The sequence below is a fragment of the Parachlamydia sp. genome (genome assembly GCF_050255895.1).
Taxonomy (GTDB): domain Bacteria; phylum Chlamydiota; class Chlamydiia; order Chlamydiales; family Parachlamydiaceae; genus Parachlamydia; species Parachlamydia acanthamoebae.
On record NZ_JBFWIR010000002.1, the window covers coordinates 1 to 96,166 of the forward strand.

Genomic DNA, 96,166 nt, shown 5'->3' on the forward strand with positions numbered 1-96,166 from the left:
GTCGTCGATTAAGTAAGGATTATGAGTTAATTGCAACAAGCAGTTTATCAATGTTTTATCTTGCTATGACTCGGTTGGTAGTTAGAAGAATAGCCTGTATTATTTAATTCAGAGAAAGTCTCTTAAATACGCGAGATCCTTTAATTTTAGAAAATAAGGGGAGAACTTTTATACCGGAAATATTTTCAGTTTGAATCCGGCATATACAAGTCGAATTTTTTTTAACAAATTTGATTAATTTAGACCTTTGTCTTGTTAATTCAGGTTTTTGTAAGATTAAACTATCGACAGCTTGTGTGATTGCTGTATTAAGTTCGGATTTAAAAGCGCCAAATTCTTTTTTAAATAATGCTTCTTTTTGTTTGTTTCCTGCGGTTTCAATATTTTGACCTAATGTCGATGTTAGATCAAAAAGAAAGGGATGAGAAAGGGGCGATTTTAAAGCTTTTTTACCTTCCGTTCTAAAATGTTGGGCTAATTCAGTCAAAATTGAATCTGAACCGGGGTGTTGTTTTTCAATCACACAAAATTTTAAGGGGAGTAAATGCTGAAATTCAACTGTATCGGTTAAAATTAAAGGGCTATCGGACCGATATGCTAGTTTATGATTTGCACTTTCCCCAAAATGGATTAATTTATGCAAAGAAAACCGATGATAATAGTCATGGTTGATTTTTGTCCCGCTGACCTGAAATAGAGGGCCAAGTTTTCTAAAAAACGTACGCATTGTTTTTAGGTGAATAGGTGCCGTTTTGCTCAAGTAATTAGAGGCTAGAAATTGAATTTGTTTTTTTTGTTCTTCTGTCAATTCCCCAGAATCAGCAGCAGCTTTTAAGAGAGCAAGATTTAAAAGCCATGCATTTTGAGATTTATCTATTTTTTCATGACTTGTGAATAATTTAGTTTTACTTACAAATTTTATTTTAAAAATTTTGTTTGCTGCACTTTTAACTTTATTAACTAATCCTAAGATATTTTGAGAAATAAAAGAAGTAATTACAGAAGAAAGTGTGGAAAGACTGAGATTTTTTCCAAAATGGGGAAGAAATTTTGATAATTTTTTATTAGGATAGACCCCATAATTTTTTAGTGGGTCTTGTAAATTATTCGCACTAGTAATAATAGTTTCATTTTTAGGTTGTAGAGGTAAAGTCATAAACTATTACTTTGTTAAGTGTTATAATGTCATTATAACAAGATTGCTTACTCAAAACAATCGTTTTTTAGATTTTTAAAATCTGCAATTTCTATTAACGATTTTAAATAAAAAACCACAAGAAGGAATTGTATTCATTTTTTTTGAGAAATTTATTTTAAATGATTTGACTTTCTACTTCTAAAAGACTTATTTCTTCATAAAAACGAGTAAATGGTTCGAAGTCAGAAGGGGGCTTATGTTTAAATGGCTTTGTTTGTTTCTTTTCCTCATTTCCCAAGCTTCTTGCAATGATTCGATAAAAAATAATCCTGCTTATCCTATTTCGGCAACCCCGCAACTTCCTTTTGAAGTGTATTCTGAAGAATTTGCAAAAATTTTAGGGGTAAGACCACAACTTTTTCATGTGGCAGATGGTTTTGGATTTACGGAAGGACCAGCTTATCTTTCTATTAAAAATAGTGAAGAAGGGTATTTACTTTTCACCGATCAAATTAATGATAATATTCTTATTCTGCGTTGGCACGGACTTTTACCCTATAATCAGATTACCCTTTTATCATGGAGTAAACCCGTGGTTTTTAGACATCCCTCCAATATTGCGGATGGTCAAACCATTGACTCAGAAGGAAGATTATTGACTGCAGAAACGACGGGTAGAAGAGTTTCTGTAACTGAACTAACTGGGGAAGTCAAAACATTAGTGGGATTTTACGATGGAAAGCCCCTTAATTCACCTAACGATTTAGTCGTCAAATCCGACGGGACAGTTTGGTTCACGGATCCAGGATATGGGTGCTTACAATTTCCTCAAGAATGTTATCTACCGAACAATGTCTATCGTTACAATCCGAAAACCAAGGATTTAGATGCTGTCATTACCGACTTTAAGATGCCTAATGGAATTGCTTTTTCCCCAGATGAAAAAATTTTATACGTGATTGATAGCGGGGCAATTCAAGCTCCTCGCACCTATTATGAAAAATATCCTCACGCAATTTATTCTTTTGATGTCACAGAAGATGGTTCCAAGGTGACAAATAAGCGGCTTTTTACGACGGTAGCGCCTGGGTTTCCTGACGGAATGCGTCTCGATCACGAGGGTAATATCTATGTGGGAGCTTTGGATGGGGTGCAGGTATTCAATCCTAAGGGAGAGTTGATTGGAAAAATTCGGATGCCAAAAGAAACAGCGAACTTAACTTTTGGCGGTAAAGATAATAACGTCTTGTTTATTTGTTCATCAGATTCTATTTGGGCCATTAAGTTAAATACGAAGGGAGCTAAACCTGTTCCTGAACTAGCAAAGGCTTCCTAATGCGTAAAGAAACGATAGCCATTTATTTTGCTGGTCTTGTCCAGGGGATCGCATTGGTCGCATTTCCTGCTGTAAGTACTATATTAACTGATCCACATCAATTTCACCTGTCCAGTACTGTCTATGGAAGCCTATTTATTCCTCAAGCTATATTGTCGATCATTGCGTCCGCGTTAAATCCTGTTTTTTGTCGAAAATTTGGATCAAAGTCGGTTTTTTTGTGTGGACTTGTAGCCAATCTCTTATCCATGATACTGCTTGCTATAAGTGCCTTTACCATGCACTCCTCTATTTTAAGCTATGTCATCTTACTCTGTGCGACAGGTTGTCTAGGGCTCGGCTTTGGACTGGTTGTCCCCACCATTAATGCGATGGCTGCTTTACTATATCCTACCCAAGTCGATTCCATCCTTCTCATGTTAAATGCTCTTTTAGGAATTGGGACAGCTTTAGCACCCATTTTTAATGCGTTTTTTGTTTCTATGGGGTTTTGGTGGGGATTACCGCTTTTATTGGCTATCCTGCTAGCCACAGGATTTATTTTCAGCCAGGCTTTAAACTTGCCAGGAGGAAAATTTAACTTTTCAACAAATCAATCGCTCACCGTTCCCATCCCCATTCGTTTTTGGATCTTTGCGTCTTTTGCTTTGTTGTATGGAATTGTGGAAACATTAAACGGAAATTGGCTTTCTATTTTTATGAAAACACATCTCCATGCTTCGCTTGAATTGCAGTCCATTGCTTTAACGGCTTTTTGGGGAATGGTGACTTTTGGAAGGGTATTTTTTGCAATCGTCAGAAAATATTTTCGAGAAGAGCTTATTTTCCAAACTTTTCCCTTCATTTCGACACTTGCATTTATCGTGATAGCCTCACTTCCGCCAAATGCTGAATACTGGGCTGTGGCTGCATTTGGATTAACCGGTTTTGGATGTTCGGTCCTTCTTCCTCTTATTATTAGTTTTGGAAATCAACAGCTGAAAGCATTTGCTTCCTCCGTGCCAGGCATGGTGATTTCATTTTATTTATTGGGATATGGAATCGCAGCCTTTGGAGTTGGATTACTTGAAGATAGCACGCATATGAGCTTAAGAGACGTGTATTTAGTCGGGGCGGTAGTCGCCTTTATTCTTGGGATTATTTCATTTTTTGTCACAGAAACTCCAAAGAACAATCATTTATCAAAGGAGATATAATGGATTTGAAAGGAAAGGTAGCCATTGTTACAGGAGGGAACACAGGCATAGGGGCGGGCATTGTTCTAGAGCTAGCTAAGCGTGGGGCTAATATCGTCATCGATTATGTCGTGAATCCTCAAGCGACGGAAGAATTAGAAAAGAAGGTAAAAGCCTTGGGCGATCAAGTGATTGGTGTTGATGCAGATGTAAGCAAAGTGTCTGATTGGCAAGCATTAGTGGACGCAGCTGTTAAACAATTTGGACATTTAGACATTTTGGTGAACAATGCAGGCATCGAAACGAGAACCTCTATCCTGGATACAACCGAAGCTCAGTATGAAAGAGTTTTAGCGATCAATTTGAAAAGCGCTTTCTTTGGGACCCAAATTGCAGCCAAACAAATGATTAAGCAAGGTAAGGGCGGGCGGATTATCAATATCACTTCTGTACATGAAGATTGGCCCATGCCTAACAATATTTCTTATTGCCTGTCGAAAGGCGGCATGCGGATGCTAACTCGAACCTCAGCTCTTGAGCTTGCCAAATATGACATTTTAGTGACGGGAATTGGCCCTGGAGCAGTTGCAACTCCTATTAATCGCGCCACGATGGAAAATGCCACATTAATGAAAGAACTGGATACGACAATTCCTTTAGGTAGAATGGCTCAACCAGAAGAGATTGCCAGAGTCGTCGCTTTTATTGCTGGAGAAGGGGCTAGCTATATGACTGCCTCTACCGTATTTGTGGATGGTGGTTTGATGCATCAAAGTCCTGGATTGTAAAATGGAGAATATTGAATCCACAGAAGAAGGTAAACGTCTGTCAGACATTCGGCTCAATCAAGCCTCATGGAGGAAATGGGGCCCCTATTTAAGTGAGCGTCAATGGGGAACTGTGCGAGAAGATTATAGCCCTCAAGGAACTGCGTGGGAATACTTGCCGCATGATCAAGCTCGCTCGCGTGCTTATCGTTGGGGAGAAGATGGATTAGCGGGTATTTCGGATGAAAAACAGCAGCTCTGTTTTGCCTTGGCTCTATGGAATGGACAAGATTCCATTTTGAAAGAGCGTTTATTTGGAGTCTCAGGTCCAGAGGGGAATCATGGAGAGGATGTAAAAGAATATTATTTTTATTTAGACAACCTCCCCAGCCACGCTTACATGAAGCATCTTTATAAATATCCACAAAAGGCTTTTCCTTACGATGAATTAGTTTCTGTAAATAAGCAAAGAACACGAGAACAACCGGAATATGAGCTTTTAGATACGGGCATCTTCGATGATAATCGTTATTTCGACGTCTTTACGGAATATGCAAAAGTTTCATCCGAAGATCTCTTAATTCAATTTACTGTTGCCAATCGAGGGCCAGAATCTGCGGTCTTGTATTTACTCCCCACACTATGGTTTCGGAATACATGGTCATGGGATACGAATAACGCGAAGCCGGTCATCTCGCTTACAAAAGAAAAACATGTTCTAAAAGCCTCTCATATTGGTTTAGGAGACTATTGGCTATATTGTGATAGTCCCGATGCTGTTTATTTTACAGAAAATGAAACTAACCAAGAAAAATTGTTTCAAATCCCCAATAAATCATCCTACACAAAAGATGGAGTGAATGAATTCCTGATTCACGGATCGCAAAACAGCATCAATGGTGAAAAAGGAACGAAAGCCACGATCAGTTATCGTTTGGATGTCACGGCTGGAGAAACCAAAGTCATCAAATTACGCCTAACTAATCGAGACAACTTGGCAAATCCTTTTGCGGCAGAATTTGATCAAATATTCGCACAAAGAAAAGTTGAGGCAGACGCCTTTTATTTAAGCGTGACCCCTTATCCTTTGTCAAAGGATATGCGGAATGTAGAAAGGCAGGCCTTTGCAGGGTTGCTGTGGAATAAACAATGTTACCACTACAATGTAAAAAAATGGTTAGAGGGAGATCCCTCGCAACCTAAACCTCCTCAAGAGCGTTTAAAAGGGAGAAATTATCACTGGCCTTATCTAGATGCCTATGATATTTTTTCGATGCCTGACAAATGGGAATACCCTTGGTTTGCTGCATGGGATTTAGGCTTTCATACCATATCTTTAGCCATGATTGATCCAGAGTTTGCAAAAGAGCAATTGCTTTTGTTAACACGTGAGTGGTACATGGCTCCAGATGGGCAAATACCCGCCTATGAATGGAAATTTTCCGATGTTAACCCTCCTGTACAAGCATGGGCAGCTATGCGTGTCTATCAGATTGAAAGTACGATGTACGGAAGAAAAGATAGGAATTTCCTAGAGCGGATCTTTCATAAGCTATTATTGAATTTTGGTTGGTGGGTTAATCGCAAAGACACAGCCGGCCGCAATATTTTTGAAGGGGGATTTTTAGGATTAGATAACATTGGGGCTTTTGATCGTTCGCTTACATGTCCTGATGGAGGATATTTGGAACAACCTGATGCCACAGGTTGGATGGGGATGTATTGTTTAAACTGTCTTCAAATTGCTCTAGAGCTTGCGGATGAAGATCCTGTTTATGAAGATATCGCCACCAAATTTTTTGAGCACTTTGTTTGCATCGCGGATGCAATCAACAATGTGACAGGAGAAGTAGATGGTTTGTGGGATACTGAAAATGGCTTTTATTATGGGCTGATGATAAAAGCGGACGGTGAAAAAGTGAACATGTCTCAAGATAACATGACTGGCATTATTCCCTTATTTGTGGTGGCAACCAATAATGCGGATGTTCCAAGCAAATTCCCAAATTACCGACGCCGTTTCGTTTGGTTTGTGGAAAATCAGGCAGAACGCCTTCACAACATCGCGGATTTGCGCAAAAGAGGGCAACACGAGCGCATTTTACTTGCTTTTACCAATCAAATTAAGCTGACTCGCGTTTTGGAAAAAGTTTTAGATGAAGAGCAGTTTTTAAGTCCGAATGGAATTAGATCTGTTTCGAAACGATTAAAAGATCAACCTTTTACCGTATTTTTAAATGGGAAAGCATTCAAACTCGACTATGAACCTGCAGAATCTACCACACCTATCTTCGGAGGAAATTCTAACTGGCGAGGCCCTGTATGGTTTCCCCTCAATTTTCTGCTGATTGAATCCTTACAAAAATTTCATTATTACTACGATGACCATTTAAAAATTGAATGTCCCACGGGATCAGGGCAAATGCGAAACCTTTGGGAGGTCTCTTTGGATATTTCTAAGAGGCTTATTGATATTTTTCTAGAAGATCAAAATGGGCGTCGACCCGTTTATGGCAATATTGAAAAATTTCAAACCGATCCGCACTGGAAAGATTACATTTTGTTTCATGAATACTTTCATGGGGATTCAGGCAAAGGGTTGGGGGCTAGCAATCAAACGGGGTGGACGAGCTTAGTGGCTAAACTTATCCATCAATATGGAAAATTTGTTGCCCAAGGGATCTCTCCAGACAAACTTTCAGAAGAAAAGATTTGGAGTCTTTAGGCAAGAATGATGGCAAAAAAAGATTAAGAGAGTTTTTATGGATGCATATGACGTGATCATCATTGGAAGTGGGGCTGGAGGGGGAACCTTGGCTTGTCATCTGGCTCAATCAGGGAAGCGGATATTGATTTTAGAGCGTGGAGATTGGCTTAAAAGAGAAATTGAAAATTGGCAAGCTGAAGACGTTTTTGTCAAAAATCGCTATGTTTCACCCGATACCTGGCATGACGATCAAGGAAAAACTTTTCAACCACAAGTGCATTATTTTGTAGGAGGTGCGACAAAAATGTATGGCGCAGCTCTTTACAGATTACGAAAAGAAGATTTCGGTGAACTCCAACATTATGATGGAATATCTCCGGCATGGCCCATTAGTTATGAGGAATTAGAACCTTATTATGGAAAAGCCGAAAAGATGTACTATGTACATGGTGAGCGAGGGATTGATCCGACAGAACCTCCAGCAAGTACGCCATTTCCTTATTCACCTGTTTCGCATGAACCACGCATCCAGCAGCTCTACGATAATCTTAAAAATGCGGGCTATCATCCTTTTCCAGCACCCTGTGCAATCATGCTCGATGAAAAAAATCCTCCTTATAGTCGTTGCATCCGGTGTCAAACATGCGACGGTTTCCCTTGCCTTGTTCAAGCGAAAGCAGATGCAGAAATGGTGGGCGTGCGCCCTGCGATTGCCTACCCAAATGTCACTCTTTTAACAAATGCTAAAGTCATCAAATTAAATACAGATGCATCAGGGAAAACCGTTAATGAAGTTGTTGTGGAGATAAACGGGTTAAAAGAGAGCTTTAAAGGTAATCTCATTGTCGTGTCATGTGGAGCCGCGAATTCCGCTAAGCTATTGCTTTCATCCGCAAATGACAAACATCCAAATGGATTAGCAAACGGATCTGATCAAGTGGGACGCAATTACATGTTTCATAATAGTCAGGCCGTTTTAGCGATCTCAAGAGAGCCAAATCTTACCTATTTCCAAAAAACATTGGCTCTTAACGACTTTTATTTTGGCATGGAAGGGTTTAACTTTCCCATGGGAAGCATTCAAATGGTAGGCAAGTCACAAGGTCCGATGTATAGAGGCGAGAAACCCATCGAAACAGCTATATTGCCGCTTATCCTTCTCAACGATTTAGCGCGGCATGCTGTGGACTTTTGGTTGACAACTGAAGATTTGCCGACACCTAATAATCGGATAACAATAGATAAACAAGGGCATGTAAGGCTTAGCTACACTCCGAATAATCAGATACCCAAGCTCAAGCTTTATGAAAAACTTAAATCCATGCTTAATCATCTTGGAATGCACCCAGACTATTTAGTTCCTCGCAATCTTTATCTAAAAACAGACATCCCTATTGCAGGTGTCGCACACCAAGCGGGAACTTGTCGTTTTGGAAAAGATCCTAAAAATTCCGTTCTCGATGTAAACTGCAAGGCACATGAGCTTGATAATTTATATGTGGTGGATACCAGCTTTTTCCCAAGCATCGGAGCTGTGAATCCCTCTCTTACAACCATTGCAAATGCGCTAAGGGTCGGGGATCATCTATTGGAGCGATGGAAATAAAGCGCGAGACTCTTGCTTTAATTGAATTCCCTATTTATCCTAACTGCTTTTAGAATATGTGGAGGATAGACCATGAGTTGCCATGTCCATATAACACTACATTTTGAAGATGGGAATGAAGAATTTTATTCGATGAGCTGCAAGGAAGCTTTAACCTGGCAAAGAATCAAATATCGTTTATACGCGAATTCTTTTTTAAAAGCGAATTTGACTTTCAAACCCGGTTTCTTTGAAAAAAAAGTGTATGCCTCATTTGAATCTTTGCAGTTTCGAGACTTTCACAATCTTCTTCAATGCGTAAGTTCCGCTAAGGATAAAAATGTTTTTGAAAAATGTGTCGCTGTAAGTAAAAGAAGATTCCTGAGAGGTTTTTCGGACGAACCTATAGGGCATTCACATTCCTAGTCGTCATTCCACATTATAGAGAGATAAATTCTGGGGTGGGCTTGTTCACCCTTTCATTACCCTAAACGAATTCCATTTTTATGAATGAAAACCCCTCCTTTGTTATTGGCATTAGTGGCATATCTGGAGCGGGGAAGTCAACTTTGACAAAACGACTTGCAAAAACGTTAAATGCGACCGCCTTATTTTGGGATGACTTCGATGAAATATCCCAAGGACCCGAGGATTACGTGCATTGGTTTGAAACAAGCCACAATTATGACGATTGGATTTATGATGATTTGGCCGCGACATTAAAAGTTCTCAAACGGGGGCAAACAATTGTTTGTCCTGCCACAAAAAAAGAGCTCATTCCAACTCCTTACATTTTATTTGATGCCCCTCTTGGATATTGTCACCACGCAACAGGGCAGCATATTGACTTCTTGATTTGCTTAGATACCCCTCCTGATATCGCCCTTGCTAGACGCCTTTTGAGAGATTATCGATCTCAAGATAATTTACAGAGAGTTTTGAATGAGTTAGAAGGTTATTTATTGAAGTCTCGACCTCTTTTTCTATTAGCACCGGAAGAAAAAGAATGTGACCTAATGATTGATGGATCCCTGTCATTAGATGAACAAGAAGCGAGGGCTTTAAAATTTCTTTGTAGCTAAGGTTGACTTTAGACTGGCAACTCTCATATAAAATACTGATGCTACTTGCCACTTTTTTGTCATTGCAAAACCTTGAGATCTCATTTTTTTCCCATAACTCATAGCGGCAAAGTGGTATTTCAATACCTGAAGAAGGATTAAATTTAGAGAGTGTGTTAATCACGATTTTATCCAATTTTCTTTCTATTGCTCTCGAATAGGATTAATCGTTTGTGTAATTATTTTTTTTGATAAGTAAAAGAGCGTGGATCGTCTCTTTTTTTGTCGTTAAAAGGCAAAATAAACCGGTGGAAATAAAAATGCATGCATAAGAACCATGGATTGAAAAGCTTTCAAAATTGGCCTCTTCTAAAAGTGGGATGAGATAGTGTCCTGTTCCACACATGGGCCCTAAAGGGGACCACCAGCTTTTACGGCGTAATCAAGATAGTAGGCCAACATTTCTGACGGGGTGAAGGTTTATTAAGGTCATAATATTCAGTGCAAAGTCTTTGATAAGTCATCGATTCTTTATGCATATTTTTGCTATATTCCTGAAATTTTTTGAGGTTAGTCTCATGTTCTCCAAATATCTTTCTATTTTTTTTATTTTTTTATTTTCTCAATTTGCCATTGCAAAGCCTAGACTTGAAGTTTCGCCTACATGTGCATTAATGGATGTTCCTTTATCTATTGAAGTGCATGAGTTAGATCCTTTTCAACACGCAACCATAAAAGCGGAAATCGTGGATGATGTAGGCGAAAAATGGAATTCTTGGGCTTCATTTGAGGCTGATGAAACCGGTATTATATACGTGAATGCACAAAATCCTATTGAAGGAGCTTATGAAGAGGCTGATGGAATGGGGTTGTTTTGGACCATGAAACCCACTTTAAATCCTTTCGCTTCCTTTAAAAAAAAGGGAGATTTTGAAGTTGAATTAAAATTGTTCGTTCAAGGGGAAACCGTGGATATCAAAAATGTTCAACGACTGAGGCAATCTTTCGAGATGGTAAAAATAGAGGTTAAAGAAGACGGTTTAGTAGGCTCTTTATTTCTTCCTTTCTCACAAGCACCTTTGCCTGTCATTATCGTATTAGGTGGGTCCAATGGGGGACTAAGTGAAAACCGAGCTAGGTTAATAGCCTCTAATGGTTTTGCTGTCCTTGCTTTGGGGTATTTTGGTCTCGAAGGATTGCCAGATAATCTTGAAAACATCCCTTTAGAATATTTTGAAAGAGCTTTTGAATGGTTATCTCAAAGAGATGATATTTTAGGAAATCGTGTGGGAATTTATGGCATCTCCAGGGGGGCGGAACTTGCTCTTTTGATTGGTTGTTTATTTCCTGAAAAAGTGCAGGCAATCGTGGCTGCACTTCCTAGTTATGTGGTATTTGGAGGATTAAGTAGCGAGCGTGTACCGGCATGGCAATATCGGGGAGAGCCGTTAATTCCCGATGCACCTGTTCCCATGTGCGATCTCAGTTATGGAAAAGGACAGAATCCAGAAGATCCTCTCACAATATCTACAAGTTATTTACAAGGGATGCAAGAATTTCCTGAGGATTACGCTGCTGCGGAAATTCCTGTGGAAAAATTACAAGCTTCTTTGTTGCTTATTTCTGGAGGAGATGATCAGATGTGGCCTTCTACACTGTTTGCGAGCAAAATCATGGATCGTCTAAAGGCAAAACAATCCCAAATTACACGTATACATTTGGATTATCCATTAGCAGGTCATTTGATCCACGTTCCTTATCTTCCTGCCGAAACGGTTTACTATCATCCACATGGAAAATTATGGTTTTCAATGGGCGGATTTCCATGTGAAAATGATTTAGCAAGTCGTGATTCATGGCTTAAGCTTTTGCATTTTTTTCAAATTCAACTTTGTAAATAGAAAAATATGGTTCTTGAAATAAGCGATCTTTTTTTGTGCTCGCCCATTTTAGGACATGTTTTTAAGAACTTTTAAATTTTATTCAAAGAAGAGAATTTTTCAAAATAGTAAAAAAATATTTACACGGTAAATGGTTATCAGGTACACGATGTTTTTAAAAGTGAGATGATATTTATGAAATATTTTTTTAACGTTTTTTTAAGTTTGACAACCGCTTGCTCTTTTCTGATCGCTCCTATCAGAATTCAGGCTGATGAAGTCTGTGGTGAAATAAATACAGAAATTTATGAAGAGACATCTTGCACGGAAGCCAGTGAAATTTCTACAGAAGTTTGTGATGTTCCTTATTATCCCAAATCAAACATTAAAAAATACCTATTCGGTGCCGCGATTATTGCTGCTGTCGCTGCTGGAGTGGGTGGCTATTATGCGGGTAACGATCCGAAAACAAAAAAGATCAGACCTCAATGTCCAGTTTGCCCGGATTGTCCAACATGTCCGACTAACTGTGGTGAATGTCCAACTTGTTCCACTTGTCCGGCTTGTCCAACAGATACTGTTAATAGCAATGTGAATGCTGTGTTTACTTTTCACGGCGATACTGTTGGCACGAATACAATGACCATCTCTTACGCATTAGTTTCTCCCGATGGAAATTATCGTAACGATAGCATTACGGTGGTTCCTAACGTAACGACAAGCGTATCATTGGAGCAAGGCCCACCCTTATCTCCTGGAGTTTGGAAAATTGTTGTGATGGGAGTCAATGGGGCATCGCCTATTTCTACACCAGTGTTAGTTGTCGATGTCTTTACTTCTTCTGGGCTGATCGCTAGCCAGACGTTTAATACGGTAAATCCAGGCGACGTGCTAACCCTTAACTTTACAATTCCTTAGATTGGAGCTTTAGATGAAAAATTTTGTTTCAATTCTCAAAGGTTTATTTGCTGTTTGTTTACTAAGCTTGTATCCATTTGCAATTTTTTCAGCACCTTGTCCGTGCCCAACATGTCCAACATGCCCGACATGTCCCACATGTCCTCCTCTTGTGTTTTACGATGGACCTATAGATGTTCAAGTGACTCTCCACACGGGACCTGATGTTACAGTATCATTGGTTGCAACAGATGGAAGCATTACAACACAAACATTGTCTGCAGGAAATACAATCACGCTCTCTCTTAGTGGGTCCTTTCCAGCTGGATCGGCTGAAATTATTGCAACACCTATAAATGCATCAACTGGTTTTGCGGAACTGACTTACAATGTATCTATGAACGGTCCCGTATACACGTTTGCCAGTATTTCTGCAGTCGCTGGTGAATCAGCGATCACACGTTTTAACGTTCCTTACCATTTTTAAAGAAGAAATCGAGTAAATTTTTACGGGGTTGCTAAGTTGTGAGTGAATATGAATATTGCGTGTGTAAAAAAAGTTTACAAACAAGATGAACTTGAACTAAAGACTGTTTATTACAGTGAGATGATATGATGAAACCATTATTCAATATTTTTTTAAGTTTTATGACAGCCTGTTTTTTTCTGGCTAATCCCATGAAAATACATGCGGAAGAAGTGGATGGTGACGAGGAAAAGACGGAGAATGTTGAAGAAACGGTATATCAAGAAGATGTTGACCCACTAAGACAACCTCCTAAGTCGAATCTAGGAAATTATCTATTAAGTGCAGCCCTTTTAGTCGCTGCTACGGGAGTCGGGGGGTATTATTTAGGGGAAGATAATAGCCATACAAAAAAAAAGGTGATTAAGCCAGATTGCCCTGTTTGTCCAGAATGTTCTCCATGTCCACCTGATTGTGTATGTCCGACTTGTGCAACATGTGGCTGTCCTTCTACCAGCGTTGATGATACGGTGACTGTAACGGTTACCGTTAGTGGAGATTTTATAACGACTAGTTCACTTACCATCGCTTTTGCGTTTGTATCTCCTGATGGAAGTTATCGTAACGATAGCATTACTGTATCGCCGAGTCAAACAAAATTGGCTCAGAGAATACAAGGTCCCCCTCTTACGCCAGGGATTTGGAGGCTTATCATCACAGGAGTGGATGGCGCATCTCAGCCTGTGCTGCCTTCGATATTTGTCACCGTGTCAACAGCTAATTCTGGTATTATCGCACAAGAGACATTTGGTGGAATTACCCCAGGCGATATCATGACAATTAACTTTACAATTTCTTCATAGTTTGGAGCTTTAGATGAGAAATTTTATTTCGCTTCTCCAAGGTTTGCTCCTTGTTTGTTTGCTAGGTTTATATCCATGTGAAATGTTTTCATTAACTTGTCCCTGTCCAACATGCCCAACTTGTCCCACATGTCCCACATGCCCTACTACAACGTTAACATTTACAGGAACTGTGACTGTGCAGGCGACTCTTGTTTCAGGGCCTGATACTTCAGTTTCATTGTACGCCACTGATGGAAGCATTACAACACAAGTGGTAACTGCAGGAAACACCGTTACGCTTTCACAAAGTGGAACTTTTCCAGGCGGTGATTTTGAAATTGTTGCGACTCCATTTAATACTACAATAGGCTTTTCAGTATTAGATTACTCAGTATCAGTAAATTCAGATAGTTATACGTTTAATGCGATTACTATTAGAGCAGGACAATCTTCATTGACAGGTTTTCCGGTTCCCTACCTCTTCTAAGCTTTAAATATGTAGGTTTCTGTAAGAAACTTACATATTTTCTAGATTAACTTTTTATCAATCAGCTGAAAATAGTTTTTTCATAAAAAGGGAAGGATTGTTTTCATAACTATTTAATTTGTAGGAGATAGGAGTTTTTTTCTCTCAGTATAGATAATTCCAATGTGATGAGATAAGTTTACTTTGCTAGGCGAGAGCAATGAGAGAAGATTGTTTTCTTCTTGAATTTCTGGAAGAGGAACTATTTTGGCAAGGGCAAAGTTAAAATTTAAAAATGGTCATCTAGTTCATTTGATTCACATTTTTTATTCATCTGCAGATCCCAGAAGAAGCGATGTAGTAAGTCGAGATTTTTGATTAAGTTTTTGCATGAGATCATTTTGCAAAATGAATATACGATGAAAATCGCAAATATCCACTTCCTGATGTCTTTCGACAAGACAAAACCAAATAAAAAATATATGTAAAAGGGCGTGAAATAAAGATCTTTTTAAAAGGCAGTAAATTCTTCTGAGATTTTTTTTGAATTGTTTTTTAAGTTTTATGACAGCCAGCTTTTTTTTGATGAATCCAATCAGAATTCAAGCTGATGAAGCGTTTGACGACGAAACAAATACAGAAATTTATAAGGAAATGACAAATGAAGAAACTTGTGATGTTTCTTACGAACGTCCTATGGATAAAGTAAAAAAATGTCTATTCAATGCTGCTCTTTTAGCAGCGACAGGCGTTGGTGGTTATTACATCGGAAAAGATAATAATAATCATACAAAAATGAAAGTTGTTAAGCCTACCTGTCCAGAGTGCCCAGTATGCCCAACGGCTCAGACTGTCCCGTTTGCCCAGAATGTCCAGTATGTCCTCCAGAAACTCTCGAAGATAATATAACGACCTCATTTCTTTTTGGAGGGGATTTTTCTGGAAAATGACACTTTCACTGTATCTTTTGCGCAAATAGACCCAGATGGAAATTCTCAGGGCTACAGCGTCACAGTACTTCCTAATACTAGCGATGGTGTGGTTTGGTTCCAAGTATCGCCTTTACCTGCTGGGGTTTGGAGAATTATTATTGTTGGAGTAAGCGGCGCATCACCGATTAACCCCGTATTAACTCCACTAATAGTCACAGTAGAAACCGATAAACGGGGAATAATTGTGAACGAGCCCTTCAATACCATAAATGCAGGTGACATAAAGACGATTAATTTTACACTGTAGCTAATTATGAGCATTTATAAATGATGAATTTTCATTTTTGATCACTCTATTATGCAGGCTTTTATTGAAGCCTGCAATTTAAGAAAATTACTCACTAAATTGTGTTAATTCTTTAAGAAATAATTGCCCAATGCATTTCCTCTTGTGCAATCGAGTTCTGGAGGAGTGTTTTCTATTTTGCCAATATGAAAGAGCAAGATCTTTTCATTCTCTTTTAAAATGCTTTCAATTATGTGGTTGGAAGCAATAGTTATTGTTTGATCATAGGTTGTTTCTTTTTGAATCTCTAGTCTAAGGGTTTTCATCAAATTTAATGCAATCCACTAGACAAGCCCCCATAAATTCTATAGGGGCCGGATTTTTTACACTAGAGAAGAGAAAATTCAAAAGAGAGGTCAATTTTTCTATGAAATTCTAATCTTGTTTTAATTTAAAAATTTTTCTATTTGAACATTTAATAGGTTCTGAATACCATTTGGAAGTGCTTTATTCTGAAGAATCGATCTCGACTCTAAAAATATTTTGTGCTCGAGTGTGGGATTTTCGTGCAAAGCTACGGCAAGGGAAACTTTGTCGGGGATAATATGATCTCCCCCTTTGGCTTCAGGTGAAACATGCTGAATAATGATATGCGTGATGTCGAGCTGACTGAGCTTTTGGGCCGCGTTTATCGCGTTAATATTCAAATTAGCAAGATAGAAAATTCGTTCAACTATCCATCCCATGAAGGGGCTTGAAAACTGGCTTATAATAGCTCCTGCAGTTTTGGCCAAATCACTGAATGAACGATCTGTAATCGATAAATACTGAATGCCGTCTTTTTGCCCCTTGTTAAAATCATGCTGTTCAATGGCTTTAGCCATCATAGCTCCGCCAAGAGATAAGCCTTTCATGATGATATGAGTTGCTTTTATTGTCTGTTCCAAAAATTGTATTCCAGCTTCAAATCCAGCGCCCATCTGATAAGGGGTTGGCCAGCCTTTGCTTGAAACGACAGAAGGACCGTTTATCAACAATGTATTGCAATCATATGCAAAATGTTCCTTTGCAAATCGATAGACATGGGTTTCCATATCCATGCCATTTCCTAGAGCACAAATCACCCATTTCCCATTTTTAATGCGGGTTTGATCCGTAACAAGAATCGCGGAATACGCAATTCCAGATTTTTTGATAAAAAATTCTTTAACGACATAACTCTCATTTCGAAGGTTTGCGATTTGCTCAGCACCTTCTTCTTTAATGGACTTGCGACCACAAAAAGGGAAAGATGTTAAGGCTGCTGGGTAAACCAAATAGCCTAGCACAACCGCTGCAATTTTTTGAATATTGTACGCCATTGAAGCATAGGAAGCATAAGCTAAAAAACCGGATTCTCTAGTCGATACTGCAAAGAGTCCATATAAACTTAGTAAGGCTAAAGATTGATGACAGGCACGGATCGTTTTTTCTTCAGTCGTTGTTTTAGCCACAAATTCAGGGATAGCTAACCAATTGGGAAGGGTATTATCGGAAGAATCATTTTGAATCATATTAAGCCTCTTTGTTTTTAAATAAAAATATTGGCGAACGATTTAGGGACAGCATAGAAAAAGATTTAGAAAATGACAATATTAAAAAAATGTTTACGCATTATGTCGGCTTTTATAATGTTAATTTCGAACACATACCTTTAAAGGTGCTGATATGTCAAAAAAGATGGCGGATAAAGTGGTGATTGTAACAGGGGGCTCAAAAGGCATTGGAGCTTCCATTGCGATGCACTTTGCCGCGGAAGGAGCTGCTGTAGTTGTTGATTATGCATCGAGCAAAGAAGATGCAGAAAAAGTTGTTGCGGAAATTGACAAGAAGGAGGGAAAAGCCATTGCTATACAGGCCAATATTTCTAAGCCTGACGACGTTAAACGCCTTTTCTCTGAAACATTTAATCACTTTGGACGACTTGACATCTTGGTAAATAATGCAGGGATATAGGAGTTTCACCCCATTGAAGATGTTACTCCAGAACATTTTTATAAAATATTTGAAATAAATGTGCTTGGGTTACTTTTGGTCTCTCGAAAAGCTGTAGAGTATTTTGGGGCTCCGGAGGTAGTATCATTAATATTGGTTCTACGGCTAGTGTTTCCACGCTCCCCAATATGTCTGTCTATAGTGCAAGCAAAGGGGCTGTTGACCCAATCACAAAGTGTTTAAGTAAAGAGCTTGGCCATCGAAAGATCCGGGTCAATTCGGTCAACTCCGGGATGGTAGAGATTGAGGGTGTCCATTCCATGGGCATTGATAAAGGGGAATTTTGTCAGCAAGTGGAATCAAAAACCCACTTGAAAGAATTGGCCTGCCAAAAGATATCGCTCCTGCTGTTGTCTTTTTAGCATCAGATGACTCCACGTGGATTTACAGGAGAAATCATGTTTATCTCGGGCGGGTATTTTTGAATGAAATAAGGAATCTCATGAGTCATTTTAAAATTTTCGTCTACTGTATATTAGCGTTTATTTCTCTGGTTAATTTAGGGTGCTCAAGAGAAAACGTGCACAAAAAAAAGCATTTAGTCGTCAGGGAAAATCCTGCCTGGCAGAGTGTTGTCAGCTATGCTACCGAACACTTACCACTAGAGGGAAAATTAGTGGGAAAATCAGATGGATTTGTCTATCTTAAAGTGGATGATGACTATATTCGAAGGCTTTTTCCCATGCTAGGACTTAAAGAAGATGGTTTTAGGGTCCCGCCCTATTTTCGTAGAATAGATTCTCCAGGAGCTCACATCAGCGTTTTTTATGCAGATGAACACATTACTCCAGAAGAGTTAGGGAAAACCTTCCATTTTATTCCCAAAAAAATTGTGGTTCTTCAATTATCAAAAAATACCAGTTATGCAGTGTTACAGGTAGAATCTCCAGAGCTAGAAAAACTGAGAGAAAAGTATGGGGCGACTCCAAAACTTTTTGGTCATGATTTCCACATATCTTTAGCTAGAAAAAAGGCGCATTTGCATTATAAGTAAGCAAAAATGATTTGAATTAAATGATTTTTCTTGTATAATTAATTGCACCATCTACATGGCTTTTAGCCATTCTTTTGTATTTTTCTTTATATTCCTACATTTTTCCCCGGCCATTACGTCATTATTCATTTTTTCTATTTTAAATTTTATCGGAGATTAGGATGCATTTTTCACAAGATGTTTTGCTGACCAGTTCTAAGAAAAATACTCTTTATGCAACCTTATTTATTGCTTTTGTTGATTATATGGGAGTCGGACTTGTCTACCCCTTATTTGCTGCGATGCTGTTTGATCAATCAGCAGGACTTTTGTCAATTGAAACCAATGCGGATTTAAGGGGGCTGTGGCTAGGAATTTTGATTGCTTTGATGCCCTTTGCCCAATTCTTTAGTGCTCCCTTATGGGGATCGATTTCTGACAATATGGGTCGAAAAAAACCTTTGCAAATCAGCATAGGTATAGCAATGTTAGGTTATCTTTTCGCTCTTTGGGGGGTATTCGTAAGCAATATTTGGCTTTTATTAGCTTCGCGAATCATCATCGGATGTGCGGCAGGTAATATGTCGATTGTTCAAGCCACGCTTGTCGATTTAAGCTCTCACGAGGAGAAAGCGAACCATTTTGGATTATACAGTATGGCTTTAGGCGTGGGATTTACGCTAGGACCATTTTTTGGTGGGATATTGTCATCCTTTGGTTACAGCGCACCCTTTCTTTTAGCGCTGGTTTTAACTGGTCTGAATTTTTTATTTGTCTTTTTTCTTTTCAAAGAAACACATTTTATCTCTGCAAAGCTTAAGCTAAGTTTATGCTCTGGATTGACTAGCATAAAAAAAGCCTTTTATTTTAGAGAGATTAGAATCGTATTTCTCTGTTCATTCCTTCATAATTTTGGTTGGTCTTATTTTTTTGAGTTTACTCCTGTTTATTTGATTTCTCAGCTGAATTTTACAGCAACAATGTTGGGTGTTTTTTATGCGGCATCAGGATGCTTTTATGCTTTGAGCACAGGTTTGCTTATTCGACCTTTCACCAAGTTTTTGACTGCAGAAAAGCTTTTTTTCTGGGGGAATTTGCTGTCAGGAATCACGATATTAAGCATTCCTTTTTTGCCGATTTCATTCTTAATTTGGCCGCTCTTATTTCTCATTTGTTATTTTGTCGCCTTTGTGACTCCCTCTTCTACAACACTTGTTTCGAATAGCATTTCTTCAGAAAATCAGGGGGAAGCTTTAGGCATTTTAAGCTCTGTAAATGCCGCTGCGCTCATTTTTAGTCCTCTGTGTTCTGGCTCTTTCGTTGGGCATTATCCAAGTCTTCCCATGCATGTAGGGGGTTTTCTATTGCTTATCACTGCAGGGATATTTTTTATGCGACTTCGAAAGCTCTTTATTTAGAAACCGACTTCGGAACCAAGACACACGCTACTAAGACGTGTTCGAGTGGCTTGGTTAGCAAATCGTCGCAGCATAATAAAAATATTCAAATATGTTTTTTTAAACTTAAAAGTCATTTCGATGGGGAAAAAACGATTTTGAGTAAAATGGTGAGAATGGCAATGATAAAAAAGCTCATCATAGCATTTGATTTCAGTTAATTTTCCCCAATTTTCAAGAGGAAAAACTAACATGATGCGATGTCTAAAGATGTATTCAATGCGGGGGTTATTTTGCCTTTTTTGGATTTGGAGACGGTTACGCCATTTGATAACTACGCGATCATTTAGCTGGAGGGATGGATTGATTTCCAGCTCTAAGCGATGCGTATGATGAAACATTCTTGTTTCGATCGGTTTAGTGCGAATAAAACTGTAATGAGCTTCCAAATCAAGCCATGAAGTCGCTTTGTAAGCGAAATTTTCTGTGATGCGATAGTGATAGAGTGTTGAAGCGTCGCGATCCATCCTGAATTCACCAGACGAATACAGCCTGTAGGGTCCTTTTTCAAAATTTTTCAAAGTAAAGTATTGCCAATACTCAGCGTCAAATTCGTTAGCCTGTAAAGAAAGGAAAAAAAGAATAAAAAAAATAAATTTGACGATTCCTATCGCAAAGGAAAAATGGTGTGTCATAGAAGGCTTATTACTCGCTTAAGGAAAACAAAATACTTCTCTACTTTAGTCAATCAATGTTATGGATTGGTAGTATACGAAAGAGAGAATCGAAATGCTTCAGTTGCCAATAACAGCTTTTACAACGGCCGGCTTTTATTTTTCTATGTTTCTATTTTTGGCCTCAGCTTTTTTGCTTTTGGCCGTTTATTATTTTCGATGGAAGTCAAATTTAGTCTCCGGGATTATTTGGTCAATCACGCTTCTAGGAATTGCATGTGCAACTTGGACAATGATACATGAACTTTTGCCTGTGATGGCGACTTTATGCGTCAGTGTGTTGCTTGTTCTATGTTTTTATAGATTGATTTCGACGATCTCATTATTTGGTGTCTTTTTTTTAGTGAGCATGATCTTACCCGCCTTTTATGGAATTGTTTGGCTGAGTGAACTTGTAATGGCCTCATTCCATTATTTTGAGCATTGGCTAAGTGCTGCTATTTTCATTACTTTAATGGGGTCGCTCGGCTGTTTGATGATATTCAACACGGTGATGCTGAGTTGGATTACACTAGTCAGGTATTCAGATTTATATTTTCGTTTTCCTAGATTGAAAAGGGGACTGACAATCGCAGATCAATCAAAAAAAAATTCCCCCTTTGTCTCGATTCACATTCCTTGTTTCAATGAACCCCCAGAACTTGTTATCGAAACACTTAATGCTATTTCCCGATTTAACTATCCCCATTTTGAAGTGATCGTATTAGATAACAATACCAAAGATCCAACGGTCTGGGCTCCTGTTGAAGCACATTGTTTGCAGCTTGGCGAGCGTTTCCGCTTTTATCACATCGACAAGCTAGCAGGGGCTAAAGCTGGAGCACTTAATGCCTGTCTAAAATGCACTGCTTCACAAGCTGAATTGATTGCGGTTTTTGATGCAGACTATGTGGCTAAGGAAGATTTTTTAAGCCGTCTTGTGGGCTTTTTTGACGATCCAAAAATTGGCTTTGTACAATCTTGTCAGGATTATAGAGATTGGGACCATAGTCATTATCAAGCGGCTTGTTATTATGAATATGAAACCCATTTCAAATTGGAGCTGCCAGGCCAAAATGAATGGGATGTGACCTACACGATTGGGACTATGTGTTTAATTCGTCGAACTGCACTAGATGAAGTTGGAGGATGGGCAGAATGGTGTCTTACAGAGGATTCTGAAGTCGCCGTACGGATCCACGCATTAGGTTTTGCAGGCTATTATCTAAAAGAAACCTTTGGTTACGGGTTAATCCCCGAAACATTTGAAAGTTACAAGCTGCAACGTTTTCGGTGGTCAGCAGGCCCTGTTCAACAAATCCAAAAACATTGGCGCCTCTATTTGCCTTGGGCAAAGAACGGTCTTTCATTAGCGCAAAAATTTGGTGAAATTTTTCACAGTTTATCCATTTTCTTTAGTGAATCCTTGAGCTTTCTCATCAATATTCCTATTCTGTGCATATGCTTGTGGTTTGCTATTGTAAAACAGCAGTCCTTCATATTGCCAAAAGCTGTGTTGTGGGCTATCCCTATCGTCTTTATTAAGAATATTCTTTGTAATTGGTTGTCTATCCGCTTACTTGGTGGATCTTGGAAGGAATACCTATTATCGGCTTTAGCGGCGCGATCGCTCATTTTTACGCGGAATGTTGCGTTTTATAAAGCGTGGATGTCAAGTCAATTGACATGGATTCGCACAGATAAATTTAAGGCAAAAACAAGTTTGTGGAGGGCTTTTCTCTCTTGTAAGCAAGAGATCATTTCAGCGATTATTTATGCTGTGATCGCTGTCATTTTAATTCCTTTTATTAGCTTTTGGCCGGCAGATATTATTTTTTTAATTTGGTTAGGAATAGTTAATCAAATTATTTCTTTTTTATGTGCACCAGTTATGGCGTTTCTCTCTGAAAAAAGCATTGAAACATCCCATATTAAATAGTATTAAATTCATTTTTATTGATATTAAAAAGTAATTAATTGATAATCCGTTAATTAACTAATGGATTATTGAAAATGAATAAGAAAGATTTTGTTTTTTGTCTAAAAAATGTGGCTTTTTCCTACAAACTAGGATCTCACTTAGTTGATGCTCTTCGTGATATTTCCTTTGATATTCCAAGCCAATCACTCGTGACTCTTTCTGGTCCATCCGGCTCTGGAAAATCAACACTATTAAATATTCTCGGATTTATTGAACCTCTACAAAAGGGGAACATCTATTTCCAAAATGAAGACATTTCTCAAATGAATGAATCACGGAAAAATCATATTCGGAAATTCAAAATTGGATTCATTTTTCAACAATTTCATTTAATTCCTGTTTTAACAGCAGAGGAGAATGTCTCGTATTTTTTGCATAGACAAGGTCTGCTTAGCAACGAAGTCAAAAAGAGAACGCAAGAGTCTTTGGAAGCTGTATCCCTGTGGGACCATCGTAAAAAAAGACCATCTGAATTAAGTGGAGGACAGAGGCAAAGGGTTGCCATTGCCAGAGCGATCGCAAAAAATCCAGAAGTCATTATCGGAGATGAACCCACTGCAAGCCTAGACCAAGCAACAAGCCGCGAAATTATGGACATTTTCCAATTTTTAGCTGAGGAAAAAAAGGTATCCGTTCTTTTAACCACTCACGACAGCATGGTTCAATCTTATTCAGATTATAATTTTTTGATTAAGGACGGAATTTTATCAGAAATATTAACTAGAAGAGCGCTATGATTTTTCTTTCTTTCATGAATCTATTTCGCAATTATCGAAGAACGCTGGCAATACTACTTACAATTGCATTAGGAACCGGTGTTTTATTTTCCTTCAAAGGATTTATTCACGGTGTATTGAATCAATATAAGGAAAATACGATTCATGCCCATTATGGACATGGTCAAATTAATGAAAGAGATTACCGCGAAACTGTTTATGTGGATCCATGGAATCATTGGATGAGCAATGGTGAGGAAATTGAAGCTTTTTTATCTACGCAAAAATCAGTTGAGCATGTTTTCCCACGCGTAAACTTTCCAGCGTTATTGAAAAAAGGAAACGTGGGGGTAAGTGGATATGGGCATGGAATTGTGGCCGAAAAAGAGGCGGAATTCTTTTATAGCCTGAACGTGGAATCTGGAGAAACACTTGTCCACCAAGAAAACGGGATTCTTTTAGGAAAGGGATTAGCAAAAGCTTTGGATGTATCTCCAGGAGAAGAGATCTCTTTATTTGTGACATCCATAGATGGAACAATGAGTGAAAAAACATTTATTGTAACAGGAATTTTTCATACTGGTTCTCTCGATTTTGATAATCGCATCTTTCGGATTCAATTATCTCAAGCACAGGCCTTATTAAAGACTTCCAGAATCGAATTAATCTCTGTGGGATTGCGAAGTGATTCGGATTGGGATGCCTTTTCACAAGCATTAGAAGCAAAATTTCCGAATCTTGAAACAACCTCTTTTGCAATTTTGGACAAAGTTTACTATCAACATTCTGTTGATTGGCTCCATGCACAATTTCATGTTATCCAAATGATTATTCTATCGATTGTTTTATTAGGAATTTTTAATTCTATTTCATCCTCTATATTAGAAAGAAAGCAAGAGATTGGGAATTTTCGCGCTAATGGAGAATCGATTGCAGATATCATACGTTTAATTATTCTAGAAGGCGCATATCTCGGAGTGATAGGAAGTTGCTTAGGAATATGTGTGGCTTATGTCATCCTAAAAGTCTTTCTTGACAACGGGATTTTAATGCCCCCAGGTCCAGGTTTGACACGTCCTTTTTACATTTCTTTTGAATTCGAATGGTCCATGGTGTACGTAACGCTTGGGCTCAGTTCTGCAGCAGCTATCATTGCATCCACTTTTGCTGGTATTCGTGTCGCGAGAATGACAATTGCAAAAGCTCTCAGGGCTTTTTAGCTTATCGTCGTTGTTTTCCTGTGTTTTATATTTATATTTTGACAATTTATTCTCTTTTGTACGAATATTCTGAAGTTTAAAATAGCAAATCATGAATGAAAGAGTGAAGGTTGCCATGAAAAATTTGATTACAGTGATGTCAGTTCTCAGTGTTGTTTTTTGGATTATCGTTTTATGTGCTAACGGAATGAGCTCCCAAAATAGCATTGCATGGCAAGTTTGTGAACTCACCGGATTTTCACTTTGGGCCGCATTGTTTGCTTATGGAATTTCAAAGTTCTTTAAAAGTAAAAATGCTCCATATGGGTTAATTTGCTTTGCGACATTATTTTCATTAATTGCTGGAATTAAGACTTTATCAACAAGCCAAGAAGCAATTGAAACAGAATTTGAAAATACGAAATTAGCCTTATTGGATATGCTTGAAAAAGATCCTTTAAGAGTGAGTGTGGATAGTTCAGAAAAAAAATATTCAACGGATGAATATGGGGACATGGCAGATGTCTTACGGATCATTGACAAGCTCGTTACTAGCCGTGTGGATGACATGCAAAAATATAATCTAAAATTAGAAGAATCGGGCTTGGAACAATTATTTGATCCAACAAGCTTATGCGATCAGTTGAAGCGGGCAGAGTTAATAGAAAAACTTAACATTCTGTTGGCAGAAATCAGCATTTTAGATCTTAATCTCAAAAAATACATGCTGAATTTAGATAATGAGATAGCTGAATTACCCCGTGAAGAATTAAGAATTCGCTGCAAAGCTAGCATGGAAAGAGGAAATGCACAATCAAATCCTTTGTGGGAAAGTTATGTTTCCATCGAGAAAGAGTTTATGCAGACGGCAATTGAACTGATTGAATTTATGAATGCTAAGGAAGGATTATTTTGGGAAGAAGATAGTATTCTTTGCTTTGAGGAAGAAACAGATGTTGATTTGTTTAACAATCATGTAGAAAAAATCATGAGGCTTGCCGAGCAGGAAGAGGCCGTAACATGCAAAATGAAAGATCTTCAGGAACGAGCCATTGAAAAATGCAGAATGTTTTAGATTTGCACATCAAAGGTCGTCAATAACTTCTTGATTAAAATTTTTTATATCCTGTAAATGAGAGAATACATCCCTTCTATTTATTCATATGGTAGAGAAGGGAAAAATGCGTTTTATATCATTTAAAGGAGATGAATTATGGCTCGAGATTTATTACCCGATCTTATTTCTGATAGACCGTTTACACAGCTCGCAAACTTATGGCCGAATCTTTTTGCTGGTAATGTGCTATCCGACGATTTTTCTATAAAAGGTGTGCGTATCTATGAAGAGAATAATCAGCTTCATGTAGAAGTGCCTGTTCCAGGACTTAGTTTAGACGATATTGAGGTTAGCTTAAATAAAGGGGTTCTTTGGATAAAAGGAGAATTAAAAGAAGAAGAAAAAGACAAAAAAAGAAATTTTTATCGTTTTTCTAAAAGAAGCTATTCCTCCTCTATTCCATTGCCTGCTCAAATTGATGAAAAGCAAGAGCCACAAGCTGTTTACGAAGATGGAATTTTAAAAGTTTCTCTTCAATTAGCCAAACATGCTGAAACAAAAAAAATTAAGGTTAAGTCAGGGAATAAGAAAAAGTAAATCCACTTAGTCCAAGTTTAGATAAACCGAATTAATGCTGTTTAAAGCGATGATTCGGTTTTTTTATTTAATGTATTTTTTCCACTTTTATTAAGAATTTTGAGATAAAATATCGATAACTTCCTGGTCTTCTACCTGGTAAAATTCATCATAATAAGCTCCTACGGCTCCCAAAAATTGCCCATCTGGGGGGATTTCAATGGCCACAAATTCATCAACCATACTGGTCAACAATTGTGCGGTGCTTTTTGGGCTTACAGGGACGGCTGCGATAATTTTTTTTGGTTGATTGGATTTTAATTCCTTAATCCCTGCTTGCATGGTGAGACCTGTTGCAATGCCATCATCCACAATAATGGCAATTTTATCTTTTGCGGATTTTTTTGGGATGTTCTTCAAATACAGGGCACGTCTTCTTTTCATTTCAAGTACTTGTCGTTCTTTTTCTTTTTCGAACCATTTTTTATCGACAAATCGAAGTTCATCAGATGCTTCGACGATTAGTCCATGTTCGGAGATCGCTGCAATTGCATATTCTTCTTGATAAGGATGACCTATTTTGTGAGCAAAAATTAAATCGAGGGAAGCATGTAAAAATTTAGCGATTTCTTCAGCTATGACAACCCCTCCACGTGGCAGGGCATAAACAATGACATCTTTGTCTTTATATTTTTCTAAAAGTTCTGCAAGCTGTCTCCCCGCATCGTGCCGATCTTTAAAGTGATTCATATGTATACCTAAATGTTTATTTGGCTTTTATTGGCATATCAGTCATCATTTTTGGTTTCCAAATGGTTCTAAGAGAGTTCAAAATAGCTAAGACATCAATAACTTCCTGACTGATTGCTCCTGCGACAGGAGGTAAATAACCAAGGGCCGCGATGACCATTCCGATTAAAGAGAGAGCCATGCCTCCCACAGCACTTTGTAAGGCGACTGTACGCATACGATGGCTAATATGGAGAAATTCGTCGACTTTCTCGAGTGTATTGTCCATGATCACTGCCCCTGCAGCCTCGGCAGTTACATCGCTATTCTGTCCAAAAGCAATCCCAACAGTAGCCACGGCTAATGCCGGAGCGTCATTTATTCCATCACCTAAGTAAACTGTTTTAGCGAGTTTGGTTTCTTCTAAAACAATTTCCACTTTTTCTTCAGGGCTTTTATTTGCATAGACTTCATTAATTCCAACAGCTTCAGCTAAATACTTGACCTCTTCTTCTCGATCTCCTGAAATAATGAGCGTTTTTTTAAATCCATGCTTAGGAAATAAATGCTGAACAAATGATTTACTATCTGTTCTTGGAGCATCCCTAAACTGAAAATGAGCAGCTAGTTGGTGGTCGATAATAATGATACACTCGAGACCGCTGCTGTAGGGGAGCTGCTCTCTTTCTTTTTCGAGACCTAATTGATCAAGGTATTTTCGGCTTGTAATCATCACCTCATGTCCATTGACAATTCCTTGAAGCCCTTTTCCTTTAGGTTCACTAATGTGTTCAGCATCTATGAGTTGGATTTTTTTTTGTGTGGCTTTTTCTAAAATTGCACTTGCTAAGGGATGTTTGGAATATCTTTCTAAGCAAGCCGAAAATTTTAAAACATCTTGAGCGTTATTATTGTTATAGAGAGTTTCTTCAGTTAAAGTGGGCTTTCCATAAGTTAATGTGCCTGTCTTATCAAAAATCATTGTTTTACATTGATCAATTTGTTCTAAAACAACCGGATCTTTAACGAGGATACCTCGTTTAGCGCTTAAAGAGATCGATCCGATAATCGCCACTGGAATTGCAATAAGCAGCGGGCAGGGGGTCGCAATCACAAGCACAGCTAAAAAACGTATGGGATCTCCACTCATAAACCATGCTGCAAACGCAATTAAAAGGGCTATGGGCGTATACCAGGCACCCAGCTGATCTGCTAATCGGCGGATTCGCGGCCGTTTTTGTTCGGATTCAGACATAACCTGCATAATTTTAGCATAGCGGGAATCTCCGGCCAATTTTTCAGCTTTTATGGTTAAAGAAGCATCTCCATTAATCGATCCCGATATCACTGTCGATCCAGGTGCTTTCGAAATTAAAAAGGGCTCACCTGTTAAGTAGGATTCGTCCATAACACCATTACCTTCAATCACACTGCCATCGACAGGACAAATCTCATGAGGAAAAATCAAAAGCGTATCGTTAATGTTAATTTTTTCCACGGGGAGATCTGTGAAAGAGCCGTCATTTTTGAGATGTGCAATGGTAGGGGCTCTGTTAGCTAAAACTTGAAGGGTTTTAGATGCTGTTCGAATTGCATAGTTTTCAAGAGTTTCTCCGCCTGAAAGCATGAGCACTACTAAGGCACCTGCTAAATATTCTCCAAGAAGAACAGCCGTAATAATGGATATGCCGGCAAGTAAATCGGAGCCAAAATTAAATTCAAGCAACTTGGATAAAAGACCTAAGACTAGAATCGTGCCACCAATTGCGAGCGTGATGTACAAGGGGTAAAGAGCAAAAGGAGAAAGGGTAGGAATGAGAAAGCGAAAGATTAGATGTAAGAAGATACAAACAAGGGCCAGAATGGCGATATAACCTTCGGTGCCAAGCAAATTTTTGTTATCTTTTCTAGAACTTTGCATATGCTCAGAATTCATAGATTATTTAAGCCTTTTCGTAGAAATTTTTTTTTTGCGAATTCAACAGTTGCGATATAGAGAGCCACAATTAGAGTTATAAAAAGATAGAATTTCATGGAGAGTTCGGTGAAACCCAAATAATTGGCAAAAGGCATTATGGGAAGGAAAAGAGTCATAATGGCGACTGACGTCACTGCGATTAACAAATATTTACCTGGAAGGCTTGCAAAAAATGGTTTAAACGTTCGAATGACAAGAACGACTAATGTGGCCGAAACGACCGATTCAATAAACCAAGCCGTTCTAAATTCTTCTACAGAGGCTTTAAGCCATAGAAGAACGCCAAAAGTTGCATAATCAAAAATAGAACTAATAAGTCCAAATATGATCATAAATTTGCGAATAAACCCAATATTCCAGCGCAACGGTTTTTCGATCATTTCTTTATCTACATTATCGGAAGCTATCGTGATTTCGGGAAAATCTGTCATCAAATTTGTGAGGAGGACTTGCTTGGGTAATAAAGGAAGAAAGCTAAGGAAAAGAGAGGCTCCCGCCATGCTGAACATATTGCCGAAGTTTGCACTACTTGCCATGAATACGTATTTAAGTGTATTAGAAAATGTCATTCTTCCCGCTTTTACACCTTCCTCAAGGACCGACAAGTTTTTTTCCATCAGAACAATATCTGCGACTTCTTTGGCCGCATCAGCAGCACTATCAACAGAAATGCTGACATCCGCAGCGTGAAGGGCGGTCACATCATTGATTCCATCCCCTAAGAATCCCACGACGTGCCCTGTTTTTCTTAAAGCGAGTATGATACGTTCTTTTTGGTTGGGTTCGATTTCGGCAAAAATGGATTTTCGATTCACTTGGTTTAATAAGGCCTGATCGCTCATTTGATGCAGTTGTGGTCCTGTTAAAACTTTTTCTTCAGGGATATTTAGAAGCTTTGCGACATGTAATGCGACGAGTCGGTTGTCCCCTGTAATGATTTTTAATGAAATACCAAGTTTCTTCAAATTATCGACAGATGTTGCAATATCTTCTTTGATTGGATCCCAAAATAATAAAAAGCCTAAGAAGATCATTTGAGACTCACATTCAGCTGTTAAAATTGAAATATCGTTTTCCTTACGATATGCCAGCCCTAAGACACGAAATCCACTTTTGCTGTATGTGATGTATTGCTTCTTCAAATCATTAGTCCATGCACGTATCTCCTCAATCGCATCGGGTGATGTTTCAACATGTGTGCAAATACTGAGAATTTGTTGGAAAGCCCCTTTTGTGACGATGAAGCGTGAGTTTTCATTTTCGGCCAAAATACTGATACGCTTTCGAATAAAATCGTAAGGAACTTCATCTAACTTTTTCCACGCATGAATATCTTGTGAAGTGCCATGCATAAGAGCCTGGTCAATGGGGTTTGTATATCCAGTTTGAAAGAAAGCATTTAGGTAAGCATACAAAGCAACTTTGGAATTTTCTACGCCTTTGAAATCACAAGCTTTATTGAGTTTGACTTCTCCCGTCGTCAGAGTTCCCGTTTTATCGGCACATAGAATGTCCATACTTCCAAAATTTTCAATCGACACAAGTTTTTTGACAATGACATTGCTTTTAGCCATTCGAATTGCCCCATGAGCCAGATTGATTGTAATAATTGCGGGCAATAATTGGGGCGTTAGTCCAACTGAGAGAGACAGAGCAAATAACAAGGATTCGACTAAAGGTCTTGCTAGGTATACATTAAATGCAAAGATAATGATTAAAAGGACAAATGTTACTTCCATTAAAAAGTAACCAAAACGACGCACTCCATGTTCAAATTCTGTTTCAGGAGGGATTAAGGAAAGTCGTTCAGAAATTTTGCCAAATTCCGTATTTTTTCCTGTTACGATGACAGCCACTTTAGCTGTTCCACTGATCACATGGGTTCCCATAAAAAGAATGTTGGTTCGTTTAGAAATGGGTGCACTTTGCGGAGTGACTTTTGCAAATTTTTCTGCATAAAACGTTTCCCCTGTTAATGTGGCTTCATCTACATACAAATCTTTAGCTTCAAGCACATAGCTGTCAGCAGGAATGATGTCGCCTGCATGCAGTTCTACAATATCTCCGGGAACGACTTCTTCGATGGGAATTTCTTTTTTTTGTGCACTTCTGATAACAGCGGCTTTAATCTGGACGATCTTCAGCAACTGTTCCATTGCTTTTACAGCACTTCTTTCTTGGTAAAAGCTTAATAAGGTACTTATCGCGATGATGCCAAAAATAATTAAGGCATCCGTTCTGTCATAAAGCAGCAAAGATAGACCGGCTGCAAAAAGAAGCATGTAAATTAAAGGTGTATTAAACTGTGCAAACAGCAGTTGTAATGTGCCTTTACTTTTTTTGACTTTAAGAACGTTGTCACCATAGATTCTCAAGCGTTTTTTTGCTTCAGCATCAGACAACCCATTCTCTAGATTTGTTTCAATCCCTTTTAAAATTTCTTGGATTGAAAGAGACCAAAATGATTGGGAGGTATCTAACATACATCTAACATGAAAATCTTTTTAAACCTCAAGAAGGTGTTTTTCGATAGATTCGGTGTCACAAGAAGTGAGGCATTTTGTCGATTCTGAGACAATCGTTTTTTGAATTTCTGGGGTGAGGTGTTGACGGAGTAAACCTAGAAAAGATGGTTCAGCAAATATATAGAGTCGGCTGAATTCTTCTTTTTGTTTTGCAAGGGATAAGTATTTAGCGACTTCAGTCGCAAATTTCATGGCTTCCAATTGCTTTGGATCTGTTTCTTGTTGGTAGGCATGTCGAGTGACTCCTCCGCTTTGAAAATTGCGCCCAGGTTTTGTCGAGATCAAATCCTGATTGCGTGCTCCACTTTCAGGGTGTTCTAAATAATCGATTTCTTTTATTTTAGGAAATTTTACAAGGCGAAAAATTTTTGCTTGGCATTTATCAGCAACGACAACCCATGTGGTGGAATGATTTGTTGGCATACAAGTCTCCTTTGCAAAATAAAAACTTATCTATTTGCTAATTAAAGATAAAAGAAAATCTTTTTATAAATTCATATATCTTTTATATGAGTGTTCTCTAAGTAAGAAGTCAAATGTTTTTTTCTTGGATGAAGTGCTTAAAAAAATTAAAACTACCGATGTTTTAAATGATGCATTAAGCTGGAATCATTTGAATAAAAATTGAGATTTTCATCATGGAAAAAAAAGTAGAGGCGTATCTTTACGCGCATATTCCGATTACTCAGGCCATGGGAATAAAGGTGGAGTTGGCAACCCCGCAAAAAGTCATCTTGTTTGCTCCTCTTGCCAACAACATTAATCATAAAAAAACCGTTTTTGGGGGCAGCCTGCATGCAGTGGCGACCTTGGCATGTTGGAGTTTGCTGTATATCCATTTACATAATGAGCCTTTTCAAATTGTCATTACGAAAAGCGAAGTCTCGTACGATGCCCCTGTCAGCGAAGATTTTAGAGCAGAATGTGAATTTCCTAAAAAAGAGGAATGGGATCGTTTTATTAAAATCCTGAAAATAAGAGGGAAGGGGAGGATACGCCTATTTGCTAAAATATACCAGAAAGGGAAGCTTTGCGTAGACTATCACGCAACTTTTGCGGTTATTTGAGTGGCATGATATTTTGCATCACTTCAAGAAAGTGATCTGTTTGGTAGCAGGCATAGTCAGCAAAGGGGCTATCAAGATCATCTTCACGAAGTTTACGATGTATGACTATCAGGCCCGCCTTATGTGCCGCCTCTACACCTTTTGGATCGTCTTCAATGGCGACGCATTGCTTAGCATGAATCGGCTCTTCCAGGACTTTTGCCATTTTTGTTAATCCGACTAGGTAGGGAGTCGGATCAGGTTTACGACCTTCATAATCTTCTTTAAAGAGAATGAATTGCATAAGGGCTGCTATCCCTCTGCGTTGTAATACAGGCTCTGCGGAATCACGCCGCGCATTTGTAATAATTGCTTGCGGAATTTCCAGATCTTGGAACAAGGCTAAAAGCTGAGAAACTCCGGGTCGCATTTCAAGAGTTTGAATCGCCTGTTGAAATTCAGCATCTATCTCGTACAGGTAATTTTCTTGAGAAATTGGTAAGCCAAGCTCTTGATGCATCCAATCCCAATTTTGCACGCCATTGTTCTCATAAACGCGTTGGCGGTAACTCTCAGGAAGATGAATGCCATGACGTCTTAAGACTGTGTGATGCTTATTCCAATGAGCTTCTGCGGTTTCTAGAATAGTATTGTCGTAATCCCAAAACACAGCTTGAATTTTCATGTTTCCCTAAAGTCTCATTGATTAAATCGTTTATATTAGCAAAAAAGAATCAAAATCTCCACATTTTCAAAAGATGCTTGGTTTAATTTCTCTAACAGAGGAAAATGGATGTAAAGGATTTAGATGGAGTAACAAAATGGGAAAATATCTCATTAAACCAGCGACGTTAACAGGAGAGATAGGAATACCACCATCCAAGTCACATACCTTGCGTGCCATTCTTTTTGCGACCTTAGCTAAAGGAAAAAGTGTCGTTCACCACTATCTGGCCTCTCCCGATACATACGCAATGATAGAAGCTTGTCGGCATTTAGGGGCAAAAATTGAGGTTTTTCCCACATGTATTGAAATAAGGGGAACGGGCGGAAAAATTGCATACGCAGAGAATGTGATTGATGCCGGTAATTCGGGCATTGTCTTACGTTTTTGCACAGCCATTGGAGCTTTGGGATCCCTCCCCATTGTGATAACGGGAGATCACTCCATTCGACATCAAAGGCCTATGCAACCTCTTTTGGAAGGCCTTTCGCAATTAGGTGTTTCACAGTCATCCATGCGAGGAGATGGTTTTGCTCCTGTGATTATCCAGGGACCCATTAAATCAGGCAAAACAGTTATAAATGGTGAAGATTCTCAACCGGTTTCTGCTTTGTTAATTGCCGCAGCCTTTGCTGAGGGCTCCATTGAAATAGTTGTCAAAAATCCCGGAGAAACACCTTGGATTAACCTTACGCTTAATTGGTTAGATCGACTTGGGATCCCTTACGAAAACCACAACTTTACCCATTATCGTTTGTTTGGCAACGCGTGCTATGAAGGCTTTGATTATACTGTTCCTGGAGATTTCAGTTCTGCGGCCTTTCCTATTGCTGCAGCCTTAGTGACAGACTCCGAGCTTGTTGTAAGAAATATCGACATGCATGATGTGCAGGGCGACAAAGAACTGCTCTCTGTTTTTCAAAGAATGGGAGCCAAGCTTCACTTTGATGAAACCCAAAACATCTTGCTCGTCAAGAGAGGGGGAAAACTTTCAGGGATTTCTGTCGACATTAACAATTTTATTGATTCCATCACGATATTAAGTGTCTTGGCTTGTTTTGCAGATGGTGAAACACACATCCGTAATGCAGCTATAGCAAGGCGGAAAGAATGTAACCGTATTACAAGCATTGCGACAGAATTGCGAAAAATGGGTGCTGATGTTTCTGAATTGGAAGATGGCTTAATTGTGAGAAAATCTATTTTAAATGGTGCACAATTGCATTCTTACCAAGATCACCGTATGGTGATGTCTCTTACCGTTGCAGCCTTGGGAGCTCGAGGTGAGACACTTTTGACTTCAACAGAGTGTGTTTCTAAAACATTTCCCACTTTTGTACGCGACTTTAATCGTTTAGGTGCCAATATTCAGGAGTGCACATGAACATTGTTTTATGCGGCTTGCCTATGAGCGGAAAAACAACGGTGGGGAAGAGATTGTCAATCCAATTAAATTGGACGTTCATTGATACAGATGAAATGATCGAATGTGCTTATGAAAAGGAATTTGGGGAAAAGCTGTCCTGTCGACAAATTTACCGAAAAGAAGGGGAATCTTTTTTTAGGAAATTAGAGAATGAACAGGTGTTAACATTAGAAAATACGCATCAAAGCGTGATCGCAACGGGTGGCGGAACCTTTCATGTGCAAAAGAATGTTCAAATTTTGCAAGACAATGGCATTCTATTTTATCTCATGCTATCACCAGAAGAGGCTTGGAAGAGAACCGCTGTAAAAGGGATTCCTGCTTTTTTAGAGAAATCGTATCCTGAGCAGGCATTTTATGCAATCGCCGAAAAACGACTTCCTCTGTATGCAGCTTCCTCTCATGTCACAATAGAAGCGCATTGCCTGACGGTAGAAGAAATTACAGCTGCCATTTTAAATCACGAGGAGATCAAGCATGGCCAGTAACACCTTTGGAAATATCTTTAGAATGACAACATGGGGAGAATCCCACGGCAAAGCAATTGGCGTGGTGGTTGATGGATGTCCTGCTGGCTTAGATATACATGAAAGTGACATTCAGACTGCTTTGGCTTTACGTGCTCCAGGTCGCAACCTCTATACATCTCCTCGTGTTGAAAATGATAAAGCTCAGATTCTTTCAGGCATATTTGAAGGCAAGACAACAGGTGCTCCCATTAGCATTCTCATTTCGAATCATGATGCCGATTCGAGCAAATATGAGTCCATTAAAGATTTGCTTAGACCCGGGCATGCAAATTATACTTATTTAGAAAAATATGGAATTTTTGATTATAGAGGCGGCGGCAGGGCTTCTGCACGAGAAACTGCTTGTCGCGTGGCTGCAGGAGCTATAGCCAAAAAACTTTTGCAAATACAAGGAATTCAAATAATTGCCTATATCAAGCAAATTGGCCTCATACAGGCAAATGTTGACGTGCGTCAAATTGAAGAGATGCGAAACCTCATGGAGCAAAATCCCCTTTTTTGTCCGGACCTAAACAGTGTTCCTGCGATGATTGATTTAATCGAAAAAGCGATTAATGAAAAAGACTCTCTTGGCGGAGTGGTTGAATTTGCTGCTTTGTCAATTCCTGTTGGATTAGGAGATCCCATTTATCAAAAATTAGAGGCACATTTAGCCTATGCTATGATGAGTATACCGGCTTCCAAAGGTTTTGAAATAGGAGAAGGATTTCAATCTGTATCGATGCCTGGATCTGTGCACAACGATCGTTTTGAAAACATCTCGGGGAAAATTCAAACGGAAACAAACCATGCAGGCGGCATTTTAGGAGGAATTTCAAATGGAATGCCCATAGTCGGAAGGGTCGCCTTCAAACCGACATCAAGCATTATGCAGCCTCAAAAAACTGTCACAATGCAAGGAGAGATGGCTGCATTTCAGTTGCCTGAGGGGTCTCGCCATGATCCCTGTGTCGCCATTCGCGCTGTCCCTGTAGTAGAGGCCATGCTTGCTATTGTCCTTGCGGATGCCATGCTTTTAAATCGATGTGTTAAATTATGAGCTTGCCATTAACTTGCTCTATTCCTGGTACAGTCATTCAATATAAAATTGAAATTCACAACCATATTTTAGGCCATTTACCTCATTTTTTGAACCCATTTGGTTATACATTTGCAATTATCGCAGATGATATGACAGGTGCTTTATATGGAGAAAATGTTAAAAAAGCGCTTTTAAATCAAGGTTTAGAAGTCTATTTGTTTACATTTCCTCATGGAGAAGAAAATAAAACGCGGGTAACCAAAGAATATATAGAAAATCAACTCCTAGAAAAAAACTTAGGTCGTGATACTTGTATCTTAGCATTAGGTGGAGGTGTTGTGACAGATTTAGCTGGCTATATTGCGGCTACATACTGCCGAGGTGTTCCTCTGGTCATGTTGCCAACCACTCTATTAGGAATGGTAGATGCCAGCATTGGGGGAAAAACGGGTATTAATGTTCCTCAAGGGAAAAATTTACTTGGATGTATTTACCAACCTAAGCTTGTATTGATGGACTTATCGACATTGAGCACATTGCCCTCAAATGAGATTAGAAATGGGATTGTGGAGATGATTAAGCATGGAGCTATTGCAGACGCCTCTTATTTTAATTTTTTAGAAAACCATTCGGATCAAATATTAGCCTTAGAGCCCTCGTTATTGCGAAAAGCTATCTACGATAGTTGTTTAATCAAGAAAAGTATTGTGGAGCAAGATGAAAAAGAAAATGGGAAAAGGCATTTGCTCAATTTTGGGCATACCATTGGGCATGCTTTAGAGCATTTAACGCATTACGAAATATCCCATGGGGAGGCAGTTGCTATAGGAATACTTGTAGAAAGCTATTTGGCTGTCCTCAATGGGTATCTTAAGCAAGCGTCTTTTGACAAAATTTGGCAAATTTTGAAACAATATGCGCTTCCTTTGCAACTCCCAATCCCTTTTTCTGCTGAAACACTATATGATGCGATGATTTTAGATAAAAAATCGTTAAACGGGAAACCCCGTTTTGTGATGTTACAAGAAATCGGGAGCCCTTTTAAAGAGGCTTGCATTTCCGTGGAAGATGAAACCCTAAGAAAAGCTGTAGAATGGATGAATCATGATTTGTGTCGTCATTAAAGGGCCGACGTACTTAGAAGCACGCCAGCAGATTGAAAGGGCTTTGCCATACGCCGATCTTGTTGAATTACGTTTAGACCTTTTTGTAAATGTGGATGAAACCTCTTTGCTGGAATTAAAATCGATTTTTTCTATTCCGATGATTTTTACTTTGAGAAGTCAGGCCCAGGGGGGGAACTTCAATCAATCGGAAGAAAGCCGCGTTGAGCACATTTATCGTCTCGCAGCATTAAAGCCGTTCTATCTAGATTTGGAAAGCCATATGCCTGAAGATGTGGTGAGAGATATTTCTTCTTTACATCCAGAAATCCAGTTAATCCTTTCCTATCACAATTTGCAAGAGACTCCCGAAAATTTCGATCATTTGTACACAGACATGCAAAAAATCCCAGCTCATTTTTATAAAATTGCTGTGACGGCTAAAAGCTCTGTGGATACGATGCGCTTGCTGGTTTGGTCTAAAAATCAGAATGCAAAACTGATTCCGATTAGCATGGGACCTAATGGACAAATCGGTCGGATCTTAGGCCCTATTGTTAACCATCCTTTTACATTTGCATCTCTTGATGAAGATCCCAAAAATCCTCTAGGACAGTTATCCGCAAAGTTATTGATTGAGCAGTACCGCTACCGCACATTGACATCCCAAACCGCCATTTATGGATTGATCGGAGATCCAGTTAATTTAAGTATTAGCGATGAAACACACAACGCTGTGTTGGCAGCGTGTGGGATGGATGCTGTTTATGTAAAAATTCCTGTTAAAAGTACCGAGTTATCCCCATTCCTCGAATTAGCCAAAGCATTGCCCATTCGTGGACTTAGTGTCACAATGCCTCTAAAAAAATCCATCATGTCCTTTATCGATCACCTCGATGTGAAGGCAGAAAAAATCGGGGCTGTCAATACCCTGCAATTTAAAGAGGATCAAATCTATGGTTTTAATACGGATGGCATGGGTGCTATGGAAGCTTTGGAGACCAAATGTGGAATTCAAGGGAAACATGTCGTCATCATTGGAGCGGGAGGTGCTGCTCGAGCAATTGCCTATGAAGCAGTGCAGAAAAAGGCTTTGGTTACAGTTATTAATCGATCTCCAGAAAAAGCCTACGAAATCGCCCATGCATTTGGTTGCCAGGGAAAAGGATTACATGAGATGCCAGCTTGCGCACAGGTGGGATACGATATTTTAATTAACTGCACGTCTGTGCCCATGCCTATTGCTTTTGAAGATATTCTTCCACATGTTTTTGTCATGGACATTAAAACAAAGCCTAAAGTATCATTGTTCCTTGAAAATGCCTTAAAAAAAGGCTGTCAGGTAATTTTTGGTTATCAGATGTTCATAGCCCAGGCGCTAGGACAATTTAAATTATGGTTTAAACGAATGGATCGGAATAAATCCCAAAAAATTTTAGAGGAGAAGGTCATGACGAGTTTAAGCTCGATCAAAACCGAACGATTAATCTTGCGTCCTTGGCGAGAGAGTGATCTAGAGCCATTTGCTAAGCTCAACGCAGATCCGCGAGTCCTTGAGTATTTCCCAGCAACGCTCACACGGGAAGAAAGTGATGCATTAGCTCAAAGAATTATCTCAAAAATGGATGAACAAGGATGGGGATTATGGGCGGTTTCACTCCCTGGCGTTTCCGATTTTATTGGATTTATTGGACTATCAAAAGTTCTTTTTGAGGCCAGTTTTACTCCTGCTGTTGAAATTGGATGGAGGCTCGCCTACGATTTTTGGGGAAAAGGCTATGCTCCAGAGGGGGCGTTGGCTGCTTTGCAATATGGATTCGAAACACTACATCTTGATAAGATTGTTTCATTCACAACTGTTCAAAATGAACGTTCAAAAAAGGTGATGGAAAAAATTGGAATGAAACATCATCCAGAGGATGACTTTGATCACCCTCGATTGTCCTTGGAACATCCCTTATCTCGGCATGTCCTCTACAGTGTGCGTGCGCAAGATTTTTTTAGCTTGAACCCCAAAAAAGCATAATTTCTAAAAGATAAAGCCCAATGACAAGGCATGTGCCGAGGATCGTATAGAGTCGACGATTTCGGCCTTCAGGCGATAGCCACCAGCCGAGTAGTCCAATTGCAAGAGGCATTAAAGGAAAGGCAATCAGTGATACGCTAATCATGTTGCCGATGAATGTGGCTAATGAAAGGTTTAGGCCTGCGGTGAATGGGGATAAGAATTTAATCTCCAACATCACAATAGGAAAGAGCACAAGCAACACAATCATGGTCTGTTTCCACACAGCTGGGATTTCACTGACTTTTGCGATGGAAGCAAACCAGCCGGCAAAAGGGGAGATGACGCGATGGATTTCAAGCGATGAGATAAAGGGGGCCGATTCATTTAACAGCGTCTTTCTTTCAGAAGAATTCAACCACTGGTCTAAGTTTTCCATCGTGTCAAATTGCAATAAAGTGATCCAATGCTTTCCTCGATTTCCCTCAGGAGATTGAATATAAACGCCTCGAAAGCCAGCAAACTTCGCTTCGGCTTGATGAATCTTTGCTGTCCATTTTCGGTAATCCTCAACCCGATCAGAGCTTACTTCCGTGATAATGATCTCTGTTACCCCTTCAAAGCTAGCCGCATCCACCTGAATCTCTTCAATTTTGCCATCTGGAGCTAGACTGCTGAGTTCTTTTAATAGTTCCTGATAAGGATTTGAATGCTTCCATTTGGATGCGCTCGCTTGATCAGAAAATCTTTGCACAATTTGCCAATGCTTTTCCTTTTTAGTAGGGGCTAAAAATTCAAGGCTAATAAATCCTGAGAAATTGACAATTTGGGAATTGAAATGTGCTTGCCAATCCGTAAATGCCGATTCCGAAAGAGAGGGAATTTCTGTTAGAATGCTGAGAATGATGGGATTCTCGCTATATTGAGGCATACGATCTCTCCAAGACCATTGCTATTTCTTGAGCCGCTTGCTCCCCGGCATAGATGGCACCTTCTAAACACCCACTCCAGTCTTTTGCCAGCTCAGAAGAAGCCCATAAAATGCGATTGACTCTTGGTAAAGCGGAATCTTCCAAAATTTCATGAGGAGCATTTGGAGATAAGTAACTAGCTTGTCCACAGGAGATAAAGGGATCATTTGTCCAATCATGTTCCTTATATTGAAGGGGAGTTAAAGCCTCTTTTCCAAAAACATGAGCCCATGTCTGCAAAACGGCATTTTTTCTTTCTTCTTGATCTTTGGACATCCATTTTGATGCTGCTGAAGCGGTTAGCATTCCTGATAAAACGCCTAAAGAAGAGTTTAAAGGGCTATTGTCATTCGTTAACATCGGAATATCAGTTAAGGAGATTCCGTTACCAGACCAACCTTGTTGACGCCAAAATGGTTTTTCATAGACAGCTTGTATTTTCAGCGTTTGTCCCACTACTTGAAACGCATCAAATATCTGAGCGTATCGCGGAGGGAGAGGCGGATCAAACGCAAGTGTTTTAACGCGATTAGGTGGAATGCAAACCACAACTGCTTGAGCATGAAATTGCTGATCAGCCGTTTGGACCTGTACCCCTTCTTGATTTTGTATAATTGTTTTGACAGCTTGCCGATAATGAATGCGCTCTCCGAGAGATTCGGAAAGACAATGTGCAAGAGCTTGTGATCCTCCTTCGATTCGACTGGCCTGAGCGCCTCCCAATGTCCATGTTGGTAGCCCATAATTTCTTTTAAATAACCAAAGCATTTGAAGTAATGACACCTCTTCAGGTTCGACTGAAAAGCCTTGGTTGATCATGAAACGAAACAACTGCTTGGCATCTGGAGATTGCAAGCTTTGATTGAGCCATTCTTGGAAGGTAATTGAATTCCAATGTTGAGCAGAGGATGACCTGACATGTCTTGTCATTTTTTCAAGCAGATTTAATGCAGCATTAAATTCATCAGGGATATGAAAGGAATCAAGTGGTAAAAAATTGTGGCGATCATTTTTTAAAAAATGTTGCCCTTCGTTGTCTGTCTCGTACGTTTGAATCCTAAATTCATTTAAAAGAGCATGAATTTTTTTTTGCCCCTTACAAATGTATTGTCCGCCCATTTCTACAGGATGTGAATCAGTTAGGCTATAATCTAATGCACGTCCACCGGGTCTGTGTGATGCTTCTAGTAAAAGAACATTCCAATGTTTTTGAGCGAGTGCATAAGCACAGGTTAAGCCGGCATAACCGGCTCCAATGACGATGACATCCATTTTAATAAAACGCCTTGTTAGGCATTTCAGCAAACTCTTTCCAAACTTCAACAGCTTGTGGACGCATGATTTCGGTAAAGGAGATTTTTCTTTCGGAGGGTTCTTTGCGGATTTCTTCTAAAATATCCACATCTGCAAAGTTTCCATATTTTAAGGCGTCGTGGGTTGTTGCTGCGTAATAAATGTGATCAATGTGTGCCCAATAGGCTGCAGACAAACACATCGGACAACACTCCGCACTTGTATAAAGATCACATCCTTCTAAATGAGGCTTTCCTAACTTTTTACAAGCTTCTCGAATGGCATGCATTTCCGCGTGCCATGTGGGATCGTTGTGCTTAAGCACCTGGTTATAACCCTCGGCAATGATTTTGCCATCTTTGACAATTACGGCACCAAAAACCCCTCCCGTTTTTTCTTCGATTGAAGCCTTTCTGCTTAGTGCGATCGCACGTTTCATAAATTCTTCATGGTTTTTTTTATTCATTTAATCTCCAGAAATAAAGATTCTGCTAAAGAAGCTATTCCTCTTTTCGTAATGTTAGTAGGAGTTGAATAGCTATGGTTAATATTGAATCGTTGTGTACAAAATTTTGAGGAAAGTTGTCAACTTATATGTTTGTCTGAAAACACTTTTAATCAAACCCTCGCTTTTTTATGCTAGGGGGAAGGAAATAACAAGGTTTTGATTTGATGCATACAATTCAGTCCACAATTTCACAAATTGTGACTTCAATTAAACCATTTGACCAACAAGAAAAAGAGCATATTGCATTTACTCAAAACTGGATTGCTTCTGGATCTCAGCTTTTTCGTTTATTCAAACCCGCAAATCCAGCCATCCATTTAGTTTCTTATTTTGTGGTATTCGACCAGAACAGTCAGAAAATTTTGATGGTCGATCATAAAAAATCAGAATTGTGGCTACCACCCGGTGGACATGTTGAACGCAATGAACATCCTAAAGAAACAGTGAAACGAGAAATCATTGAGGAATTAGGAATCGAAGCCCATTTTTTTTTCGATGACCCCTTTTTTTTAACGGTGACGGATACGGTTGGTTGTGTCCAATTGCATACAGATGTTTCTCTTTGGTATGTTGTCAAAGGAAACAGCAATGAGTCACTTCAATACGATAAAGATGAGTTTCATCAAATCTGTTGGTATGATTGGGATCAGATTCCTTACGAACGTTCAGATGTGCATATGCGAAGATTCAGAGATAAGTTGATGCACCATCTAGCAAATAAAATCTGACTCCTCTCTATAAAAAAACTTTTCATTTTTTTCGTGCAACTTTGAGGCAAATTGGGGTATAGCTAATCCTTTAAACAAAACAAATGATATAGCCATGCGACGCCATTTTTTATTCCTTGTTCTGCTTTCTTTTTGCCTTTTTTCCTGCGATTCTAAGGTCGAAAATACTCCTGTCAATCCGGTTGATGTGACAGATTATGTTGTGGAATCTAAAACATTGCCAGTTGTGTATGACTATATTGGCTTCGCACAAAGCTCACACCCCGTAGAAATCAGAGCGCGTGTAGAAGGCTATTTGGATAAAATTGCTTATCAAGAAGGTCAGCTCGTACATGAAGGAGATCTTCTTTTTCAACTTGATCCTAAGCAATATCAAGCGCGTGTAGAGCAATCAAAAGGGGATGTGGCGAAGCAAGAGGCTCTATTAGAAAATGCCAAGTTAACTGTGCAACGCTTAGAACCTTTATATAAGCAAGAAGCTGCGAGCAAAAAAGACTTAGATAATGCCATTGCCAATAAACTTTCGATCGAAGCTGCCTTACAAACGGCTAAAGCATCACTTTTAGATAATGAGATTAACTTAGGTTACACCACCATCACGTCTCCCATTACTGGTTATGCGGATCGATCCAACTATCGAGAAGGTGCTTTAGTGACTCCTGGTGTCAATAATCTTTTGACAACAGTGTCTGTTTTAGATCCTATTTGGGTGTATTTTAGTGTGTCTGATTACGATATCCTACGCATTAGACAAATGCAGAGTAAGCAGACCATTACTGTTCCTCAGTTCGAAATAATGACTCTTCCTAAAAATAATGATTACCAAGTGGAAGGCATTCTCAGTGATGGATCTGTGTATCCACAAGTTGGGAGACTTGATTTTGGTTCCCCAACTTACGATCAAAGTACTGGAACCCTTCTTGTCAGAGCTGTATTCCCTAATCCGCTGGGAGAAATTCGTCCAGGCGAATTTATGCGCATTAAACTACATGGCATTGAACGTCCAAATGCGATTTTTGTCCCAAGGCGAGCCTTGTTGCAGAAAAAAGAAGGGATGTTTGTTTATCTGATTGATAAGCACGGGAATGCAGCTGCTCAAGACGTATCTGTAGGAGATTGGTATGGAGATTACCAAATCATTACTAATGGTTTAGAGGTAGGGGATAAAGTAATCGTGGATGGAACAAATAAAGTATTTCCCGGAGTGCCTGTGCATGTGAAAGGGGCTTGGACTCCTTCTAAATCTTCTTCAACGACTCCCTCTGCTAAGGAATAATGCACGCATGTTAGCCAGTTTTTTTATTGATCGTCCGATTCTTTCAACTGTTTTCTCTATTTTTATTTTGCTTGCTGGTTTGGCTTCACTTTTTTTTCTGCCAATTGAACAATTCCCGAATCTTTTACCCCCTCAAATTAATGTGCAAACATCTTATGCGGGAGCTAGTGCTCAAACGGTTGCAAATTCTGTGGCTGCACCGCTAGAGCAACAGATCAATAATGTGGAAAACATGATCTATATGTATTCCAATAGCTCCTACACGGGAGACTATAGCTTAAACGTTTTTTTCAATATTGGATCTGATATTGAAGAAGCTTTGATTAACGTCCAAAACCAAGCGAGCATTGCTCAGCCTCTTTTACCCCCGGAAGTTCAAAAGAGTGGTGTTACCATATTAAAACAAACGCCAGCTATTTTGCTTGCGATTGGAATTCAATCCCCAGATGATCGGTATGATGAAATCTTTCTAAGTAACTATGCCACTGTCAATATTGTCGAAGAGCTTCAGCGAACTCCTGGCGTGAGTAGTGTTTCGATTATTAACGATCGCACCTACGCCATGAGAATATGGCTAGACCCTGCTTTATTAGTTAAATATGAGCTATCGACACAAGATGTAGCCAATGCAATTATTGATCAAAACTCAGAATATGCTGTGGGACGTTTGGGCGAACCTCCTACTGCGGGGCCCACGGAGTTAACCATTTCCATTACAAGTACGGGGCGTTTAAGTACACCCGAGGAATTTAATCAGATCATTTTGAAAGCGAATCCAAATGGTTCTGTGGTTTATCTAAAAGATGTGGGTTATGCGCAATTGGGAGCTCAGAATTATAATGTGGTGAGTAAGCTTAACGGTGTCCCTACTATTTCAATTGGTGTTTATCAACAGTTTGGGGCAAATGCTTTACAAGTGGCTGAAAATATCAAAAATAAAATGGAGGAGATTGCCAGTCATTTTCCACAGGGGATTACGTATTCCATCCCTTATGATACCACAAAATTTGTGAATGCCTCTATTCACGAAGTCATAAAAACGATTATTGAGGCAGGTTTTCTTGTTGCTTTGGTTGTTTTCGTTTTTCTTCAGAATGTTCGATTAACCATTATTCCTTTACAAGCCATGGTTATTTCGATCGTCGGAGCGTTTGCAGGAATGCTTGTCATGGGACTTTCCATTAATACATTGACCCTATTCGGCATAGTTTTAGCTATCGGAATTGTGGTGGATGATGCAATTGTTGTGATTGAAAACGTAGAACGGAACATGCGACTGCTCAAGACCTCTGCGAACGAAGCGGCTCATCAGGCAATGCGAGAAGTCACAGCCCCGATTATTGCGATTGTGTTGGTTTTATGTGCCGTGTTTCTTCCTGTGGCGTTTTTGGGAGGGATTACCGGGCAGTTATATAAGCAGTTTGCTTTGACAATTTCTGTCTCTGTCATTATCTCAGGGTGTGTTGCATTGACTTTGAGCCCTGCACTTTCCGCTATTTTAATTAAGCCTCAAAAGACCCCTTCAAAATTTACTCAGCTTTTTGATCGTTTTTTTGATCGCTTTACCAATTTCTACATTAAGGGTGCAGAGTGGCTTGTTGATCATCCTTGGACAGGGATTTTTAGTTTTTTAATTTTTTGTGGGTTAACAGGTGTTCTTTTTTACATTATTCCCACCAGTTTTATTCCTGAAGAAGATCAGGGGTATCTGATTACAATGATTAATATGCCCGAAGGTGCCAGCCTAAATCGTACCGAGGAAGTTTCCGCAGAGGCGGCAAAAATTGCCTTACAAAATCCCGCCGTTGAAGAGGTTTTTGAATTAACCGGTTTTAGCTTTATTGACAGCTTAAATCGTACAAATCAGGGATCCAGTTTTACAGTTTTAAAAGATTGGGCATTAAGAACAGATCCTAAAGAACATGCCGAAGCTGTTTTGATGGATCTCTCTAAAAAGTATAGCCATATCGCACAAGGTCAAGCTTTATTGTTTAATCCCCCTGCCATTCAAGGACTCGGAACTATTGGCGGTTTCGAATTTTGGATTGAGAATCGAGGAAAAGGGGATTATGCACATCTGCAAGAGATTACTGAAAAATTTATTGAAAAAGCGAAGCAACGACCCGAATTGGTTAACCTGATATCCACAATTAATGCGAATGCCATGCAGCTTTATGTGGATGTTAATCGGGATAAAGCACGGTCTCTCGGTGTACCGATCAGTGAAATTTACAGTTCTTTACAAAGCTTTTTTGGGTCATTTTATGTAAACAATTTTAACATGTTTGGAAGAGTCTATCGTGTTACGATTATGGCACAGCCCCGGTTACGTGAAAATCCTTTGGATATTGAACAGATTTATGTCAAATCCACTCAAGGGCAAATGATTCCATTAAAGTCGCTTGTGACGATAAAGAATACTTCTGGTCCTAATTTGGTTAGTCGATTCAATTCTTTTCCTTCTGCCAAAATTAATGGAAGCTCGGCTCCAGGATATAGCTCTGGACAGGCCATGCGGATAATGGAAGAAGTTGCCAAAGAAGTCTTGCCCTCTGATATGGCATTTGCATGGGGAGGGGAATCCTACCAAGAAAAGGTCGCTGGTGGAACTTCAACTAAAATGCTGATGGCTAGTCTTTTAATGGTTTTTTTAATACTAGCCGGTCTTTATGAAAGATGGAATATTCCTCTTGTAATTGTCTTAGCGATCCCTTTTGGAATTTTTGGAGCGTTTCTGTCTGTGTGGTTGGCTGAAATGACAAACGACATCTATTTTCAAATCGGTTTAATTACGATTATTGCTCTTGCTGCTAAAAATGCGATTTTGATCGTGGAATTTGCGATGATCAAGCATGAGGAAGGCATGTCCATCAGAGAGGCCGCTATCGAAGCTGGAAGATTGCGCTTTAGAGCGATTTTGATGACTTCTCTTACATTTATCTTCGGGGTAGTTCCTCTTGTGTTTAGCTCTGGAGCTGGGGCAAATAGCCGTCATTCTGTTGGTATGGGAGTGATGGGGGGCATGATTGCCGCGACATTCTTAGCCGTATTTTTTGTACCCCTCTTTTTTAATCTGATCGCAAGTTATTCTGAAGCAAAGAAAAATGATTCTGGAGTCCAAAAATGAAGCGCTGGGCCCTTGTTCTTTTTCTATTATTATCGTTGATAGGATGTATTCGACCCTATTATGATCGTCAATATGTTGATCTTCCTGACGAATGGAGATTGCAAAATAATGACGATAGCACGTTATGCAATGTTGGTTGGTGGAAGCAGTTTGATGATCCTGTATTAGATGAATTGATTACTGTTGCACTCAAGAATAATCAAGACCTACAAGTCGCCATCAATCGCGTATACGAATACTATTCGTTATATCGAGTGGAAAGTGCTCCGCTTTTCCCTTTTCTTACAGGAAATGTAAGTTACAATCGTTTTAAAAGCTCTATTGCCTTGCCATCAGCTCTAGAACCAAGCCAAAATATCAATACGTTTAACTCGAATACGCCTATCTCTCCTGGGGTAAGCCGAATCAATAATGACTTTTTAGCTTCATTAAATTTAAATTGGGAACTTGATTTTTGGGGCCGTATCCGAAGTGCTTCCGATGCGGCTTACGCTGATATGTTAGGTCAGATTGAAGCCAGACGTACGGTCATTATTACAGTCGTGACCTCAGTTATCAACGCGTATATCACTTTGCGGGAGCTCGATGCGCAGCTAGAAATTTCAAAAAAAACATTGCAGTCTCGAACACGATCTTTAGAACTAGCTGTAAATCGTTTTAATGTAGGAGAAACTTCACGACTTGAGGTCAGACAGGCCGAATCTGAGGTTAAAACTGCGGCCATCAGTGTGCTTGAATTTGAGCGCAGCATTCCTCAGCAAGAGAACTTAATTAGTATTTTATTAGGGGAAAACCCTCACTCCATTTTGCGAGGAAAAGCCTTAGATGCCTTTAAATATCCGGTCAAGATTCCACTTGGTTTACCGTCCGATCTATTGACAAGGCGACCCGATATTGTCCAGGCTGAATATAACTTAATTGCAGCAAATGCACATGTTACGCAAGCGCGAGCTCTATTTTTCCCTCAGTTTACTCTAATGGGAATCTATGGAAGTGAAAGTGATCGTATTAGCCTTTTCCTGACATCACCAGCAGAATTTTGGCAATACGGAATCTCTGCTGTGCAAACCATTTTTGACGCAGGGCAAATCTACTACCGTGTAGAAACAGAAAAGGCGCGCCGTGATGAGCTTTTATTTACTTATCGACAAACCATTTTAACCGCCTTTCGAGAAGCAAATGATGCTTTGATTGCGTGTCAAAAAAATCAACAATTAGTCATTGAGCATACAAGTCAGGTAAAAGTTTTAAGTGATTACCTCCAACTTGCAAAATTGCGTTATGTAGAAGGCGAGGTCGACTATTTAACCGTCTTGGATGCGGAAAGATCTCTTTTTAGATCACAGCTAGATTTAGTGCAATCTCAAGCTGAAAATTTCAGTGCGGTTGTTCAACTCTATAAAGCTTTAGGTGGTGGGTGGGTAACGGATGCTGATAACACGGCGATTAACCCTGTCGTGAGCTGTGATTAAGAAAGATGGAAATGCACGCACTTCCATCTTTCCGGATTCTATAATAGCTTGTTGTAAAGCCATCCCAAAAGGAAAAGACCTACAAAGCCATCTATGAATCCATAAATGAGTCCAATGATGGACCCAAGCAATGAAACGGAATAACCTGGGTAAACATCACTCACCAAGCTAAGCCAGTGGGTGCCATATCCAAAATAATGGGCAAGAAGGGTACAAACAAACATGGATAATCCCCAGAGAATTCCCCCTGCGAGACCGAGTTTTGTTGGATTTAACATTTTGTCCTCCTTTGTTTGTGATGGTCACACAAGAGTGCAAATTGTTAATTTCATTATAGCATAATGGGCAAATAACTGAATGTTTTTCGCTAGTGAGCCTTAACTTCTAACTTTTGTCCTGGAAGTAGACCAAACATGCGAGGTTTTTTCTCTTTATCTATGAAAAGTAAAAATTGAGTGAAAAGCTGTTGGTTGATCAGTTCTCTAATGGATGCGTTTTCAGGAATTACAATCTCTTGTTCTTTTGGCATGTTATCGATAGAGGAAAGAAGGATATTTTGATCCCCATCATTGAAGAAAACTTTTCTATTGACTGGGATTGTGCGTTTGGGCATTTCGTCTTCATTATTTTTTAGGTTATAGTAAATGAAAGGACCATGAATTGGCCATTTAGGACTTAACTGTGCAATAGGCAGATCTAGCCACGAATTCACACGTAAACCAACGGTCCTATAAGCCCAAGACTTCATGAAATTAGTGTAAATGCTTCGGTTTGCATCTATCTTTTTAATCTTTGATGATCCGTCAATTCTCTCATAATCTTCAAATTGCGTGAGTTTTCCTTCACAAAATGCTCCATTTACTTCTTGGTAGGCTTCTAAATCATTTTTTTTTGCCATCTGATGGCAATAAAGCATCGCAAAGCGGACGCACTCATGCCCTCCTCTTTGGATCTTTGTATTAATGTATTCTCCATGAAAATTCACTCTTTTTCCTTGTGCATCCGTAATCCCTAATTGATTAAGTTTGGTTGTAAATTTTTTCACGTTGAATATCGGGTGTGACATGGAATCTATGATTTTAAATCTCCCATCAGAGCAAAATCCAGCCGCAACAGTGTGGATGTGATTTGAAAAGCGCACAACGACCATATCTTTTCCTGTCGCGAAAGCTGCTGTTAGAGTTTGTTTTAGAAGAATGAAATCTTCTTTTTTAGAAACATCAAAGTATTGACTACTTTTTTTTGGTAAAAAAAAGACTTTTGAATTTGTTTCATGCAGGGGAGTGAGATCTGCAAGAGATGCCAGATCAGGGCTTACGCAAGATTTCGCTCCGCTCTTAAACTCCTCTTCCAAAATAACGAGCGAATTACTTGGTTCGCCATTTTCAGTAAATTCGTGGGCATTTTTCTTATATTTTGACCATTGTTTGCCTAAGTATTCTTGGGGCGCACCTGGAGGCTTTGGCTCTTTTTTCTCTGCAGTGGTTGTTAAAATCTGAAATGTATGATTTTTGCGATAGATGGCTTTACCAACCAATGCAACGAGGGCTAGAGGAAAGAACGTAAATGAAACGAGTTTGGCAATGGTTAAAAAAATTTGTTTTTTGGAAAGCGAGGAAGGCCTAATTTCTTGTATTGTGTTTTGCTCGAGCACTGTAAATCGGCGAGCGCCTAGCTTTCCAGATATCCCATCTAAGTAAAGATAATTTTCTAAAAAACGGCCTGTTTTATTGGAATGATCGCTAACACAGGAAAAAAAGCTTGGCGACGACATATCATGCTCCTTTAAAAAAACCATCTTGTTATAAATAAATTATACTAAATGATCGTTTATTTTCAAAGGATAGTATTATCCTAAACCTTTTAAGATTAATTGTTCTTTAATTTTATCGTTTATTTCAAAAAGAATACTATCGATTCCAACTTTTTCTGCAGAAAATACATTCACTTCAAGATCATCAATAAGCAAGCAATTCTGTGGGTTTAATTGATATTTATCCAAAAGATATCGGTAGATTTGAAAATCAGGCTTCATTTTGTGAATTTGATAAGAAAAAACAGCCCCATTAAACGTCTGCAAAAATGGATATTTATGGGTCAGCCACTCATGAAATTCTCCTGATAGATTGGAAAGAATGTAGGTTCGGCAGCCTTTTTTTTGAGCTTTTTCTAAGACCTCTAATCCAAAATCGATAATAGTCAAATCTTCTTTGACTTTTTCAAAAAAAAGACTTAGATGATGAGATGGAAATTTTTCAGAAAAGTATTCGATCATCTCTTTGGACGAAATATATCCTAAATCGAATAGGTTCCAGAAAGGTGTTTGTGTGATTGTGTAAATGGCAAGATCAAATGAAGGGTCTGATTGAATAAGATCTTGAGCAGATTGATAGGGATTCCAATTAAATAAAACCCTTCCTAGATCAAAAATGACTATTTCGTATTCCTGTTTTTGCATCGGTGAACATCCTTGGAGGTGCATCATAGACTTTAAAAAAACAATACTCAAGATTAGAGTTGACTAAGAGCTGAGTGGTCGAGTAATTTGTAGTAAAGTTTAAATTTTAATCAGAGGGGAACATGACCAAAACAATCGCTACTTATGCCGCTCTATCCGCCACAACACCACTAGAAGCCTTTAGTATTGAACGACGTGAACCAGGCCCACATGATGTGCAGATTGAAATTTTGTATTGTGGGGTGTGCCATACAGATTTGCACATGTCCCGAAATGAGTGGAAGAATTCCGTGTATCCGATGGTTCCAGGACATGAGATTGTAGGAAAAGTAACAAAAGTGGGGAATGCAGTCAACTCTTTCAAAGTCGGTGAATTAGCAGCGGTAGGATGCTTGGTGGATTCTTGTCGAAGTTGCGCAAGTTGTCGTGAGAATCTAGAGCAATACTGTGAAAATGGGGGGATATTAACATATAACAGCCAGGATAAGCATAATGGAAAAATGACGTATGGAGGTTATTCCACACAAATCGTAGTGGATGAGAAATTTGTCCTCCATGTCTCAGAAAAACTAAAAGATCATTTAGCTGCTGTAGCTCCTTTATTGTGTGCGGGAATCACCACTTATTCTCCTTTGCGTCACTGGAAAGTGGGGAAGGGGGATAAGGTTGGAATTGTGGGGCTCGGAGGATTGGGGCATATGGGCGTTAAATTTGCGCATGCCCTTGGAGCTCACGTGGTCGTTTTTACTACTTCTCCAGGTAAAACAGAAGACGCAAAACGGCTGGGAGCTGATGAAGTTGTTGTGTCAAAAAATCCAGATGAAATGAAAAAACACGTAAATAGTTTTGACTTCATTCTAAATACGGTTGCTGCACCCCATAATTTGAATGCTTTTTTGGAATTGCTTAAGCGAGATGGGACCCTATGCTTGGTTGGCCTCCCATCTGCCCCTCACCCTTCTCCGTCTGTAGAAGCTCTTATTTTAAAGCGTCGAAGCATTGCAGGATCTGTCATTGGCGGAATCAAAGAAACTCAAGAGATGCTGGACTTTTGCGCCCAGCATAACATTGTGTCAGATATTGAAATGATTCCGATCCAAAAAATCAACGAAGCTTATGAGCGGATGTTGAAAAGCGACGTGAAATACCGCTTTGTTATCGACATCGCTTCGTTAAAGTAAGCCTTAGAGTGATACAAAACTGAGTTTGATATACGTCTTCTCCGATGTGGAGTTTGTCACATTTTGTGGCATCTCCCATTTTCTAAAATTTTTCACAACTTTCTCAAATTGATTCTCTCCATATGGAGTCAACTCTAAAGAATCAAGAGTGAGTTGTGTGTGAAGTTCATTTTGCGATGGTTTAGATACAATCCATTTTAGATAAAGCGTCGCGATTTTTTGTGTTGTGTCATGCCCGTGGAGTCCATTTTTTTGTTTTGGATAAATCCCCTTATTTTTCACTAATGTATTCGAGAAGCCTTTCGCATCACAGTTTATCCAATATTCAGCACTTTTATGGCTCTCATCTATGGGTGTAAAGTCACGAATGACCATTTTTTGCTTGCTATTTTCATCGTTAAAGCGTGGGAAAATGCTCTCTAGGAGTATTTTAATGGATTGCAATTGGTTAATCGTCATGAATTGCAAAATTTCATAAGCGGGAACAAAGTATTTTATGAACTCAGTGAACATTAATTTTTTATACGTGGCGTGATCCTGGTAAAATTCATCCAAATTTTCTTTTGTTTTTAATATGAAATTTTCGAATTCTTTCCAATTGATCGCGATATCAGGAAATTGCTTAGAGAATAAATTTTCTAATTTCCTTAGATCACCATTTAAGGTGATTTTTTGACGTATTGCTAAGCAAGAGACAATTTCTTGAAATTGCAAGCTTTCTTGGTCTTGATTTGTCATCTTTGCAAGAAGATTAGATTGAAAATCTAAGGTATTTTGAAAAGAGCTGTTGCTGTAAATAATGAGTTTTATGAAATAATTCGTCACAATTCTTTCAAGCTCTTGTGGATTAGTTTCTCGCAAATGCTGAGACTTTTTCTTTATTTCTTTCATGCATTTTTTTAAATAATCCCACTGTATAATAGTAGATGGAAATTCATTGCTAAAAAGTTCTTTTAATTTGCCAAAATGTATGATGCTATACGCACATAAATATTTTTTAATGTTTTGTTGAAATTGAATGCCGGTTTCTGTTTGCTCGGTCATTTTTTTTAAAAAAAGATCGAGGTCGTTTGTGAGGGAAATCGACTGGATGCCAAAATTTTTAAAGCCAGACAAGTAAATATTTTTTAAAAGGTGCATAAAAGCCTCTTTCTGTTCTAATTTTTCTCCCGCAGTAAAAACAATCCGGCCATTTACATATACAGTGGAGGGTAATGATGACATCCCTTTAGCTTCAGGAGCGATGCTGCGGGCGATATTCATGGGGGGAATAATCATATGGGTATGTGGCTGAATTTGTTTAAATGAAGAAGGAATAGAATTGATGTTATTTTTATTCATTATTTTTAAAAATGAATGCGATTTAGATGTTGGCTGAGGTTTTTGGGCAGTAGACGTTTCATTGGGGAAATTAAGCGGATGATTTACATTATGAACAGTCATCATATACTCCAAGTTACTATATTTCATCATTTTACAAAAATTAGCAGAATATTAAACAAGCTGTTTGTTAATCTCTTGTTTAATTTCCGAATCTTTTAATAAGAAGTTTTGTTTTTTTCAAAAAAAATTGATGTAACTGTTTTGATGTGTTAAGGATTAACACATCAAAAGAGCAAAAAGATTTAACCGCCGCATTCCACTGCAATAAAGCGTACTTGGTCTGGCGTTGTCGGCACACCACCCGTTGTGAAGTTAATTGTAACAGAACTCCCTGAGCGTTCGATCGAGGGTATAATGGCAGCACCAGCTGTTCCTAAATAAAAGGGTTCTGCTACAACGGTAACATTAGAAGTAAAAGGGGAAAGAAAATTTAAAATCACAGAATTTGCTGAGGTTTCCCACGTGTAACCTTGTCCTGTTCCTGCAGAGGGAAAGTCAATAATTCCAAATGTAAGGTTGGTAAAGCAGTAAATCGAAATATTGGTATCTCCTTCAGCTCCTTGTAGTCCTGATGGTCCTGTTGCACCCGTAGGGCCAGTTGCTCCTGTCATCCCAGGAGAACCTGGCAATCCAGCTGCGCCCGTCGGTCCCACAGGACCTGTAGGGCCTTTTGGACCATTAGGGCCTGAAAGTCCTTGTGCAGATTCTGGGTCAGCAATACTTGTCGCTGCATGTTGGGTAGCGCATAAATTGTTAAAGCAAATTGTTAAAAACAATGTTGTTACGAGAATCTGTTTGCGCATGTTGATATCCTCAAGATTTTTAGTCAACGGGTGGACAGCCAATTAGTGCAATCCCTATATAGTCTGCTGCATCACTTAAATTAATCTCAAAAGTATTAGGTGCTGTCTGGGTCACTGTGTGACTAATTTGATCAGTCAAAGTCGTTAAGCCTGGCATCACAACCAAAGCAAATTGGTCTGAGCTAGCCATGTCAATTGTGAGCTGTGTAGGAGTCGCCGTATAAGTAAAAAAAACTGTTGATCCAGAAGAGGCTCCGAGGGGAGGCAGCGTAATGGATATAGGAATCATGGTCGTTTGACCTGAACAAGGTAAAACATTCAGCTTTTGATTTCCCGGAAGGCCTACCGGGCCTGTCGCACCTGTGGGGCCTACCGGTCCTGTGGCTCCTGCAGGGCCATCTTCTCCGGCTGGACCTGTTGGTCCCATTGGTCCTGGATCTCCTGGAGCTCCTGGAGATCCTTTGCGTCCCGGAATACAACTGCTCGCTTCAAGTTGGCTCAGAGAGCAAAGAAAAACTGTTAGCATAAGGGATATGCGTAACGGTAAATCATATAAATTTTTCATTAGAAGAGCCTTTTAGTAATTTTCGTCCAATAGCAGGATCTTTTTAACGGAATAATTTCATTTCGATAAACACGCTCATATAACAATTCGTGACATGAGGCACAATTTCTCCAATTCCAAGGAAATTAGATGGTTAGACTTGCCTGCACAGCAAGAGTGCAAAATACGATCATATGTTCCGGAAATTTCTAGAGTGAAATACCTATAAAAAGTATCTCGCAATTTGAAAATACCTCCAAGTGCGTTATTTTTGAATCGAGATCACGTATAATAGGTTCTTATGCCCATGAAAGGGGAAATGTTATCAAAAAAAATAAATTTTTTACCTAATTCCACTTCTACAAATAAGAATGCATATTCGTGAAAGTGTCTTTTTACAAAAAAAACATCGGTATAAACAAATGTTTTATTCCGTTTTGTTGTGTGTCCCAAAGCGACGGCTCCATTGAGTCTAAGTTCCCATAATTCATGAAATAATTCTAATCCTAGTCCGACTTGATTGTAATGGTCATAGCTAGATTTAGGATGATCATAAAAAAGATTTGCATCCCAAATAGTTTGAGGAGCATAAATCTTTCTAAATCCTACGCCTGCATTGACTGCATAATGATGTCGAGTCAACCAATGCCCTTTGAGATCTGAAAATATCGTTATGTCTTCAAGAGGCAGTGGGAAACACATTAAATCCAAAGAAGCATAATTTGAATGATATCCCAATCCATCATTTCCGCCTTTATAAGAAAGATAAGTTTTAAAATATTCATTACTGTGAGTTGCTTGATGGATAGAGAAAAAAAAGATAAGAGTAATGAGTAAATATTTTTTCATATTGTTTTATAAGGAGGAGCAGTTTGTGATAAAAAAATTTATGTAGTCTGCGCCTGGAGGTTCCACTTCGTAAATAATGATGGAAGAATCTTCAGCTCCCGTACGTGTGACTCTTACGGATGTTGCTCCCCCTCGCAATCCTTCTGCCGTGGCACTATTCCCAAATACGGCAGGTGCATAAAAAATCGTGAGTGAGGTTGGTGTGGCGGTATAAAGATATCCAGGGCCAAGTGCTGTAACGCTTCCTGAGAGAGGCATTGCAATGCGTCCATAGATGAATGCTCCCGGAAAGCAAATATTCAAAAGGTTGGTTCCTGCCGCACCTGTAGGGCCTTGAACACCTGTCGGACCCGTCGGACCTATCGGACTTATTCCATCGAGGCCCGCAGGACCAGTGGGGCCTGTGGGACCGGTAGGGCCTATGGGACCTGGAATTCCAGGAGGGCCAGAAGGGGTAGGACAACATCGGATGGCGAATAAATGGACTGGCATTAGAAACAACAAAATGAGCAAAAGGGAGGCGCGCTTTTTCATTTATCGTGGAATCCTCACATATACATTTTGAATTTTAAAACTTTTTGAAATAACCCTTAAACGAGGTTCTTAAAATTTTGATATAAAAATTTAGGTATTAATGGTAAAGGTATTTTTTTGTGGATCAAGTTTTTTGAGAGAATGACAATGTAAAATTAGGATTGCATATTTACTTGCGCCAATTCTTAAAAAAACTTTATTCTCTTATCTTTGCTTTTTGATTTTGAAAAATGAGGAATTAAAGAAGGTTTTTAAATGTTTTAAGAAAAAAAACCTTCTCACAGAATTATGAAAACATGATCGATTACGAACCAAATGATTTAAACAAATGAAATGACTATGAGTAGAGTTCTCTTTATAAAAAGCCTCGAGGAAATGGATTCTTTTTCTAAGTGGGGTGAAGTCCAATTTGAGGATAAAGATCGAATTATCGATGAAAATGCTCTTCCCGTTGGAGAAGACTATCAAGGTAGGCGCTATAAGTTAGTTGCAAAAAAAGTGCGGCTTTTTTCAAAGCGTGAAATGGCGTTTAGAAAGGTTTTTGCGGGTTTATCCCTTCTTTTTTCTTTTGGATCTATCTATTTGTCTCGACGTTTTCGAAAGTATATAAAAAGAAACAAGACAGGTATACGTTTTGCTCTTTTAATCGATGTAGGAAGGAATAATTTTGGTCATGCATCTCCTTCTGTAAATAAAAAAAAATCGGTCATAAAACATGTAAAAACTGAGACCGATATAAAGCAGGAAGAAGAACTTCCTCCTATTTTAAGCTTACAAATCAATGCGGAAAAGCATGCATTAAATAAGCCTTTAGCGAGAAAATATTTTCTGTCTGAGGAATTTTTAAATACTCCACTTGTAGATTTTCTGAAGGTGATGGATTGTTCTTCAACAAATGTTGCAATAAAGGCTATGTCGACGCGATTGGAAAATTTCGACCAAGCAATGCAACTTAAAAAAAGATTAGAGAGTATTCGCCATTGTGAGCTAATTTTGGGGGATTTTATTCCCGCATGGAAAGAATCATTTTTAAAATTCGGACTTATTTCAGATAAAGAATTTCCGCTGTTAACGTTAACAATAATAAGACATGTTGACCCGGAATTTGTTGAAAGAGTTTTAAGAAAAAGGCTGATTGATCTAGCTGAGAAGCACAAAGAGAAATTAGACTCTACCATAGTCTCTCCAAAACACATTCAAGGGATCTCTTTGATTCATTTATATCAATTAGGGGCAAAACGGATTAACGAATGGATGACCCATCTTCCTCCTCTTGCTTTTTGTTTATTTTCAGATTCAGTTATCCAAGATCTTCAGATAAAGCATATGTCAACAGAGCAAATTGAGATGTTCTTCATTTCTGAATCACGTGTGCACATGCTGACTTCAATACAAATTAATAACTGTGTCAATAATATTCCTCCGAGATTATTTTCTCGCTTAAAAGATGAACAAATTTTGGCCTTACATTTTGTTCATATTAAAAACGAAGAAATTTTTGCGGCAATTTTTAATCAATCTGAACGTTCAGATGCGCTTTTACGAGCTTTAAGTTCATGTCAAATAAACGAGATCAGAAAATTCCTTTCAGTAGAAGATTGGAGAAAATTTACCGAAGATCAAATTTTAGGTCTTGACTATTCTCTGATGAAACAAAAGGATTTTGATGCCATTTTTAATGGACCTAAGATTCCTAAGTTGTTTCGAAAATTGAGCGATCTTCAGATTAACTATGTGAAAAAATATTTTACGGACCGTCATTGGGATTATTTGGCCAAAGATCAGATTATCCAGTTAGATTTTTCTGAAATTGATCAGGATGTTTTAAAGAGGTTTTTTAGCAAAACATTGGGCTATGATTTAATTAAATCCTTATCCACGCATCAAATCTACCATGCTTATCCCCATTTTTACACCGGACATTGGAAACAGTTAACTCCAAAACAGATCATTTATTTTGACTTTTCAAAACACGAAATTGATCAAAAGGCATTTGAGTCAATATTTAGTCGAGAAAGCGAGGAAAAATGGAATTTATTGGAAAAATTATCTATACAATCGATAAACGCACTTATTCCGTATTTTACAGAAGGGGATTGGGGAAAGCTAAGTTTGGGTGTGTTAAGTCAATTAGACTATACGAAGATTGACTCGGCTATATTTTATGAAATTTTTTCAGCTCAGAATTCAAATTTCGAAAAAAAGATTCAAGTATTACCCATAGAAAAGCTCTATCAACTCATTCCATTCTTTTTGGAAGGACACTGGACCGCTTTAAGTGATCAGCAAGTTCTTGCTTTTGACTATTCGAAGCTTACAAAAGAAAGTTTCGATAAAATGTGGCCTGAAAGTAGTCTCAGAACACGTAGGCTATTACCCCAATTACCAAGCGAAGCCTTTCATTTAGCGAAACCATTTTTAGATGGAGAGCATATTAAAATGCTTACGGATAAACAAAAGCGTTGGTTAGAGATAAATAAAAATAAAGAGAATGTTTTTGAACCAATAGCGAAATAAAATTTATGCCGTTCACTTTACAAATAAATGAAGAGGTTTCTGAAAAAGAAGCTTCTACGCTTTTGCAAGGAATCAATAAGGGAGCTTACGCTGCAAAGCACATGGCTCCCATCCGTTCTTTTGGGATCTTTATTAAAGATGAAAAAGAAAATATCAAGGGTGGGCTTCATGGGGTAACTTACTATGGTTGTTTGTATGTCGACATGCTATGGATAGACAAACCCCTTCGAAATCAGGGATGGGGCACCCGTTTAATGACAGAATCAGAAAAGGTGGCCAAGGAAAGAAATTGTACCTTTTTAACCGTTACAACGATGGATTGGGAAGCTTTCCCTTTTTATCAAAAGCTAGGATATCACGTCGAATTCATTAGAGAAGGCTATGAAAAGCAATCTAAAATGTATTTTCTAAGGAAAAATTTGTAATATTACACAAAACATTATTTATATCAGGACGGATCTTATGTTAGCTCAAGAACATTGGAATATGATCGTTGCTAAAGAATGTGAAGAATCTTTTTTTCTAGATAAGTTGCACCCCTTTTTGACTTTGCAGTCTCAAATTGTGGACTATGGGTGCAATCAGGGCCATTTATTGTATGAATTTAAAGCTAACGGATACCGAAATCTCATCGGATTTGATTCCTCTTCAATCGCTATCGAAAGAGGGAAACTCATTTATCCAGAGCTGGATCTACGTGTTCTGGAAAAGGGAATGCACATCCCTTGCTTAGATGCTTCTCTTGACGCGGTTGTGCTCTCTTCAGCTCTTCATCATATATCGAATGCGCTGGAACGCGAACTGCTAATGGCAGATATTTGGAGAGTTTTGAAAAACAAAGGAATTCTTTATGTTTCCGATTTTTTAATTTGTGAGCATTCATTTTCTCAGGGAAATTATGTGAATGGGTTCAAAGAATTTAATGATTGGGGATTGCATGTTGCCGAGAATCAATTTGTTGTTAGACATTACTCGGTGCAAGCGATTATGGATTTATTGAAAAACTTTGAAATTCAGTGGTTCGAGCAATTTGATTTCCGAGAGCTTCCAACACGTCGCTTTCATTGTATCGCGCGCAAGAGATTTCATTAATGTTAAAGCGAAACAAAGGTGTGTAAATCACACTTTTGTTTTTTTCATCTAGTAACCTTAACCACTGTTGCTTCTAAGACGGCATCAAAAAAAATCCCACCTTCGTAGAGATGAAAATATTTTGTCTTCCCTCCAGGATTCCTTTCATAGATCAAACGTCCTTTTAATTTGTTCGCAGCTAGCTTTAATAGAACGTAATTTTTCCCAAACCAAAATTTTTGAACAATATGAGAAATTTGTTCTTCTTCGGCGAGATGGATAAAGTCTTTATCAATCGGAGAAAGCACAATGCTTTTACTTTGCATGCTTTTTTGCCAGTCATCTGTTGAGATGATTTTATATAAAAACTTAGGGGGAGAATCATGCGAATTATCTGAAATCATAGATTGCTCAGCCTTGGCATTGTGAAATGCTAGATTAAAGAGTAGGGTTAGAGAAAGAAAAATAAAACGCATAATCTTCCTTTATTTACTAAATAATTGCGACATTTTGAATCATTCTATAAAATAAATTGCATGTTTGCCCAAAGCTTATTTAAACTTTAAGATTGATTTCATTTATGTTCAAGGGAATTGTATTTGCTTTAGCTGCCTGTTTTGTCTGGGGATTGATATTTATTATTCCGCAACTGATGAATGAGTTTAGCTCTTTTGAGGTTGTTTTGGGGCGATATCTTGTCTATGGTTTCATTTCTCTCAGTATTTTTTTAAGCCAAAGCAAGCTTAGAAAATCCTATCCTTTAGAGATTTGGTTGCGTGCGCTTGGTTTTTCTTTTGTGTCCACGGTCCTGTACTATACTTGTTTAGTTCTGGCATTGCGCTATTCAAATCCGGCCGTATGCACTCTCGTTTTAAGCATTAGTCCCATCACAATTTCTTTTTATGGAAGTTGGATGGAAAACTCAAGAAATTTTAAAAGTTTAATTCTTCCTTCCCTTCTTATTTTATTGGGATTGATTGGCATTAATTTTCCTTATCTGAGAGGTGCTCAATCATTTTCTGAATATGGTTTTGGAATTATCGGAAGTTTTGTCTCTGTTTTTGCTTGGAGTTGGTATGTGGTTGCCAATTCACAATTCTTAAAAAGTACTCCAGAAATGACTTCGACAACATGGTCTACCTTAGTTGGTGTTTCCACTCTATTCTGGGCTTTTTTATGGGGATTTGGATTGTTTTTCTTTTTTAGTGATTTTGAATTAGAAAAATATACCACTCTCAATTCGGCTTTATATCGCTTTTTAATCGGTTGCTTAATTTTAGGTGTGGTGTGTTCTTGGTTTGGTGGGTATCTTTGGAATAAAGCAAGTCTTTATTTACCGGTCACAATGGCTGGACAACTGACCATTTTTGAAACCATTTTTGGATTACTGTTTGTTTATGCGTTTGAACAGCGCTTGCCCCCACTTGGAGAATTTTTTGGCATCGGTGTGTTATTAAGTGCCGTGATTTACGGCATTCGAGCGACAAAGACATTATCTCCTCAACATGCGGCATAAAGGCAAATCGATGCAGCCTATCTTTAAGCTAAATCCTTTAGATGCCGAGAAAGCCTACCGTGAAATGACTGTTACTTTGTCCGAGGAGCTTGGGATTTCAGACGTTTATGCGCAAGATGTGAGCGAAAAATGTTGTTTCGGATGGATTCAAAATACAGAGTGTAAGGGACTAATTTGCCTTGCATTTCCCTATCCAAAGACAGCTCATCTCTTTTGGCTAGGAGTTAAAAAAGAGGATCGTCAAAAAGGAATAGGAAGAGCCTTAATGCTTTATGCAGAGGCATTTTGTTTGTCACAGGGATGCTGTTCATTAACCGTAGAAACTCTGAGTCCCAGGGAAAATCATCCCGCGTCTCTCCATACATTTAACTTTTATCGAGCTCAGGGATTTAAGCCCCTATTTAAGTCGGAGCAAGGATCTGCCTTTTCAAGGGTGTACCTGCAAAAGATCCTCTCTCTATCCATTTTTAAGTGGATAGATTTGACACATGTTTTGAAAGATACTATCCCCACTTGGGATATGACATGTGGCTTTCAACATGCTACCATTTCAGATCCACAGGACCTATTCGTTGTCCAGCACATTGAAATGTTTGCTGGTGTGGGAACCCACATGGATGCTCCTGCTCATTGTATTTCAGGGGGGAAGACGGTTGAAGGATTCTCTTTGGAGTCATTGATTAGACCCTGCGTAGTGATTGATGTTTCAGATCGAGCGCATGCGCATTATACAGTTAATTCTCAGGATATTCAAAATTTTGAAAGATTACATAGAGAGCTAAGGCCGAATGACTTTGTGGTTTTTTATACGGGTTGGGACAAATATTGGGAAGAGCCCGTTAAGTATCATAATCAATACCAATTTCCCAATATTTCAAAATCTGCAGCAGAATATCTGATTTCCAAATCTATAGCTGGAATAGGAATTGATACGCTTTCACCAGACCGTTCCACTGAAGGATTTCCGGTACATGCGCTCATTTTAGGAGCGGGTAAATTTATTGTAGAGAATATTGCGAATGCTCTTCAAATGCCTCCAACTGGAGGACATGTGATGGTGATTCCTATTCGCACATGTGGGACCGAAGCGCCTATTCGATTATTGGGCGTCGTAGAGGGATAAGAAATCATTTTTTTTGGGGAAATGATTATCTTCAGATTTCGATAAATGGTTTGTAAAAAAAACATATAAGCAAAATTACGAGGTCCGAAGAAGAGCGAATGTGTTTATTTTAAACCTCTTGAATAAAAACTGTTTGTTTGATAGCCTTTTTTGGAAAGCAAAAAAAAATATACTGCTAATAGTTATTGGACTTTGATGCAAAAAAATATCCCATTAATCATGATACATAACAGTGAAAGTTTCTCTATAGGAGATTTTTTAACATGAGTTGTATTTCTCACATAGACGAACACAATGCGGAGCCTTCCGACGAATTAAGCAAATGGCGCAGGAGATTATGGCCTGTTCATTGTTTCGAAAATAAAAAAGTGTTTTCTCTCATCCTCTTAAAATTTTGTGTTTCATTCAACTTTGCAATTCTTCATGCGACGAAAGATACCTTAATTGTGACAAAAGGGTTTGGAGCCGAAACTATCCCGATCTTAAAAGGCTCTTTTGTTTTGTTCTTTGCTTTTCTCTTTATGATTGTTTATTCCAAGCTCAGCAATCATCTTTCCTCCTCCCGGTTATTTTATTTCACTTTATTTCCATTCCTTGCCTTTTTTGCTATATATGGCTTTTTCCTTTATCCCAATCGCGATTTACTCTCTCCCACAGAATCTGCCAATTGGCTGCTCTCTGTACTTGGAGAAGAACGAGGGCATTGGGTGGCAGTCTATCGCAATTGGATGGATTCTTTATTCTTTCTCATGGCAGAACTTTGGGGTGGAGTCGTAATAGGCCTACTTTTTTGGGGATTTGCAAATCAAATTAATACGATCAAAGAAGCCTCTAGATTTTACACGATCTTATCGGCGGGTGGGCATGTCGGAATCATTGCTGCGGGCTACCTGATTTGGTATTTTACGCAATCTTTTGTGAATAGCCAGTATTTATTGACAATTCAGTATCTCATGGGTTTTGTGACTTTGGTGAATTTGGTGATTATTGGTGTATATTGGTTAATGGATCGGAACATTGCCAAAAATGGTGAGCAATTTGTAGCGCGTGAAAAGAAGGATACAGCTTTGTCTTTGAAAGAAAGTTTAGTCCACATTCTATTTTCTCCCAATTTAGGATGCATTGCTTTGATGGTGATCGGCTATAGTCTTTCTGTGAATATGGTTGAAGTCCTTTGGAAAGCGACGCTAAAATTGAAGTACCCCGATTCGAATGATTATCAAGCTTTTATGGGCCTTATTTCTTCTATTACAGGGTGGCTATCTCTTTTCCTCTCATTGTTTGCTGGGGGAAATATTATTCGAACTTTTGGGTGGGGCGGTGGTGCCAAATTAACTCCAATTGTACTTGGAGTTGTTTCCGCGATTTTTTTAGGTACCTATCTTTCTCAAGCCTACTATGCGGAATCACCTATGGCGATAGGAACAAGCGCTTTGACTCTTATTGTGATTTGTGGTGCTTTACATAATGTGGCATGCAAATCGATGAAATACTGTTTGTTTGATCCGACCAAGGAGATGGCTTACATTTCATTGGATGAAGAAACGAAAACAAAAGGGAAGGCCGCAGTGGATGTTGTGGCTTCACGTTTTGGAAAATCTGGTTCTTCTTGGATTCAAGTAGGGCTTATGGAATGCATGAGTGTGAGTTCTGTTTTAAGTATCGCACATTTCCTCACTCCAATCATTATTATTTCTGTTCTTGGATGGCTTACTGCCGTGTATTTTTTAAAGAATCGAGTGCAAATTAAAATGGGGCCAAGCCCCGTTCAAAAACAATTGCAACCGGCGGCTTAATCTGCGTCGATTTGCATCACAATCAATGAGGGGGAGACTTTTAAGTTTCCCTCTTGACTCAAAATTTCAAATTGAACAACTGTTTTTGCTTGTAATAGAGCGATCGTTTGGCCTGACAAAACCTTGGTTTGATTAGCTGCTAAATGTGTTTCCATTTGTGGAAAAGGATGAATATTAATCATATGTGTGACATTTTGAAGACCTAATGAAACGATATCGTCCACATCATTAGAAAGAATAAACGTCCACCCAATAAGATAAATTCCATCTTTTTGCACTTGAAATAAGGTGTCGTTATGGTTAAACGGATGCGCAATATGGGCAGGCGTTACACGTGCATGATTAAAATGAAGAGGAAAATAATTTCCCGAATTTAATACTTGCAAATCTCCATAGCTAGAAGCATATCCTGAGCTTAAGCTTAAAGATTGGCCTTGAGCGCCTGGCTCTCCAGTTGGCCCTCTAGGGCCTTGTGCGGGCTTTTCGCATTTAGCATGCATCTCAGAAGTGAAAAGCATTAGAGTCCAAATAAAAGGTAAAACAGATTTTTTTAACATTGCTTTCCTTGATCAGTCTTGTTTGAAATTATTTTTATTTTCACTGAACAACTCAGGTTGTTCAGTGAAAAACACACTTACGGAGCAATTTGCATGACTGTAATAGAAGGTTGTATAAGGGCATTTCCAAAATAACTCGCTACTTGCAATTCAAAAAGAGTACCAGCCGTCAAAGGGACAATGGTCTGTCCAGAGATGACTTGAGCTTGGTTTGCCACCAAACTAGCTTTTCCCAATGTATCAGACTGAAAAGGAGCTCCCTGAGTCACATTGAAAAGAGAGATCTCGATCTCATCGTCACTTTCACTTGTTGCTGTTATGGCCCAACCAATATGGTAGACACCACTGTTTTGAATTTTAAACCGTTCGTATTGGTTCGAAACAGGATGTTCCATTCCAATAGAGGTTGTTCGTTGATGCTCAAATGTGATGGGTATAAATACATGGTTTGAATCAATCGTTTGCCTTTCGCCATAAGCAGAGGCATAGCTTACATGAAAAACTCCCGGAGGTCCTGGAGGGCCTTGTGGCCCTGGAGGCCCTGGAGGCCCCGGTTTAGTTGCGGGAGGCTTTTTTTTAGCCTCTATTCCTTGATGCTCTTCCCATGCATAGCTACTCGAAAACACTGTCAGGGCAACAAGCAGTGATGTTGTGCATTTTTTTAGCATAAATTTCCTTCTCTAATCAAAAAATTAGGATTAATAGTTTAAATATTTTTACCAGTTACTTGACCAATTGCAATATCTCCTTTTAACAATCATTTCATTTCGTTCAACTGGTTGTGTGAATACGCGATTATAATTTTCTCTCAAGGCTATCCCAAAACAGAAATCAAGTGGAATTGACAACATGGCCATTCCTTGCCAAAAACTATTTTGGTGATTGTCATGAAAAAATCGGGCTTGAAGACTTAAAAGAGAGCCTACGTTAATGCATGCACGAGCTTTTTCTCCCCACCGCTTTTCATTGTTATGGTTATGGTGGCGATGTCCGCAAACATCTGTGTAATAATAGCCACCGATGGCTCCAAAAACAGAAAAGTAAGGACATTTCCAGAAGGTGTGTCCGACTTCGAGATCGACACCTTTTTGAGCAATTTCAGTTAAGCCGCAGACAGCATAGTAAGGACCTATATAATCGCTGAAGACATGGTCTTCACAATGAGTAACATCTCCCACAGGGAAATAAGCATTCAAGCGCATTTCAAAACAGTTCGTAAAGAATTCAAGTCCAAATCCAAACTGATTAAAATCCGTCTGAGTTGTATTGCGATAATCATAATACAGATTTGCTCCAAAGATGAAGCCTGTCATGCAATCTCTCCATCGAAGACCTCCGCCTACATTGGCTGCCCAACGTTTATTTTTGATGTAGTGGGCTCGTAGATCTAAAAAGGGATAATAATCATCGTAGGGGACGAGAGGGGCAAAAAGGGCTGTTAATGTTGAATAATTATGTCGAATACCGATTCCCTCACCAAAGGTATAAGCTCCACGCACATATCCAAACTCAGAAAATTGACACCATCTTGGTGTGTTAAGAGAATCATCGATTTGGTACCCATCATAAGGAGGCGGGGGAGTTTGTTCCTCATTTGGAGCTTGCAATATGTGTAAATTGCCCTCACTTCCATAGACAGGCTCTTCGTCATGATAAGGGGCTTGATTAGGAGAATAGCCTGGAGAATGATACATGGGAGCTTCGTGATAGGGCCCGTCGTGTTGGGGGTAACGCGAGTAAGGTTGCTCAGGATAACTTCCATGAGATTGATAGGGAGGGCCATTATGGTATGGCTCATTGGGATATTGTCGGTTAGGAATATTTCGACGTGGTTGATGTCCGGGTGCGTGGTGATAAGGTTCACCTTGTTGTTGATTAGGATAATAATCAGATGGTTGCTCTTCATACTGTGGTTCGTATTGAGGTCCACCGTGAATAAAAGAATGTGCTTGAGGATTTGGGTAAGTTTGCTGTGTCATTCCTTGTCGAGGATAGAGGGGTCCTTCATGAGGTGCTGCTTGGCGAGGATCGTATTCTTGCTGATCGTACAGGTCGGGATTCGCTGGCTGGTTATGATGTCTTGTTGGGTAATACCCTTGATGAGGAATCATTTGCTCATCTTGGCGATAAAAGCTTTGCTGTTGATCTGGATAAGGGGCGTATTCACCTCTCTGATCTTGAGGATGGTATGAATGATGAGAAGGATAATAGCTTTCTTGTGAATAAGCACTTTCATATTGGGGGATGTTATTATTAGGGTAAGCTTCTTGAGCAATCCCAACGTTGAAAGTCGCTAGACAGACAAAAGGCATTGCAATTTTGCAGGAGAAAATTCGGGATAGCATTTTTAAAAAATCCTTCTTGATGTTTATGCGATTTTTAATTTGATAAGGGAGCGATAAAAAAATGTCAATCCTTTTGTAGAAAAAAGGGTGAAATAAAATATATTATAGATTTTTTTTCTGATCTATGTTATTCTCCCAATAAGCTTGAACAAAAAAGTGTGTTTTTTAAGCTGCTATATTGGAAATGATTCAACAAGGAATTTTGATATGCAAAAGAGCCTACAGAGATTTGACAGGTTTTTGCCGGGTCAGTTTTATTCATTAAACGCTTCAAATCTACTTTTCTTCGCATCTGTTCTTGTTCATCATCACCATCGTCATATCCATTCTTGCTAAGCTTATTTTTAAAATAAGTTTACATTTTTCGTTTTACATTTTAAGAATTTACAAACAGACAATCTAAATCGATATTTTTTTGTCTGAATAATTTAATTATTTTATTTCAGTGAGATGTTATGGATTTGACGACTTTTATTATGACTTTATTAGGTCTCCAATTGATTTGCTTATTTGTAGGAAGTAAATCAGCTAAAGAGACGAAAACACAAGAAGATTACTTTTTAGCAGGAAAGCAAATTCGTTTTTTTCCGTTAATGATGACCTTTTTAGCGACTCAAGTAGGGGGTGGACTTATTTTGGGAGCGGCCGAAGAAGCTTATAAGTTTGGGTGGAGTGTTTTTCTCTATCCTTTAGGAGCTTGTTTGGGTCTAGTTTTGCTTGGAGTTGGGGTCGGACGAAAGCTTTCTCAATTTAAAGTTTCCACAGTTGCTCAAATTTTTGAGGTGGTTTATAAATCTTCCACCCTAAAAAAAATTGCCTCCATTCTTTCGATACTTTCCCTTTTTGCCATCTTTATTGCTCAAATTATAGCTTCAAAAAAGTTTATGTTGAGTGTAGGTGTTGATAACCCAATCTGGTTTTTTATCTTTTGGGGCATTGTGATTATTTATACTTGCGTAGGCGGCCTAAAAGCTGTGATTTCAACAGATGCAGTTCAAGCAGGTTTTTTTGTCATCGTCTTTTTTCTTTGCTTTGGCTACGCCGTTTTCAATCTTGAATATCCTCTCAGTGTGGCATTATCGGAAGGATTTGTCGGTGAAAATTTTACATTTGACATGTCGAAATTTTCGGGATGGCTTCTCATGCCTTTACTCTTTATGGTCATTGAGCAAGACATGGGCCAACGTTGCTTCGCAGCGGAATCTCCAAGGATTGTCTCCTTGGCGACCCTTTGTGCGGCGGCATGCACATTTTTTGTTAGTATGATCCCGATCTTTTTTGGAATCATGGCTAGAAATAGCGAAATTCAGATCCCTGTAGGAAGTAGTGTGTTAATGGGTGTTATCCAACAAATGACAAATCCATTCGTGACTTCATTGGTTTGCTGCGCCATTTTGGTTGCTATCATTTCGACTGCAGATTCCTTAATTAACGCGGTCAGTTCTAATTTGTCTCAAGATTTCAGATTTACAGGCTTTAGCATGAATAGTGTGCGGTTTTCTCAGATTATTTCCGCACTGATTGCCATATCGGGTATATTCTTTTCATTCTACTTTAACAATATTGTAGATCTTTTGATTTTAAGTTATGAACTTTCTGTTAGCTGTTTATTCATTCCTTTGTGTTTTGCTCTCTATAAAAAACAGGGGAATAAATATGCCGCCGGATCTGCGATGCTGTGTGGAGCTTTAGGCTTTATTCTCTTTAGATGGACATCTTTAGAAATTGGGCGAGAAGTTTGCAGCCTGGCTTTTTCCCTTTCAGGTTATTTTTTTGGTGCCTGGCTATTTAGAACCAATTCTCAAGAATATGCACAGTCATAGCCTTTGCGGGGAGAATCTCTTATTCAAAATAAAAGGTTCTCCCATTTTTTTTGATTTTAAAAAAACTCTTTTTGTTTAAGGTAAAAAAAACAGATAGAGGTTTCCCATGCAAGAAATAGACAAGCTCGGCGTTTTTTATCTAGGAAAGCTAATCAATCCATCCAATGGCAAGGAAACAGACCATCCTTTGCTTTACGATTCTAAAGACTTGACGACACATGCTGTATGTGTGGGGATGACTGGCAGCGGGAAAACGGGTCTTGGGATTGTCTTATTAGAAGAGGCTGCTTTAGATGGAATTCCGGCCATTATCATCGATCCGAAAGGCGATCTGGGTAATTTGCTTTTAGCGTTTCCAGATTTGAAACCGGAAGATTTTTTACCTTGGATTGATGCGGATGAAGCCTCTCGAAATGGCGAAACAAAAGAGGCCTATGCGGCGAAAGTGGCAAAGGACTGGAAAGAAGGACTGGCTGAATGGGGAGAGGATGCTAAGAGAATTGCCAGATATAAAAATAGTGTGGAAACCACCATTTATACCCCTGCGAGTCAAGCAGGCTTACCCATTTCTCTTCTAAATTCCTTTGGAGCACCTCCTCCAGAGCTTGTTTTAGATACTTCTGCTTTTCGTGATCGTATCCTATCCACTACCTCAAGCTTGCTCGGATTATTGGGCATCGATGCAGATCCAATCAAAAGTAAAGAGCATATTCTAATTTCAACCATCTTTGAAAAAGCATGGAAAGAGAATCGTGATCTCGATTTAGCTACGCTGATTCAGGAAATTCAAAAACCCCCCTTTGATAAAGTTGGTGTATTTGATCTTGAGACCTTTTACCCTGCTAAAGAGCGCTTGAATCTTTCGATCTCCTTAAACAACTTGTTGGCCTCTCCTGGCTTTCAAGCTTGGATGGAAGGGGAACCACTGGATATTCAACGTCTTTTGTATACGAAAGACGGAAAACCTCGACATTCTATTTTATCCATTGGACATCTATCAGAATCTGAACGGATGTTTTTTGTGACCCTTCTTTTGAACGAAACATTGTCTTGGATACGTAGACAATCGGGGACATCGAGTTTAAGAGGGATTCTTTGCATGGATGAAATTTATGGATATTTTCCTCCCACTGCGAATCCTCCTTCCAAAACACCCATGTTGACCCTACTTAAGCAAGCTAGAGCTTTTGGATTGGGGGTTGTTCTGACTACTCAAAACCCTGTTGACTTAGATTATAAAGGGTTATCCAACTGTGGAACATGGTTTATAGGAAAATTGCAAACAGATCGTGATCGCTCCCGCATTGAGGAAGGGTTAAAAATGGCTTCGCTTGAAGATAGCGATCCGAATGAAATGCATAAACTATTGTCCATGTGTGGAAAACGCACGTTTGTGATGAAGGATGTCCATCTAAAAGCTTCTGTCTTGTTTCAGACTCGGTGGACTCTCTCGTATTTAAGAGGACCTTTGACATTACCTCAAATTCAATCTCTAACCACACAGGTAGAGCGAAAACAAGAGGAACTTGCAGTTACAGCTCAACAACCTTTTGCAGGTGTTTCGCGCTCACAAAAGCCTTTAGTTCCTCCTGGTGTTCAGGAATATACCTCTAAAAAAGCGACAGATTCTCCTGAACAAACTTATCGTCCTTTAGTCTTAGCAATTGGGAAGGCCCATTTTATCGATTCAAAAAATGACGTAGACACTTGGCAAGACTATGTCTATGTCGCAGGGATGGCCGATACAGGCAATGAAGTCCAGTGGAGTGAAGGCTCTAATCTTCCAGGTGGAAAAGAAAGTTTAACGCAAGATTTACCTAAAAAGGGGATGTTTGAAGAGCTTCCGGCGGACCTCATGCAGGCTAAAAACTATCCAGGTTATCAAAAATCATTCTTAAATTTTTTATACCAAAGCCAAACATTGGATTTATTTAAATCCTCAGATTTAAAATCGATTTCAAAAATCGGGGAGAGTGAAGGTGATTTCCGGGCTCGCCTTGCACAATTATTGCGTGAGAAACGTGATGCCGATGTCGAAAAATTGCGCAAGGCTTATGCGGATAAGATTCAAACTCTGCAAGATAGAATGCGGCGAGCTCAAGAAAAATTAACCAAACAGCAGCAGCAAGCAGGTCAGCAAAAGTTTGATACATTGATTTCTCTAGGCAGGACGCTCTTAGGTGCTTTTTTGGGGAAAAAAATATTTTCTAGCACAAGAATTTCTGAAGCGGGATCGACCCTAAAAAAGGCTGGCAAGATAGGAAAAGAATCTCAAGATGTGGCAAGTGCAGAGGAAAGTGTGAAGGATTATCAGCAACAGTTGGATGAGCTTGAAAGTTCTTTGCAAAAAGAAATTTTGCTGATCCAAAGTAAAAACGTCGATGAAATTCCATTAGATAAAGTGTCAATTAGGCCGCGTAAAACAGATTTGGTAGTTGAAACGGTGGCCATTTTATGGTGGCCCTTACCTTCCTAATTTTGAGAAGAGAAATGGTACAATTTAGCAAACGTCAATTGTGTTACTCGTTTAGCATGCCTCATCGCTTTTGTAGATGGAAACTTGATGCTCCAAGCTTTATCAAAATACGATCTGACAGTTTGAGGCGAAATCTCTTTGTAAGCACTAAAATCAGGGATTAACACCATAGGACCGTTTAAAGCACTGGATATTCTAAAAGGATGATCATCGCTTTGAAGACCCTCAGATATGGGCTTAAAATAATGTGCACTTTCTAATAAGCACGGATATCGTTTGGTAAACGACTCCAAATCCTGAGCTGTGAAGTAAGGGGTGGGTAAAGTGCCAGGTGTTGAGCAAAATTTTTGTCCTGAATTTTTAACATGTGAGACTGTTTTTTCTAAACTATGATATAAGGCTTCGGGTCTAAGCAAAAGGATGTTTTGATAGAAATGGCCTCTGAAAATGCTTAGCGCGAGAACGATGATGGACTGTTTGAGAAGTTCACCAGAAATCGACTTCCTCTTTTTTATGCGAGATCCAAGTTCGTGTAAGGGGCGTCTAAATACAATAATACCACTATCGTGAAGGGCTAATGGCTCGAGTGGCAATGGTAACATAACGTTGCTCCTTTTTTCTTAAATATCAAAAACTTTTATAATTCACTCAATCGATATTTGCAATTTGCAAAAATCATTTGGACGAGAAATCCTTGGTAGAGATACATTTTTGCAAATCGAACCGAATTCTTTTAGAGAAAACTATGCATCCCATCATGAAAATCGACAAATTATCAAAAAAATTTGTCGTCAATCAAACTTTTCCTCATATTTGGGGCACATTTAAAAATCTTTTCTCTTTTCAAAAAAAAGAAATTGAGGCCATCCACAGTCTTTCATTTCATATTCACGAAGGTGAAAAAGTGGCTTTTGTTGGACCCAATGGTGCAGGCAAATCGACGACAATTAAAATGCTTACAGGCATTTTACATCCCACCGCAGGTCAGATAGACATTCTCGGTTTAACTCCTTGGAAAGATCGCCAAGCTTTAGGTTATAAAATTGGGACGGTCTTTGGACAAAGAACACAGTTGTGGTATCACCTACCGCCTTCAGATACATTTGCATTGTTAGCTAAAATATATGAGATTAACTCTAACGTCTATCGACAACGCCTAGCTGAACTTGTGGAAGTTTTCGAAATCGAATCACTTTTAAACAGACCTGTTAAGCAACTTTCGTTGGGAGAACGCATGCGATGTGAGCTGGTCGCGAGCCTTTTACATCAACCCAAGATTCTTTTCTTAGATGAACCGACGATTGGCTTAGATATCAATGCGAAGCAAAAAATTCGAGGTTTTTTAAACAAATTATCTAAAAATCAGGGAATTGCATTATTTTTGACCTCGCATGATACGGCCGATATTGAACAAGTTTGCGATCGTGTCATTGTTTTGGATCGAGGCACGATTATTCATGATAGTTCAGTCAGAGATTTGAAGAAAACTTATATGAAAAAGAAAATTTTGACTTTTGTGACGACGGAAGAATGCCTTTCACTTTCATTGCCAGGGATCAAAACCCTGGAGAATGCCAATTATCATTTCATCTGTGAAGTTGACTTAGAGGCGATTCCTATTGATGCAGTGATTCGAGAAGCTTTGAAATTGGCTAGCTTAAAAGATGTAACCATTGAAGATCCTTCTATGGAAGAAGTCATCCGAATCCTTTATAGGAATTCCTCTCATGCGTAATTTGCAAAAATATGGAATGGTTTTTCGCTTATCCTGTTTATTGACTTTGAAAAACTATAAAGCTTTGATTGGCATGAGCATTTTTTTAGTCAGCTGCTTAGTGATTTTTTCGTTTCTTTGGAAGGTTGCTGCAGCAAAAGTGGGGGCTATAGACTTTTCTTCAGATCAACTTTTGTGGTACATCGCCTTCAATGAATGGGTTTTACTATCTCTTCCTGACACACATAATGAAATAGAAGAAGATTTGCACACGGGGCGCCTAGCGTATCTTCTTTCAAGACCCATTTCCTATCTCGGGTCGATATTTGCCGGAGCTTTCGGAGTTTTAAGCATCAATCTTCTTGTTTTAGGAGGGGTGACATTGCTATTTACTTCCTCTCAAGTCGGGCTTTTATCTGTGCACCCACTCTCTTTCTTCGCTTTCCTATTATTTGGCTTTTTAGGAGGCATTCTAGGGATTATTTTTCAAATGCTGATTGGCCTTTCTGCTTTTTGGGTGCAAGACGTTGAGCCTTTTTTGTGGATTTGGGAAAGGCTTTTGTTTATTTTTGGCGGAATCATCTTACCTTTGATTGTCTTTCCCGAGTGGATGCAAGTGATGGCTTACCTGACTCCTTTTCCTGCAATATTAGGAGAACGAAGTGCTTTATTTATGCATTTTACCTGGGAACATATTCTAGTATTTTTAGGAATGTGGATGTTTTGGTGCATTTTTGGATGTCTTTGTCTGATCTTTTTTTATCGAAGAGGATTGAAAATCTTAAATATTCAAGGAGGATGAGCGTGTTTAAAACCATGGTTTTTATGTTCTATCTGCTCAAGACAAGTATCCAAGCCTCTTTGAGCAACAAGAACGCTTTTTTGCTTGAATCCGTGCTCATGATTTTAAATAATTTCATTTTCTTTTCGTTATGGTGGATTTTTTTCAATCAGTTTCATGATATCGATGGCTGGAAAATTGAAGAGATGATCCTCTTGAGTGCCATCGGATCAGGTGCATATGGTCTTATGCAAGTCTTATTTGGAGGGATTAAACTGCTTTCAAAAATGATTATCAATGGAGATTTAGATTTTTTCATGCTGCAACCCAAAAATTTACTGATTCACATTTCAAGTTCACGCTCATTGGCAAAAGGGTGGGGGCATTTATTCACGATGATCTTATTCATGATTTATGGAGGATTGCAAAGGGATTCCATTTGTTTGATTGTAATCAGTTCTATAAGTGGGTGTATGGTTTTTGTCTCTATAGGTATTATTGCGCACAGTTTGCCTTTTTGGATGGGATCTGTGGAAACGCTTTCGAAAAAATATTTCGATTCTGTTTATCTCTTTGCGTTATATCCAACGAATATTTACTCCGGATTCATGCAACTTGTGATGTATACCGTGATCCCTGCAGGTATCATTGGAAATCTGCCTGTATCGTTGATTCGAGATTTTTCTTGGATCAAACTTGCGCTATTAATGGGGAGTTCTTCGATTTTCTTACTTGGCGCATTTTGCGTATTTCATATGGGCCTTAAGCATTATGAATCGGGTAATAAATTTGGACTACGTATTTAAGTTTTACCAAATTTGCTCTTCAGCGGGAATGCCTTTAGACATTTCGTAAATGCTGATGTCTTCAATTCTTTTAAAGAGGGGGGTCCAAGGAGATCCATCCCGCTTTCTCGATTTACTATTCCACAAAATCTCGGGCAGATTATTAGGACAATTATAAAAAAAGACTGTATGTCCATTTGTGTCGTAACCCCCACCTAAATACTGTTTCATGCAGTATTTTTGAAGCAAATCCGCAATCTTCTCTGTTGATTTAGAATCTTGATCTTTTGTTTTTTCAAAGAGAGGCGTCTCTTGATGTAAAAAAATGATTTCTAGCTTGTCTGAATGAATTTTTTTTACATTTTCATAAATTTTTTTCTTTTCCGATTCTTCATTCACATTCAGGATTTGAAAAAAATCCTGCGCAAGCGATTCATGGTCGCCTCTTTTTACTTTTTCAAATTTCTCAATTGCACTTTTGTTAGCTACTAAAACAACATGAAAAACTTTTTGATAATGATTAAAGAGGTCGTAATGCTCAGTGGCATATTGTTCAAATAAAAATTGTGTTCCTGTGCTCGCATAGTCATCTAAAATAATGAGGCAGCGATTGGATTTGTCTTCTCCATCACGGTACAGATCATCTAAATTTTTAAAAGCGACGCCCCGGATTTTATTAGCGGTGCGATAAAAGTAGGAAATAAGGTCGCCACTTTTCGCTGGATAGGTTTTTGAGAAGTCAATATTTTTAAATAAAATTTCTTTGCTATCATCTTCAATAAACCCTTCTTTTTTCAAACAAGCTAGAACTTGTCTATGTAAATAAGAAAGGTCCTTAATTAATTGTCGATAAGAATAGTAGTCAATTTGTTGAAGAAGCATAATGGCAGCTTCACGATCTTCTTGATCAAATTGATCAAGCCAATGATTAATTTCTGCAAGCGTTATATGAGCTTCATTAAATTTCTTGTACAATTCCGCTGCTGAAGAAATACCGTTTGAAAATCCAGCGGAAAATAATAATAGGACGAGTTTAAAGCGTTCGAAAGCTTCCATGAGTGGTTTATCCCTGGTCGCAGATAGCTAATTAATTCAGTAATCGGTGTGGTAAAATAATCGTTTCATTTACGCAAATGTAAATCTGGACTACACAATAAAAGCTTTAGATTTTTAAATTAAAAATCGGTATGCATTTAAAAAAAAAGTATCTAAAGTTTGTCTTGATCATAAATAAATTAGTTTTCATAAGTTCATAATCGTACAAAAAAAGATGACTAATGCGAAAAAAATATCAAAATAAACGATTTCGCTCAATTATTTTATTCAGTTAAAATGAAAGTTTGTTTTTTAAGATGTTGTTTAGGGCATTGATTACAAATCTATTAGCAGTAGAACCATGTTGACAAAATATTTCAGGCAAAGCAAACGCGTTTATAGGTAATCTTCAGGCAATATCGACAAATGTGCTTTTTATCTTTCTCTTTTTTTTCAGATCCATTATAGATTTATTTTTTTATTGCATTTCGAATAGCACAACACCTGCTTGAATTGATGCAAGAAAGCTGGAAACTAATAAAATGGGAACTCAGATGAGCAAGATCGTTCAAAAAACGTGTTTAGTCTTCTTAACCTGGATGGGAGCGACTTCTTTTCTTTTTGCAGATGCACAAGCAACAGAGGAATCAAATGATGCATTCTTAAATGAATTCTCATTACAACCAGACCATGAACAAGCCCATGAAGGCTATGGCTACGGAGAACGCCAAGAACAAACCAATCAAGAAGAATGCCAAAATGAATGTGTAGAAAATGATAATGAAAGCTATGCACATTGGAAACGTTGGCACCACTATTCTCACGGAGCACCCTGGGATTACTACGATTTTACTTTATCTGAACGCGCAAGAGGTACTCGCTATGGTTTAACGGGGGTTTGGCTGCCAGAAGATCCTATTCTCTTCAGGCCTTTTATTGCGGATCCGCATCAGGTTTGCTATTCGGTGGGTTGGCGTTTTAATGACCAAGCGTTAGCTAAAAATGTTATTGATGTTTCTTATGGGGATACTTTGCCGCTCTACCGATGGTTCTATGTTTGGCCATGGTGTGGACAAATGCAAATCGAGATTGAAGGTGCTTTATGGGCCGTTTTTGCACCCTTGCAAGAATCCGCTCCATTAATTAACGCAGACTACTATGTCGCCATTCCCATTACCTATGCGATCGACAAGTGGTCTTTTAGGTTGCGCGCCTTTCACATCTCCTCACATATCGGGGATGAATTTTTGTTAGAGCACCCATGCTTTGACCGTCGCAACCCGAGTGCTGAATTTTTAGATTTTTCTGTGTCGCATGATTTCACAGATGAGATTCGCTTTTATGGTCTTGTTGGGGGAATTTTGCACCAAGATGAATCATTCAAAACGCGTCGTATTTATGCTGAGGCAGGAGCTGAGCTTAGATTAGAAGGACTTGGCTTTATTGATCACCGGCAGCAACTGTATGGTGTCCCTTTTTATGCCATGCATTGCCGCTATAAAGCCGATTTTAAGAAGCATGTCGATATGACCTATGCTTTAGGGTATGAGTGGGGGAAAATCTGCGGACGATGCAAAAAAGTGCGCCTCTTCGCTGAATATCATGATGGCTATTCTGTTGATGGACAGTTTGAACGATATGCAAATAATTACTTTAGTATTCGTATCGTCTATGGATATTAAAGCATGACTCCTAACGGGAATAATCAAGGGCTTTCAGAAAAGGATTTTATTCAGGAAGAATATCCGAAAAATCCACGTCCTTTTTGGATTTCGTTAGGTATTGTTTTACTTGTGTCGTCTATGTTGTGGCTCATCTCTTCTTGGTATAATCAAGAGATGAGCCTCCAATATCAAGAAAGCCCTTTTTTACAGGTGACAAATCGGGATATGTCCCTATTTTTGTGGCAATTCACCGACCACATGCGCGCCAATGTGAAAGAAAAAACATCCTATCTCCCAGGGTTCTTATATCTAGAAAAAGTGGGTGTGGATCCAGCCGCGGCAGAGCAATATGTTGTGGCGCCTCCAGAATTAATTTTTCTCTATCACGTGTGGGATCTCTTTTTAAGACCAGAGTTTTCTCCGCGAGTAATTCCAAAAGAAGAGTTTAAAAGATTTTTGAGAGAGGCCGATGAGTGGCAGCCTGTCTATTGGACAAAAGCTCCACAAGGTTATCGAGATTTGGTTCAACATATGGATCGGATTACAGAAGAGGATTTAAATCCTCTTTCTCAAGAACAGCTTCCACAAGTGGTTCGTTTAGCCTTTCAAGGTTGGAAAAACTATTTCATCGAAGGAGATGCCATTAATGCACTGGAGCCAACCTATGCAGAAATACAAAGTTTTTTAGAAAGACATCCCCACTATGCCAGAAATTATTGGCATAATATTTTGGAAACGAGCTATCCAAACTACTTAAATGCATTTGAGCATCCAATTGCGCACTTAGATGCGCTCGTGCCCAAAAGCGAATTGGCTCCCTTTTTACGCGTCGCATTTTACAACGATCAAAAGTCTAGAGCCCATCAATAGAGCTTAGTCTTTGAATAGGAGGCTTGTATCGACAAATCCCTCATCGTAAATAGGGCCATCTTTTCCTATCGGGAGTTTTCCTGAAAAGTACTCGTGATAAACTTTTAATCCTTGTTGGGCATTCTGAATGCAGTAAAAGCAATTGCTTAGCCATTCAGATCCCATAATTGTGCCACTTTCTAAGTTACAGCGAAAACGAGATGTGATTTTATCTTTCCAATATTCCTTTTCACCAAATAATAACATTGGAGAAGGATTGATGGAGCCTACTTTACGTCGAACTTCTTCAAGGCAATATTCAAAATCAGTGCCCACACCGCCGGTTAAAAAGATGGGGAAATCGAGAAGAAATTCGGCCTGACGCTCAACCAACTTATCTAGCCGATAGGTCATCTTAGCTTGAACATAGGGGTTTTGATTTTGCTCATTGACGACAGAATGATCTTTCTGCCTAAAATCGACCACATTTGCGCAGGATAGAATATTGAGCTTTGTCGCGACATAATTCCCAATCTCCATTGCTCCAGGTCCGCCTCCCGTCACTAATGCTAAAGGAGTCGCAGCGTGCAAGAGAGGGTGTTCCATCTCTTTTCGCATTTCAAGGACACCTTGGAGAAGAAGTTCTAATTCTTTGTCGAAATTGCCTTTTAAGAGATTTGAGCCGTAAATCCCAAAGACTGTTGCGCGTAGAAATGTCTCGACTTGGTCTAATGGAACGAACATCCCTGAATCTCGGGAAGTTTTTTCTGTGAATTGCAAAATTTTTCCACTTATTTCATCGACCCAATAAACAGGAATTCCAAATTTATTGAGGTCGTGTAAAAGAGCACGATCTTCTGCAGAAAAAAACATCCCATGATTGCGTGAAGGATATTGAAAGTAGATGCCCTTTAAGCAGCGTTGAATTTGGTCGCCCAATAGCATCCGCTTCATCAAAGGGGATGGGAAATAACGGGTTAATAAAATACCTTGGCTTGTGATGTAGCCTGCATCAATGGCCTTTAAAAAAGGGTATGCAGGTTGTTGTTCAATATATCTTTCCACCATCAATGCTTGGCGGTTGGATTGCGTTTGGCCAGGAAAGTCATGAAAACGTGTTTCTCGGCTTATCCAATCTTCTGGTTTCAAAGAAAGTAACTGCTCACCTTTCACAACAAAAACAGAGGCTTTGTTCTCAATTGGAGTGGGAGCGGTCGAAAATGCTTTGAAGAGGGCATTGCTATCTTCAAGAGAAATTTGCAATTGATCCCGATCGGAAAAAAAGACATGCTCTCGATAGGGTTCCAATGTATAAAATTCTAGGGGAATATCGGTGATTTCCCGGACGCTTTTACCAAATAGTTCGTAAATATCTCCTGAGGCAGTTGTATCTGGCTGAAGAACTGATGCGGATGTATGTTGATACCCTTGAGATAGGAGTTCATTGACGACTCTTCCGAAAACAGTTCGAATATGTAAAGGAAGTGTTTTAACGAGCAGAATTTCGTCTCCTTCGAGATTTCTTGGAAGATGGGATTTCCATTCCTGATGTAAGCGTAGCATATCTCGCATGGGCGTTTTGCTAATGAGTGCTTTTGCGATAGTCGGTAAAAAACCATAAGTTGTTGGATCGTATTGCACGCGCCCATGCTGCAGGGAAAGATAGGCTACGGTGCGTCCATCGACTTTTTCTAAAATAAGGTCATTGCTCCCATGCAAACCACCTAATGAAAGGAGTGGCTTGCCCCATCTATCGGCTCTACCAAACATACGCGATAAATAGTCTGGATTGCGAACTCTGCGACGATCATCTGCTGCAAAAAGTTTACCAACGTAAGCACCAATTTCTAAAAGGTTGAGCATTTCTACAGCTAGAGTTCCGTAAGCTTTCAGTTCGACAAGCACTTCTGCACAGCCACTTTTTTGATTGAGTTGAATCGATCGATTCACTCCGTCGATGCCTAATTGGGCCAAAGTACTTTTAATGTTGAAGAATACAAGCGAAGGGTCTATGCGATATCCCACAAACACAGGGGGAATATGCTCAATAAAGACAACAGCTTCAGACGTTCTTTCATCAATTTTTTTAATAGATGTAATGCAGCCGTCAGGTGTTATTAAATCTGGATAAGAATAATCAAAATCAAATTCCATAGGATAGCTTTTTACCCGTAATTTTTAAGAATTTCTCATCATAGTGTAAGCATAGATTTACGACGAGTAATTTTAGAGAGTGCAATGCTCTGTTTAAATAGAGCAAAAAGGTTTATTAGAAATGGCAACCTAGCTTTTGTAGCGCTTTTTGTTCGCCTAAATTGGGAAATCCCTCACTCTCTGCGGTTTTTTTTGTGGATTCTTTGTTAATAAGATGTTCGTAAAAAATGGCTTTATGTGAAATCCTCTAGGGGAAACACAGTCGAAAATGTAGGTAAGCAGAATTAATTTTGCTTTAAGAGCATAACTATAAGCGTATTATGTGTAAATGTGCGGAGAGGTTAAAAAAAATCTAAGTCCTATTTTTTCAATTAGATATTTTGTTTATAACTTAAGGGTTAAAGATCTAGGAATCAGAAATTAAATTTCTCATCAGGTTAAGCTTTTGCATAAAATCCCGTTGTGCCATAATGCCCATTTTTTAAGAAGGCAGCAAAATCTTATTGCCCGCAGGGCTACAAGAATTGATAAGGTGTCATGTTTGCCTGACAGATACTTTGAGGCCACTCATGGAAGATCAAAAAGCGCCAAGAAGCTTAGGAACTCACGACGGAACATTTCATGCAGATGAGGTGACGGCGTGCGCGCTGCTCTTGCTTTTTGATTTAATCGATTCAGATAAAATTCTGCGAACCCGTTCTCTCGATCAACTCTCTCGCTGTGAATACGTTTGTGATGTGGGCGGCATTTATGATCCCGCACAAAAGTTATTCGACCATCATCAAGTCCAATATCAAGGAATGATGAGTAGTGCGGGGATGATTTTACTCTATTTAAAAGATCAGGGAATCCTCAAAACCAACGAATACCAATTTTTTAACCATGCTTTGATTCTGGGAGTCGATGCTTCCGATAATGGAAATGACCCACAAATTCAAGGCTTATGCACCTATTCACACGTCGTCTCGAATTTTACTCCTATCGAACATAACGCTTCTCCAGACGTACAAAATAAAGCCTTCTTTGAAGCGTTGGAGTTTGCTTTCGGACATTTGAAACGATTGTGGGAAAGGTATTGTTACACACAATCTTGCAGACAAGTGGTTGAAGAAACCATGAATAAATACTCTGAGTGCTTGATCTTCGAAAAAGGGATTCCATGGCTAGAGATTTTTTTCGAACTCGATGGAGTTAATCATCCCGCCAAGTTTGTAATCATGCCTTCTGGAAGCCATTGGAAATTACGCGGTATTCCACCAAACTATGAAGATCGGATGAATGTGCGTTTTCCTTTACCACAAGAATGGGCTGGGTTGATTGATGAAGAGCTTAAGAAAATTTCCGGAATCGATGGGGCTATTTTTTGCCACAAAGGTCGTTTTATTTCTGTTTGGGAAACACGTGAAGATGCACTAAATGCTTTGGATTATACTCTTCACAAAGAAAAAAGGATGTTATGACCATATTTGCGAAAATCATTAATGGCGAATTGCCTTGTGATAAAGTATTTGAAAATGAAAGAATCATCGCTTTTAAGGATATCCATCCGTCAGCTCCTGTTCATTTATTAATTGTTCCGAAAAAAGAAATCCCTGATTTGCAATCAGTCACTGCGGAAGATCTTCCTTTAATTGGAGAGGTTGTGCAAGTGGCCCAGCAATTAGCCGTACAATTCGATATTCTAGAAGGATACCGGTTATTAACAAATAATGGCCCATTAGCCGGGCAAACAATCTTTCATTTACACTTTCATTTGATTGGCGGACGTCAATTAGGTCATTTGGCATAACGAAAATATTTAGGGATCATGATGCAAAATTTTAAGCTCGCGCGCCATCAAACAGGATTGTTAGTCATTGATGTTCAAGAACGTTTGTACCCTTATATCGAACGCTCATGCGAAGTTTTACATGCCATGCTGCAAGTTGTAGAAGGATTTAAAATCTTAAACATGCCCATTTTGGTGACAGAGCAATATCCAAAGGGCTTAGGACAAACCGTTGCAAAGCTAAAAAATGCCTTGCCACAGGACCAAACTATCGTTGAAAAGACAGCTTTTTCGTGTGCAAATGAGCAGTCATTTTTGGATTTTGCTAATCAGCATAAAATTTCTCAATGGATTCTAATTGGAATAGAAGCCCACATTTGTGTCTTGCAAACGGCAAAAGACTTACTTTCTAAGAATCATGAAATTGTCGTGTTGAATGACGCCATTTCTTCACGATCCATCTACAATTTTTCCACAGCCATTGCAGAAATGCGTGATTGCGGAGCGCGGATCAGCTGTGTCGAAACTGTCTTGTTTGAGCTATTACAAGATGCCGCAGCACCTGAATTTAAGCAAATTAGTCAGCTTGTGAAATGAAATGCATCTTCTTTGCATTAGCACTTTGTTTGTATTCCAGCCAAATACTCTCTTCGCAAGAATGGAGCGAAGACATCATTGTTAAGCGCATCCACGCTCATTTAGTTTTAAATGATACTGATGAAGCCTGTTCTGAAGCCCTACAAGGGATTCAGGCTTTTCCCCATTCAATCCCCATTCATAAAGCTTATATCCATGCGCTGTCAGCAAAAGGGGATGAAAAGGAGATATTGGCGATTTGGAAAGCCTACCAGCAATTGGCACCTGATCGAGATTCAAGACAAATTTCAGAAGAAATTGCTTGGGGAGTTATTCACAAAGGAGCTGCGTCATCATCACCCATTATAAGAGTGATTTCGCTTCTTGCCGCCTTTTTCAGTCAAGATGCCCGAGGAGTAAGTCTGCTGGCCCGCCATTTTAATGATTCAAATGCATTTATTCGAAGAGCCATCGTTGAGTTATCAGCCAATATGCGCGACGATATCCTGTGTAAAAATATTCTGTTGGTTCTCAGACAGGAAAAAAACTGGAAAGTCTATCAAGAAGCCATTCAAGCAGCAGGGGAGATGAAAATTTTCGATGCAAAGCCAGATCTCATCAAGATTTTGACAGATGATAAAAGCATGCTGGAAGAAAAAATATCTGCAGCCATCGCTCTTTCAACCATGGTGGAATCCATCTCGCATGAGCAATTACATGAACTCGTGCGAAGCAATCGGGTTGGATTGCGCTTGCTTGCCTGCCAGCTGGTCTATCGATGGTCTCTCATCGATGAGCTCGACGAAATGCTATACCTGACAACAGATTCACATGCACAAGTACGCGCAATCGCTTTGCAAGTATTAGGATTATTAGGACGAACAGAAAAATATCGTGAACAAACCATCCGCAGTGCATTGCGATTGGTGAATGATCGAGATCCTGAAGTGGTGATACCAGCCGCTTGGATTTTGGTGTTGACAGAACATCCACAGGGAGAAATTGTTTTTAAGCAGTTATTAAAGAATCCTGAGCAAGAAATTCAGGTGAAAGCAGCAGGAGCATTATCCTCGACAGGCAAATATGGAATTCCTCTCCTTCAATATGCTTTAAGGAGAGATAATGCTCCATTTGTCAGACTCAATGCAGCGTTAGGGCTTATCCATCAGCAAATTGACGTTGAGAAAGCCTGTGCGATCTTAGAAGAAGGCTTGAAGGAACACCCTGAAAGATGGATGTGGGAAGAATTTGGGGTATTTAAAGCTTTAGCAGCAAGTACAATCAAACACGATGAAGACATTCCATGCTACCCTGAAAGCGTAGATCAATCCACCCGCTTAGAGATTCTAAATATTTTGGCCATTATGGAATCCCCAAAAGCGCAAGAAGCCATCAAACATTTCTTAAAAGAAAAGCGATGGGGTGTATCGGGGATGGCATCCATCCTGCTTTTGACAGAAGGTGACGAAGAAGCATTATCCATCATTGAAACCTTAATTGATGATCCAGATCCCCAAATCCACATTCAAGCCGCCTTAATCTTAGCCCTATGGGGAAGAGGGGAGAAAGCGATCAATACCCTGCAAGCAGCCTATCCGCAGGCATCGCGCGATCTGAAAGAAAAAATCTTGGAAGGATTGGGAAGAGTTGGATCCGAGACATCCATTCCCTTTTTGATCGAGCAATTGGAAGAGCCTTTTCAATCATTGCGGATCATTGCGGCATCTTCTCTTTTACAATGCCTATACCATTAAAAGGGCATACATTTGTCCATAAAATTTATTCATCTTCGGATGAGTAATCTTCACTTAGGTCAGTTCCTGAAGCCCCGGTGAAAATCTTTTTGATTGCTCTGTCATAGGTTTCAGTGTATTTGGACTCATTGCTTTGATACGTTAAAACTTGCCCTGATAGAATTGCGAAAATGATTTGAGAAGGATCTTCATTATCATCTGTTCTGCAATTATGAATGGCAATCTTTAAATCTTCCTGTGAGAAAGGAATATTTTTCAGGAACAGGCAGTAAGTTTCTTGAGAATTGATCAAATGGACTATTTCCTCTGAACAACGCATTAAAAGTTTTCTTAGTTCTTCAAGAGAAAGAGGGGTTAGCGAAGTAAAAGATAAGGAGATCTTTTCTATCTGGTAGTTAGAGGTTTCGGTGCTCGATCCGCATGGAATTAGAGCGAATTTCTCTTCAATTAGGGCATTTGCAGAACGCACAATGGAATCGGATAAAAAAGTTTCCGGCATCCACACGCATTCATCTAGAGGAGTGCATCCTGTTAGAATCAATGAGATTGAAATGATAAAGGGGAATGTTACTTTCATTTTTGGCCGTCAGTTTGTGGAGAGTTCATTATTTCTAAAGCTTCTTCATATGTGTAAAACACTTCTGCCATCACCGTAATTATTGAAAATCACAATTTGAATATCTTCAATGCCGAATGGTATATTTTTCAGATATGGAAGAATGCTTATGCAATTATTAACTTGGTACAAAAGTTCATGAGCACTTTCTACAAGTATTTCACGTAATTCTTCTTTTGAAAGAGGTTGACGAGTATTAAACATTAAACCAATTCTTTCGATAAAATCACCGGTATTTATGACGTGAATCCCACAAAACTTGAGCTTATTGCCATATTTTTTTACAATTTTTTTTTCGGTTTTGCTAAGTAGATCCTCTATTATTAGATCTTCTTTTGGAATGGAAAAATAGTCTTTGGTGGGATAAGTGCAGCCAGTTGTAAAAATCAGCAATATAAATAAAAATATCATAAAGTACCAAGTCACGTAAGACTGGATTAAGAATCGTCGTTGCTCTTTTAATTTTCCCATCCAAAAAAAATCAATTAGAGGAATAAAATCTATCTGGCTTCTAGCTAGACAATTGAGCATCACCACAAATGTTTCATCAATTTTATTACTGCGTATCAGTGTTGCATTTTGGAATGCCTGTATCGTTTAAAGATGCCATTTTTATTTTTTCTAAGGCTTCTTCGTATGTTTCTTCCAAAAAGTATTCAATTTTTTTGGATTCTGGGCTTTGTTTTCTGATTGACAAAATGCCTTTTAATATCTGTACGCTTGACGTGTCAGGATAGTAGATCTCTATTCGTCTATCTTTATTTTCGTTGTATATGATGATTTGGGTTTCTTTAATCGTGAAAGGTCTTTTCACTAAAAAAGGTTGAATATTGGGATTGTTATTAATTTGATTTAATAGTTCAGTCGCGCAATCAATTACAAGGCTTCTGAGCTGTTCTTCGGAAAGTTTCTCGTGTGTATTAAAACATAAACCTAATTCTTTGACTACCCCATCCGGCATTGCAATAATCGTTCCGCAAGGGTATAAGTCGTGTTTTTGTTTAATTATTGTAGTTGCTTGGTTTAAAATTTGATTTAGATAAATGTTTTCTTTTGAAGCGCCGCTTAAAAATATCGAGCACTCAACTGTTATAGTGGTAATTAATGCAATAAAAATTAGTAGGATTTTCATGTTTCACCTGTAAAATATTTGTGTTTTTAATGTTTGTTTGTTCGTTTAATTTTCAAAGTTTTTTTAAAGCTTCTTCAAAGGTTTCTTGAGACTTTTCTTCAATTTTTAGTAAACCACGTGTCCATGAATCAAATAAAAGTAGTCCATTTTCTAAGCTAGCTGTTGAAGTATCGGGAAAAAAAATATCTCTATTTGTTTTGTCTTTGTTATGAATGACGATTTTAACGTTTCTAATAGTAAGAGGAAACCTTTCTACAAAAGGCTGTACGTTTGGATTCGAATTCATTTGGCTGAGAAGTTCCATTGAACAGTCTACCAAAATCTGACGTAGCAATTCTTTGCTAAAATTTTCTTTGGTGGTAAAAATCAAACCCGCACGTTCTATAATTCCTCCTGGAGAAGTTGTGGTTTGCCCTGCAAATGTTATATTATATTTAGAGGCAAAACGTATTCCTGTTTTTCGAATTTTATCTAAAAAGAGCTCTTCTTCTTTAAAATAAGGGGAACTTTCATAACTATTAAGGGAACATCCTTGAAAAACAAAAATCAATAAAGAAAATAAGGTGTATAGATACTTCATAATGTTCCATGGGTTGTAAAGTTTTCTAAATGCTTTTTTAATACTTTTTCATATGTAGGACTTACAAAGGAATGGTCAAACCACTCGGCATCTGGATGTGAATCAAGGGTTGTTATTGTTCCTCGATTTTTTCGTGCGCCAAGTATATCAACTCTGGGAACTAAATCTCTCCATGCTTTTGCTCGATAATGCTGAACATCGGCACAAATACTTTTGCTAATATAAGCTGCAGGGGCAATTGCTAAAACAAGAATTCTATTTCTCAATTCCTTATTATAACTTAATAGCGCATTTCTTACGTGAATAGCCCCTTGACTATGACATACAACTAATATTTTAGCAGAGGAAGATGCACTTGCAAAAAAATTATCCCAATGTTCGTGTAATCCTTTTACTGGTTTTGTGGCAATTTTCATTAAGCCAAGAGCGCACTCAACAAAATCAAATATAAATCGTGAGGGATTTGAAACACCGTGTACATCATATCCTTTAATAAGATCGGATACATACCTTGCTATATTTTTTGATTCCTTAAGACCAGTTAATACTCCCGTTTCAACACAAATTTGCTTGTCTGGAATCTCAGGACGTCCTTCATCACTTAAGTCATATGATTGAACTTGTTCACAGCCAGGTAGTATACATTCAAAAAGAAAATCTTCTCTAACTTTAGAAGCGTATTTATGTGTGCCGTCGCCTTGGCTTGGTTCATCTCGATCTCTTGCTCTACTTGCCGAAGAAGAATTTTTAATCCGTTCTTGTGTATCCCTTTCTCTTCTTTGATCAAGCCAATCTACCCACAGACCGTAGAGATCAATATGTGTGAGCGGGCTATTATTGACATATGCGTAGAGATTGGGTCCTGCATCGAAGCTAAGAGGGTCAGCGGTGATCCATCTTGCTATCTTAGGATCGTAGTAACGTCTCCCAAAATATATGAAACCAGTCTCAGGGTCATATCGTTTAGAGCTGAATCGCCAGGCCGTAGTTGGGTTTTTCGTAGCACCGGATGCATCTAGAGTGACTTCTTCTCCAAAAGCCGTATAGCGATAGATGTCGACGGGTTCTCCTGAAGTATTCAGCAAGACTTGCGTATTTCCTGCGAAATTACAAAGGGGAATGTAGGTTTCTCCTCCGATTTCTAATGCAATGGAAGCTCCAATTTCTGCCCCTCTACCACTTCCAAGGACGCGTAATTCCTGCATGTTGTAATCTTCATCACAAGAACCGATCTCATTTTCCCCTTGGTAGAGAAAATATTGCTTTTCCTCGGCTGTCCATTCATTTGTGAAGGGATCCCATCGTGCGGCTTCTTTACAAAGGCGTCTATTTAAGTCATCGTACACATAGGTAAATCGGTTATTTTCCGTCGTGACAGAAATTAAGCGATCCCAAGCATCGTAGGCATATTTTTGATCATACTTCTCGGCTAGATTGCCATTGCGATCGTAGGTATAAGCACCCAATTTGTCGCCTAAGAGTTGATTTAGAGAATTATAATCAAAGATTTGTTCGTCTTTTGTAAATCGATTTAAGAGCGAGTCATGTTGATAGGTATGTGAAGAAACGGAATCTTCACGGCTAAGTTGGTAAAGGTGATCATAGCTGTATTTACATGGAGTTTCACCTATGGGATCTTTAAACAGCTGTGAGGTCAAATTTCCTACGGAATCGTACTGAACATCTAGCTCACTAAAATAAGAGGACTGTATCGAGCGATGTCGATTGAGCAAGTCGTAACTTTGCGTAACGGTTCCTAAATTGAAGGGGAGTTGCTTTTCCCTAAGATTTCCGCCTAAATCATATTGATAGGTTTGCTCGTATTGCTTTTCTCCTGATGATGAGAGCCTTTTGACTGCAAGGAGATCAACGGCATTATACATATAGACGATTGAGCTTTGATCTGGCAAGGTGGTTGCCAGAAGTCTTCCTTGTCGATCGTACGCGTACGAGAGTTTGATTCCATTGCCTAGTATTTCTTCAATGAGATTGTTGTTACTGTCATAGGTTTTTTGACTTTGCGTTTGATGAATTAAATCCTCTACCAAAATGGGGATATCATTCAAATTGTAAGTGTAGGCATAGCTGATGGTTTGGTCTGTTGATGTGACTGTTGCTAAGCGGCCTTTGGCATCGTAGGCATAGGCGATTTGATTTCCATCTGGCTTGTATGTGACGACTTTCTGGCTGCAGTTATTGTAAGCATGGCAGGTGGTTTTTTGCTCTGGAGTTCCGACAGCTTCTATGCAGCTTGTCATTTGACCGATCGGATCATAGGTCCATTGCGTTACGACTTGTCTATCATACGCATCTAGCTTAAAGACTTTTTCTTGTGTCTGGATGAGCTGTCCGGCACCGTCATAGAAAAAATCTCTTTCCTGAATGACTTGACCCATTCCATTCTTTTTCTGAATTTTGGCAGTCTTTCCACGCGCATTGCCTATGCTAATGGTGACATTTCCTTGAGGATCAATTGATTCAGAATAGGGGACGACCATGTTATAAGCATCTCGATAGTCATATCGATAATTGATCAAGGTGATGTTGTTGTCCGGATCGACGATTTTTGTGGGCTGATTATTAAAATTATAAGTGAAATATGTTGTTCCCACACCGGCATCCGAATAGGTGCTGACTTGTAATTTATTGCCGCTGGCATCATAAACATAGGTTTGTTTGCGCAGGATATTTCCTTGATCATCTTCTGTCCTTTCTGCAACGATCCGATCTTTTGAATCATATTCAAAAACTTCTAATGTATAATCGCCTGAGGTGTGTCCGTAAAATGTTTTTACGGTATCTTTTCTTCCAAGAGTATCATAAGTGTTGTAAATCGCTGCATCTGCTTTTATGACGGCTTTAGGGCGTCCTAAACGATCATATTCGTAGGAAGTGACGTGGCCTTCCGCATCGATTTCCCGAATCAGGTGAAAGGCAGAGTATTCTTTGGTATGAATGCCGAGGCTTTCTCCTGTGGAGGCAATGTATTCGATTTGGATGGGACGTTTTTGATAATCATAGCTATAACGGGTGGTCATCCCATTTTTATCGATAGTTTCTTGAAGGGTTCCATCTAAATTGTAGGTCATCCTCTCAGAGGAACCGTCGGGATAATTGATCTCAAAGGGCTTGCCTCTGATGGTATTTTTTTGATCGATAGAGTATCCGTTGCCATTCGTTATTTTAGTGATATGACCTAAGGCATTGTACTCGATCCTTTCTTCAGGCCTAAATAGCTGTCCATTAGCAGAAGGAATTGAGGGATGGGTTGTTTTGACAAGGCGATCAAATCGATCGTATTCATAATGGGTTTGATTCCCATACCAGTCTGTGGATGAGATGCGATTGCCTCGCTTATCATATTGATGCCTAATGATATAGCGTTGATTGGTGCTGTGATCGACGGTTGTAGCCGAAGTTAGTCTGCCCACACAATCGTAAGAGTATTCCACGTGGAAGGCCTTATTTGGACCTTGTTCATAGACTAGTTGATTGAGTTCATCATATTGGCGTAATGTTTCTTCTCCGTTTGCATTGACGGCTCGAATGATATTTCCGCGTGCATCATATTCCCAATGCAAGCGATAACGTAAGTTGTCTCCAATGTCATAATGATGTTGTTCATAGAGTTTTCCGATGGAGTTATGGAGATTACGAATTCTTTTTACACAAATTTCATTCCCATTGGGATCAGTGTAAATGAGTTTTTCTTCTTCTGTGAGACCAAATGGAGCTTGGGTTCTTTCGGAAAACTCACGAATAATGCGTTGTGTTGCGTTGGTTAGATCATTTTTAGTATCTGTTGTGGCGTCATCGATAATTTCTCGAGTCAAAAAGCCACGGCTATTATATTCATAGAAATTGCGTGATTTAAGAGTGGAGTTGTCATAGGCAAATTTGGTTTTGAGTAAGTCTTTATCTTTGTAATAAATATAAACGTTTTTTTGGGGGCCTTCGGTTTCGGATAGTTTTAAATTAAACCGATCATTACTGAAGGTTCGGTAAATGGTGTGAGATTCACATCCATTTTTTATAGTTTTTCCATCGCTTCCAATATTTGGCGAAATCGTATTTTTTCCTGTTAAATTTCCGTGGAAGGCTTCTTCAATGGGGTTGCCTGCGGAGTCGTAGTTAAATGAGTGGATGATGCTAAATGCATTTTCTGGTCCTGAGATGGTCTGAGCAATCACATTTCCTGCGTCGGCGTCTTTTCCCCAGTATAATCTTTCTTTTCGATAGGGATCCGAGCGATCTCCGTAGTAGTCGAGAGCTGTAAGACGTTGAAATTCATTGTAATAATAAATGGTTTTGCTAGAGTTAACGTCAAAAACTTCGGTTCGTCCACCTAGGTTTTCTGCGTTAAGGTAATATTGAAAGCGATAGGTTTGGATGGGTTGATCATCAGCTCCCACAGGCTCTGCAAGGGATTTTACACGAAATCTTTGACGGTCATGCGACTTAAGAACTTTGCCGTCGCTGACGGGGTCATTTTTCATCCAGTAATGGATATCCGTATAACGCGTGAATGATAGCCATCTTCTGCTAATACGTGGAAAGCGATCATATTTCCCATTCTGGTATTCATAATGCAAACTTAAGCCATCTGGCCGATCCACTTTCTTTAAACACCACTCTCCATTAATTTTGTAAAACAGGTAATGAATGTGGCGTCCATCGTCTAGGTTTACATTAGTGCGACAGTGGATATCGTATTTTTCATAGGTAAAGCCAAAACCTGTTAAGTGTTGGGTGCCACTTTTTAGGGAGCAATATGCAATTTCATGGTCTTTGTTGTAATCGTAGTATAGAAGATTTCCATTTGGAAAAGTGGTGCGTTTTAGGAGGTAATTGATATTATGAGAATGATCGAGTTTCTTGTAGAGATGGTGTAATCCTGAGCCATCATAAAGCCTGTAGTGTCTGATTCCTCCCTCTTTAAGTTTACTACGGGTTAAATATGTATTTTTTGTATTCGTGCGCCCGCTAATCTCTCCTTTTCCACAATTTGTCATTCCTTGATCGATCGATTGCTTTGAGACATAGAATTTTTCATCATTTTCTTGTCTGCGTTGGAATACCGTTAAGGCCCCTTGTCCCTCATTTAAAGTGACGGCATTTCCTTGTTGCTTTTTTATGCGAGTTAAGTGGTTGAGATTCCAACCTAATTCAAGGGTTCCATTTTTATTAAAGGAACTGCTGTATGAGCGTTCAAACGTTATGGGGGTGGGGCCTGGAATAACTAAATCAACTTCATATAAGGCCAAATCCCCTGTAACCGCATTGACCATTCCTCCCACAAAAGCATTGGGGACACCTGAAAAATTGGCTTGCGTCACACGTGTTTCATAATCTTCATTTGATTTTGGAAGAAGTTTTACCTCTTTAAATTCTTCCGAAAAGAGAGGGGATACAGTGAGAAATAAGGAAAGAAGTAAGCGAATTAATCGATTCATGAATTGCCTGTGAAGTTGAAATTCTTCAAATGGCACAATTTTATATTAAATTTTAAAATTGGTGTCAATAAAAAATATTGTTTTGTAAATGCAACGTGAAAATGTCACCACTTGTGCAAAGTAAAAATGTCACCATCTGAAGTATTCTATTTGTCAATTACAAATGGGAACAGAAATGGCGAGATTGGAATTATCAAAATAGCAAATGGAAGAACCTAGCCTGCTTGATCAAAGTCAGGCCAATGAGACAAAAATCTGCCAAAGATTTTGCTAAATGGATCCGACAACATTGGAGTATCGAGAACAAATGTCATTGGGTAGCTGATGTGATTTTTTGAAGAGGATTACACTGACAGATAGAGGAAACAGTGCAGAGAATATGAGGGTGTTTCGTCGCTTGGCAATGAACATGGACTGTAGTGAAGGATCCAGAAAGAGGACTGGCTTCAGTGAGGAGAGCGGCAATTTTTGGTACAGGATATTTACAGGGAATTTTGGCAATGTTTTTCTATTCAAAAGCATCAAAAAATTTTAGTTAAAAAGCCCTGTTCAGATATCAGACAAGACAAATAAATAAAGCATTTAGCTAAAAAAGCTCGTTCCATTTGGGTTTAAAATATTCGGCAACCCCTTTTACTCCTGCTTGAGTATTTTTATTCAAATTTTTATAGCATTCACTATCAAATTGGTTTCGCCTGATCCAGATGGAAGCTATAGATTCTCAACATGAATTTAAAACCACGGATTTTCCTCATTTTTTTGCTATTTGTATTAAAGCGTTTAAAGCTCTACTGTCATCAAATTAAAATAAATCCATTGCGGCACCGCCTCTTTCGGAAGCAGAACCATTAAGCAATAATTTTATTAGTGAATTAAGGCGTTCATTCATAAATCAATCTCATCTATAAATATGTTCTAAAGGGATATGGGTTCCCATATCCCTTGCCCCCATATTTGATGTAAATGGATTAATATATTTCACCCGCTAAGTCGAGCATCAAATCTTGGGAGATTGCTACCTGACTGCAATTGCTCTCGAAAGCTAGGCGTGTCGTCAATTAAGTCATATCACAGAAGCTGCTAAATAAATGGCGGATAAAAAGTTTCGAACAGTTTTATCATAACGAGTGGCAATCCCTCGGTATTTTTTAACTTGGCAAAAAAAATTCTCAATAAGATGCCTAGAATTATAGAGATGCTTGTCATAATCTCTCAGTTCTTTAGCATTACTCTTTGATGGAATTACGATGCCTTTGCCAGCCTTCTTCAATGGAAGAATTATCCTGTCTTCGGCGCTAAATGCTTTATCAGCAATAACAATTTTAGCCTGGATTTCAGATAGTTGTAGATCAGCTCCATCTAGATCATGAGCTTTCCCTGGAGTTAAAGCAGAACTGGTCGGATTGCCTAAAGCATCTGTTGTAGCATGAATTTTGGCGCTTAGCCCTCCTTTGCTCTTTCCTATGGCTTGGTTCTTCGCTATTGCACCAACACTATATTGATGCGCTCACACAATTGTAGAATCAATCATCACGTATTCATTATCGGCATCAGTGGCTAAATATTTGAACATTTTTTCCCAAATATCGCTCGTAGCCCACCTGCTCCATCTTCGGTGGATATTTTTCCAATCTCAAATCTCTCTGGCTAGTCTCTAAAGGACATACCTGCTAGATACCGGTAGAGTACCGATTCAAGATTATCTTTAACAATACACCCAACATCCCCTCTCGCCCAGACAATAAATCTTTGATCCGTTCCCATTGATCATCTCTCAATAAACAACTCCTTGAAATCGTTTAGTTTATTCGATATCTACATGATCTAGTCAATCACTTAATTGACGGCACACTGTAGTTAAAGTCTTACTTTTTATTTTTTTTGAACGATTAATTCAATAGAGCCTTTTTCGAGAGAATTGTATTCATCTAAATTAAAATAATAATATTGAGGAACATTTTCTTGAGCTAAATTCAAAAGGTGATTTGCCAAAGATTTTAAACCTGATGAATTTGCTATTACAATAACTACATTATCTTGAAACTTAACTTCAATTTCAGAATCAGGCTCCCACTTATATATAAATCCATCTTCACCATAATCTGGCACTTCTAATTTTATTTCCATTTTTAATCCTTCTTAATCAGTTAAATAAATGTGAGCTTTTCTGCCAACTTTGACCTTTCCTGTTTTAAGATTTGGAACTAAAAGTTCAAAATTAACATGAGGTCCTCCTGAGTGTTTTCCTAATAGGTCATTTAACCCCATTCTAAAAACTCTTTTTCCATCTGCTGATACAAATCTCCCACTTCCTGCAATTGCTTCTTTATAACCGATTCCCAAAAATTTTTCTGCCATTTCTAAGACTTTATTTGTTGGTAATCTCATCCCATTCTTAAGACCAAGTTCACTTATTGCATCTAATGTTCTAACCGTACTTTTTTTCGATAAAATTGTTTTTTGGAATAAATGCTTAGTAGCTGTAATAGTGTTTGTTGCTGTAGGTGAAGTTATGGCTGCTGCTTTTGCAAGTAAGACATTTGCCTCCGCCGTTGCTGCTTTTCTAAATCCCTGCGACACAGTTTCTAGTATTTCTGCTTTCCAAATTTTTTGCATTCCTTGCAGTATCACTCTTTGTGTACCTTTTTTTAATGCAAAAGAACCTAGGTTATAGGCTAACCCAGCGCCGCTATACAGCAATGCGGCATCCGCTGCTAAAAATATTCCATCGACAGTATATTCACCTAATTTGCCAGCAGAATAATTATCGTAACATTCCCCATTCAGAATTTCTGGGGGAGCATTTGAATAGTCTTTTGTAAGCCGGTTATAAACACCCTTAATAAAATTTTTGCTCGCCTGATATCCAGTTTCTCGATCTTGCATTTCTTGTAATGTCTGCTCTTTTTCAAATTCAGACCACTCTGAAAGACCAAATAAATCAATACTAGTTAAAGGACTGTTATTCACATATGCATATAGATTAGGTCCGGCTTCATAACCAAGGGGATCAGCAGTGATCCAACGAGCTATTTGTGGGTCATAGTAACGTCTGCCAAAATAAATCAGGTCCGTTTCTGGATCAGTTCGTTTGGAACAGAAACGCCAAGATGTTATCGGTTTTTTAACATCTCCGGATGGATCGAAGATGGTTTCTTCTCCGAAAGCTGTGTAGCGATAGATATCGACAGGTTCACCTTTAGAGTTTAAAAGAACTTGAACATGCCCTGTAAAGTTAGTTAAAGGAATATATACTTGTCCTTGAATTTCAAAAGCAACCGCAGCACCGATTTCAGCACCACGTCCATGGCCAAGCGGTCTAAATTCCATTAAGTGTTGCTCTGCATCACAAACGCCGACTTCATTATCTCCTTGGTAGAGGAAATACTGTGTATCTTGTGCCACCCAATTGTCTGTTAATGGATCCCAAAGCAATTTAACTTTAGAAAGGCGCCGACTTAGATCGTCATAGGTGTAGTTAAAACGTATATTGCCGATGGTAACAGAAAGCAATCTATCCCAGGCATCATACGTGTATTTTTGATCATGGCGCTCGGATAGATTTCCATTGGGGTCATAGGCATAAGCACTCAGTTTGTCTCCTAAAAGCTGATTCAGTGAATTGAAGTCAAAACGTTGATCATCTTTTACAAAGCGATTAAAGAGTGAATCGTGTTGAT

General features: G+C 38.9%; 81 protein-coding genes and 2 pseudogenes. 49 read left to right on the top strand and 34 right to left on the bottom strand.

The window, feature by feature from the left end:
• Positions 1-103: 103 nt before the first annotated feature.
• Positions 104-1,156, bottom strand: coding sequence for a hypothetical protein (locus tag AB7E63_RS00420; protein ID WP_428418403.1), 1,053 nt, complete (start codon positions 1,154-1,156; stop codon positions 104-106).
• A gap of 238 nt (positions 1,157-1,394) precedes the next feature.
• Between AB7E63_RS00420 and AB7E63_RS00425 the strand changes: the two genes are divergently transcribed.
• The 13 genes from AB7E63_RS00425 to AB7E63_RS00485 all read left to right on the top strand — a co-directional run bounded on the left by AB7E63_RS00425 (position 1,395) and on the right by AB7E63_RS00485 (position 15,232).
• Positions 1,395-2,474: an SMP-30/gluconolactonase/LRE family protein gene (locus AB7E63_RS00425; RefSeq protein ID WP_006342074.1), complete on the top strand. Its 1,080-nt coding sequence runs from the start codon at positions 1,395-1,397 to the stop codon at positions 2,472-2,474.
• Positions 2,474-3,670: an MFS transporter gene (locus AB7E63_RS00430; RefSeq protein ID WP_006342073.1), complete on the top strand. Its 1,197-nt coding sequence runs from the start codon at positions 2,474-2,476 to the stop codon at positions 3,668-3,670. The genes AB7E63_RS00425 and AB7E63_RS00430 overlap by 1 nt, the downstream gene beginning before the upstream one ends.
• Complete coding sequence (locus AB7E63_RS00435) at positions 3,670-4,437, top strand: SDR family NAD(P)-dependent oxidoreductase (protein WP_006342072.1); 768 nt, start codon at positions 3,670-3,672, stop codon at positions 4,435-4,437. The genes AB7E63_RS00430 and AB7E63_RS00435 overlap by 1 nt, the downstream gene beginning before the upstream one ends.
• A 1-nt stretch (position 4,438) precedes the next feature.
• A complete protein-coding gene (locus tag AB7E63_RS00440) occupies positions 4,439-7,141 on the top strand; it encodes an MGH1-like glycoside hydrolase domain-containing protein (RefSeq protein ID WP_006342071.1) in 2,703 nt (900 codons plus the stop codon).
• A gap of 37 nt (positions 7,142-7,178) precedes the next feature.
• On the top strand, positions 7,179-8,729 hold the full coding sequence (locus AB7E63_RS00445) for a GMC oxidoreductase (RefSeq protein WP_006342070.1): 1,551 nt from the start codon (positions 7,179-7,181) through the stop codon (positions 8,727-8,729).
• A gap of 72 nt (positions 8,730-8,801) precedes the next feature.
• Positions 8,802-9,134 (top strand): hypothetical protein, encoded by a 333-nt coding sequence (locus tag AB7E63_RS00450; protein WP_013925378.1) that lies wholly within the window; start codon positions 8,802-8,804, stop codon positions 9,132-9,134.
• Positions 9,135-9,214: 80 nt separating this feature from the next.
• A complete protein-coding gene (locus AB7E63_RS00455; protein ID WP_006342068.1) occupies positions 9,215-9,790 on the top strand; it encodes an AAA family ATPase in 576 nt (191 codons plus the stop codon).
• A gap of 557 nt (positions 9,791-10,347) precedes the next feature.
• The gene (locus tag AB7E63_RS00460; RefSeq protein ID WP_006342066.1) at positions 10,348-11,670 is read left to right on the top strand and encodes an acyl-CoA thioester hydrolase/BAAT C-terminal domain-containing protein; all 1,323 of its coding nucleotides are present in this window, start codon (positions 10,348-10,350) and stop codon (positions 11,668-11,670) included.
• A 174-nt stretch (positions 11,671-11,844) separates the two neighbouring features.
• Positions 11,845-12,567, top strand: a complete 723-nt coding sequence (locus AB7E63_RS00465; protein WP_006342065.1) for a hypothetical protein — start codon at positions 11,845-11,847, stop codon at positions 12,565-12,567.
• Positions 12,568-12,580: 13 nt separating this feature from the next.
• Positions 12,581-13,033, top strand: a complete 453-nt coding sequence (locus AB7E63_RS00470) for a hypothetical protein (RefSeq protein ID WP_186003481.1) — start codon at positions 12,581-12,583, stop codon at positions 13,031-13,033.
• A gap of 125 nt (positions 13,034-13,158) precedes the next feature.
• Positions 13,159-13,875 carry a hypothetical protein gene (locus tag AB7E63_RS00475; RefSeq protein WP_006342062.1) on the top strand — a complete coding sequence of 239 codons (717 nt, stop codon included), beginning with the start codon at positions 13,159-13,161 and terminating at the stop codon, positions 13,873-13,875.
• Between the two features lie 13 nt (positions 13,876-13,888).
• Positions 13,889-14,344: a hypothetical protein gene (locus AB7E63_RS00480; RefSeq protein ID WP_241209012.1), complete on the top strand. Its 456-nt coding sequence runs from the start codon at positions 13,889-13,891 to the stop codon at positions 14,342-14,344.
• 564 nt (positions 14,345-14,908) lie between these two features.
• Positions 14,909-15,232: a hypothetical protein gene (locus tag AB7E63_RS00485; protein ID WP_013925369.1), complete on the top strand. Its 324-nt coding sequence runs from the start codon at positions 14,909-14,911 to the stop codon at positions 15,230-15,232.
• A 755-nt stretch (positions 15,233-15,987) separates the two neighbouring features.
• Here the strand turns inward: AB7E63_RS00485 and AB7E63_RS00490 are convergent.
• Positions 15,988-17,094, bottom strand: a complete 1,107-nt coding sequence (locus tag AB7E63_RS00490; RefSeq protein WP_006342056.1) for a hypothetical protein — start codon at positions 17,092-17,094, stop codon at positions 15,988-15,990.
• 154 nt (positions 17,095-17,248) lie between these two features.
• Between AB7E63_RS00490 and AB7E63_RS00495 the strand changes: the two are divergent.
• From AB7E63_RS00495 to AB7E63_RS00505, 3 genes and pseudogenes are all read left to right on the top strand, one after another.
• A pseudogene (locus AB7E63_RS00495) lies at positions 17,249-18,000 on the top strand (glucose 1-dehydrogenase).
• 95 nt (positions 18,001-18,095) lie between these two features.
• On the top strand, positions 18,096-18,569 hold the full coding sequence (locus AB7E63_RS00500) for a hypothetical protein (protein WP_006342052.1): 474 nt from the start codon (positions 18,096-18,098) through the stop codon (positions 18,567-18,569).
• A 161-nt stretch (positions 18,570-18,730) separates the two neighbouring features.
• A complete protein-coding gene (locus AB7E63_RS00505) occupies positions 18,731-19,966 on the top strand; it encodes an MFS transporter (RefSeq protein ID WP_006342051.1) in 1,236 nt (411 codons plus the stop codon).
• Here AB7E63_RS00505 and AB7E63_RS00510 read toward each other — a convergent pair.
• On the bottom strand, positions 19,963-20,640 hold the full coding sequence (locus AB7E63_RS00510; RefSeq protein ID WP_006342050.1) for a DUF2490 domain-containing protein: 678 nt from the start codon (positions 20,638-20,640) through the stop codon (positions 19,963-19,965). The two genes, AB7E63_RS00505 and AB7E63_RS00510, sit on opposite strands and share 4 nt — an antisense overlap.
• Positions 20,641-20,734: 94 nt before the next feature.
• On the opposite strand from AB7E63_RS00510, the gene AB7E63_RS00515 reads away from it, so the two are divergent.
• The 5 genes from AB7E63_RS00515 (at position 20,735) to AB7E63_RS00535 (ending at position 26,208) form a co-directional block, all read left to right on the top strand.
• Positions 20,735-22,597, top strand: coding sequence for a glycosyltransferase (locus tag AB7E63_RS00515; RefSeq protein ID WP_006342049.1), 1,863 nt, complete (start codon positions 20,735-20,737; stop codon positions 22,595-22,597).
• Positions 22,598-22,671: 74 nt separating this feature from the next.
• Positions 22,672-23,376: an ABC transporter ATP-binding protein gene (locus AB7E63_RS00520; RefSeq protein WP_006342048.1), complete on the top strand. Its 705-nt coding sequence runs from the start codon at positions 22,672-22,674 to the stop codon at positions 23,374-23,376.
• Complete coding sequence (locus AB7E63_RS00525; protein WP_006342047.1) at positions 23,373-24,575, top strand: ABC transporter permease; 1,203 nt, start codon at positions 23,373-23,375, stop codon at positions 24,573-24,575. Before AB7E63_RS00520 ends, AB7E63_RS00525 begins: the two co-directional genes overlap by 4 nt.
• A 115-nt stretch (positions 24,576-24,690) precedes the next feature.
• Complete coding sequence (locus AB7E63_RS00530; protein ID WP_013925360.1) at positions 24,691-25,629, top strand: hypothetical protein; 939 nt, start codon at positions 24,691-24,693, stop codon at positions 25,627-25,629.
• 138 nt (positions 25,630-25,767) lie between these two features.
• Positions 25,768-26,208: an Hsp20/alpha crystallin family protein gene (locus tag AB7E63_RS00535; RefSeq protein WP_006342045.1), complete on the top strand. Its 441-nt coding sequence runs from the start codon at positions 25,768-25,770 to the stop codon at positions 26,206-26,208.
• 90 nt (positions 26,209-26,298) lie between these two features.
• Here the strand turns inward: AB7E63_RS00535 and AB7E63_RS00540 are convergent, their stop codons facing one another.
• From AB7E63_RS00540 to AB7E63_RS00555, 4 genes are read right to left on the bottom strand one after another with little or no spacing between them, the layout of a single operon-like run.
• Positions 26,299-26,937, bottom strand: a complete 639-nt coding sequence (locus AB7E63_RS00540; protein WP_006342044.1) for a phosphoribosyltransferase — start codon at positions 26,935-26,937, stop codon at positions 26,299-26,301.
• A 16-nt stretch (positions 26,938-26,953) separates the two neighbouring features.
• Complete coding sequence (locus AB7E63_RS00545) at positions 26,954-28,837, bottom strand: heavy metal translocating P-type ATPase (protein ID WP_428418413.1); 1,884 nt, start codon at positions 28,835-28,837, stop codon at positions 26,954-26,956.
• Between the two features lie 11 nt (positions 28,838-28,848).
• On the bottom strand, positions 28,849-31,377 hold the full coding sequence (mgtA, locus tag AB7E63_RS00550; RefSeq protein WP_006342042.1) for a magnesium-translocating P-type ATPase: 2,529 nt from the start codon (positions 31,375-31,377) through the stop codon (positions 28,849-28,851).
• Between the two features lie 21 nt (positions 31,378-31,398).
• Positions 31,399-31,842 (bottom strand): host attachment protein, encoded by a 444-nt coding sequence (locus AB7E63_RS00555; RefSeq protein ID WP_006342041.1) that lies wholly within the window; start codon positions 31,840-31,842, stop codon positions 31,399-31,401.
• Positions 31,843-32,057: 215 nt separating this feature from the next.
• Here AB7E63_RS00555 and AB7E63_RS00560 point away from each other — a divergent pair, with 215 nt between their 5' ends.
• Positions 32,058-32,486 (top strand): YiiD C-terminal domain-containing protein, encoded by a 429-nt coding sequence (locus AB7E63_RS00560; RefSeq protein WP_006342039.1) that lies wholly within the window; start codon positions 32,058-32,060, stop codon positions 32,484-32,486.
• Here AB7E63_RS00560 and AB7E63_RS00565 read toward each other — a convergent pair.
• A complete protein-coding gene (locus AB7E63_RS00565; protein WP_006342038.1) occupies positions 32,479-33,150 on the bottom strand; it encodes an HAD family hydrolase in 672 nt (223 codons plus the stop codon). The two genes, AB7E63_RS00560 and AB7E63_RS00565, sit on opposite strands and share 8 nt — an antisense overlap.
• A gap of 136 nt (positions 33,151-33,286) precedes the next feature.
• Between AB7E63_RS00565 and aroA the strand changes: the two genes are divergently transcribed.
• Genes aroA through aroE form a run of 5 tightly spaced genes read left to right on the top strand, consistent with a single transcriptional unit; the run spans position 33,287 to position 39,295 of the window.
• On the top strand, positions 33,287-34,573 hold the full coding sequence (aroA, locus tag AB7E63_RS00570; RefSeq protein WP_013925358.1) for a 3-phosphoshikimate 1-carboxyvinyltransferase: 1,287 nt from the start codon (positions 33,287-33,289) through the stop codon (positions 34,571-34,573).
• On the top strand, positions 34,570-35,103 hold the full coding sequence (locus AB7E63_RS00575; RefSeq protein ID WP_036746439.1) for a shikimate kinase: 534 nt from the start codon (positions 34,570-34,572) through the stop codon (positions 35,101-35,103). Before aroA ends, AB7E63_RS00575 begins: the two co-directional genes overlap by 4 nt.
• On the top strand, positions 35,093-36,184 hold the full coding sequence (gene aroC, locus AB7E63_RS00580) for a chorismate synthase (RefSeq protein WP_036746437.1): 1,092 nt from the start codon (positions 35,093-35,095) through the stop codon (positions 36,182-36,184). The genes AB7E63_RS00575 and aroC overlap by 11 nt, the downstream gene beginning before the upstream one ends.
• The gene (gene aroB, locus AB7E63_RS00585) at positions 36,181-37,290 is read left to right on the top strand and encodes a 3-dehydroquinate synthase (protein ID WP_006342034.1); all 1,110 of its coding nucleotides are present in this window, start codon (positions 36,181-36,183) and stop codon (positions 37,288-37,290) included. Before aroC ends, aroB begins: the two co-directional genes overlap by 4 nt.
• Complete coding sequence (gene aroE / locus AB7E63_RS00590; RefSeq protein WP_006342033.1) at positions 37,271-39,295, top strand: shikimate dehydrogenase; 2,025 nt, start codon at positions 37,271-37,273, stop codon at positions 39,293-39,295. Before aroB ends, aroE begins: the two co-directional genes overlap by 20 nt.
• Here aroE and AB7E63_RS00595 read toward each other — a convergent pair.
• The 3 genes from AB7E63_RS00595 to AB7E63_RS00605 are packed head-to-tail and all read right to left on the bottom strand — an operon-like array spanning position 39,270 to position 42,004.
• Entirely contained in the window at positions 39,270-40,205 is a 936-nt protein-coding gene (locus tag AB7E63_RS00595) for an antibiotic biosynthesis monooxygenase (RefSeq protein ID WP_006342032.1), read from the bottom strand. The two genes, aroE and AB7E63_RS00595, sit on opposite strands and share 26 nt — an antisense overlap.
• Positions 40,192-41,517: a flavin monoamine oxidase family protein gene (locus AB7E63_RS00600; protein ID WP_006342031.1), complete on the bottom strand. Its 1,326-nt coding sequence runs from the start codon at positions 41,515-41,517 to the stop codon at positions 40,192-40,194. The genes AB7E63_RS00595 and AB7E63_RS00600 overlap by 14 nt, the downstream gene beginning before the upstream one ends.
• A gap of 1 nt (position 41,518) precedes the next feature.
• Positions 41,519-42,004 (bottom strand): nucleoside deaminase, encoded by a 486-nt coding sequence (locus AB7E63_RS00605; RefSeq protein WP_006342030.1) that lies wholly within the window; start codon positions 42,002-42,004, stop codon positions 41,519-41,521.
• Positions 42,005-42,210: 206 nt separating this feature from the next.
• On the opposite strand from AB7E63_RS00605, the gene AB7E63_RS00610 reads away from it, so the two are divergent.
• The 4 genes from AB7E63_RS00610 (at position 42,211) to AB7E63_RS00625 (ending at position 48,649) form a co-directional block, all read left to right on the top strand.
• A complete protein-coding gene (locus AB7E63_RS00610; RefSeq protein WP_006342029.1) occupies positions 42,211-42,774 on the top strand; it encodes an NUDIX hydrolase in 564 nt (187 codons plus the stop codon).
• A 94-nt stretch (positions 42,775-42,868) separates the two neighbouring features.
• Positions 42,869-44,050, top strand: coding sequence for an efflux RND transporter periplasmic adaptor subunit (locus tag AB7E63_RS00615; protein WP_006342027.1), 1,182 nt, complete (start codon positions 42,869-42,871; stop codon positions 44,048-44,050).
• 7 nt (positions 44,051-44,057) lie between these two features.
• Positions 44,058-47,177, top strand: coding sequence for an efflux RND transporter permease subunit (locus tag AB7E63_RS00620; RefSeq protein WP_006342026.1), 3,120 nt, complete (start codon positions 44,058-44,060; stop codon positions 47,175-47,177).
• Positions 47,174-48,649 (top strand): efflux transporter outer membrane subunit, encoded by a 1,476-nt coding sequence (locus AB7E63_RS00625; RefSeq protein ID WP_006342025.1) that lies wholly within the window; start codon positions 47,174-47,176, stop codon positions 48,647-48,649. Before AB7E63_RS00620 ends, AB7E63_RS00625 begins: the two co-directional genes overlap by 4 nt.
• 38 nt (positions 48,650-48,687) lie before the next feature.
• Here AB7E63_RS00625 and AB7E63_RS00630 read toward each other — a convergent pair whose 3' ends face one another.
• The 3 genes from AB7E63_RS00630 to AB7E63_RS00640 form a co-directional block, all read right to left on the bottom strand.
• The gene (locus AB7E63_RS00630) at positions 48,688-48,927 is read right to left on the bottom strand and encodes a bacteriophage holin (protein WP_006342024.1); all 240 of its coding nucleotides are present in this window, start codon (positions 48,925-48,927) and stop codon (positions 48,688-48,690) included.
• Positions 48,928-49,016: 89 nt separating this feature from the next.
• Entirely contained in the window at positions 49,017-50,423 is a 1,407-nt protein-coding gene (locus AB7E63_RS00635; protein WP_100067537.1) for a hypothetical protein, read from the bottom strand.
• 75 nt (positions 50,424-50,498) lie between these two features.
• The gene (locus AB7E63_RS00640; RefSeq protein WP_428418422.1) at positions 50,499-51,107 is read right to left on the bottom strand and encodes an HAD family hydrolase; all 609 of its coding nucleotides are present in this window, start codon (positions 51,105-51,107) and stop codon (positions 50,499-50,501) included.
• Positions 51,108-51,229: 122 nt separating this feature from the next.
• On the opposite strand from AB7E63_RS00640, the gene AB7E63_RS00645 reads away from it, so the two are divergent.
• Positions 51,230-52,288, top strand: a complete 1,059-nt coding sequence (locus AB7E63_RS00645; RefSeq protein WP_006342020.1) for an NAD(P)-dependent alcohol dehydrogenase — start codon at positions 51,230-51,232, stop codon at positions 52,286-52,288.
• 3 nt (positions 52,289-52,291) lie between these two features.
• Here the strand turns inward: AB7E63_RS00645 and AB7E63_RS00650 are convergent, their stop codons facing one another.
• The 5 genes from AB7E63_RS00650 to AB7E63_RS00670 form a co-directional block, all read right to left on the bottom strand.
• Positions 52,292-53,734 (bottom strand): hypothetical protein, encoded by a 1,443-nt coding sequence (locus tag AB7E63_RS00650; protein WP_006342019.1) that lies wholly within the window; start codon positions 53,732-53,734, stop codon positions 52,292-52,294.
• Between the two features lie 179 nt (positions 53,735-53,913).
• Entirely contained in the window at positions 53,914-54,474 is a 561-nt protein-coding gene (locus tag AB7E63_RS00655; protein WP_050784579.1) for a collagen-like protein, read from the bottom strand.
• 19 nt (positions 54,475-54,493) lie between these two features.
• Positions 54,494-55,039: a collagen-like triple helix repeat-containing protein gene (locus AB7E63_RS00660; RefSeq protein WP_036746432.1), complete on the bottom strand. Its 546-nt coding sequence runs from the start codon at positions 55,037-55,039 to the stop codon at positions 54,494-54,496.
• Positions 55,040-55,300: 261 nt separating this feature from the next.
• Complete coding sequence (locus tag AB7E63_RS00665; protein WP_006342016.1) at positions 55,301-55,867, bottom strand: inverse autotransporter beta domain-containing protein; 567 nt, start codon at positions 55,865-55,867, stop codon at positions 55,301-55,303.
• A 6-nt stretch (positions 55,868-55,873) separates the two neighbouring features.
• Entirely contained in the window at positions 55,874-56,401 is a 528-nt protein-coding gene (locus tag AB7E63_RS00670) for a hypothetical protein (protein WP_006342015.1), read from the bottom strand.
• A gap of 339 nt (positions 56,402-56,740) precedes the next feature.
• On the opposite strand from AB7E63_RS00670, the gene AB7E63_RS00675 reads away from it, so the two are divergent.
• Genes AB7E63_RS00675 through AB7E63_RS00685 form a run of 3 tightly spaced genes read left to right on the top strand, consistent with a single transcriptional unit; the run spans position 56,741 to position 60,010 of the window.
• Positions 56,741-58,918 carry a hypothetical protein gene (locus AB7E63_RS00675; protein WP_036746430.1) on the top strand — a complete coding sequence of 726 codons (2,178 nt, stop codon included), beginning with the start codon at positions 56,741-56,743 and terminating at the stop codon, positions 58,916-58,918.
• A gap of 5 nt (positions 58,919-58,923) precedes the next feature.
• Positions 58,924-59,343 (top strand): GNAT family N-acetyltransferase, encoded by a 420-nt coding sequence (locus tag AB7E63_RS00680; protein ID WP_006342013.1) that lies wholly within the window; start codon positions 58,924-58,926, stop codon positions 59,341-59,343.
• A gap of 37 nt (positions 59,344-59,380) precedes the next feature.
• A complete protein-coding gene (locus AB7E63_RS00685) occupies positions 59,381-60,010 on the top strand; it encodes a class I SAM-dependent methyltransferase (protein ID WP_006342012.1) in 630 nt (209 codons plus the stop codon).
• Between the two features lie 44 nt (positions 60,011-60,054).
• On the opposite strand, the gene AB7E63_RS00690 is transcribed toward AB7E63_RS00685, so the two are convergent.
• Entirely contained in the window at positions 60,055-60,465 is a 411-nt protein-coding gene (locus AB7E63_RS00690) for a DUF952 domain-containing protein (protein ID WP_006342011.1), read from the bottom strand.
• 104 nt (positions 60,466-60,569) lie between these two features.
• Here AB7E63_RS00690 and AB7E63_RS00695 point away from each other — a divergent pair, with 104 nt between their 5' ends.
• The 3 genes from AB7E63_RS00695 to AB7E63_RS00705 all read left to right on the top strand — a co-directional run bounded on the left by AB7E63_RS00695 (position 60,570) and on the right by AB7E63_RS00705 (position 64,424).
• The gene (locus tag AB7E63_RS00695; protein ID WP_006342010.1) at positions 60,570-61,505 is read left to right on the top strand and encodes a DMT family transporter; all 936 of its coding nucleotides are present in this window, start codon (positions 60,570-60,572) and stop codon (positions 61,503-61,505) included.
• Between the two features lie 10 nt (positions 61,506-61,515).
• Positions 61,516-62,628: a GNAT family N-acetyltransferase gene (locus tag AB7E63_RS00700; RefSeq protein WP_428418428.1), complete on the top strand. Its 1,113-nt coding sequence runs from the start codon at positions 61,516-61,518 to the stop codon at positions 62,626-62,628.
• Positions 62,629-62,891: 263 nt separating this feature from the next.
• Positions 62,892-64,424, top strand: a complete 1,533-nt coding sequence (locus AB7E63_RS00705) for an Npt1/Npt2 family nucleotide transporter (protein ID WP_006342008.1) — start codon at positions 62,892-62,894, stop codon at positions 64,422-64,424.
• Here AB7E63_RS00705 and AB7E63_RS00710 read toward each other — a convergent pair.
• From AB7E63_RS00710 to AB7E63_RS00720, 3 genes are all read right to left on the bottom strand, one after another.
• The gene (locus tag AB7E63_RS00710; RefSeq protein WP_006342007.1) at positions 64,421-64,981 is read right to left on the bottom strand and encodes a hypothetical protein; all 561 of its coding nucleotides are present in this window, start codon (positions 64,979-64,981) and stop codon (positions 64,421-64,423) included. The genes AB7E63_RS00705 and AB7E63_RS00710 overlap by 4 nt on opposite strands.
• 77 nt (positions 64,982-65,058) lie before the next feature.
• Positions 65,059-65,649 carry a hypothetical protein gene (locus AB7E63_RS00715; RefSeq protein ID WP_006342006.1) on the bottom strand — a complete coding sequence of 197 codons (591 nt, stop codon included), beginning with the start codon at positions 65,647-65,649 and terminating at the stop codon, positions 65,059-65,061.
• A gap of 48 nt (positions 65,650-65,697) precedes the next feature.
• Positions 65,698-67,326, bottom strand: coding sequence for an inverse autotransporter beta domain-containing protein (locus tag AB7E63_RS00720; RefSeq protein ID WP_013925341.1), 1,629 nt, complete (start codon positions 67,324-67,326; stop codon positions 65,698-65,700).
• Between the two features lie 455 nt (positions 67,327-67,781).
• Here AB7E63_RS00720 and AB7E63_RS00725 point away from each other — a divergent pair, with 455 nt between their 5' ends.
• Positions 67,782-69,149 (top strand): sodium:solute symporter family protein, encoded by a 1,368-nt coding sequence (locus tag AB7E63_RS00725; RefSeq protein WP_013925340.1) that lies wholly within the window; start codon positions 67,782-67,784, stop codon positions 69,147-69,149.
• Positions 69,150-69,255: 106 nt separating this feature from the next.
• Positions 69,256-71,625: an ATP-binding protein gene (locus AB7E63_RS00730; protein ID WP_428418432.1), complete on the top strand. Its 2,370-nt coding sequence runs from the start codon at positions 69,256-69,258 to the stop codon at positions 71,623-71,625.
• Here AB7E63_RS00730 and AB7E63_RS00735 read toward each other — a convergent pair.
• Positions 71,622-72,227, bottom strand: coding sequence for a hypothetical protein (locus AB7E63_RS00735; RefSeq protein ID WP_428418434.1), 606 nt, complete (start codon positions 72,225-72,227; stop codon positions 71,622-71,624). The two genes, AB7E63_RS00730 and AB7E63_RS00735, sit on opposite strands and share 4 nt — an antisense overlap.
• 143 nt (positions 72,228-72,370) lie before the next feature.
• Here AB7E63_RS00735 and AB7E63_RS00740 point away from each other — a divergent pair, with 143 nt between their 5' ends.
• Genes AB7E63_RS00740 through AB7E63_RS00750 form a run of 3 tightly spaced genes read left to right on the top strand, consistent with a single transcriptional unit; the run spans position 72,371 to position 74,926 of the window.
• A complete protein-coding gene (locus AB7E63_RS00740) occupies positions 72,371-73,360 on the top strand; it encodes an ABC transporter ATP-binding protein (protein ID WP_006341999.1) in 990 nt (329 codons plus the stop codon).
• Positions 73,353-74,141 carry a hypothetical protein gene (locus AB7E63_RS00745; protein WP_006341998.1) on the top strand — a complete coding sequence of 263 codons (789 nt, stop codon included), beginning with the start codon at positions 73,353-73,355 and terminating at the stop codon, positions 74,139-74,141. The genes AB7E63_RS00740 and AB7E63_RS00745 overlap by 8 nt, the downstream gene beginning before the upstream one ends.
• Complete coding sequence (locus AB7E63_RS00750) at positions 74,138-74,926, top strand: ABC transporter permease (RefSeq protein WP_006341997.1); 789 nt, start codon at positions 74,138-74,140, stop codon at positions 74,924-74,926. Before AB7E63_RS00745 ends, AB7E63_RS00750 begins: the two co-directional genes overlap by 4 nt.
• Positions 74,927-74,929: 3 nt before the next feature.
• Here AB7E63_RS00750 and AB7E63_RS00755 read toward each other — a convergent pair whose 3' ends face one another.
• Positions 74,930-75,961 carry a phosphoribosyltransferase-like protein gene (locus AB7E63_RS00755; RefSeq protein ID WP_006341996.1) on the bottom strand — a complete coding sequence of 344 codons (1,032 nt, stop codon included), beginning with the start codon at positions 75,959-75,961 and terminating at the stop codon, positions 74,930-74,932.
• 533 nt (positions 75,962-76,494) lie between these two features.
• On the opposite strand from AB7E63_RS00755, the gene AB7E63_RS00760 reads away from it, so the two are divergent.
• Both AB7E63_RS00760 and AB7E63_RS00765 read left to right on the top strand, forming a co-directional pair.
• On the top strand, positions 76,495-77,622 hold the full coding sequence (locus AB7E63_RS00760; protein ID WP_226987457.1) for a DUF1207 domain-containing protein: 1,128 nt from the start codon (positions 76,495-76,497) through the stop codon (positions 77,620-77,622).
• Between the two features lie 3 nt (positions 77,623-77,625).
• Positions 77,626-78,474 (top strand): hypothetical protein, encoded by an 849-nt coding sequence (locus tag AB7E63_RS00765; protein ID WP_013925338.1) that lies wholly within the window; start codon positions 77,626-77,628, stop codon positions 78,472-78,474.
• A gap of 3 nt (positions 78,475-78,477) precedes the next feature.
• Here the strand turns inward: AB7E63_RS00765 and AB7E63_RS00770 are convergent, their stop codons facing one another.
• Positions 78,478-80,607: an LOG family protein gene (locus AB7E63_RS00770; protein ID WP_006341993.1), complete on the bottom strand. Its 2,130-nt coding sequence runs from the start codon at positions 80,605-80,607 to the stop codon at positions 78,478-78,480.
• Positions 80,608-81,176: 569 nt separating this feature from the next.
• On the opposite strand from AB7E63_RS00770, the gene AB7E63_RS00775 reads away from it, so the two are divergent.
• From AB7E63_RS00775 to AB7E63_RS00790, 4 genes are read left to right on the top strand one after another with little or no spacing between them, the layout of a single operon-like run.
• Complete coding sequence (locus tag AB7E63_RS00775; protein WP_006341992.1) at positions 81,177-82,067, top strand: MYG1 family protein; 891 nt, start codon at positions 81,177-81,179, stop codon at positions 82,065-82,067.
• Entirely contained in the window at positions 82,064-82,396 is a 333-nt protein-coding gene (locus AB7E63_RS00780) for a histidine triad nucleotide-binding protein (protein ID WP_006341991.1), read from the top strand. The genes AB7E63_RS00775 and AB7E63_RS00780 overlap by 4 nt, the downstream gene beginning before the upstream one ends.
• A gap of 18 nt (positions 82,397-82,414) precedes the next feature.
• A complete protein-coding gene (locus AB7E63_RS00785) occupies positions 82,415-82,972 on the top strand; it encodes an isochorismatase family protein (protein WP_006341990.1) in 558 nt (185 codons plus the stop codon).
• The gene (locus tag AB7E63_RS00790; protein ID WP_006341989.1) at positions 82,969-84,705 is read left to right on the top strand and encodes a HEAT repeat domain-containing protein; all 1,737 of its coding nucleotides are present in this window, start codon (positions 82,969-82,971) and stop codon (positions 84,703-84,705) included. Before AB7E63_RS00785 ends, AB7E63_RS00790 begins: the two co-directional genes overlap by 4 nt.
• A gap of 25 nt (positions 84,706-84,730) precedes the next feature.
• Here the strand turns inward: AB7E63_RS00790 and AB7E63_RS00795 are convergent, their stop codons facing one another.
• The 8 genes and pseudogenes from AB7E63_RS00795 to AB7E63_RS00830 all read right to left on the bottom strand — a co-directional run.
• On the bottom strand, positions 84,731-85,282 hold the full coding sequence (locus AB7E63_RS00795) for a hypothetical protein (protein WP_226987456.1): 552 nt from the start codon (positions 85,280-85,282) through the stop codon (positions 84,731-84,733).
• A gap of 45 nt (positions 85,283-85,327) precedes the next feature.
• Positions 85,328-85,852 (bottom strand): hypothetical protein, encoded by a 525-nt coding sequence (locus AB7E63_RS00800; RefSeq protein WP_241209014.1) that lies wholly within the window; start codon positions 85,850-85,852, stop codon positions 85,328-85,330.
• Between the two features lie 25 nt (positions 85,853-85,877).
• The gene (locus AB7E63_RS00805; RefSeq protein WP_013925335.1) at positions 85,878-86,453 is read right to left on the bottom strand and encodes a hypothetical protein; all 576 of its coding nucleotides are present in this window, start codon (positions 86,451-86,453) and stop codon (positions 85,878-85,880) included.
• 52 nt (positions 86,454-86,505) lie between these two features.
• The gene (locus AB7E63_RS00810; RefSeq protein ID WP_013925334.1) at positions 86,506-87,033 is read right to left on the bottom strand and encodes a hypothetical protein; all 528 of its coding nucleotides are present in this window, start codon (positions 87,031-87,033) and stop codon (positions 86,506-86,508) included.
• Positions 87,030-92,486 carry an RHS repeat-associated core domain-containing protein gene (locus tag AB7E63_RS00815; protein ID WP_013925333.1) on the bottom strand — a complete coding sequence of 1,819 codons (5,457 nt, stop codon included), beginning with the start codon at positions 92,484-92,486 and terminating at the stop codon, positions 87,030-87,032. The genes AB7E63_RS00810 and AB7E63_RS00815 overlap by 4 nt, the downstream gene beginning before the upstream one ends.
• Positions 92,487-93,549: 1,063 nt before the next feature.
• Positions 93,550-94,282, bottom strand: a pseudogene (locus AB7E63_RS00820) (IS5 family transposase).
• Between the two features lie 76 nt (positions 94,283-94,358).
• Positions 94,359-94,613, bottom strand: coding sequence for an Imm32 family immunity protein (locus tag AB7E63_RS00825; protein ID WP_006341986.1), 255 nt, complete (start codon positions 94,611-94,613; stop codon positions 94,359-94,361).
• A gap of 12 nt (positions 94,614-94,625) precedes the next feature.
• Positions 94,626-96,166: RHS repeat domain-containing protein (locus AB7E63_RS00830; protein WP_428418441.1), on the bottom strand; the 1,541-nt coding region annotated here is incomplete at its 5' end.

Excerpts from the sequence above, each read along its gene's own strand:
- AB7E63_RS00420 (WP_428418403.1), bottom strand. The coding sequence starts at position 1,156 with ATGACTTTACCTCTACAACCTAAAAATGAAACTATTATTACTAGTGCG.
- AB7E63_RS00425 (WP_006342074.1), top strand. The coding sequence starts at position 1,395 with ATGTTTAAATGGCTTTGTTTGTTTCTTTTCCTCATTTCCCAAGCTTCT.
- AB7E63_RS00430 (WP_006342073.1), top strand. The coding sequence starts at position 2,474 with ATGCGTAAAGAAACGATAGCCATTTATTTTGCTGGTCTTGTCCAGGGG.
- AB7E63_RS00435 (WP_006342072.1), top strand. The coding sequence starts at position 3,670 with ATGGATTTGAAAGGAAAGGTAGCCATTGTTACAGGAGGGAACACAGGC.
- AB7E63_RS00440 (WP_006342071.1), top strand. The coding sequence starts at position 4,439 with ATGGAGAATATTGAATCCACAGAAGAAGGTAAACGTCTGTCAGACATT.
- AB7E63_RS00445 (WP_006342070.1), top strand. The coding sequence starts at position 7,179 with ATGGATGCATATGACGTGATCATCATTGGAAGTGGGGCTGGAGGGGGA.
- AB7E63_RS00450 (WP_013925378.1), top strand. The coding sequence starts at position 8,802 with ATGAGTTGCCATGTCCATATAACACTACATTTTGAAGATGGGAATGAA.
- AB7E63_RS00455 (WP_006342068.1), top strand. The coding sequence starts at position 9,215 with ATGAATGAAAACCCCTCCTTTGTTATTGGCATTAGTGGCATATCTGGA.
- AB7E63_RS00460 (WP_006342066.1), top strand. The coding sequence starts at position 10,348 with ATGTTCTCCAAATATCTTTCTATTTTTTTTATTTTTTTATTTTCTCAA.
- AB7E63_RS00465 (WP_006342065.1), top strand. The coding sequence starts at position 11,845 with ATGAAATATTTTTTTAACGTTTTTTTAAGTTTGACAACCGCTTGCTCT.
- AB7E63_RS00470 (WP_186003481.1), top strand. The coding sequence starts at position 12,581 with ATGAAAAATTTTGTTTCAATTCTCAAAGGTTTATTTGCTGTTTGTTTA.
- AB7E63_RS00475 (WP_006342062.1), top strand. The coding sequence starts at position 13,159 with ATGATGAAACCATTATTCAATATTTTTTTAAGTTTTATGACAGCCTGT.
- AB7E63_RS00480 (WP_241209012.1), top strand. The coding sequence starts at position 13,889 with ATGAGAAATTTTATTTCGCTTCTCCAAGGTTTGCTCCTTGTTTGTTTG.
- AB7E63_RS00485 (WP_013925369.1), top strand. The coding sequence starts at position 14,909 with ATGAATCCAATCAGAATTCAAGCTGATGAAGCGTTTGACGACGAAACA.
- AB7E63_RS00490 (WP_006342056.1), bottom strand. The coding sequence starts at position 17,094 with ATGATTCAAAATGATTCTTCCGATAATACCCTTCCCAATTGGTTAGCT.
- AB7E63_RS00505 (WP_006342051.1), top strand. The coding sequence starts at position 18,731 with ATGCATTTTTCACAAGATGTTTTGCTGACCAGTTCTAAGAAAAATACT.
- AB7E63_RS00510 (WP_006342050.1), bottom strand. The coding sequence starts at position 20,640 with ATGACACACCATTTTTCCTTTGCGATAGGAATCGTCAAATTTATTTTT.
- AB7E63_RS00515 (WP_006342049.1), top strand. The coding sequence starts at position 20,735 with ATGCTTCAGTTGCCAATAACAGCTTTTACAACGGCCGGCTTTTATTTT.
- AB7E63_RS00520 (WP_006342048.1), top strand. The coding sequence starts at position 22,672 with ATGAATAAGAAAGATTTTGTTTTTTGTCTAAAAAATGTGGCTTTTTCC.
- AB7E63_RS00525 (WP_006342047.1), top strand. The coding sequence starts at position 23,373 with ATGATTTTTCTTTCTTTCATGAATCTATTTCGCAATTATCGAAGAACG.
- AB7E63_RS00530 (WP_013925360.1), top strand. The coding sequence starts at position 24,691 with ATGAAAAATTTGATTACAGTGATGTCAGTTCTCAGTGTTGTTTTTTGG.
- AB7E63_RS00535 (WP_006342045.1), top strand. The coding sequence starts at position 25,768 with ATGGCTCGAGATTTATTACCCGATCTTATTTCTGATAGACCGTTTACA.
- AB7E63_RS00540 (WP_006342044.1), bottom strand. The coding sequence starts at position 26,937 with ATGAATCACTTTAAAGATCGGCACGATGCGGGGAGACAGCTTGCAGAA.
- AB7E63_RS00545 (WP_428418413.1), bottom strand. The coding sequence starts at position 28,837 with ATGCAAAGTTCTAGAAAAGATAACAAAAATTTGCTTGGCACCGAAGGT.
- mgtA (WP_006342042.1), bottom strand. The coding sequence starts at position 31,377 with ATGTTAGATACCTCCCAATCATTTTGGTCTCTTTCAATCCAAGAAATT.
- AB7E63_RS00555 (WP_006342041.1), bottom strand. The coding sequence starts at position 31,842 with ATGCCAACAAATCATTCCACCACATGGGTTGTCGTTGCTGATAAATGC.
- AB7E63_RS00560 (WP_006342039.1), top strand. The coding sequence starts at position 32,058 with ATGGAAAAAAAAGTAGAGGCGTATCTTTACGCGCATATTCCGATTACT.
- AB7E63_RS00565 (WP_006342038.1), bottom strand. The coding sequence starts at position 33,150 with ATGAAAATTCAAGCTGTGTTTTGGGATTACGACAATACTATTCTAGAA.
- aroA (WP_013925358.1), top strand. The coding sequence starts at position 33,287 with ATGGGAAAATATCTCATTAAACCAGCGACGTTAACAGGAGAGATAGGA.
- AB7E63_RS00575 (WP_036746439.1), top strand. The coding sequence starts at position 34,570 with ATGAACATTGTTTTATGCGGCTTGCCTATGAGCGGAAAAACAACGGTG.
- aroC (WP_036746437.1), top strand. The coding sequence starts at position 35,093 with ATGGCCAGTAACACCTTTGGAAATATCTTTAGAATGACAACATGGGGA.
- aroB (WP_006342034.1), top strand. The coding sequence starts at position 36,181 with ATGAGCTTGCCATTAACTTGCTCTATTCCTGGTACAGTCATTCAATAT.
- aroE (WP_006342033.1), top strand. The coding sequence starts at position 37,271 with ATGATTTGTGTCGTCATTAAAGGGCCGACGTACTTAGAAGCACGCCAG.
- AB7E63_RS00595 (WP_006342032.1), bottom strand. The coding sequence starts at position 40,205 with ATGCCTCAATATAGCGAGAATCCCATCATTCTCAGCATTCTAACAGAA.
- AB7E63_RS00600 (WP_006342031.1), bottom strand. The coding sequence starts at position 41,517 with ATGGATGTCATCGTCATTGGAGCCGGTTATGCCGGCTTAACCTGTGCT.
- AB7E63_RS00605 (WP_006342030.1), bottom strand. The coding sequence starts at position 42,004 with ATGAATAAAAAAAACCATGAAGAATTTATGAAACGTGCGATCGCACTA.
- AB7E63_RS00610 (WP_006342029.1), top strand. The coding sequence starts at position 42,211 with ATGCATACAATTCAGTCCACAATTTCACAAATTGTGACTTCAATTAAA.
- AB7E63_RS00615 (WP_006342027.1), top strand. The coding sequence starts at position 42,869 with ATGCGACGCCATTTTTTATTCCTTGTTCTGCTTTCTTTTTGCCTTTTT.
- AB7E63_RS00620 (WP_006342026.1), top strand. The coding sequence starts at position 44,058 with ATGTTAGCCAGTTTTTTTATTGATCGTCCGATTCTTTCAACTGTTTTC.
- AB7E63_RS00625 (WP_006342025.1), top strand. The coding sequence starts at position 47,174 with ATGAAGCGCTGGGCCCTTGTTCTTTTTCTATTATTATCGTTGATAGGA.
- AB7E63_RS00630 (WP_006342024.1), bottom strand. The coding sequence starts at position 48,927 with ATGTTAAATCCAACAAAACTCGGTCTCGCAGGGGGAATTCTCTGGGGA.
- AB7E63_RS00635 (WP_100067537.1), bottom strand. The coding sequence starts at position 50,423 with ATGTCGTCGCCAAGCTTTTTTTCCTGTGTTAGCGATCATTCCAATAAA.
- AB7E63_RS00640 (WP_428418422.1), bottom strand. The coding sequence starts at position 51,107 with ATGCAAAAACAGGAATACGAAATAGTCATTTTTGATCTAGGAAGGGTT.
- AB7E63_RS00645 (WP_006342020.1), top strand. The coding sequence starts at position 51,230 with ATGACCAAAACAATCGCTACTTATGCCGCTCTATCCGCCACAACACCA.
- AB7E63_RS00650 (WP_006342019.1), bottom strand. The coding sequence starts at position 53,734 with ATGATGACTGTTCATAATGTAAATCATCCGCTTAATTTCCCCAATGAA.
- AB7E63_RS00655 (WP_050784579.1), bottom strand. The coding sequence starts at position 54,474 with ATGCGCAAACAGATTCTCGTAACAACATTGTTTTTAACAATTTGCTTT.
- AB7E63_RS00660 (WP_036746432.1), bottom strand. The coding sequence starts at position 55,039 with ATGAAAAATTTATATGATTTACCGTTACGCATATCCCTTATGCTAACA.
- AB7E63_RS00665 (WP_006342016.1), bottom strand. The coding sequence starts at position 55,867 with ATGAAAAAATATTTACTCATTACTCTTATCTTTTTTTTCTCTATCCAT.
- AB7E63_RS00670 (WP_006342015.1), bottom strand. The coding sequence starts at position 56,401 with ATGAAAAAGCGCGCCTCCCTTTTGCTCATTTTGTTGTTTCTAATGCCA.
- AB7E63_RS00675 (WP_036746430.1), top strand. The coding sequence starts at position 56,741 with ATGAGTAGAGTTCTCTTTATAAAAAGCCTCGAGGAAATGGATTCTTTT.
- AB7E63_RS00680 (WP_006342013.1), top strand. The coding sequence starts at position 58,924 with ATGCCGTTCACTTTACAAATAAATGAAGAGGTTTCTGAAAAAGAAGCT.
- AB7E63_RS00685 (WP_006342012.1), top strand. The coding sequence starts at position 59,381 with ATGTTAGCTCAAGAACATTGGAATATGATCGTTGCTAAAGAATGTGAA.
- AB7E63_RS00690 (WP_006342011.1), bottom strand. The coding sequence starts at position 60,465 with ATGCGTTTTATTTTTCTTTCTCTAACCCTACTCTTTAATCTAGCATTT.
- AB7E63_RS00695 (WP_006342010.1), top strand. The coding sequence starts at position 60,570 with ATGTTCAAGGGAATTGTATTTGCTTTAGCTGCCTGTTTTGTCTGGGGA.
- AB7E63_RS00700 (WP_428418428.1), top strand. The coding sequence starts at position 61,516 with ATGCAGCCTATCTTTAAGCTAAATCCTTTAGATGCCGAGAAAGCCTAC.
- AB7E63_RS00705 (WP_006342008.1), top strand. The coding sequence starts at position 62,892 with ATGAGTTGTATTTCTCACATAGACGAACACAATGCGGAGCCTTCCGAC.
- AB7E63_RS00710 (WP_006342007.1), bottom strand. The coding sequence starts at position 64,981 with ATGTTAAAAAAATCTGTTTTACCTTTTATTTGGACTCTAATGCTTTTC.
- AB7E63_RS00715 (WP_006342006.1), bottom strand. The coding sequence starts at position 65,649 with ATGCTAAAAAAATGCACAACATCACTGCTTGTTGCCCTGACAGTGTTT.
- AB7E63_RS00720 (WP_013925341.1), bottom strand. The coding sequence starts at position 67,326 with ATGCTATCCCGAATTTTCTCCTGCAAAATTGCAATGCCTTTTGTCTGT.
- AB7E63_RS00725 (WP_013925340.1), top strand. The coding sequence starts at position 67,782 with ATGGATTTGACGACTTTTATTATGACTTTATTAGGTCTCCAATTGATT.
- AB7E63_RS00730 (WP_428418432.1), top strand. The coding sequence starts at position 69,256 with ATGCAAGAAATAGACAAGCTCGGCGTTTTTTATCTAGGAAAGCTAATC.
- AB7E63_RS00735 (WP_428418434.1), bottom strand. The coding sequence starts at position 72,227 with ATGTTACCATTGCCACTCGAGCCATTAGCCCTTCACGATAGTGGTATT.
- AB7E63_RS00740 (WP_006341999.1), top strand. The coding sequence starts at position 72,371 with ATGCATCCCATCATGAAAATCGACAAATTATCAAAAAAATTTGTCGTC.
- AB7E63_RS00745 (WP_006341998.1), top strand. The coding sequence starts at position 73,353 with ATGCGTAATTTGCAAAAATATGGAATGGTTTTTCGCTTATCCTGTTTA.
- AB7E63_RS00750 (WP_006341997.1), top strand. The coding sequence starts at position 74,138 with ATGAGCGTGTTTAAAACCATGGTTTTTATGTTCTATCTGCTCAAGACA.
- AB7E63_RS00755 (WP_006341996.1), bottom strand. The coding sequence starts at position 75,961 with ATGGAAGCTTTCGAACGCTTTAAACTCGTCCTATTATTATTTTCCGCT.
- AB7E63_RS00760 (WP_226987457.1), top strand. The coding sequence starts at position 76,495 with ATGAGCAAGATCGTTCAAAAAACGTGTTTAGTCTTCTTAACCTGGATG.
- AB7E63_RS00765 (WP_013925338.1), top strand. The coding sequence starts at position 77,626 with ATGACTCCTAACGGGAATAATCAAGGGCTTTCAGAAAAGGATTTTATT.
- AB7E63_RS00770 (WP_006341993.1), bottom strand. The coding sequence starts at position 80,607 with ATGGAATTTGATTTTGATTATTCTTATCCAGATTTAATAACACCTGAC.
- AB7E63_RS00775 (WP_006341992.1), top strand. The coding sequence starts at position 81,177 with ATGGAAGATCAAAAAGCGCCAAGAAGCTTAGGAACTCACGACGGAACA.
- AB7E63_RS00780 (WP_006341991.1), top strand. The coding sequence starts at position 82,064 with ATGACCATATTTGCGAAAATCATTAATGGCGAATTGCCTTGTGATAAA.
- AB7E63_RS00785 (WP_006341990.1), top strand. The coding sequence starts at position 82,415 with ATGATGCAAAATTTTAAGCTCGCGCGCCATCAAACAGGATTGTTAGTC.
- AB7E63_RS00790 (WP_006341989.1), top strand. The coding sequence starts at position 82,969 with ATGAAATGCATCTTCTTTGCATTAGCACTTTGTTTGTATTCCAGCCAA.
- AB7E63_RS00795 (WP_226987456.1), bottom strand. The coding sequence starts at position 85,282 with ATGAAAGTAACATTCCCCTTTATCATTTCAATCTCATTGATTCTAACA.
- AB7E63_RS00800 (WP_241209014.1), bottom strand. The coding sequence starts at position 85,852 with ATGCTCAATTGTCTAGCTAGAAGCCAGATAGATTTTATTCCTCTAATT.
- AB7E63_RS00805 (WP_013925335.1), bottom strand. The coding sequence starts at position 86,453 with ATGAAAATCCTACTAATTTTTATTGCATTAATTACCACTATAACAGTT.
- AB7E63_RS00810 (WP_013925334.1), bottom strand. The coding sequence starts at position 87,033 with ATGAAGTATCTATACACCTTATTTTCTTTATTGATTTTTGTTTTTCAA.
- AB7E63_RS00815 (WP_013925333.1), bottom strand. The coding sequence starts at position 92,486 with ATGAATCGATTAATTCGCTTACTTCTTTCCTTATTTCTCACTGTATCC.
- AB7E63_RS00825 (WP_006341986.1), bottom strand. The coding sequence starts at position 94,613 with ATGGAAATAAAATTAGAAGTGCCAGATTATGGTGAAGATGGATTTATA.